This window comes from Pseudomonas sp. B21-059 (assembly GCF_026016285.1).
In the GTDB taxonomy this organism is placed as follows: Bacteria; Pseudomonadota; Gammaproteobacteria; order Pseudomonadales; family Pseudomonadaceae; genus Aquipseudomonas; species Aquipseudomonas danubii.
Map to the genome: position 1 here is coordinate 817,501 of NZ_CP087201.1, position 114,439 is coordinate 931,939.

The 114,439-nt window shown below is 61.0% G+C and carries 99 protein-coding genes, 3 tRNA genes, 2 rRNA genes, 1 other RNA gene and 2 pseudogenes (2 of these 107 running past the window's edge); 66 read left to right on the forward strand and 41 right to left on the reverse strand.

The window, feature by feature from the left end; translation table 11 throughout:
- From LOY69_RS03645 to LOY69_RS03680, 8 genes are all read left to right on the forward strand, one after another.
- Positions 1-2,433: ribosomal RNA gene (locus LOY69_RS03645) — 23S ribosomal RNA — on the forward strand (it extends 459 nt beyond the left edge of the window).
- Positions 2,434-2,578: 145 nt separating this feature from the next.
- A 5S ribosomal RNA gene (gene rrf, locus LOY69_RS03650) occupies positions 2,579-2,694 on the forward strand.
- Positions 2,695-2,857: 163 nt separating this feature from the next.
- Positions 2,858-6,310, forward strand: coding sequence for an exodeoxyribonuclease V subunit gamma (recC, locus tag LOY69_RS03655; RefSeq protein WP_265074141.1), 3,453 nt, complete (start codon positions 2,858-2,860; stop codon positions 6,308-6,310).
- Positions 6,307-9,999: an exodeoxyribonuclease V subunit beta gene (gene recB / locus LOY69_RS03660; RefSeq protein WP_265074142.1), complete on the forward strand. Its 3,693-nt coding sequence runs from the start codon at positions 6,307-6,309 to the stop codon at positions 9,997-9,999. The genes recC and recB overlap by 4 nt, the downstream gene beginning before the upstream one ends.
- Entirely contained in the window at positions 9,996-12,077 is a 2,082-nt protein-coding gene (gene recD, locus LOY69_RS03665) for an exodeoxyribonuclease V subunit alpha (RefSeq protein WP_265074143.1), read from the forward strand. The genes recB and recD overlap by 4 nt, the downstream gene beginning before the upstream one ends.
- A 116-nt stretch (positions 12,078-12,193) precedes the next feature.
- On the forward strand, positions 12,194-12,775 hold the full coding sequence (locus LOY69_RS03670) for a YfiR family protein (protein WP_102861706.1): 582 nt from the start codon (positions 12,194-12,196) through the stop codon (positions 12,773-12,775).
- The gene (locus LOY69_RS03675) at positions 12,772-14,040 is read left to right on the forward strand and encodes a diguanylate cyclase domain-containing protein (protein ID WP_102861014.1); all 1,269 of its coding nucleotides are present in this window, start codon (positions 12,772-12,774) and stop codon (positions 14,038-14,040) included. Before LOY69_RS03670 ends, LOY69_RS03675 begins: the two co-directional genes overlap by 4 nt.
- A gap of 14 nt (positions 14,041-14,054) precedes the next feature.
- Positions 14,055-14,549, forward strand: a complete 495-nt coding sequence (locus tag LOY69_RS03680; RefSeq protein WP_102878270.1) for an OmpA family protein — start codon at positions 14,055-14,057, stop codon at positions 14,547-14,549.
- A 46-nt stretch (positions 14,550-14,595) separates the two neighbouring features.
- On the opposite strand, the gene LOY69_RS03685 is transcribed toward LOY69_RS03680, so the two are convergent.
- Positions 14,596-15,546: a LysR family transcriptional regulator gene (locus LOY69_RS03685; protein ID WP_110595943.1), complete on the reverse strand. Its 951-nt coding sequence runs from the start codon at positions 15,544-15,546 to the stop codon at positions 14,596-14,598.
- Between the two features lie 148 nt (positions 15,547-15,694).
- On the opposite strand from LOY69_RS03685, the gene LOY69_RS03690 reads away from it, so the two are divergent.
- Entirely contained in the window at positions 15,695-17,221 is a 1,527-nt protein-coding gene (locus LOY69_RS03690) for a CoA-acylating methylmalonate-semialdehyde dehydrogenase (protein ID WP_102878272.1), read from the forward strand.
- Between the two features lie 10 nt (positions 17,222-17,231).
- Complete coding sequence (gene mmsB / locus LOY69_RS03695; RefSeq protein WP_265074144.1) at positions 17,232-18,119, forward strand: 3-hydroxyisobutyrate dehydrogenase; 888 nt, start codon at positions 17,232-17,234, stop codon at positions 18,117-18,119.
- Positions 18,120-18,427: 308 nt separating this feature from the next.
- On the opposite strand, the gene LOY69_RS03700 is transcribed toward mmsB, so the two are convergent.
- From LOY69_RS03700 to LOY69_RS03710, 3 genes are all read right to left on the reverse strand, one after another.
- A complete protein-coding gene (locus LOY69_RS03700) occupies positions 18,428-18,958 on the reverse strand; it encodes an RES family NAD+ phosphorylase (RefSeq protein WP_265074145.1) in 531 nt (176 codons plus the stop codon).
- Positions 18,955-19,440 (reverse strand): antitoxin Xre/MbcA/ParS toxin-binding domain-containing protein, encoded by a 486-nt coding sequence (locus LOY69_RS03705; protein WP_102861020.1) that lies wholly within the window; start codon positions 19,438-19,440, stop codon positions 18,955-18,957. Before LOY69_RS03705 ends, LOY69_RS03700 begins: the two co-directional genes overlap by 4 nt.
- A gap of 123 nt (positions 19,441-19,563) precedes the next feature.
- Positions 19,564-19,908, reverse strand: a complete 345-nt coding sequence (locus LOY69_RS03710; protein WP_102861021.1) for a cupin domain-containing protein — start codon at positions 19,906-19,908, stop codon at positions 19,564-19,566.
- 276 nt (positions 19,909-20,184) lie between these two features.
- On the opposite strand from LOY69_RS03710, the gene kynB reads away from it, so the two are divergent.
- The 3 genes from kynB to LOY69_RS03725 all read left to right on the forward strand — a co-directional run bounded on the left by kynB (position 20,185) and on the right by LOY69_RS03725 (position 23,549).
- The gene (gene kynB / locus LOY69_RS03715) at positions 20,185-20,826 is read left to right on the forward strand and encodes an arylformamidase (protein ID WP_265074146.1); all 642 of its coding nucleotides are present in this window, start codon (positions 20,185-20,187) and stop codon (positions 20,824-20,826) included.
- A gap of 105 nt (positions 20,827-20,931) precedes the next feature.
- Positions 20,932-21,783 (forward strand): tryptophan 2,3-dioxygenase, encoded by an 852-nt coding sequence (gene kynA, locus LOY69_RS03720; protein ID WP_102861023.1) that lies wholly within the window; start codon positions 20,932-20,934, stop codon positions 21,781-21,783.
- Positions 21,784-22,049: 266 nt separating this feature from the next.
- The gene (locus LOY69_RS03725; RefSeq protein WP_265074147.1) at positions 22,050-23,549 is read left to right on the forward strand and encodes a PLP-dependent aminotransferase family protein; all 1,500 of its coding nucleotides are present in this window, start codon (positions 22,050-22,052) and stop codon (positions 23,547-23,549) included.
- A gap of 14 nt (positions 23,550-23,563) precedes the next feature.
- On the opposite strand, the gene LOY69_RS03730 is transcribed toward LOY69_RS03725, so the two are convergent.
- From LOY69_RS03730 to antA, 5 genes are all read right to left on the reverse strand, one after another.
- Entirely contained in the window at positions 23,564-24,772 is a 1,209-nt protein-coding gene (locus LOY69_RS03730) for a benzoate/H(+) symporter BenE family transporter (protein WP_265074148.1), read from the reverse strand.
- A 182-nt stretch (positions 24,773-24,954) separates the two neighbouring features.
- Entirely contained in the window at positions 24,955-26,355 is a 1,401-nt protein-coding gene (locus tag LOY69_RS03735) for an amino acid permease (protein ID WP_265074149.1), read from the reverse strand.
- A gap of 79 nt (positions 26,356-26,434) precedes the next feature.
- Complete coding sequence (gene antC / locus LOY69_RS03740) at positions 26,435-27,457, reverse strand: anthranilate 1,2-dioxygenase electron transfer component AntC (protein ID WP_170004356.1); 1,023 nt, start codon at positions 27,455-27,457, stop codon at positions 26,435-26,437.
- Positions 27,458-27,475: 18 nt separating this feature from the next.
- Complete coding sequence (antB, locus tag LOY69_RS03745) at positions 27,476-27,967, reverse strand: anthranilate 1,2-dioxygenase small subunit (protein WP_047301590.1); 492 nt, start codon at positions 27,965-27,967, stop codon at positions 27,476-27,478.
- Positions 27,968-27,969: 2 nt separating this feature from the next.
- Positions 27,970-29,358: an anthranilate 1,2-dioxygenase large subunit gene (antA, locus tag LOY69_RS03750; RefSeq protein ID WP_110595949.1), complete on the reverse strand. Its 1,389-nt coding sequence runs from the start codon at positions 29,356-29,358 to the stop codon at positions 27,970-27,972.
- Positions 29,359-29,706: 348 nt separating this feature from the next.
- Between antA and LOY69_RS03755 the strand changes: the two genes are divergently transcribed.
- Positions 29,707-30,720 (forward strand): AraC family transcriptional regulator, encoded by a 1,014-nt coding sequence (locus LOY69_RS03755; protein WP_265074150.1) that lies wholly within the window; start codon positions 29,707-29,709, stop codon positions 30,718-30,720.
- 6 nt (positions 30,721-30,726) lie between these two features.
- Here the strand turns inward: LOY69_RS03755 and LOY69_RS03760 are convergent, their stop codons facing one another.
- Positions 30,727-31,200: an Lrp/AsnC family transcriptional regulator gene (locus LOY69_RS03760; RefSeq protein ID WP_102878281.1), complete on the reverse strand. Its 474-nt coding sequence runs from the start codon at positions 31,198-31,200 to the stop codon at positions 30,727-30,729.
- 188 nt (positions 31,201-31,388) lie between these two features.
- Here LOY69_RS03760 and kynU point away from each other — a divergent pair, with 188 nt between their 5' ends.
- Both kynU and LOY69_RS03770 read left to right on the forward strand, forming a co-directional pair.
- Positions 31,389-32,639: a kynureninase gene (gene kynU / locus LOY69_RS03765; protein WP_265074151.1), complete on the forward strand. Its 1,251-nt coding sequence runs from the start codon at positions 31,389-31,391 to the stop codon at positions 32,637-32,639.
- A 110-nt stretch (positions 32,640-32,749) separates the two neighbouring features.
- Positions 32,750-34,163, forward strand: a pseudogene (locus LOY69_RS03770) (amino acid permease); the annotation flags it as partial.
- 525 nt (positions 34,164-34,688) lie between these two features.
- Here LOY69_RS03770 and LOY69_RS03775 read toward each other — a convergent pair.
- The 3 genes from LOY69_RS03775 to LOY69_RS03785 all read right to left on the reverse strand — a co-directional run bounded on the left by LOY69_RS03775 (position 34,689) and on the right by LOY69_RS03785 (position 36,636).
- The gene (locus tag LOY69_RS03775) at positions 34,689-35,060 is read right to left on the reverse strand and encodes a MerR family transcriptional regulator (RefSeq protein ID WP_102878285.1); all 372 of its coding nucleotides are present in this window, start codon (positions 35,058-35,060) and stop codon (positions 34,689-34,691) included.
- Positions 35,061-35,122: 62 nt separating this feature from the next.
- Positions 35,123-35,698 (reverse strand): NAD(P)H-dependent oxidoreductase, encoded by a 576-nt coding sequence (locus tag LOY69_RS03780; RefSeq protein ID WP_102878286.1) that lies wholly within the window; start codon positions 35,696-35,698, stop codon positions 35,123-35,125.
- A gap of 56 nt (positions 35,699-35,754) precedes the next feature.
- Positions 35,755-36,636, reverse strand: coding sequence for a LysR substrate-binding domain-containing protein (locus LOY69_RS03785; protein ID WP_110653100.1), 882 nt, complete (start codon positions 36,634-36,636; stop codon positions 35,755-35,757).
- A 239-nt stretch (positions 36,637-36,875) separates the two neighbouring features.
- Here LOY69_RS03785 and LOY69_RS03790 point away from each other — a divergent pair, with 239 nt between their 5' ends.
- Positions 36,876-37,640 (forward strand): sulfite exporter TauE/SafE family protein, encoded by a 765-nt coding sequence (locus tag LOY69_RS03790; protein WP_265074152.1) that lies wholly within the window; start codon positions 36,876-36,878, stop codon positions 37,638-37,640.
- A 9-nt stretch (positions 37,641-37,649) separates the two neighbouring features.
- Here LOY69_RS03790 and LOY69_RS03795 read toward each other — a convergent pair whose 3' ends face one another.
- Complete coding sequence (locus LOY69_RS03795) at positions 37,650-37,964, reverse strand: putative quinol monooxygenase (RefSeq protein WP_102861038.1); 315 nt, start codon at positions 37,962-37,964, stop codon at positions 37,650-37,652.
- 203 nt (positions 37,965-38,167) lie between these two features.
- On the opposite strand from LOY69_RS03795, the gene LOY69_RS03800 reads away from it, so the two are divergent.
- The 8 genes from LOY69_RS03800 (at position 38,168) to LOY69_RS03835 (ending at position 47,668) form a co-directional block, all read left to right on the forward strand.
- The gene (locus LOY69_RS03800) at positions 38,168-38,758 is read left to right on the forward strand and encodes an NAD(P)H-dependent oxidoreductase (RefSeq protein ID WP_102861039.1); all 591 of its coding nucleotides are present in this window, start codon (positions 38,168-38,170) and stop codon (positions 38,756-38,758) included.
- Between the two features lie 75 nt (positions 38,759-38,833).
- On the forward strand, positions 38,834-39,745 hold the full coding sequence (locus LOY69_RS03805; RefSeq protein ID WP_265074153.1) for a LysR family transcriptional regulator: 912 nt from the start codon (positions 38,834-38,836) through the stop codon (positions 39,743-39,745).
- Positions 39,746-39,962: 217 nt separating this feature from the next.
- Positions 39,963-41,630, forward strand: coding sequence for a gamma-glutamyltransferase (gene ggt / locus LOY69_RS03810; RefSeq protein ID WP_110653096.1), 1,668 nt, complete (start codon positions 39,963-39,965; stop codon positions 41,628-41,630).
- Positions 41,631-41,842: 212 nt separating this feature from the next.
- Positions 41,843-43,288, forward strand: coding sequence for a SulP family inorganic anion transporter (locus tag LOY69_RS03815; RefSeq protein ID WP_102878292.1), 1,446 nt, complete (start codon positions 41,843-41,845; stop codon positions 43,286-43,288).
- A gap of 216 nt (positions 43,289-43,504) precedes the next feature.
- Positions 43,505-44,854, forward strand: a complete 1,350-nt coding sequence (locus LOY69_RS03820) for a gluconate:H+ symporter (RefSeq protein WP_102861043.1) — start codon at positions 43,505-43,507, stop codon at positions 44,852-44,854.
- Positions 44,855-45,715, forward strand: coding sequence for a MurR/RpiR family transcriptional regulator (locus LOY69_RS03825; RefSeq protein WP_102861044.1), 861 nt, complete (start codon positions 44,855-44,857; stop codon positions 45,713-45,715).
- A 1-nt stretch (position 45,716) separates the two neighbouring features.
- Positions 45,717-47,183 carry an N-acyl-D-amino-acid deacylase family protein gene (locus tag LOY69_RS03830; protein ID WP_265074154.1) on the forward strand — a complete coding sequence of 489 codons (1,467 nt, stop codon included), beginning with the start codon at positions 45,717-45,719 and terminating at the stop codon, positions 47,181-47,183.
- Between the two features lie 116 nt (positions 47,184-47,299).
- A complete protein-coding gene (locus tag LOY69_RS03835; RefSeq protein ID WP_102878295.1) occupies positions 47,300-47,668 on the forward strand; it encodes a glyoxalase superfamily protein in 369 nt (122 codons plus the stop codon).
- Between the two features lie 6 nt (positions 47,669-47,674).
- Here LOY69_RS03835 and LOY69_RS03840 read toward each other — a convergent pair whose 3' ends face one another.
- Positions 47,675-48,703 (reverse strand): AraC family transcriptional regulator, encoded by a 1,029-nt coding sequence (locus LOY69_RS03840; protein ID WP_265074155.1) that lies wholly within the window; start codon positions 48,701-48,703, stop codon positions 47,675-47,677.
- A gap of 563 nt (positions 48,704-49,266) precedes the next feature.
- On the opposite strand from LOY69_RS03840, the gene LOY69_RS03845 reads away from it, so the two are divergent.
- Complete coding sequence (locus LOY69_RS03845) at positions 49,267-49,647, forward strand: DUF3077 domain-containing protein (protein ID WP_265074156.1); 381 nt, start codon at positions 49,267-49,269, stop codon at positions 49,645-49,647.
- A gap of 262 nt (positions 49,648-49,909) precedes the next feature.
- Here the strand turns inward: LOY69_RS03845 and LOY69_RS30485 are convergent, their stop codons facing one another.
- Positions 49,910-50,773 carry a methyl-accepting chemotaxis protein gene (locus tag LOY69_RS30485; protein WP_372342433.1) on the reverse strand — a complete coding sequence of 288 codons (864 nt, stop codon included), beginning with the start codon at positions 50,771-50,773 and terminating at the stop codon, positions 49,910-49,912.
- A 42-nt stretch (positions 50,774-50,815) separates the two neighbouring features.
- Positions 50,816-51,694 (reverse strand): annotated as a pseudogene (locus LOY69_RS30490) (methyl-accepting chemotaxis protein); the annotation flags it as partial.
- Positions 51,695-52,187: 493 nt separating this feature from the next.
- On the opposite strand from LOY69_RS30490, the gene LOY69_RS03855 reads away from it, so the two are divergent.
- Complete coding sequence (locus LOY69_RS03855; RefSeq protein WP_265074157.1) at positions 52,188-52,862, forward strand: histidine phosphatase family protein; 675 nt, start codon at positions 52,188-52,190, stop codon at positions 52,860-52,862.
- A gap of 38 nt (positions 52,863-52,900) precedes the next feature.
- Here the strand turns inward: LOY69_RS03855 and LOY69_RS03860 are convergent, their stop codons facing one another.
- From LOY69_RS03860 to LOY69_RS03870, 3 genes are all read right to left on the reverse strand, one after another.
- Entirely contained in the window at positions 52,901-53,485 is a 585-nt protein-coding gene (locus LOY69_RS03860; RefSeq protein ID WP_110595966.1) for a DUF2589 domain-containing protein, read from the reverse strand.
- A gap of 71 nt (positions 53,486-53,556) precedes the next feature.
- Complete coding sequence (locus LOY69_RS03865; RefSeq protein ID WP_102878301.1) at positions 53,557-54,213, reverse strand: DUF2589 domain-containing protein; 657 nt, start codon at positions 54,211-54,213, stop codon at positions 53,557-53,559.
- An 81-nt stretch (positions 54,214-54,294) separates the two neighbouring features.
- On the reverse strand, positions 54,295-54,678 hold the full coding sequence (locus tag LOY69_RS03870) for a transcriptional regulator (RefSeq protein WP_102861053.1): 384 nt from the start codon (positions 54,676-54,678) through the stop codon (positions 54,295-54,297).
- A gap of 168 nt (positions 54,679-54,846) precedes the next feature.
- Here LOY69_RS03870 and LOY69_RS03875 point away from each other — a divergent pair, with 168 nt between their 5' ends.
- Complete coding sequence (locus LOY69_RS03875) at positions 54,847-55,404, forward strand: pesticin C-terminus-like muramidase (protein WP_102878302.1); 558 nt, start codon at positions 54,847-54,849, stop codon at positions 55,402-55,404.
- Between the two features lie 42 nt (positions 55,405-55,446).
- On the opposite strand, the gene LOY69_RS03880 is transcribed toward LOY69_RS03875, so the two are convergent.
- From LOY69_RS03880 to LOY69_RS03900, 5 genes are all read right to left on the reverse strand, one after another.
- Positions 55,447-55,905 carry a hypothetical protein gene (locus LOY69_RS03880; RefSeq protein ID WP_102878303.1) on the reverse strand — a complete coding sequence of 153 codons (459 nt, stop codon included), beginning with the start codon at positions 55,903-55,905 and terminating at the stop codon, positions 55,447-55,449.
- Between the two features lie 84 nt (positions 55,906-55,989).
- Entirely contained in the window at positions 55,990-56,538 is a 549-nt protein-coding gene (locus LOY69_RS03885; protein WP_249735472.1) for a hypothetical protein, read from the reverse strand.
- Between the two features lie 146 nt (positions 56,539-56,684).
- Complete coding sequence (locus LOY69_RS03890) at positions 56,685-58,151, reverse strand: ArnT family glycosyltransferase (protein WP_265074158.1); 1,467 nt, start codon at positions 58,149-58,151, stop codon at positions 56,685-56,687.
- Between the two features lie 162 nt (positions 58,152-58,313).
- Positions 58,314-58,802, reverse strand: a complete 489-nt coding sequence (locus tag LOY69_RS03895; RefSeq protein WP_170001227.1) for a hypothetical protein — start codon at positions 58,800-58,802, stop codon at positions 58,314-58,316.
- 88 nt (positions 58,803-58,890) lie between these two features.
- Positions 58,891-59,361: a hypothetical protein gene (locus tag LOY69_RS03900; protein ID WP_222933437.1), complete on the reverse strand. Its 471-nt coding sequence runs from the start codon at positions 59,359-59,361 to the stop codon at positions 58,891-58,893.
- A 367-nt stretch (positions 59,362-59,728) separates the two neighbouring features.
- Between LOY69_RS03900 and LOY69_RS03905 the strand changes: the two genes are divergently transcribed.
- A complete protein-coding gene (locus LOY69_RS03905) occupies positions 59,729-60,046 on the forward strand; it encodes a hypothetical protein (RefSeq protein ID WP_011059155.1) in 318 nt (105 codons plus the stop codon).
- A gap of 26 nt (positions 60,047-60,072) precedes the next feature.
- On the opposite strand, the gene LOY69_RS03910 is transcribed toward LOY69_RS03905, so the two are convergent.
- Positions 60,073-60,855 carry an AraC family transcriptional regulator gene (locus LOY69_RS03910; RefSeq protein ID WP_265074159.1) on the reverse strand — a complete coding sequence of 261 codons (783 nt, stop codon included), beginning with the start codon at positions 60,853-60,855 and terminating at the stop codon, positions 60,073-60,075.
- A 115-nt stretch (positions 60,856-60,970) separates the two neighbouring features.
- On the opposite strand from LOY69_RS03910, the gene LOY69_RS03915 reads away from it, so the two are divergent.
- The 4 genes from LOY69_RS03915 to LOY69_RS03930 all read left to right on the forward strand — a co-directional run bounded on the left by LOY69_RS03915 (position 60,971) and on the right by LOY69_RS03930 (position 65,524).
- Positions 60,971-61,855: an EamA family transporter gene (locus LOY69_RS03915; protein WP_110595970.1), complete on the forward strand. Its 885-nt coding sequence runs from the start codon at positions 60,971-60,973 to the stop codon at positions 61,853-61,855.
- Positions 61,856-62,102: 247 nt separating this feature from the next.
- The gene (locus LOY69_RS03920) at positions 62,103-63,743 is read left to right on the forward strand and encodes an ArnT family glycosyltransferase (RefSeq protein WP_265074160.1); all 1,641 of its coding nucleotides are present in this window, start codon (positions 62,103-62,105) and stop codon (positions 63,741-63,743) included.
- Between the two features lie 70 nt (positions 63,744-63,813).
- Positions 63,814-64,269, forward strand: a complete 456-nt coding sequence (locus tag LOY69_RS03925; RefSeq protein WP_110595972.1) for a GNAT family N-acetyltransferase — start codon at positions 63,814-63,816, stop codon at positions 64,267-64,269.
- Positions 64,270-64,531: 262 nt separating this feature from the next.
- Positions 64,532-65,524: a TerC family protein gene (locus tag LOY69_RS03930; protein WP_102878311.1), complete on the forward strand. Its 993-nt coding sequence runs from the start codon at positions 64,532-64,534 to the stop codon at positions 65,522-65,524.
- A 149-nt stretch (positions 65,525-65,673) separates the two neighbouring features.
- Here the strand turns inward: LOY69_RS03930 and LOY69_RS03935 are convergent, their stop codons facing one another.
- From LOY69_RS03935 to LOY69_RS03945, 3 genes are all read right to left on the reverse strand, one after another.
- Positions 65,674-66,051, reverse strand: coding sequence for a DUF6124 family protein (locus LOY69_RS03935; protein ID WP_110653086.1), 378 nt, complete (start codon positions 66,049-66,051; stop codon positions 65,674-65,676).
- 641 nt (positions 66,052-66,692) lie between these two features.
- The gene (locus tag LOY69_RS03940) at positions 66,693-67,130 is read right to left on the reverse strand and encodes a GNAT family N-acetyltransferase (RefSeq protein ID WP_102878313.1); all 438 of its coding nucleotides are present in this window, start codon (positions 67,128-67,130) and stop codon (positions 66,693-66,695) included.
- 298 nt (positions 67,131-67,428) lie between these two features.
- Positions 67,429-67,977, reverse strand: coding sequence for a GNAT family N-acetyltransferase (locus LOY69_RS03945; RefSeq protein WP_102878314.1), 549 nt, complete (start codon positions 67,975-67,977; stop codon positions 67,429-67,431).
- Between the two features lie 157 nt (positions 67,978-68,134).
- On the opposite strand from LOY69_RS03945, the gene LOY69_RS03950 reads away from it, so the two are divergent.
- Complete coding sequence (locus tag LOY69_RS03950) at positions 68,135-68,983, forward strand: helix-turn-helix domain-containing protein (protein WP_102878315.1); 849 nt, start codon at positions 68,135-68,137, stop codon at positions 68,981-68,983.
- Between the two features lie 513 nt (positions 68,984-69,496).
- Here the strand turns inward: LOY69_RS03950 and ssrA are convergent.
- The 7 genes from ssrA to LOY69_RS03985 all read right to left on the reverse strand — a co-directional run bounded on the left by ssrA (position 69,497) and on the right by LOY69_RS03985 (position 78,065).
- Positions 69,497-69,889: a transfer-messenger RNA gene (ssrA, locus tag LOY69_RS03955) on the reverse strand.
- An 87-nt stretch (positions 69,890-69,976) separates the two neighbouring features.
- Entirely contained in the window at positions 69,977-70,264 is a 288-nt protein-coding gene (locus LOY69_RS03960) for a hypothetical protein (protein ID WP_102878316.1), read from the reverse strand.
- 211 nt (positions 70,265-70,475) lie between these two features.
- Positions 70,476-73,286: an FAD-binding and (Fe-S)-binding domain-containing protein gene (locus LOY69_RS03965; protein WP_265074161.1), complete on the reverse strand. Its 2,811-nt coding sequence runs from the start codon at positions 73,284-73,286 to the stop codon at positions 70,476-70,478.
- Complete coding sequence (locus LOY69_RS03970; RefSeq protein WP_265074162.1) at positions 73,283-73,954, reverse strand: LutC/YkgG family protein; 672 nt, start codon at positions 73,952-73,954, stop codon at positions 73,283-73,285. Before LOY69_RS03970 ends, LOY69_RS03965 begins: the two co-directional genes overlap by 4 nt.
- Positions 73,954-75,408, reverse strand: a complete 1,455-nt coding sequence (locus tag LOY69_RS03975; protein ID WP_102878319.1) for a LutB/LldF family L-lactate oxidation iron-sulfur protein — start codon at positions 75,406-75,408, stop codon at positions 73,954-73,956. Before LOY69_RS03975 ends, LOY69_RS03970 begins: the two co-directional genes overlap by 1 nt.
- Positions 75,405-76,229 carry a (Fe-S)-binding protein gene (locus tag LOY69_RS03980; protein WP_110595981.1) on the reverse strand — a complete coding sequence of 275 codons (825 nt, stop codon included), beginning with the start codon at positions 76,227-76,229 and terminating at the stop codon, positions 75,405-75,407. The genes LOY69_RS03975 and LOY69_RS03980 overlap by 4 nt, the downstream gene beginning before the upstream one ends.
- A 141-nt stretch (positions 76,230-76,370) precedes the next feature.
- Complete coding sequence (locus LOY69_RS03985; protein WP_265074163.1) at positions 76,371-78,065, reverse strand: lactate permease LctP family transporter; 1,695 nt, start codon at positions 78,063-78,065, stop codon at positions 76,371-76,373.
- Between the two features lie 260 nt (positions 78,066-78,325).
- On the opposite strand from LOY69_RS03985, the gene LOY69_RS03990 reads away from it, so the two are divergent.
- A complete protein-coding gene (locus tag LOY69_RS03990; protein WP_102861070.1) occupies positions 78,326-79,093 on the forward strand; it encodes a GntR family transcriptional regulator in 768 nt (255 codons plus the stop codon).
- Between the two features lie 81 nt (positions 79,094-79,174).
- On the opposite strand, the gene smpB is transcribed toward LOY69_RS03990, so the two are convergent.
- Positions 79,175-79,657, reverse strand: a complete 483-nt coding sequence (gene smpB, locus LOY69_RS03995; RefSeq protein WP_047283878.1) for an SsrA-binding protein SmpB — start codon at positions 79,655-79,657, stop codon at positions 79,175-79,177.
- 117 nt (positions 79,658-79,774) lie between these two features.
- Here smpB and LOY69_RS04000 point away from each other — a divergent pair, with 117 nt between their 5' ends.
- From LOY69_RS04000 to LOY69_RS04010, 3 genes are read left to right on the forward strand one after another with little or no spacing between them, the layout of a single operon-like run.
- On the forward strand, positions 79,775-81,178 hold the full coding sequence (locus LOY69_RS04000) for a sodium-dependent transporter (RefSeq protein ID WP_102861071.1): 1,404 nt from the start codon (positions 79,775-79,777) through the stop codon (positions 81,176-81,178).
- A 7-nt stretch (positions 81,179-81,185) separates the two neighbouring features.
- Complete coding sequence (locus LOY69_RS04005) at positions 81,186-81,620, forward strand: type II toxin-antitoxin system RatA family toxin (RefSeq protein ID WP_016967218.1); 435 nt, start codon at positions 81,186-81,188, stop codon at positions 81,618-81,620.
- A complete protein-coding gene (locus LOY69_RS04010) occupies positions 81,613-81,927 on the forward strand; it encodes an RnfH family protein (protein ID WP_110653079.1) in 315 nt (104 codons plus the stop codon). Before LOY69_RS04005 ends, LOY69_RS04010 begins: the two co-directional genes overlap by 8 nt.
- Before the next feature lie 59 nt (positions 81,928-81,986).
- Here LOY69_RS04010 and LOY69_RS04015 read toward each other — a convergent pair whose 3' ends face one another.
- Positions 81,987-82,514, reverse strand: a complete 528-nt coding sequence (locus LOY69_RS04015; protein ID WP_102861073.1) for an outer membrane protein assembly factor BamE — start codon at positions 82,512-82,514, stop codon at positions 81,987-81,989.
- 98 nt (positions 82,515-82,612) lie between these two features.
- On the opposite strand from LOY69_RS04015, the gene fur reads away from it, so the two are divergent.
- Positions 82,613-83,017 (forward strand): ferric iron uptake transcriptional regulator, encoded by a 405-nt coding sequence (gene fur, locus LOY69_RS04020; RefSeq protein ID WP_011059185.1) that lies wholly within the window; start codon positions 82,613-82,615, stop codon positions 83,015-83,017.
- A 94-nt stretch (positions 83,018-83,111) separates the two neighbouring features.
- Here the strand turns inward: fur and recN are convergent, their stop codons facing one another.
- A complete protein-coding gene (gene recN / locus LOY69_RS04025) occupies positions 83,112-84,785 on the reverse strand; it encodes a DNA repair protein RecN (RefSeq protein ID WP_123393779.1) in 1,674 nt (557 codons plus the stop codon).
- A 249-nt stretch (positions 84,786-85,034) separates the two neighbouring features.
- Here recN and grpE point away from each other — a divergent pair, with 249 nt between their 5' ends.
- The 8 genes from grpE to LOY69_RS04065 all read left to right on the forward strand — a co-directional run bounded on the left by grpE (position 85,035) and on the right by LOY69_RS04065 (position 95,534).
- Entirely contained in the window at positions 85,035-85,601 is a 567-nt protein-coding gene (grpE, locus tag LOY69_RS04030; protein ID WP_102861075.1) for a nucleotide exchange factor GrpE, read from the forward strand.
- A gap of 102 nt (positions 85,602-85,703) precedes the next feature.
- The gene (gene dnaK, locus LOY69_RS04035) at positions 85,704-87,620 is read left to right on the forward strand and encodes a molecular chaperone DnaK (protein WP_102861076.1); all 1,917 of its coding nucleotides are present in this window, start codon (positions 85,704-85,706) and stop codon (positions 87,618-87,620) included.
- A 321-nt stretch (positions 87,621-87,941) separates the two neighbouring features.
- Complete coding sequence (gene dnaJ, locus LOY69_RS04040; protein ID WP_102861077.1) at positions 87,942-89,066, forward strand: molecular chaperone DnaJ; 1,125 nt, start codon at positions 87,942-87,944, stop codon at positions 89,064-89,066.
- A 10-nt stretch (positions 89,067-89,076) separates the two neighbouring features.
- A complete protein-coding gene (gene dapB, locus LOY69_RS04045; protein WP_102878327.1) occupies positions 89,077-89,883 on the forward strand; it encodes a 4-hydroxy-tetrahydrodipicolinate reductase in 807 nt (268 codons plus the stop codon).
- Positions 89,884-90,139: 256 nt separating this feature from the next.
- Complete coding sequence (gene carA, locus LOY69_RS04050; protein WP_265074164.1) at positions 90,140-91,276, forward strand: glutamine-hydrolyzing carbamoyl-phosphate synthase small subunit; 1,137 nt, start codon at positions 90,140-90,142, stop codon at positions 91,274-91,276.
- A gap of 130 nt (positions 91,277-91,406) precedes the next feature.
- The gene (gene carB / locus LOY69_RS04055; RefSeq protein ID WP_102878329.1) at positions 91,407-94,628 is read left to right on the forward strand and encodes a carbamoyl-phosphate synthase large subunit; all 3,222 of its coding nucleotides are present in this window, start codon (positions 91,407-91,409) and stop codon (positions 94,626-94,628) included.
- A complete protein-coding gene (greA, locus tag LOY69_RS04060) occupies positions 94,625-95,101 on the forward strand; it encodes a transcription elongation factor GreA (protein WP_011059193.1) in 477 nt (158 codons plus the stop codon). Before carB ends, greA begins: the two co-directional genes overlap by 4 nt.
- Before the next feature lie 28 nt (positions 95,102-95,129).
- A complete protein-coding gene (locus tag LOY69_RS04065; protein WP_110595986.1) occupies positions 95,130-95,534 on the forward strand; it encodes an MFS transporter in 405 nt (134 codons plus the stop codon).
- Positions 95,535-95,546: 12 nt separating this feature from the next.
- Here the strand turns inward: LOY69_RS04065 and LOY69_RS04070 are convergent, their stop codons facing one another.
- Entirely contained in the window at positions 95,547-95,855 is a 309-nt protein-coding gene (locus tag LOY69_RS04070; RefSeq protein ID WP_102861082.1) for a YhbY family RNA-binding protein, read from the reverse strand.
- Positions 95,856-95,959: 104 nt separating this feature from the next.
- On the opposite strand from LOY69_RS04070, the gene rlmE reads away from it, so the two are divergent.
- The 18 genes from rlmE to LOY69_RS04160 all read left to right on the forward strand — a co-directional run bounded on the left by rlmE (position 95,960) and on the right by LOY69_RS04160 (position 113,003).
- Positions 95,960-96,589 carry a 23S rRNA (uridine(2552)-2'-O)-methyltransferase RlmE gene (gene rlmE, locus LOY69_RS04075; protein ID WP_047283886.1) on the forward strand — a complete coding sequence of 210 codons (630 nt, stop codon included), beginning with the start codon at positions 95,960-95,962 and terminating at the stop codon, positions 96,587-96,589.
- Positions 96,590-96,790: 201 nt separating this feature from the next.
- Positions 96,791-98,695 carry an ATP-dependent zinc metalloprotease FtsH gene (ftsH, locus tag LOY69_RS04080; RefSeq protein WP_102861083.1) on the forward strand — a complete coding sequence of 635 codons (1,905 nt, stop codon included), beginning with the start codon at positions 96,791-96,793 and terminating at the stop codon, positions 98,693-98,695.
- Positions 98,696-98,703: 8 nt separating this feature from the next.
- A complete protein-coding gene (folP, locus tag LOY69_RS04085; protein WP_265074165.1) occupies positions 98,704-99,555 on the forward strand; it encodes a dihydropteroate synthase in 852 nt (283 codons plus the stop codon).
- A gap of 16 nt (positions 99,556-99,571) precedes the next feature.
- Positions 99,572-100,909 (forward strand): phosphoglucosamine mutase, encoded by a 1,338-nt coding sequence (gene glmM / locus LOY69_RS04090; RefSeq protein ID WP_102861085.1) that lies wholly within the window; start codon positions 99,572-99,574, stop codon positions 100,907-100,909.
- A gap of 66 nt (positions 100,910-100,975) precedes the next feature.
- Complete coding sequence (tpiA, locus tag LOY69_RS04095) at positions 100,976-101,731, forward strand: triose-phosphate isomerase (RefSeq protein ID WP_102861086.1); 756 nt, start codon at positions 100,976-100,978, stop codon at positions 101,729-101,731.
- Positions 101,732-101,735: 4 nt separating this feature from the next.
- Positions 101,736-102,119: a preprotein translocase subunit SecG gene (secG, locus tag LOY69_RS04100; RefSeq protein ID WP_015634120.1), complete on the forward strand. Its 384-nt coding sequence runs from the start codon at positions 101,736-101,738 to the stop codon at positions 102,117-102,119.
- Between the two features lie 29 nt (positions 102,120-102,148).
- Positions 102,149-102,234: transfer RNA gene (locus tag LOY69_RS04105), tRNA-Leu, on the forward strand.
- Between the two features lie 96 nt (positions 102,235-102,330).
- Positions 102,331-102,407: transfer RNA gene (locus LOY69_RS04110), tRNA-Met, on the forward strand.
- Positions 102,408-102,537: 130 nt separating this feature from the next.
- A complete protein-coding gene (gene rimP / locus LOY69_RS04115; RefSeq protein ID WP_041120545.1) occupies positions 102,538-102,996 on the forward strand; it encodes a ribosome maturation factor RimP in 459 nt (152 codons plus the stop codon).
- 47 nt (positions 102,997-103,043) lie between these two features.
- A complete protein-coding gene (gene nusA, locus LOY69_RS04120; RefSeq protein WP_011059201.1) occupies positions 103,044-104,525 on the forward strand; it encodes a transcription termination factor NusA in 1,482 nt (493 codons plus the stop codon).
- Between the two features lie 27 nt (positions 104,526-104,552).
- A complete protein-coding gene (gene infB / locus LOY69_RS04125; RefSeq protein WP_102878332.1) occupies positions 104,553-107,069 on the forward strand; it encodes a translation initiation factor IF-2 in 2,517 nt (838 codons plus the stop codon).
- Between the two features lie 159 nt (positions 107,070-107,228).
- Positions 107,229-107,630, forward strand: a complete 402-nt coding sequence (rbfA, locus tag LOY69_RS04130) for a 30S ribosome-binding factor RbfA (RefSeq protein WP_016967778.1) — start codon at positions 107,229-107,231, stop codon at positions 107,628-107,630.
- A gap of 3 nt (positions 107,631-107,633) precedes the next feature.
- Entirely contained in the window at positions 107,634-108,551 is a 918-nt protein-coding gene (gene truB, locus LOY69_RS04135; protein ID WP_011059204.1) for a tRNA pseudouridine(55) synthase TruB, read from the forward strand.
- Between the two features lie 115 nt (positions 108,552-108,666).
- Positions 108,667-108,936, forward strand: a complete 270-nt coding sequence (gene rpsO, locus LOY69_RS04140; RefSeq protein WP_011059205.1) for a 30S ribosomal protein S15 — start codon at positions 108,667-108,669, stop codon at positions 108,934-108,936.
- Positions 108,937-109,133: 197 nt separating this feature from the next.
- On the forward strand, positions 109,134-111,239 hold the full coding sequence (pnp, locus tag LOY69_RS04145; protein WP_041115943.1) for a polyribonucleotide nucleotidyltransferase: 2,106 nt from the start codon (positions 109,134-109,136) through the stop codon (positions 111,237-111,239).
- A 117-nt stretch (positions 111,240-111,356) separates the two neighbouring features.
- Positions 111,357-111,432, forward strand: a tRNA-Thr gene (locus tag LOY69_RS04150).
- Between the two features lie 483 nt (positions 111,433-111,915).
- Positions 111,916-112,437: a hypothetical protein gene (locus tag LOY69_RS04155; protein WP_265074166.1), complete on the forward strand. Its 522-nt coding sequence runs from the start codon at positions 111,916-111,918 to the stop codon at positions 112,435-112,437.
- Between the two features lie 269 nt (positions 112,438-112,706).
- Positions 112,707-113,003: a DUF6388 family protein gene (locus LOY69_RS04160; RefSeq protein ID WP_047283892.1), complete on the forward strand. Its 297-nt coding sequence runs from the start codon at positions 112,707-112,709 to the stop codon at positions 113,001-113,003.
- A 40-nt stretch (positions 113,004-113,043) separates the two neighbouring features.
- On the opposite strand, the gene nadC is transcribed toward LOY69_RS04160, so the two are convergent.
- On the reverse strand, positions 113,044-113,892 hold the full coding sequence (nadC, locus tag LOY69_RS04165) for a carboxylating nicotinate-nucleotide diphosphorylase (RefSeq protein ID WP_110595989.1): 849 nt from the start codon (positions 113,890-113,892) through the stop codon (positions 113,044-113,046).
- Between the two features lie 363 nt (positions 113,893-114,255).
- Here nadC and LOY69_RS04170 point away from each other — a divergent pair, with 363 nt between their 5' ends.
- Positions 114,256-114,439: the 5' portion of a DUF1631 domain-containing protein gene (locus LOY69_RS04170; RefSeq protein WP_110595990.1), read on the forward strand. The gene runs 2,045 nt beyond the window's last position; the window shows 184 of its 2,229 coding nt (coding positions 1-184); the start codon lies at positions 114,256-114,258; its stop codon lies off the right edge, out of view.

Here is a 114,439-nt window from a genome sequence, read left to right on the forward strand (position 1 = left end):
GAAAGGCGAAAAGAACCCCGGAGAGGGGAGTGAAATAGATCCTGAAACCGTATGCGTACAAGCAGTGGGAGCAGACTTTGTTCTGTGACTGCGTACCTTTTGTATAATGGGTCAGCGACTTATTTTCAGTGGCGAGCTTAACCGAATAGGGGAGGCGTAGCGAAAGCGAGTCTTAATAGGGCGTCTAGTCGCTGGGAATAGACCCGAAACCGGGCGATCTATCCATGGGCAGGTTGAAGGTTAGGTAACACTGACTGGAGGACCGAACCGACTACCGTTGAAAAGTTAGCGGATGACCTGTGGATCGGAGTGAAAGGCTAATCAAGCTCGGAGATAGCTGGTTCTCCTCGAAAGCTATTTAGGTAGCGCCTCATGTATCACTGTAGGGGGTAGAGCACTGTTTCGGCTAGGGGGTCATCCCGACTTACCAAACCGATGCAAACTCCGAATACCTACAAGTGCCGAGCATGGGAGACACACGGCGGGTGCTAACGTCCGTCGTGAAAAGGGAAACAACCCAGACCGTCAGCTAAGGTCCCAAAGTTATGGTTAAGTGGGAAACGATGTGGGAAGGCTTAGACAGCTAGGAGGTTGGCTTAGAAGCAGCCACCCTTTAAAGAAAGCGTAATAGCTCACTAGTCGAGTCGGCCTGCGCGGAAGATGTAACGGGGCTCAAACCATACACCGAAGCTACGGGTATCACGTAAGTGATGCGGTAGAGGAGCGTTCTGTAAGCCTGTGAAGGTGAGTTGAGAAGCTTGCTGGAGGTATCAGAAGTGCGAATGCTGACATGAGTAACGACAATGGGTGTGAAAAACACCCACGCCGAAAGACCAAGGTTTCCTGCGCAACGTTAATCGACGCAGGGTTAGTCGGTCCCTAAGGCGAGGCTGAAAAGCGTAGTCGATGGAAAACAGGTTAATATTCCTGTACTTCTAGTTATTGCGATGGAGGGACGGAGAAGGCTAGGCCAGCTTGGCGTTGGTTGTCCAAGTTTAAGGTGGTAGGCTGGAATCTTAGGTAAATCCGGGGTTCTAAGGCCGAGAGCTGATGACGAGTTACCTTTTAGGTGACGAAGTGGTTGATGCCATGCTTCCAAGAAAAGCTTCTAAGCTTCAGATAACTAGGAACCGTACCCCAAACCGACACAGGTGGTTGGGTAGAGAATACCAAGGCGCTTGAGAGAACTCGGGTGAAGGAACTAGGCAAAATGGCACCGTAACTTCGGGAGAAGGTGCGCCGGTGAGGGTGAAGGACTTGCTCCGTAAGCTCATGCCGGTCGAAGATACCAGGCCGCTGCGACTGTTTATTAAAAACACAGCACTCTGCAAACACGAAAGTGGACGTATAGGGTGTGACGCCTGCCCGGTGCCGGAAGGTTAATTGATGGGGTTAGCTAACGCGAAGCTCTTGATCGAAGCCCCGGTAAACGGCGGCCGTAACTATAACGGTCCTAAGGTAGCGAAATTCCTTGTCGGGTAAGTTCCGACCTGCACGAATGGCGTAACGATGGCGGCGCTGTCTCCACCCGAGACTCAGTGAAATTGAAATCGCTGTGAAGATGCAGTGTATCCGCGGCTAGACGGAAAGACCCCGTGAACCTTTACTATAGCTTTGCACTGGACTTTGAATTTGCTTGTGTAGGATAGGTGGGAGGCTTTGAAGCGTGAACGCCAGTTTGCGTGGAGCCATCCTTGAAATACCACCCTGGCAACTTTGAGGTTCTAACTCAGGTCCGTTATCCGGATCGAGGACAGTGTATGGTGGGTAGTTTGACTGGGGCGGTCTCCTCCTAAAGAGTAACGGAGGAGTACGAAGGTGCGCTCAGACCGGTCGGAAATCGGTCGTAGAGTATAAAGGCAAAAGCGCGCTTGACTGCGAGACAGACACGTCGAGCAGGTACGAAAGTAGGTCTTAGTGATCCGGTGGTTCTGTATGGAAGGGCCATCGCTCAACGGATAAAAGGTACTCCGGGGATAACAGGCTGATACCGCCCAAGAGTTCATATCGACGGCGGTGTTTGGCACCTCGATGTCGGCTCATCACATCCTGGGGCTGAAGCCGGTCCCAAGGGTATGGCTGTTCGCCATTTAAAGTGGTACGCGAGCTGGGTTTAGAACGTCGTGAGACAGTTCGGTCCCTATCTGCCGTGGACGTTTGAGATTTGAGAGGGGCTGCTCCTAGTACGAGAGGACCGGAGTGGACGAACCTCTGGTGTTCCGGTTGTCACGCCAGTGGCATTGCCGGGTAGCTATGTTCGGAAAAGATAACCGCTGAAAGCATCTAAGCGGGAAACTTGCCTCAAGATGAGATCTCACTGGGATCTTGAATCCCCTAAAGGGCCGTCGAAGACTACGACGTTGATAGGTTGGGTGTGTAAGCGCTGTGAGGCGTTGAGCTAACCAATACTAATTGCCCGTGAGGCTTGACCATATAACACCCAAGCAATTTGCGAACTCGAAAGAGACAGATTGCGGTGTGTGAAGACGCAACAAACCGAAAGTTTGCACAACACACAAATCTATTACATACCCATTCGCTGGCACGTTGCATCAGCAACGGACTGGCTACCGAATTTCTTGACGACCATAGAGCGTTGGAACCACCTGATCCCATCCCGAACTCAGAAGTGAAACGATGCATCGCCGATGGTAGTGTGGGGTTTCCCCATGTGAGAGTAGGTCATCGTCAAGATTAAATTCCGAAACCCCAATTGCGAAAGCAATTGGGGTTTTGTTTTTGCGCGGAGAAAAGCTGCAGCGGTTTCTCTTGTGCTGTTTGCTCGCTCCGGCTGCCACCACCCCGTGACAGTGCTAAGGTTCCGGCCTAGCTTTTTGTATTCTCCAAGGAAGCCCTTATGCCGGACGCCTCGTCCCTCACCCCAGGTTTTATGGTGGTTCACGGTAACCGCCTGGACGAGTTGCGCAGCCTGGTGGTCAGCTGGATGCGGCGCTACCCGCTGGCCCCTCTGGAAAATGAAATCGCCCTGGTGCAGAGCAATGGCATCGCGCAATGGCTGAAGTTGGCCCTGGCTGAAGATCCTGAAGAGGACGACTCCGGCGGTTGCGGCATTGCCGCCGCCATCGATGTGCAATTGCCTGGCAGCTTCATGTGGCAGCTTTATCGTCTGGTATTGGGACGCGATGAAATCCCGCCTAAATCCCTTTTGGACAAAGCCCCGCTGACCTGGCGTCTGATGCGCCTGCTGCCAGAACTGATCGATGAGCCCCACTTCGAACCCTTGCAGCGCTTCCTGACCCACGACAGTGATTTGCGTAAACGCTACCAACTGGCAGAGCGCCTTGCCGACCTGTTCGACCAGTACCAGGTCTATCGGGCCGATTGGCTGGAGGACTGGGCCGCTGGACGCCATTCACTGCGTAACGTTCGTGGCGAAGCCAAAACCCTGACCCCGGCCAACTGCTGGCAAGCCGAACTGTGGCGAGCACTGCTTCTGGATGTGGGTACCGAGGGCATGGCCCAGAGCCGAGCCGGAGTCCACCAACGCTTTATCGAGCGGATCAATAACCTGGATCAAGCTCCCGCTGGCCTGCCGTCACGGGTGATCGTTTTCGGTATTTCTTCCTTGCCGGCCCAGGCCTTGGAGGCTTTGGCCGGATTGGCCCGTTTCAGCCAAGTCCTTCTCTGTGTGCACAACCCCTGTCGCCATCACTGGGCGGACATCGTTGCCGACAAGGATCTGCTGCGCCATCAGTACAAACGCCAGGCGCGCAAAGCCGGTATGCCACTGGCCCTGGACCCGCAAACCCTGCACCAGCATGCCCATCCGTTGCTGGCCGCCTGGGGCAAGCAGGGCCGTGACTACATCAACCTGCTGGACAGCTACGACGACCCCAACAGTTATCGCGCGGCTTTCCGCGATGGCCGCATCGACCTGTTCAGCGACAGCCAGCCACGCACCATGCTTCAGCAGCTGCAGGACGATATCCTCGAGCTGCGTCCCCTCAACGAGACTCGCGAACTGTGGCCCGAAGTCGATCTCCAGCAGGACCAGTCGATCCGTTTTCACATTGCCCATAGTGCCCAGCGCGAGGTGGAAATCCTCCACGACCAGCTCCTGGCACGCTTCAGCGCCGAGCCCGACCTGCGACCTCGCGATGTGATCGTCATGGTCCCCGACATCGACAGCTACGCCCCGCATATCCGTGCGGTATTCGGCCAGTTGGAGCGTGATGACCGACGTTTCATTCCCTTTACCCTCACCGACCAGGGACAGCGCGGTCGCGACCCGTTGCTGATCGCCGTCGAACACCTGCTCAAACTCCCGGATAGCCGCTTCCCGGTCAGTGAGATTCTCGACCTGTTGGACGTCCCGGCATTGCGTGCGCGTTTTGGTGTCGATGAAGCTGACCTGCCTACCTTGCACCGCTGGATCGAAGGTGCCGGCATCCGTTGGGGCATGAACGCCGAACAACGTGCCGAATTGGGACTGCCCCAGGAGCTTGAGCAAAACAGCTGGCGTTTCGGCCTGCGCCGAATGCTCCTGGGATATGCGGTCGGCCGCTCCGATGCCTGCGACGGCATTGAGCCTTATGACGAAATCGGCGGCCTGGATGCCGCGCTGATCGGCCCCTTGGTCGCACTGCTGGATGCCCTGCAGATTGCCTACCAGCAACTCACTCAGCCTGCTGTGCCAGCCCAATGGGGCGAGCGCCTGCAGCACTTGCTGGAACAGTTCTTCCTGGCTAGCACCGAGCATGACGATTACCTGTTGGGCCAGCTCGAGGACCTTCGGGAAAACTGGCTGGAAACCTGCGACTCCGTCGGTCTGCAAGATCAATTGCCCCTGACCGTGGTGCGTGAAGCCTGGCTGGCGGGCCTTGATCAGGGCCGCTTGTCCCAGCGCTTCCTCGCCGGCGCCGTGAATTTCTGCACCCTGATGCCGATGCGTGCAATCCCCTTCAAGCTGGTGTGCCTGCTGGGCATGAATGACGGTGACTACCCACGGGCGCAACCGCCCCTGGACTTCGACCTGATGGGCAGCGACTACCGCCCCGGCGACCGTTCCCGACGCGAAGATGACCGCTATCTGCTGCTCGAAGCGTTGCTCTCAGCCCGGGACCAACTCTATGTCAGTTGGGTTGGCCGCAGCATCCGCGATAACAGCGAACGGCCTGCCTCGGTGCTGATCGGCCAGTTGCGCGATCATCTGGCCGGTGGCTGGCGATTGGCCGATGCGCAGCAGTCCCTGCTTGAGGCCCTGACCCAGGAGCACCCGCTGCAGCCCTTCAGTGCCCGCTACTTTCATGACAATGACGTCCTGTTCAGTTACGCCCGGGAGTGGCAGGTGCTGCATCAGGCCCCGGCAGAAACCAGCACCACCGAACGCCTCGAGCCTTATGTACAGGATGAGCCCTTGAGCCTGGCCCAGTTGCAGGATTTTCTGCGCAACCCGGTACGGCACTTTTTCAGCCAACGGCTCAAGGTGTTTTTTGAAGCCATGGAAGCACCACTGGCTGACGAGGAGCCCTTTGTCCTCGACGCCCTGCAACGCTACAGCCTCAGCGACAGCTTGCTGGAGGCCGCATTGAGCGATGCCGCACACCCGGATCAGGCCTTGCAGGCCCAGGCGCAAAGGCTGCAAGCCAGCGGCCTGTTGCCCATGGCCGGTTTCGGCGAGTGCCTGCAGCGCGAACTCATGGAGCCCCTGCCTGACTTGCTGCAGCGCTACCGGCAACTGCTGGATCTGTGGCCAACCCCGGTCACCAGTGCATTGCCTGTCAGCCTGGAATTGCAGGGCGTGCGCCTGGAAGGCTGGTTGAGCCACCTGCATCAACGGGCGGATGGCGGGCTATTGGCCGTGACCACCATTCCCAACGGCATAGGTTCGCTCAAAACCCGCAAATGGCACCGCTTGATCAAGCCCTGGATCAACCATCTGCTGGCCTGCGCCAGCGGTTACTCCCTGACCACCGCGTTGGTGGCTAGCGATGACAGCCTGCTGTTGCCGCCGTTGGAACAGGATCAGGCTCGGGCGGTCCTCGGCAATCTGCTGCTGGCCTGGCAATCGGGCATGCGTCAGCCACTGCCGGTGGCTGTCAAGACTGCCTTCGCCTGGCTGGGCCAGACCGATCCTGACAAAGCCGCTGCCGCGGCCCGCAAGACCTACGATGGCGATGGTCAGAACAGTGAAGGCGAGCGTCGAGAAAGCCCGGCATTGGCTCGGCAATTCGCCGACTACAACGCCCTGATCGCTGATGAAACCTTCAGCGGCTGGGCCGAGACACTCTATCGTCCCCTGCTGGACGCCCCCTGGCGTTCAGCCCTCGGCGAGGAGGCCGGCGCATGACTCAACAAGTCCCTCTGGCCCTGGCCTTCCCCCTACGGGGCAGCCAACTGATCGAGGCCAGTGCCGGCACCGGCAAGACCTTCACCATCTCCGCGCTCTATCTGCGTCTGGTGCTGGGCCACGGTGGCGAGTCCGCAGGCTTTGGTCGCGAATTGCTGCCACCGCAGATCCTGGTGGTGACCTTTACCGATGCCGCCACCAAGGAATTGCGCGAACGCATCCGCACCCGTTTAGCGGAGGCCGCACGCTTCTTCCGTGACGAAACCAGCGCCCCCGATAGCCTGATCGTCGAGCTGCGGGAGCAGTACCCCGCCGAACAATGGGCCGTCTGCGCCAACCGCCTGGACATCGCCGCGCAGTGGATGGATGAGGCCGCCGTCTCCACCATTCACAGCTGGTGCCAACGCATGCTCCGCGAGCACGCTTTCGACAGCGGCAGCCTGTTTACCCAGACCCTGGAAACCGACCACAGCGATCTGCTGGGTCAGGTGCTGCGCGATTACTGGCGCTTGTTCTGCTATCCGATGCAGGGCGATGCGCTCAATTGGGTGCGCTCCAACTGGGTCGGCCCGGCCCAATTGTTGCCCCGGGTGCGGGCGATGTTCGGCAGCGAGCGTCGTGAGCCGTCGGAACAGACCCCCAGTGAATTGATCGAAGCCTGTTTGCAGGAGCGTCGGGAAGCGCTGGTGCAACTCAAGGCGCCCTGGCGGCAATGGGCGGTGGAGTTGCGGGAGATCTGTCTGCAAGGCGTTGCCAGTAAGAGTGTCGACGGCCGCAAGATGCAGGCCCGCTTCTTCGAGCCCTGGTTTGAAAAGATCATTGCCTGGGCCGAGGACGAATCCGTTGAGCAGTTGGATATTGGCACCGGCTTCACCCGCCTGACCCCAGACGGAATGAGCGAGGCCTGGAAAGGTGAAGCGCCGCAGCACCCGGGGCTCGATGCCATGGCTGGACTCAAGGCCAGCCTCGACGCCTTGCCCAGCCCGGACGCCGCAGTCCTGCAGCATGCTGCGCAGTGGGTCGGTGCGCGTTTTGAAGAAGAGAAGCGTCGCCGCGCCGAAATGGGCTTTGACGATATGTTGCTGCGTCTGGACAGCGCCCTGCAAAGCGATGGCGGCGAGCGCCTGGCGACTCTGATCCGCGAGCAGTTCCCGGTGGCCCTGATCGACGAGTTCCAGGACACCGATCCGGTGCAGTACCGGATCTTCGAAAGCATCTACCGCATCGAGGCCAACGACCCCGAAACCGGGCTGTTCCTGATTGGCGACCCCAAGCAAGCGATCTACGCCTTCCGTGGCGCCGACATCTACACCTACCTGCGGGCCCGCCAGGCCACCGCGGGACGCTTGCATACCCTGGGCACCAACTTCCGTTCCAGCCAGGCCATGGTCAGTGCGGTCAACCATGTGTTCCTGCAAGCCGAACAGCGCCAGCAAGGGCAGGGGGCCTTCCTGTTTCGCGAAGAGGATGGCGAGAATCCGGTGCCCTTCCTGGTGGTAGCCGCTCAGGGCCGCAAGGAGCGCCTGCAGGTGGATGGCCAAGCGGTGCCGGCGCTGAACTTCTGGCAACTGCCTTCGGAGCAACCGCTGTCCGGGGCCCAGTATCGTCAGCAGCAGGCCGCGGCCTGTGCCAGTGCCATTGTCGATCTGCTCAATGGCGGTCAGCAGGGGCGCAGTGGCTTTGTCCGCGACCAGCAGGAACTCAAGGGCCTGTTGCCGGCGGATATTGCCATCCTGGTCCGCGACGGCAAGGAGGCCCAGGCGGTGCGCGGTGAACTGGCCGCCCGCGGGGTGCGCAGCGTGTATCTCTCGGACAAGGACTCGGTGTTCGCCGCCCAGGAAGCCCGGGACCTGCTGGTGTGGCTCAAGGCTTGCGCCGAACCGGATGTGGAGCGTCCGCTGCGGGCCGCCCTGGCCTCCCTGACCCTGAACCTGTCCCTGGTGGAACTGGAGCGGCTGAACCAGGACGAACTGGCCTGGGAAGCCCGAGTCATGCAGTTCCGCGGATACCGCACGATCTGGCGCAGCCAGGGCGTGCTGCCGATGCTCCGACGCCTGCTCCATGACTTCCAACTGCCCCAGGCGCTGATGGCCCGCAGCGACGGCGAGCGGGTGCTGACCAATCTCCTGCACCTGTCTGAGTTGTTGCAGCAGAACGCTGCGGAACTGGACGGTGAGCAGGCGCTGATCCGCCATCTGGCCGAGCATCTGGCGTTGTCCGGGCAGGCCGGTGAAGAGCAGATCCTGCGCCTGGAAAGCGACGAGCAACTGGTCAAGGTGGTGACCATCCACAAGTCCAAGGGCCTGGAATACCCCTTGGTGTTCCTGCCCTTCATCTGCTCCACCAAACCGGTGGATGGCAGTCGCCTGCCGCTGCATTACCACGATGCTGCCGGCAAGGCCCAGGTCAGTTTGCGACCGACGCCGGAGCTGATCGCCCAAGCCGATGAGGAGCGTCTGGCGGAAGATCTGCGTCTGCTCTACGTGGCCCTGACCCGGGCCCAGCATGCCTGCTGGCTGGGAGTGGCCGACCTCAAGCGTGGCAACCACAGCAGCTCGGTGTTGCACTTGTCGGCCCTGGGCTACCTGCTTGGCGGCGGTGCCCTGTTGGGCGAGTCCAAGGGGTTGCTGCGCTGGCTCCTGGACTTGCAGCAAGGCTGTGAGGCCATCGGTGTCAGCGAGCTGCCTGCGGCCGATGACCAGCGCTTTTACCCACCGCGCAATGACGCCAGCCTGCTGGCCCCGCTGCAGCCGATTCGACGGGCGGCGGAGAACTGGTGGATCGCCTCCTACAGTGCCTTGCGCATCAGCGATACCTTGGGGGCCGGCAGCACCGAAGCCCCGGAAAATCCCCAGGCACAGAAGCTCTTCGACGATGAGCGGCTGGACCCCGAGGCCCCTCGGGAAGTCGTCGCCAGTGGTGGCGATATTCACCGGTTTCCCCGGGGGCCGAACCCCGGCACTTTCCTCCACGGTCTGCTGGAATGGGCCGGGGAGGAGGGTTTTGCCGCCGCCCCCGCGGTGATCGAGGATGCCATCGCCCGTCGTTGCAATCGTCGCGGCTGGCAAGGCTGGATTTTGACCCTCAGCGATTGGCTGCAGCACTTGTTGCAGGCGTCCCTGCCTGTGGGGGATGGGCAACCGCCAGTGGTGCTGGGGCGACTGACCCAGTACCGGGTCGAAATGGAGTTCTGGTTTGCCAGCCACAAGGTCGACGTGCTCAAGCTCGACGAGCTGGTGCGCCAGCAGACCCACCAGGGCGCGCCTCGGGTCACCGCCGAGCCGGTGCTGCTCAATGGCATGTTCAAGGGCTTCATCGACCTGACATTCGAACATCAGGGCCGCTATTACGTGGCCGACTACAAATCCAACTGGCTGGGCGTGGACGACGCGGCCTACACCGAGCAGGCCATGGAACAATCGATTCTCGACAACCGCTACGACCTGCAATACGTGCTCTACCTGCTGGCGCTGCACCGGCAGCTGAAGGCCCGGTTGGCGGACTACGATTACGATCGGCACATCGGCGGCGCCTTGTACCTGTTTTTGCGCGGTAGCCGCTCCGCGAGCCAGGGCGCGTACTTTGCCCGGCCGCCACGGCAGTTGATCGAACGCCTCGACCGCATGTTCCAGGGCCAGCCCGAGCCGCCCAAGGCCGAGCCCGCCTGGGAACAGGGAGTGCTGTTATGACCCAGGATCTGTTTGTCCAGTTGGCCGAGCCGCCAGCGCCCCAGTTCGACTTGGCGCCCCTGGCTCGCGCCGAAGACCTACTGTTGTTGTTAGAGCGTTGGGTCGAACGCGGCTGGCTGAGGGCCCTGGACAAGGCTTTTGTCGGTTTCCTCCATGAGCTGGACCCCGGCTGCGATCCGTTGGTGCTCATGGCAGCGGCCCTGACCAGTCACCAGTTGGGCCATGGGCATGTCTGCCTGGACCTGTTCGAAACCCTCAAGGAGCCGGATTTCGCCCTGTCGCTGCCGCCGGAAGGGGATTCGCAAGGCGGTGCCACGATGCTGCCTTCCCAGGTGTTGGCGAATCTGGAGGGGGCGCACTGGTGCAAGGTCCTGGCCGGCAGTCGGCTGGTGGCCCTGTCGGCTGATCACGGCGAGGCGTCCCAGCAGCGGCCGTTGGTGCTGTCCGGAAAGCGCCTGTACCTGCGGCGCTACTGGGCCTATGAACGGCGGATCGACAATGCCCTGCGCCAGCGCCTGGCGTCGACGGAAGCGACTCCGGAGAATCTGGCCCAGCGCCTGGACGGGCTGTTTGGCCCGGCCAAGGCTGCCGGGCCCATCGATTGGCAGAAACTCGCCTGTGCCCTGGCGACCCGAGGCGCCTTCAGCATCATCACCGGTGGCCCCGGCACGGGCAAAACCACCACCGTGGTGCGTCTGCTGGCGTTGCTCCAGGCCCCGGCGGTGGAGGCGCGCAAACCCTTGCGCATTCGTCTGGCGGCGCCCACTGGCAAGGCCGCGGCCCGCCTTACCGAGTCCATCAGCCTGCAAGTGCGGTCCCTGGCAGTCGCCGACGAGGTACGGGAAAAGATCCCCAGCGAGGTGACCACGGTGCACCGCTTGCTGGGCAATCGCCCGGGCACCCGGCATTTCCGCCACCACGCTGGCAACCGTCTGCCCCTGGATGTGCTGGTGGTGGACGAAGCTTCGATGATCGACCTGGAAATGATGGCCAATCTGCTGGACGCCTTGCCCATTCATGCCCGCCTGGTGCTGCTGGGAGACAAGGATCAACTGGCGTCGGTGGAGGCGGGGGCGGTGCTCGGTGACCTGTGTCGCGATGCCGAGGCCGGCTGGTACAACCGGCAGACTCGCGCCTGGCTGGAAGCGGTCAGCGCTGAGAACCTGGGCGCCAGCGGCTTGCAGGAAGACACCGGGCACCAGCATCCCCTGGCGCAGCAGGTGGTGATGCTGCGCCACTCCCGGCGCTTCGGCGAAGGCAGTGGCATTGGCCAGCTGGCGCGCTGGGTCAATCAACAACAGGCCGAGGAGGCCCGGCGCCTGCTGGCGGCTCGCAGCCATGCGGACTTGTACAGCTTGAGTCTCAAGGGCGAGCAGGACCGAGCCCTTGAGCGCCTGTTGCTGGAAGGCCACGGCGAGGGGCCACAAGGCTATCGGCATTACCTGAATGTGCTGCGCAGTCAGCGTCCACCCGCGGACACCGCCCTGGAAGACCGCCGCTGGACTGATTGGGCGCGCAACGTCCTGCAGGCCTTCGATCGCTTCCAGTTGCTCTGTGCCGTGCGCAAGGGGCCGTGGGGCGTCGAAGGATTGAACCTGCGGATCACCCAGGCGTTGTTCAAGGCTCGGCTGATCGACAGCGACCAGCAATGGTACGAAGGCCGCCCCGTGCTGATGACCCGTAACGACTATGGTCTGGGCCTGATGAATGGCGATATTGGCATTGCCCTCAAGCTGCCGGAACATGAGGGGCCGCAAGCCGGGCGTCAGGTGCTGCGGGTGGCTTTCCCGCGCAACGATGGCCAGGGCGGGGTACGCCTGGTACTGCCGAGCCGGCTCAATGACGTGGAAACGGTCTACGCCATGACCGTGCACAAGTCCCAGGGTTCGGAGTTCGCCCATACTGCGCTGATCCTGCCCGACGCCCTGAACCCAGTGCTGACCAAGGAATTGATCTATACAGGAATCACCCGGGCCAAGGATTGGTTCAGCCTGATCGAGCCTCGGGCCGGGGTGTTTGAAGAGGCGGTGCGGCGCAAGGTCAAGCGCCTTAGCGGGTTGATGCTGGAGCTGGACTGAGCACTGCGTTGCTGTCCAGTGCCCAGCACCGTTTTGGGGCGCTGGGCTCGCTGCATTTTCCCGGGCTGTGCTATCGTTGCGGCATCATTTCCGTGAAATTCAAAGAGAATCCCTGCATGGACGTGGCTGTCTTCAGGACAGAGCGCATTTTGGGGTGGAGGCAGTGTGTACTGTCGACCATTCTTTGCCTGTTCAGTCTGCTTGCCATTGCGCAGCCAGAGCCGTCAGCCTCTACCAGCCTGGCGGAACAGCGGGCCAAGGCAGTGACGCAAGTGGTGCTGGGTATCCTCAGCTACGCTCGCTGGCCCGTGGAACCTGCAGAACTGCGCCTGTGCGTGGTAGGCCCGACCGAATACACCGACGATCTGCTCAAGGGCACTACTCAGGCTACCGGCCGTCCGGTGCTGGTGCGTCGCTTGTTGGCCAGCAGCCCGGCAATCGTCAGTGAGTGCGACTCGGTCTATGTCGGCAAACTGAGCAACGATGAACGGAGTCGCCTGTTCAATTCGCTGATCGGCCAACCCGTGCTGAGCATCAGCGAGGGTGGCGACCAGTGCACCGTTGGTAGCCTGTTCTGCCTGCGGGTCAGCGACAACCAAGTGTCGTTCGAGGTCAACCTGGATTCAGTGGCCCGCAGCGGGGTGAAGATCCATCCCAGCGTGCTGCAACTGTCGCGTCGTCGCCCGGCGGCGCCATGAAGCTGTTCAAGCCCAACGCCCGCCCGACCCTGCGGTCGGTTATAGGTCGCGGTCACCTGATCGTCGCCCTGTTGGCGATCTCCATGGCCAGCCTGTCCCTGACCTTCCTCGGGGTCCTGGCATTGCGGGTCTATGCCGATCACAACCTGCACCTGATTGCCCGGTCCATCAGCTACACCGTGGAAGCGGCGGTGGTGTTCAACGACAGTGTGGTGGCCACCGAGGCCCTGGCCCTGATTGCCTCAACCGAAGAGGTGGCCGATGCCAAGGTCTATGACAACCAGGGCCGTCTGCTGGCCAGTTGGCAACGTCCAGAAAGCGGTCTGCTGACCCGTCTGGAAATGCACGTTGCCAGTGCGATCCTGGAAAAGCCCATCAGCTTGCCGATTCTTCATCAGAACCGAGAAGTGGGCAGCGTCAATGTCACCGGCCATGGCGGCAGTCTGCTGCGCTTTCTGCTCAGTGGTCTGGTGGGTATCGTGCTTTGTACCGCCTTGAGTGCCTGGGTGTCGCTGTACCTGGCACGCCGGCAACTGCGGGGGATCACCGGACCCTTGCGCAGCCTGGCGGAAGTGGCCCACGCGGCGCGGCGCGAGCGGGCCTTTGATCAGCGGGTGCCGCCGGCGGAAATCGCCGAACTGGACAACCTCGGCAACGACTTCAATGCCCTGCTCGATGAGCTGGAAGCCTGGCAGACTCACCTGCAAAGCGAGAATGAGACCCTGGCTCACCAGGCCAGTCACGACAGCCTGACCGGCCTGCCCAACCGGGCGTTTTTCGAGGGGCGGCTGATTCGTGCACTGCGCAGCGCCAACAAGCTCAACGAGCGCATGGCGGTGCTGTTTCTCGACAGTGACCGGTTCAAGGAAATCAACGACAACTTCGGCCACGCCGCGGGTGATGCGGTGCTGGTGGCGGTGGCCACGCGAATTCGCGCGCAGCTGCGTGAAGAGGATCTGGTGGCCCGGCTGGGCGGCGACGAATTCGCCGTGCTGCTCAGCCCGCTGCACCGGGTTGAAGATGCCCAGCGCATCGCAGACAAAATCATCCACAGCATGGACGTGCCGATTCAATTGCCTGGCAACCTGTCGATCATGACGTCGCTGAGCATCGGCATTGCCGTGTACCCGGACCATGGCGTGACTCCCGGCAGCCTGTTGAACGCTGCCGATGAGGCCATGTACCACGCCAAGCGCGGCTCGCGAGGCGGGCAACACACAGTGGGGGCGGAGCTCCCTATCGTTCAGGTTCAAAACAGGAGCTAATTCCCTTGTTCTCAATGACGCAACGTACGGTTCGACTGTTCAGCACCCTGGTATTGATGGCCCTCTTGGCCCTGACCGGCTGCCAGAGCGTGCCGCCCAAAGGTCTGACTCCACAGCAGATCGCGGTACTGAAACAGGAGGGCTTCGAACTGACGGATGAAGGCTGGGCCTTCGGCCTGTCGGGCAAGGTGCTGTTTGGCAGCGATGTGGAGACCCTGAACCAGGCCAGCACCGAGATCGTCCAGCGCATCGGCAAGGCCCTGCTCAGTGTGGATATCCAGAAGGTCCGGGTCGATGGCCACACCGACGCTTCGGGCAAGGAGGCCTACAACGTGCAGCTTTCCGTGCGCCGGGCCAAGAGCGTGGTCAAGGTGCTGACCCAGGTCGGCATGCGTGAAGAGAACATCCAGCTGCGCGGTCTGGGCAGCAGCGAGCCGGTGGCTTCCAACAGCACCGCAGCCGGGCGCACCGAGAACCGCCGGGTGTCGATCGTGGTGATCGCCGACTGATCGGCGATCCACACTTTTGCGGCTTTAGCTTGGCGGTCGCTAAAGATCAGGGGGCGGCGAACAGCATGCTGCGACTGTCCCCCATGAGCAGCGGCCGATTCTGCTCGGTCACCTCGCGGATGTAATCCCACAACAGGGTAATCCGCTTCAGTTTGCGCAGGTCTTCCCGGCAGTACATCCAGAATTGCCGGGTCAAGTTGATCTCCTTGGGCAGCACCGGCAGCAGGCGCGGGTCCTGGGCCGCCAGGAAGCACGGCAGGATCGCCAGCGAGCGGCCCTGCTGCGCCGCCACGTACTGGGCAATGACGCTGGTGCTGCGCAGGTTGGCGCTGGCCCCGGGCACCACATTGGCCAGGTACAGCAGCTCGGAACTGAACGCCAGGTCGTCCACGTAGCTGATGAATTGATGCTCACTCAGGTCGCCGGGGCGGCGGATCGGCGGGTGGCGGTCGAGGTATTCCTGGGTGGCGTACAGCTGCAGGCGGTAGTCGCACAGCTTGCAGCACACGTAGGGGCCGTGCTCCGGGCGTTCCAGGGCAATGACGATGTCCGCCTCGCGCTTGGACAGGCTGATGAAGTGCGGCAGCGGCAGGATGTCCACTGAGATCGCCGGGTACTCATCGAGGAAGTGGCTCAACTGCGGGGTGATGAAGAAGCTGCCGAAGCCCTCGGTGCAGCCCATGCGTACGTGTCCGGACAGCGCCACGCCAGAACCCGAGACCTGCTCGCACGCCATGTGCAGGGTGCTTTCGATGGACTCGGCATAACCCAGCAGGCGCTGGCCCTCGGCGGTCAGAACAAAACCGTTGGTGCGGGACTTTTCGAACAACAGGGTGCCCAGGGCGGTTTCCAGCGAACCGATGCGTCGCGACACCGTGGTGTAGTCCACCGCCAGGCGCTTGGCCGCGCTGCTGGCCTTGCGGGTGCGCGCCACTTCGAGGAAAAACTTCAGGTCGTCCCAGTTCAGGGTGCTTAGCGAGGTGATGTTTTTTTGCATGATGGACCGGTTTTTATGTGCGTTCTTATTAGAAGTTTGCACATCTATACTCCAAAAACCGTCCGACACCAACTCGCGACAGCCCCTCTTTCAAGGCGCTTGCCCGCCTTGGTTCCCTGCATAAGAACTCAAGAAGTCAGGAGACCCCATGAACGCATCCCTCAAGCCCGACGGCACCACCCTGCAACAGGTCAAACTGCTGATCGACGGTGAATGGGTCCAGTCCCAGAGCCAGGAATGGCACGACATCGTCAACCCGGCGACCCAGGAAGTGCTGGCCAAGGTGCCCTTTGCCACCGCCGCTGAAGTCGATGCCGCGATCGCCGCCGCCCAGCGCGCCTTCCAGACCTGGAAACTGACCCCGATCGGCGCGCGGATGCGCATCATGCTCAAGCTCCAGGCCCTGATCCGCGAGCATTCCAAGCGCATTGCCGCAGTCCTCAGCGCCGAACAGGGCAAGACCCTCGCCGACGCCGAGGGTGACATCTTCCGCGGCTTGGAAGTGGTGGAGCATGCCTGCTCCATCGGCACCCTGCAGATGGGCGAGTTCGCCGAGAACGTCGCCGGCGGTGTGGACACCTATACCCTGCGCCAGCCGATCGGTGTGTGCGCCGGGATCACCCCGTTCAACTTCCCGGCGATGATCCCGCTGTGGATGTTCCCGATGGCCATCGCCTGCGGCAACACCTTCGTCCTCAAGCCTTCCGAGCAGGACCCGCTGTCCACCATGCTGCTGGTGGAGCTGGCGGTGGAAGCCGGCGTCCCGGCCGGCGTGCTCAACGTGGTGCACGGCGGCAAGGACGTGGTGGATGCGTTGTGCACTCACAAGGACATCAAAGCCGTGTCCTTCGTCGGTTCGACCGCGGTCGGCACTCACGTCTATGACCTGGCGGGCAAGCACGGCAAGCGCGTGCAATCGATGATGGGCGCCAAGAACCACGCCGTGGTGCTGCCCGACGCCAACCGCGAACAGACCCTCAATGCCCTGGTGGGCGCAGGCTTCGGCGCTGCTGGTCAGCGGTGCATGGCCACCTCGGTGGTGGTGCTGGTGGGCGCCTCGAAACAATGGCTGCCGGACCTCAAGGCCCTGGCACAGAAACTCAAGGTCAACGCCGGCAGCGAGCCGGGCACCGATGTTGGCCCGGTGGTGTCCAAGCGCGCCAAGGCGCGGATTCTGGAACTGATCGAAAGCGGCGTGAAAGAAGGCGCCAAGCTGGAGCTCGATGGCCGCGGCATCCAGGTCCCGGGCTACGAGCAAGGCAACTTCATCGGCCCGACCCTGTTCTCCGGGGTAACCCCCTCTATGCAGATCTACACCCAGGAAATCTTCGGCCCGGTGCTGGTGGTGCTGGAGGTGGACACCCTGGATCAGGCCATCGCCCTGGTCAACGCCAACCCCTTCGGCAACGGCACCGGCCTGTTCACCCAGAGCGGTGCGGCGGCGCGCAAGTTCCAGAGCGAAATCGACGTCGGCCAAGTGGGTATCAACATCCCGATTCCGGTGCCGGTTCCGTTCTTCAGCTTCACCGGCTCCCGCGGCTCCAAGCTCGGTGACCTGGGCCCGTACGGCAAGCAAGTGGTGCAGTTCTACACTCAGACCAAGACCGTCACCGCCCGCTGGTTCGACGATGACAGCGTCAACGACGGTGTGAACACCACCATCAGCCTGCGTTGAGGAGCCTGACATGAACATTGCATTTATCGGCCTGGGCAACATGGGCGCACCCATGGCCCGCAACCTGATCAAGGCCGGGCATCAGCTGAACCTGTTCGACCTCAACCAGAGCGTGTTGGCGGAGTTGGCGCAACTGGGCGGGCGCGTTGCTGCTTCGCCCAAGGCGGCCGCCGAAGGCGCCGAACTGGTGATCACCATGCTCCCGGCCGCGGCCCATGTGCGCAGCGTGTGGTTGGGTGAAGACGGGGTGCTGGCGGGGATTGGCCGCGGCGTACCGGCGGTGGACTGCAGCACCATCGACCCGCAGACCGCTCGTGAAGTGGCCGCTGTGGCTGCCAAGCAAGGTGTGGCCATGGCCGATGCGCCTGTGTCCGGCGGCACCGGTGGTGCCCAGGCCGGGACCCTGACCTTCATGGTCGGCGCCAGTACTGAGCTGTTCGCCACCCTGCAGCCAGTGCTGGCGCAGATGGGGCGCAACATCGTGCATTGCGGCGAAGTGGGCACCGGGCAGATTGCCAAGATCTGCAACAACCTGCTGCTGGGGATTTCGATGATCGGCGTCAGCGAAGCCATGGCCCTGGGGGATGCCCTGGGCATCGATACCCAGGTGCTGGCCGGGATCATCAACAGCTCCACCGGCCGTTGCTGGAGTTCCGATACCTACAACCCGTGGCCTGGAGTGATTGAAACCGCCCCGGCCTCCCGGGGCTACACCGGCGGCTTTGGTGCCGAGCTGATGCTCAAGGACCTCGGGCTGGCCACCGAGGCCGCGCGCCAGGCGCATCAGCCGGTGGTGCTCGGCGCCGTGGCCCAGCAGCTGTACCAGGCCATGAGCCTGCGTGGGGAAGGCGGCAAGGACTTCTCGGCCATCGTCAACAGCTACCGCAAACCGCAGTAAGGCAAAGATTGTGTAGCCGCCGCAGGTTACGAACGGCTGCGCAGGAGACGTAGCGATCTCAAAGCTGGATAGCGCCAAGCAAGGCCCTGCGGTCCTTTTCGCAGCTTCGCGGGCTCAGCAGCGGCTACAAGGATGGGTGTAGCCGCTGCCGCAGGCTGCGAACGGCCCGAAGGGCCGCAGCGATTTCACGTCTGGCGAAGATTGGTATTGAACGCGGCCCCTTCAGCCGGGGCGTTTGCGGGAACCTGCGTCGGGCAGGTTCCCGCTTTTTTTGGACCAAATAAGAATTCGTCTAAGCTGCAGCCGTTCTAGCCGTTGCAGACTGGTGGGGCAGGCATGAGTGCGTGTGGCGGTGGGTTGAGACGGGTGTCGAGGCCGAAGCGTTCCTGGATCACCACCTGATACAGCCCTTTGGCCAGCAATGGATTGATCAGAATGTTCCAGCTGTGGCGCGACACCGATGAGGGCACCAGCACGAATGGATGGTCGGCCAGCAACTGGTCGGCGAATTTCTGCTGGCCGGCACTGGGAATGCCCGGGATCAGCCAGTTGGGATTGGGCAGGCTGCGCTCATCCACGCGGTAGATGGCCGATGGGTCCTGGATCAGGGCGCCAGTGAGGACATGGGGCACGTTATCCAGTGCGGCAAAGCCCTTGTGCACCGCCACTTCCAGAATCGCCGTGGCCGGATCGGCGCTGCCATACACGGCCTTGACCCCTTTGGAGTTCCAGCGGCCGCCGCACAGCTCGGCACCGATGCCACTGTCCCAGCTATCGGCGTGCCGGGCGGCGTCCAGTCGCCAGAAATGAATCTCGCCGCTGCCCGGAATACTGATCACTGATAGACCCCGTATTCCAGGCGGGTGAGGAACTCGTCCACCAGTTCGAAGCCGATGGGGTTGGTCAGCAGATCCACCGGTTTATGGCCGTCGAGGCCCATCACCGGCTTGGCCATCCAGTCCTGTGCCTCTTCACTGCTGCCGAAGACGTCCTGGGCCTTGGCCAGCACCTGGGCAAAGCGTACCGCGCGGGCACTCTGCTCCGGGTTCAGGGGTTCGTCCGGGGTTTTCAGGCGCCGATGCAGGGTGCGTTCGGAGAGGCCGATGATCTTGGCCAGGACCTGTTCGTCCTTGAGCATGGGGACCGAGGAGACGAACTTGATGATCGCCGTCAGAGGGATGCCTTCCTCGGTCAAGCGATAGATCGAAATGCGGTCGTCAAACCGTGCCCGGCCACCCAGGAGGATGTCCGCAGACTGTTCTTTCAATACCAGTTTGCCCCGCCGTTTGGGGGCAATGCCGGTGCCTGTCAGCGCAACCATGAGTGCTACTCCTGCCTTTGCCATTTGGCAGTGATTATATAGACATTTGGCGGAGCGCGTTGTGTTCAATGGCAATGCCGGAAGGGGAGCCCAGGTCGAAGGGGCCCCCCGGTGCGTTCTGACTCAGGCAAACACGAAGTATTTGCGCACGGTTTCCACCACTTCCCAGGTGCCTTTCATCCCGGGTTCCACCACGAAGATATCGCCGGCACGCAAGTGGATGGGATCGCGGCCATCCGGGGTGATCACGCAGTACCCTTCCTGGAAATGGCAGTACTCCCACTTCTCATAGGCCACTCGCCACTTGCCCGGGGTGCAGATCCAGGTGCCCATGATCTTGCTGCCGTCCTCGCTGGTGTAGGCGTTGAGGTTCACGGTGTGGGGATCGCCCTCGAGTTTTTCCCACTTGCAGGCGTCGAGGACGGGCAGTGGGTGGGTATCGCGCAGAACGGTAATGGGTTGCGACATGCTGTGCTCCTAGCGGGCAGAGAACTGAAGACGCACCCTATAGCGCCCCACGTTCAGGGGGATGTCTGTTCTCGACCTCGGGGTATCCAGAAGCGCAATGCGAGAGTCGCTGCCGGCTGGGGGGTAACGGGCGGCTGGCGCTTGAAACATTCCCTCGACAAAGGGCGGTTTTTTAGCAGGATTTGCGAAATATCTGACGATGCCCGAGTTATTTCGCAAGAATCTTTACTGGTATCGCTCGTATCATTCAGTCCGGAGTGACCGAGAGCCGCACGAATGGAAAATACACCACGCTGGTGGGATATCAGCCCGCCTTTGAGTACCGCGACCCCGACCTGGCCGGGGGACACGCCGTTCCAGGAGGAGCGCGTCTGGCAGTTCGGGCCCGAATGCCCGGTGAATGTCGGGCGCGTAACCCTGTCGCCCCACACTGGCGCCCATGTCGACGCCCCCCTGCATTACCGGCCGGACGGCTTGCCCATCGGCGAAGTGTCGCTGGATGTCTACATGGGCCCGTGCCGGGTCCTGCATTGCCTGGACAGCGGCGCCCTGGTGCAGCCCGAAGCCGTGCTCGGACGCTTGGACAACTTGCCTGCGCGAGTCTTGCTACGCACTTATCCACAGGCGCCGCTGAGCACGTGGGACCCGGACTTTACCGCGGTAGCTCCAGCCACCATCGAACTGCTGGCCAGCCTCGGCGTGCGCCTGATCGGTATCGACACCCCGTCCCTCGATCCCCAGCAGTCCAAGACCATGGATGCTCATAGCACCGTGGCCCGCCACGGCATGGCGATCCTTGAGGGGATAGTCCTGGATGAGGTTGCCGAAGGCGACTACGAACTGATTGCCCTGCCACTGCGCTTTGCCCACCTGGATGCCAGTCCGGTGCGGGCGATCCTGCGCCCCCTGGCCGATTGATTCCTACAATAAATACACAGCTGGCCGTCCGCGCCGTTGTGCATCCCGCCCCGGGTTGCACAGCCTGCGGGTGGTAACCGCTGCCTGAGGCGAGGAGCCCACGCCATGAGCCAATGTCCTTTTTCAAGCAACCCACCGGATGAATGGCATAACGCCGAGCTGAATTTCTCCGATTCCATGAGCTACGGCGACTACCTGGACCTGGGGCGTATTCTCAGCGCCCAGCATCCGCTGTCGCCGGATCACAACGAAATGCTCTTCATCATCCAGCACCAGACTTCGGAGCTGTGGATGAAGCTGATGCTTCATGAGCTCAAGGCCGCCCGCGAGCAGGTGCGCCAGGGCCAGTTGCCCCCGGCGTTCAAGATGCTGGCGCGGGTGTCGCGGATCTTCGACCAACTGGTGCACGCCTGGGCCGTGCTGGCCACCATGACGCCGTCCGAGTACAAGTCGATCCGCCCGTACCTGGGCCAGTCCTCGGGCTTCCAGTCGTTCCAGTACCGGGAAATCGAATTTATCCTCGGCAACAAGAGCGCGGCCCTGCTGCGGCCCCACGCCCACCGTCCCGAGCTGCTGCAGTCCCTGGAAGAATCGATTGCCACGCCGTCCATGTATGACGAAGCGATTGCCCTGATGGCTCGCAGCGGCTTGAGCATCGACCCCGCGCGCCTGGCCCTGAACAGCACCACCACGACTCAGCATGACCCGTCGGTGGAGGCGGCCTGGCGCGAGGTATACGCCAACCCTTCGGCCTATTGGGACCTGTATCAGTTGGCGGAAAAGTTCATCGACCTGGAGGATTCCTTCCGCCAGTGGCGCTTCCGTCACGTGACCACCGTGGAGCGCATCATCGGCTTCCAGCCTGGCACCGGCGGCACCGAAGGCGTGGGCTACCTGCGCAAGATGCTCGACACCGTGCTGTTCCCCGAGTTGTGGCGAGTGCGATCCTCGCTCTGATCCGCAAAACGCTCCGCCTGCCGGGGCGTTTTCATTTGCCTGCCGGCGTCTGATTGCCTGAATCCCTAATGTCGCTGCAGCCGCAGGCTGCGATCGCCTGCGCAGCAGACGTGCTCTTGAGGTCTGGAAGGTCCTGCGGACCTTAGCGCAGCCTGCGGCAGCGGCTACAGAGGTCGTTGCAGAGCGGTAGGCATTGGCGACAGTTGCGCTCTGGAGATAAAGTGGCTGCCTTAAGTACAGAATTTTTACTCTTCCAGGCGGACCACATGTCCCGGACCTTCGAGCTTGAAACCCTCAAGATGCGCCTCAGCGACCCTGAGTTCCGCCCTCTGGACCTGCACCAGCGCATTCAGCGTGCGTTGCGCGGGCTGATCCTCGATGGCGCCCTGGGGCCTGGGGTGAAGTTGCCGGCCAGTCGGGCCCTGGCCAAGTCGCTGGCGGTCTCCCGGGACACCGTGGAAAACGCCTATGTGCAGTTGCAGCGCGACGGTTTTATCCAGCGCCGCGAAGGTTCGGGGAGTTATGTCTGTGAAGCCATCGGTGCCCAGTTGCGCGGCTCGGTCCGCCGCCGCCAGCAGTTGCAGGGGCAGCCGGGGCACAGCCGAGAGCCCGGCGCGGGCCTGAGCCGACGCGGCGCGCTGCTGTTGCAAAGGGGCGGCGTCAGCGATCAGCAGGCCGTCACCGCCTTTGCTACCGGGCTGCCGGAAACCCGCAGTTTCCCGCTGGATGCCTGGGAACGCCTGCAACGCCAAGCGCTGAAGGATTACCGCACCAATGTACTGCTGCATGGAGATCCCCAGGGCGCGCTGCCCCTGCGCAAGGCCATTGCCGCCTACCTGAACCTGGAGCGCGGAGCCAAGGTGCAGCCCGAGCAGATCCTGGTGCTGAGCAGTACCCGCCAGGCGCTGTTTCTGTGCGCGCAACTGCTGGTGGACGCCGGCAAGCCGATCCTGTTGGAGAACCCGGGCTACTTCGGCGCACGCAAGGCATTCGAGGCCGCCGAGGCGCGCATCGTGCCCATCGATGTCGACAGCCAGGGCATTCGCACCGACCTGCTGCGGGCCGACCGCAGTGGCGCCCGCTGTGTCTATGTGACGCCGTCCCATCAGTACCCCACGGGCGTCACCCTGTCCCTGGAGCGCCGCCTGGAACTGACCCGCTGGGCCGCCGAGCAGGAGAAATGGATCATCGAGGACGACTACGACAGCGAGTTCCACTACGACGGTTTGCCCACCGCCTGTGTCCAGGGCCTGGACCCGTATCAGCGCACCCTTTACATCGGCACCTTCAGCAAGACCCTCTACCCGGGCCTGCGCATGGGCTACATGGCCCTGCCCAGCGAGCTGGTGAGCGCCTTCAGCGCGGCCCGCAGCATCATGGACGGGCACACGCCGCAGATCCTCCAGCTGACCTTGGCGCGGTTCATGGAGGAGGGGCACTACAACGCCCATGTGCGGGCCATGCGCAAGCTGTACGCCGAGCGTCGGCAAGCCATGCTCGATGCCATCGGGCGGCATTTGCAGGGCATTGCCGTGGCCTTGCCGCCACCGGGCGGGTTGCAGATTCCTTGCCTGCTGGAGCCCGGCTGGAGCGAAGCGTTGACCCAGCAACGAGCCGCCAGGGCCGGCATCCAGTTGCCGGGGCTCAGCCGGCTGTATTCCGGGGAGCACAAGCAGCCAGGCTGGTTGCTGGGCTACGCCTCGCTGAGCGCCCATGAAATCGAAACGACCATGGCACGCCTGGCCCAGGCCCTGAAAAAGGCCTAGCCAGGCGCTGGCCTTCAGGGTTTGACGGTACGGGCGGTCAACAGAGTGGCCCGGCCATGGATCAGCAGGTGCGCGGTCAAGCCGGCCACCAGCCCCCAAAAGGCACCGCCGACCCCGAGCAGGGTGACGTTGGCCGCGGTGGCGAGGAAGGTGATCAGTGCGGTTTCCCGGGTGGCCGCGTCGGCCATGGCATTGGCCAGGCTGCCGCCGATGGCCCCCAATAGCGCCAGGCCCGCCAGGGCGCTGATAAAGGTCTTGGGTAGCACCATGAACAGGCTGGCCAGGGTCACGCCGAAGGTGCCCACCAGGATGTAGAACAGCCCGCAGGCGATACCGGCGATGTAGCGTTTTTTCGGGTCAGGATGGGCGTCCTTGCCGGTACAGATCGCCGCGGTAATGGCCGCCACGTTGAAGGCATGGGCGCCGAACGGTGCCATCAGCAGCGAACCCAGGCCGGTGACCGTGAGCACTGGATTGGCGCTGGTGCTGTAGCCGTCATTGCGCAACACCAGCATGCCGGGCATGTACTGGCCGGTGAGGGTGATGACGAACAGCGGCAAGGCCACTCCGAGCAAGGCCTGCAGGGAGAACTGCGGCGCGGTGAATGCCGGCACGGCCAGGCTCAAGTGCACTGCAGAAAAGTCGACCCGCTGCTGAGCGATAAGCAGCCCCAGGCCGATGACCAAGATGCCCACCACGGCAAAGCGCGAGGTGAAGCGCCGCAGCAGGGCGTAGGACACCAACAGCACTGTCACCAATAGCGGGTCGGCGCTGGCGCCGCCAAAGGCATTGATCCCGAACTGCAGCAGAATGCCCGCCAGCAGGCCGGCGGCGATGCCCTTGGGGATCATCCGCACCAGCCTGTCGAAGGCCCCTGTGGCACCCAGCAGCATAAAGCCCAGGGCCGAGATCAGGTAGGCACCGATCACCTCGGCATAGGGCGTAAAGGGCATCACCGTGGCCAGGAAGGCCGCGCCGGGTGTGGACCAGGCAGTGATGATCGGCGCCTTGTAACGCAGGCTCAGCCACAGCCCGGTCAGGCCGACACCGACCGACACCGCCCAGACCCAGGACGCGGTCTGGGCCTCTGACAGCCGTGCCAGCTCGGCGGCCTGGAACACCAGGACAAAGGTTCCGCCGTAGTTCACCAGCACTGAAATCAGCGCCGCCACGGTGGGCGAGAAAACATCGGTCCAGCGCAGGCTTGTCGCCGTTCTGTTCATCAGCCGCTCTCCATCCAGAAACAGGCTCCCAGGCTCAGGTGCCGGGAGGGAGTCGATTCTAGAGAGAGGGCGGACTGTTGTTTCAGGCCACATTCACCCTAATTGGCAGACCGCTTTTACGCCGCCGACAAAAAAGCCCGGCCTTGATCCTGGCCGGGCTTTCGGGTGTTGCAATCGTGAGCTTAGTGCAGGGCGGGCTGTCCGGCCTTGCGTGCATGACTCAGGCGGTAGAAGCCCCAAATCACCAGGACCCACACCGGAATCGCATACACCGAGGCGCGGATGCCCGGGATCATCCACATCACGCCGATGATCATCACCATGAACGCCAGGCACAGGTAGTTGCTCAGTGGCGACCAGAACGCCCTGAACGACGGCACCACGCCTTGCTCGGCCATGGCCTTGCGAAAGCGCAGGTGGGTCAGGCTGATCAGCGCCCAGTTGATCATCAGTGCAGCCACCACCAGGGCGAACAACAGCTCCAGCGCTTCGTGGGGCGCCAGGTAGTTGACCAGTACGCAGAGCAGCGTGATCAGCGCGGAAATGCCCAGGGCCAGAATCGGCACGCCCTGCTTGTTGAGCTTCATCAGCGCTTTGGGCGCGTCGCCCTGTTCGGCCAGGCCATAGAGCATGCGGCTGTTGCAGTACACACCGCTGTTGTACACCGACAGTGCTGCGGTCAGGACCACGAAGTTGAGGATCTGCGCCGCCGCATCACTGCCGATCAGCGAGAAGATCTTCACGAAAGGGCTGCTGCTGTAGGCGTCGCCGCCGGCGTTGAGGCTCACCAGCAGTTCATCCCACGGATACAGCGACAGCAGCACGGCCAGGGCGCCGACGTAGAAGATCAGCACCCGGTACACCACCTGATTGATGGCCTTGGGAATCACTTTACGCGGCTCAGCGGCTTCGGCAGCGGTGATGCCCACCAGTTCCAGGCCGCCGAAAGAGAACATGATGAAGGCCATGGCCATCAGCAGGCCGGTGCCGCCGTTGGGGAAGAAACCGCCGTGGGACCAGAGGTTGCTCACCGACGCCTGGCTGCCGCCGCTGCCGCTGAACAGCATGTAGCAACCGAGGACGATCATGCCGACGATGGCCACCACCTTGATGATGGCGAACCAGAACTCGGCTTCACCGAAGAACTTCACGTTCATCATGTTGATCATGTTGACCAGCACGAAGAACACCGCCGCACTGACCCAGGTGGGGATTTCCGGCCACCAGAACTGCACGTACTTGCCCACCGCGGTGAGCTCGGCCATGCCCACCAGGACATACAGCACCCAGTAGTTCCAGCCGGCGAGAAAGCCGAAGTAGCCGCCCCAGTACTTGTGGGCGAAGTGGCTGAAGGAGCCGGCCACCGGCTCTTCGACGATCATTTCCCCCAACTGGCGCATGATCAGGAAGGCAATGAACCCGGCAATCGCATAGCCGAGGATCATCGAAGGTCCGGCGGACTTGAGCACCCCGGCCGAGCCGAGGAAGAGTCCGGTGCCGATCGCCCCGCCCAGGGCGATCAACTGAATATGGCGATTCTTCAAGCCACGCTTGAGTTCACCTTGTTGCAAGGTTTGATCCACTAATGTGCGCTCTCTTCTAGTTGTTATCAGGACCGATCCCGTGGTGAACGGGACCGATCGCGGCTCAATGCTGACGGGATCAGATATTACTCTCGGTAAACCGCTCGTAATACAGCTGAACGCGGTTAAGTTGCTGTTCTTGCAGCCAGGTTCGAATCGAATCGACCATCGGTGGCGGTCCGCAAACGTACAGGTCGCTGTCTTGGTCGCGCAGTTCGCTGCTGTCCAAGTGCTCGGTGATGTAGCCGCGCTTGCCCGACCAATCCGGGTCGGCGTCGCTGATCACCGGGGTGAAGCGAAACCCTTGCAGGCGCTCGCCCAGCGCCTGGATACGCTCCAGTTCGCACAGATCGGCACTCTGGCGCACGCCGTAGTACAGGTGCACCGGTTGCTGGCAGCCCTGCTCGACGATCTGTTCGAGCATCGCCAGCAGCGCCGACAGCCCGGTGCCGCCGGCCACCAGCAGCAGCGGCCGGCTGATCTGGCGCAGATAGAAAGCCCCCAGCGGCGCCTCCATTTCGATGCTGTCGCCCACCAGGCAACGCTCGCGGATGTAGTTGCTCATCACCCCGTCGGGCAGCAGGCGGATCAGGAACTGCAACTGGTTGTCCGCTCCCGGCCGGTTGGCGAAGGAGTAGGCCCGGCTGCTGTCGGTGCCGGGAACTTGCAGGCGTGCGTACTGGCCGGGGAGAAACTCCAGCGGTGCCTCGCTGCTGCCCAGGTCCAGGTGCAGGATGGCGGTGCTGTCCGAGACTTGGCGCACGTCGATCACCGAGCCGGTGCGTCGCACCGGATCGGCGTTGTGGCACAGGCTGGAATCGAAGTCGAAGTAGAACGCCGCATCGGACTGCACCCGGGTCTGGCAGGTGAGCATCTTGCGTTGCTCCAGGTCCTGGGGCGATAGGGCTTCCTCGTCCACATAGTCCTGGCTGTACTGGCCCGACTCGCAACGGCCCTGGCAGGTGCCGCAGACGCCTTCGCGGCAGTCCAGGGGGATCTTGATGCCGTTGCGCAGGGCAGCGTCGAGCAGTATTTCATTGGCCTTGACCGGGAAGAACAGGGTCTTGCCGTCGGCAAAGCTGAACGCGACCTTGTGCGTCATGAAGAGATGTCCGTCGAGTCAGAGGTGGTAGAAGTCGAGCACCGAGTTGATCGTGTCGTTGAGCAGCAGCACGTGCTTGCGCTGGATCAGCCAGCTGTCGCCATGGGGCTTGAGGTCGTAGGTGGCGTGACCGTAGAAGTCCTCGGAGGTGGCCAGGCGATAGAACAGCGTGTGCCAGTTCAGGCGCACCTGCAGCAGCCCGTTGTCGCCCTCGGCGATGCGCAGGTTGCTGACCATGTGCAGGGTGCGCGGCATGGGAATGGTCGAGGCCGCCTTGCCGGTGCGCAGGCGGAACACCCGGTCTTCCAGGCCCGAACGGTTGGCGTAGTAGATCAGCGACATCTCGCGTTTCGGGTCCCGGGTGTAGACGTGTTCCGAGTCCCATTGCGGCAGGTGGAACTCGCTGTCCACGGCGAACAGCTGCAGGTAGGCGTCCCAGTCCTGGGCGTCGCACAGTTCGCACTTGCGATAGAAGAATTGCTCGATCTGGTACTGCAATTGCGCATTCATGTTCATACCTCACGCAGTTTCAGGGACTGGCGCTGCAGGCCGTCGAGGAGGAATTTCTGCCAGTTGCGGTGCTGGTTGACGTACAGCCCTTCATGGGTGATTTCGGTGCCGGTCATGGCCGGCTGGATGCCCAGGTTCTCGCTGTTGGCGGTGGGGCCGGTGGCCCAGCGGTGATGGCCGCGCGAGACATCGCTCCAGCGCTCCAGGCGCCCCTGGAAGCCGCGCTGTGCCTCGCGAAACTCCACCAGGTCGTCCGGCGTGCCCATGCCCGAGACGTTGAAGAAATCTTCGAACTGGCGGATGCGGTTTTCCCGGTCGGCGTCGCTCTCGCCCTTGACCCCGATGCACTGGCTGATGATCTCGGTCTTGTTCCAGGCGATGGGGCGGATGATCCGCAGCTGGGAGCTGATCTGGTCGAGGAAGAACAGGCTGGGGTAGATGTTCAGGTTGCGCAGGCGGTGCATCATCCACTCGGCCTTGGCCTGGCCGTGCTCCTCCACCAGGCGCGGCATGATGCTGGCGTAGCCGGAACGCACCGCCGGGTTGGGCATTTCGCTGAACAGCACGCTGTGGCCGTTGTTGAAGGCGAACCAGCCGTCGTCGGTGCTGGCGTCGCCGGCGCCGAGCTTGCTGTAGTCCAGGGTGGCGCTGCTGCCGGTGCCGTTGTCAGCGTTGACCTGCTGGCGATGCTGCACCGTGGCCACGTAGTTGTAGTGCACGGTGCTGACGTGATAACCGTCCAGGCCGTTCTCGTTCTGCAGCTTCCAGTTACCGTCGTAGGTGTAGGCGGACTTGCCCGGCAGTACTTCCAGCTCACCGTTGGGGGACTGGGCGACCATCATGTCGAAGAAGATCCGCGCGTCGCCCAGGAAGTCTTCCAGGCTGTTGTCGGCGGCCACGTCCAGGCTGATGAAGACAAAGCCCTTGTAGCTGTCGATGCGGGCCTTCTTCAGGCCGCGGGTGGCCTTGTCGAAGCCTTCGTCGTATTCCCCCGGCGCCTTGACCTTCACCAGGCGCCCGTCGCTCTTGTAGCACCAGGCGTGGAACGGGCAGGTGAAGGTCGACTGGTTGCCCTTGCCAACCCGAGTCAGGGTGGTGCCGCGGTGTTGGCAGGCGTTGATCAGGGCATTGAGTCGGCCCTCGCCATCGCGGGTGATGATCATCGGCTGGCGCCCGGCGCGCATGGTGATGAAGTCGTGGTTGTTGGGCAGTTCGCTTTCGTGACAGGCGTAGATCCAGTTTTTCTCGAAGATCAGTTCCATCTCCAGATCGAACAGCTCGGGCTCGGTGAACATCTCCCGGGCGATACGGAACACTCCGTCCGCGGGGCGGAAGTCCAGGCAGCCGTGGATGAAGTCTTGCCACTGCTCGACGCTTCTTGCACCACTCATGAGTCGGTACCTTTTTTATTCAGGTCAATCGGGTGCAGTCATTAGAGAGAGTGCGGGGCGCCGGTGGCTATCCGCTTAGTCGGCCAAGGCCATCCATAAAATTGCCTGGGTAGTTGTGACCCAGCTGCGACCCACCTTTGAGCGGATCGGCGATCGACAGCTGCACCACGGGGCGCCGATGGGCTACTGTGAGCCCGGCCAGAGAGGACGATGGGGGCGGGTTATCCACTTAGTGGGCGATTGCTATCCACTGGGTTGGCAGCGTTGCCGGCTGGCGCAAAACTTGCCCTGTCACACAAGACGCGCCGTCAGAGCGCGCTGAATAATAATTGCCGTGGGTGCGCCGTGATGAATAGCAAGGCTGATGGGCTGTTTCGCGAGATTCGTATCGATCGCTATGACCTTGAAGGGGCCAGGAGCTGGATGGCGGGTATCTGTGGGCCGCATCGCCTGGAAACCGCTAACCCCGAACGCATTCGTTTCCACCACAGTGCCAACGTCCTCAGGTCACGCGCCACGACCCTGGGCATCATCGAATACGGCACCGACGTGGTCGTCGATATCGAGGACACCGAGCGCTTCAGCAGCTACAGCCTGAGCCTGCCCCTGTGCGGCGAGCAGGAGCTGAGCAAGGACGGTCGCCTGCTGCGTTCGGACCCTGACCAGGGGGTGATCATTGCCCCCAACGAAAGCCAGGTGCTGGCCATCTCCGGCGACTGCCGCAAGTTGCAGGTGGTGATTTCCCGGCCGGCCATGAGCGAAGCCCTGGAGGCATTGCTGCAACGCCCGGTCGAGCAGCCGCTGCGCTTCGAGCCTGCCATGGACGCACGGCAGGGCGCCGCCGCGGCCTGGTGGCGCATGGCGCATCACTTCATTGGCGAACTGGCCCAGGGCAACGAACTTTACGAGCAACTGGCCTTCACCCGGGAAATCGAGAGCTCCCTGATCAAGGGGCTGATCCTGGCCCAACCCAACAACTACTCCGCGGAGCTGCAGGCGATGCTCGGGATCAAGCTGCCGCATTACCTGGTGCGGGCCCGCCAGTACCTGCACGAGCATGCCCGAGAGGCGGTACACCTGGAGGACCTGGAAGCCGCCGCCGGCGTTTCGCGCTTCAAGCTGTTCGAGGCCTTTCGCAAGTACTTTGCCCTGTCGCCCATGGCCTACCTCAAGCGACATCGACTCAATGGCGTGCGTCAGGACATTCTCGAACACGGCGCTGCGCGCAATATTTCCGAGATTGCCCTGGCCTGGGGCTTTACCCACCTGGGGCGGTTTTCCGCGGAGTACCGCAAGCTGTTCGACGAGGCGCCGAGCGCCACGGCTCAGCGCCACCAGGCACGGCGCCCGGTGGGGTTCTAGGACGGACTACTTGCGCAGCACCAGATCCAGCAGGCCGTCCTGTTCCTTGATCTTCTGCAGGACGATTTCCGAGCGGATATCGGTAACCCCGGACGCGCGGTTCAGGTGATTGACGATGAAATCCGAGAAGTGCTTGAGGTTGCGCGCCCGGATGCGCAGCACGTAGTTGCTGGCGCCGGTGATCACGTAGGCGGCTACCACTTCCGGCCATTGCTGGACCTTGCTGATAAAGGTCTCGTGCCAGCCTTCCACGTCCTGGCGCAGGGACACATGGACGATGGCTTCCAACTCGATCCCCAGGCGCTCGGCGTTGAGCTGGGCGCGATAGCCGCTGATGATCCCGTCGCCTTCGAGCATGCGCAGGCGGCGCAGGCAGGCGGAGGGTGAAAGGGCGACTTTCTCTGCCAGTTCCTGATTGCTGATACGCCCATCCTGTTGCAGGAAGTGCAGGATGCGCAGGTCGGTGGAGTCGAGGGTCATGGCTGGCATAAATCCGCGTTTTTTATTGAAGGATTAGAATTTTATTCGAGATTAGTACGATAACGCGCTGCACTTTGCACGAAAATTCTCTGCGGCTTCGTCCATTATTTCCTGGGTTTGCGGGTCGCCCAGACCCCGTGCCCGGCCCGCGCCAGGCGTACATGACCTTGACCAAGACAGGACTTCCAATGATCGATAAAAACCACTGCCTGCGTCTCGATGAACAGGACCCACTGGCGCCGCTGCGCCAACAGTTCGCCTTGCCCGAGGGCGTGATCTACCTCGATGGCAACTCCCTGGGTGCTCGCCCTGTGGCCGCCTTGGAACGGGCCCGGCAAGTGATCGAGCAGGAGTGGGGCGATGGCCTGATCCGCAGTTGGAACAGCGCCGGCTGGCGCGACCTGCCGCAGCGCCTGGGCGACCGCCTGGCTCCGCTGATCGGCGCCGGCAGTGGTGAAGTGGTGATCACCGACACCACCTCCATCAACCTGTTCAAGGTGCTCAGCGCGGCCTTGCGGGTGCAGGCCGAACGCGCCCCCGAGCGGCGGGTGATCGTTTCCGAAAGCAGCAACTTCCCCACCGACCTGTACATCGCCGAGGGACTGACCCAGATGCTTGAGCAGGGCTATTCCCTGCGCCTGGTGGACAGCCCGGAACAACTGCCGGCGGCAATCGACCAGGACGTGGCGGTGGTGATGCTCACCCACGTCAACTACAAGACCGGCTACATGCACGACATGCAGGCCGTCACCGGACTGATCCACGAAGCCGGCGCCCTGAGCCTCTGGGACCTGGCCCACTCGGCCGGCGCGGTGCCGGTGGAGCTGAATCGCAGCGGCGCCGACTACGCCATCGGCTGCACCTACAAATACCTCAACGGCGGCCCGGGTTCGCAAGCCTTCGCCTGGGTTGCTCCTGCCCTGTGCAATCTGGTGACCCAGCCACTGTCCGGCTGGTTCGGCCATGCCCGACAGTTCGACATGGCCACCCAGTACGAGCCCGCCAGCGGTATCGCCCGCTACCTGTGCGGCACCCAGCCGATCACTTCGCTGGCCATGGTCGAGTGCGGCCTGGAGGTCTTCGAACAGACCGACATGCAGAGCCTGCGGCGCAAGTCCCTGGCCCTGACCGACCTGTTCATCGAGCTGGTGGAACAGCGTTGCGCCGGCCATGACCTGAAGCTGGTGACCCCACGCGATCACGCCAAGCGTGGCAGTCACGTGAGCTTCGAACACCCTGAAGGTTATGCCGTGATCCAGGCCCTGATCGCCCGGGGCGTGATTGGTGATTATCGCGAGCCGCGCATCATGCGTTTTGGCTTCACCCCGCTGTACACCCGCTTCAGTGAGGTCTGGGACGCGGTGCAGATTCTCGGTGAAATCCTTGATCAGAAAACCTGGGCCCAGGCGCAATTCCAGGTGCGTCACAGCGTGACCTGAGACGCGCTTCACCTCCTGGTTGCCGCCCTGTGCGGCGGCCAGGCCAGCGGCACAAGGACGGGCCGTCACAACGATTCATACGTGCACACAACAATAAAGAGGCACTTAAAGTGACCACCTCCAACAAAGGTTTCGAAGCGATTTCCAATCGCGAGCACGGCCTCAGGCGCCAGCTGACCGCCGGCCAGATGAGCATGATCGCCATCGGCGGGGCCATCGGCACCGGGCTGTTCATGGGCAGCGCCTATGCCATCGGCTATGCCGGCCCCAGCGTGCTGCTGAGCTACGCCATCGGTGCGCTGATCACCCTGATCCTCATGGGCTGCCTGGCGGAAATGACCGTGGCCCATTCCACCTCCGGTTCCTTCGGCGCTTATGCCGAGTTCTACGTCAGCCCGCTGGCCGGTTTCCTGGTGCGCTACGCCTACTGGGCGGCCATCGTTCTGGCGGTGGGCGCCGAAGTCACGGCCATCGCCATGTACATGAAGTACTGGTTCGCCAACGTTCCGGAATGGGTGTGGATCATATCCTTCTCCAGCGTGCTGATCCTGCTCAACGCCATCAGCGTGAAGACCTTCGGCAACTTCGAATACTGGTTCTCCACCATCAAGATCGCCGCCATCGTCGGCTTCATCATCCTTGCGGTGTATGTGGTGTTCGGCTCCGGCAACCCCGATTACGGCGTGCACAACTACAGCGCCCACGGCGGCTTCTTTCCCAATGGCTTCGAGGGCATGTGGATCGCGGTGATCGTGTCGATCTTCAGTTACCTGAGCGTGGAAATGATCGCGGTGGCGGCGGGAGAGGCCAAGGACCCGCAACGTGCGGTGAAGCAGGCGTTTCGCGCCACCATCGTGCGCCTGGTGGTGTTCTACCTGCTGACCCTGGCCCTGATGCTGGCCATCGTGCCCTGGGTCCAGGCGGGCAAGGCCCAGAGCCCGTTCGTCACGGTGATGCAGACCATCGGCATTCCCGGGGCCACCGGGGTGATGAACTTCGTGATCCTGATCGCGGCCCTGTCGGCGATGAACAGCCAGCTCTACATCACCACGCGGATGATGTTCAGCCTGTCCCGCGCCGGCTTTGCGCCCAAGTCCATGGGCGCCCTGAGCAAGACCGGGATTCCGCTGAATGCCTTGTTGCTGTCCAGCTCCGGTATTGCCCTGGCCACCTTGATCAACGTGCTGTACCCGGAGAGCTCATTCGTCCTGATGATGGCGATCTCGATGTTCGGCGCGATCTTCACCTGGTTCATGATCTTCCTCACCCACTACTGCTTCCGCCGTTATCACCAGCGTCATGGTGAACAGCAACTGTCGTTCCGCATGCGCCTGTTTCCCTACAGCACCCTGCTGGGACTGGTGCTGATGGGGGCGGTGATGATCACCACCTTCTTCACCGAGGCGTTCAAGATGACCCTGGTGTTCGGCGTGCCCTTCCTGCTGTTACTGACCCTGGTCTACTACCTGTGCTTCCGTAAGCCCAGGACGGTCGCCGGACTGTCCGAGGTCTGAGGCCACGCCTCCCGGATTCTCCGGGCATCGCTGGTGCAGGTTGTGTATAGCGTGCGTAGTGAGCGACTAAGGAGGGTGGCGAGGTCTCGCCACCTTGCGAGGCTGGGTCTCCTGGGCCTTAGCGGCTTACAATGCGATCCGCCTGGGCGCAATCGCTGGGTGGTGGCAGTCATCCCCGACTTGAGTTGTGGTGAGTGTCGCGCTTGCGGCGAACGAGCCGACTTGAAAATCGAAAGCCTTCAAAGGTGCTGTGCATGACAAATTGGCAACGTGGTGACTTAGTCGAGCTGGACGGCCTTCTGGCGGTCGTGGTCGGCATTGAGGGGGACCCCAATGTCCCCGAGGAACACATCGCAGTTTGGTTTGGTGCCCCAAGTTGCCTCCGAAAGTCTAAGGGCGGAGCTGGTGGAGCGAGTCCGGAGGTCTGGACGGTGCCAGCGTACTTGTTCGTGCGAGCCGCTGAGCCTGATTGGCGTCACTGATTAATTGAATTTTCTATCGGAATGCACCTTTCCGCTCCTTTCTCAACGACCCGCTAGAGGCTGCCCAGGGGGCACTCTTCGCGAGCCTGTTGCAGGCTGGTCTCGAAGACTTCGAGCCGGCTCTGCAACTGCTGCAAGTCATCGATCTGTTGTTGCAGCTCGCGCCTCTTTTGCGCCAGGGCGGCCTGGGCGCGGTCCCAGGGAAAGGCCTGGCCCTGGTGCGTGGCGAACACCTGCTGCAATTCCTTGAGCTTGAACCCCAACTGCTGCGCGCATTTGATGAACATCAGTTGCTCGACGCTCTGGGCGTCATAGAGGCGGTAGCGACCCTGACGCGGAGCTTCGGGCAACAGGCCGATGGCTTCGTAGTGACGGATGCTCTTGACGGTGGTCCCGGACAGTTGCGCGGCTTGGCCGATGTACATGAAAACTCCTTGTTCAGTACCGGTTTCGGGCGGTGGACAGCGTTGCGCATTATCCGGTGGATTCACTGCCTGGCAAGGTACTGCGCCTGCATCAGCCAATCCGCCTTGCGTTCTTCGCTGGCGTCCAGCACCGGGCCAAAGGTCAGGGTGCGCAACGGCTTGATGCCGCAGAAGGCCAGGGTGGTGCGGCGCATCTGCTGCAAGCCGGGCATGCGATAGAACCAGCGGAAATACCAGGGCGGGGTGTCCATGGTCACCATCAGGTGGGCGGTGCGGCCCTTGAGCAGTTGCTCGGGAAAGGCCTTGCCGGGGCGGTACTTGAAGGCGAAGCCCGGCAGCAGCACACGGTCGAGAAAGCCCTTCATCAGGGCTGGAATCCCACCCCACCAGATGGGGAAGACCCAGGTCAGGTGCTCGGCCCAGAGGATGTCGGCCTGGGCCCGTTGCAGGTCTTCCTCCAGAGGCTGGATCTGCCGGTAGCCTTCGCGCAGCACCGGATCGAAGCGTAGGTCGCCGAGCCTGAGCTGGCGCACGTCATGCCCGGCTTCCTGCGCCGCCTTCACATAGCGCTCGCTCAATGCCGCGCACAGGCTGTTGCGCGAGGGGTGGCCGAGAATCACCAGGATGCGTTTGCTCATTGCCGTGGTCCTTGAGGGATAAACCCCAAGGCTAAAGTCTGCCCCTAAGGGGAGAGTCAAGGCGGCAGCAGTGCCGCGCACAAACCTTGGGCATACAGCGGCAGCGTTGCGAAGTCACGGGCGCACAACAGCAACCGGCGCCGGGCCCAAGCTTCGCTCAGAGGGCGGGACTGCAATGGCAGGTGACGGTTGCGCTCCAGGGCCGCCAGGGGCACCAGCGCCAGCCCGGCCCCACGGGCCACCATGCGCAGCAGGGCGTCGAAGCCTTCGGCGCGGATGCGCAATTGCATGCGTCGTCCCAGGTGCAGGGCCTGTTCCTCCAGATACACCGCCAGGGCGCTATGGCTGGCCAGGCCAACGTAGTCGTGGGCCAGGGTGTCGTTGAAGCTGAGGTTGGGCTGCAGGCTCAGCGGGTGATCCTGGGGCATCACCAGGACCAGCGGATCATCACGGAAAGGCCGGCTCATCAGTCCCTGAATGTCCACCGCGTCGGAGACGATACCCAGGTCTGCCGCACCCTGGCGCAGGGCGTGGGTGATGCGCTGGCTGGGCAGTTCCTGCAGGTCGATATCCACCTGGGGCTGGTTGTGCAGGAAGTCCGCCAGCAGCTCCGGCAGGTACTCGCTGAGGGCGGTGGTGTTGCACAGCAAGCGCACCTGGCCCTTGATTCCCTTGGCGTATTCGGCGAGGTCCTGTTGCAGGTGTTCTGCGTACAGCAACAGCGTCCGGGCATGTTGGGCCAGGGCCTTGCCGGCGGGCGTCGGGCGAATGCCGCGGCGCCCGCGTTCGAGGAACTCGATGCCCAGGGAGGCTTCCATGGCGCGGATTCGAGCGCTGGCGGCGGCCAGGGACAGATGGCTGCGAGCGGCCCCGGCGGTGATGTTGCCGGCGTCGAGAATGTTCAGGTACAGCCGCAGGTCGATCAGGTCGAAGTGCATGGGGCATTCCTCGGGGAACGGGGTCTCTTACGGAGGCCGTGCAGATGTTTTTGTAGGAGCCGGCTTGCCGGCGAAGGGGCCTTAGGATTTTGCATCGGGCTTGAGTGCGCCTTCGCTGGCAAGCCAGCTCCTACGGTGGTGGCGGGCAATAGGTTTTTGCATGTGCCTATTGCCTGGCAAGAGGCTGGCTCAGTATATGGCAGATTTTCAGCTCGGCGGGCAGGGCGCAGGATAGGCCCATGAACAGCTCTCTCGCGTTTTATCAAAACCTCGGACTGGCCCTTTCTCTGCTGGTCATCGGCACATTCCTGCTGGCCGGCATGATCAAGGGGGTGATCGGCCTCGGCCTGCCCACCATCGCCATGGGGTTGTTGGGACTGGCTATGGCTCCGGCGCAGGCTGCAGCCTTGCTGATCATTCCGGCGACCCTGACCAATCTCTGGCAACTGGCCTTTGGCGGGCACCTGCCGGCCTTGCTCAAGCGCCTGTGGCGGATGTTGCTGGCGATCTTCGTCGGCACGGCCGCCGGTTCATTGTGGTTGGGCATCGAGGGCGGGCATTGGGTGGTGCGGGGGTTGGGCGCGGCGTTGCTGCTGTATGCCCTGAGCGGCCTGCTGTTGCCGACCCTGCGCGTGTCGCCGGCCCAGGAGCGCTGGCTGGCGCCGCTGTGCGGGCTGGTCACCGGGGTCATCACTTCGGCCACCGGGGTGTTCGTGATCCCGGCGGTGCCCTATCTGCAGGCCCTGGGCTTGAACAGGGATCAGTTGGTGCAGGCCCTGGGCCTGTCGTTCACCGTCTCGACCCTGGCCCTGGCCGCCGGCCTGCTGTGGCGTGGCGCCCTGGGCAGCGCCGAGCTGGGGGCTTCCTTGCTGACCCTGGCCCCGGCGCTGTTGGGCATGTGGCTGGGGCAATGGTTGCGCCAGCGCATCAGCGCCTTGCTGTTCAAGCGGGTGTTCTTCATCGGCCTGGGGCTGCTGGGCGGGCATCTGTTGATCAGCGGCTAGACCTTTGGCTCAGCGGCCAGCCGCGGCCGGGCTGAGCATGTCGATGGCGCGGATCTCGAAGTCGCGCTCCAGGTAGTCCATGCGCGCGTCGAGAAACTGCTGCATGTGCGGCAGGCCAGAGTGGCTATCCAGCGCCTCCTGGGAAGCCCAGACCTCGTAGAAGATGAACAGGCTCGGGTCTTCCCGGTCCCGCAGCATGTGGTACTCGATGCAGCCGGCTTCAGCGCGGCTGGCGGCGACATGGCTCAGGAAGAACGCCTGGAAGGCGTCGGCGCGTTCGGGACGGGTCTTGGCGTGAAGGATAAAGGCCTGGGGCGTGGACATGCGCAAAGCACTCATTGACGGGGAAGGTGCTGAAGATCCTAAGGCAAAGATCGGCTATCGATTCGTGCGTTTTAGTCAAATGTATTTTGAGCGACCCGGGCTTATTCTCCGCTCCCGGCCTGATTAACCTGCCGCCATCGTTTGCAACCTTCACAGCCCGTCGCTGCCGATGCGCGATGGGCTGTCCCCGATGAGGCCGGATCATGAAAAAAGTACTGCTGCTCAATGGCGCCAAACAGTTCGCCCACTCCGATGGCCGTTACAACGCCACCCTGCACGACACCGCCCTGGCGGTGCTGGATCGCGGTGGCCTGGAGGTCAAGGTCACCCATATCGACGAGGGCTACGACATTCAGGAAGAAGTGGCGAAGTTTCTCTGGGCCGACGTGATCATCTACCAGATGCCCGGCTGGTGGATGGGCGCGCCTTGGATCGTCAAGAAGTACATCGACGAAGTCTTCACCGAAGGCCACGGCAGCCTCTACGCCAGCGATGGCCGGACCCGTTCCGACGCCTCGCAGAAATACGGCAGCGGCGGCCTGATCCAGGGCAAGCAGTACATGCTGTCGCTGACCTGGAACGCGCCGCAGCAGGCCTTTGACGATCCGACCGACTTCTTCGAAGCCAAGGGCGTGGACGCGGTGTACTTCCCGTTCCACAAGGCCAACCAGTTCCTCGGCATGCGCGGCTTGCCGACCTTCCTCTGTGTCGACGTGATGAAGCGCCCGAACATCGAAGCCGACGTACAGCGCTACGCGGAGCACCTCAAGGCGGTGTTCAATCTCCAGGGCTGAATCCGGCTACTATTGAGCGCCTTGAAGCGGGCCTGCGGTTTATCCAGGGCCCACCCGCGCCGATAAAGGACTCCTGTGAAAGCCCGATCCGACGAGTTGCAAGTCTTGGTTTGCGTCATCGAGTGCGGTTCGATTTCCGCCGCCGCCGAGCAATTGGCCCAGACCCCTTCGGCGGTCAGCCGCACCTTGTCGCGGTTGGAGGCCAAGCTCGACACCACGCTGATCAATCGTACCACTCGACGCATGGACCTGACCGAAGAAGGGCGCTACTTCTTCGAGCAGGCCAAGCTGATTCTCGACCAGATGGACGAGCTCGAAGAGCGCCTGTCCTCGCGCCAGCGCAATCCGTCCGGGCGTTTGCGGATCAACGCCGCGTCGCCTTTCATGCTGCACGCCATCGTTCCCCATGTGGCTGAGTTCCGCCGCCTGTACCCGGACATCCAGCTGGAACTCAACAGCAACGACCTGATCATCGACCTGCTGGAGCAGAGCACCGACATCGCCATCCGCATCGGCGTGCTGGCGGACTCGACCCTGCATGCCCGCTCCCTGGGCTGTAGCCCGCTGCATATCCTCGCCAGCCCCGATTACCTGGCCCGCCACGGCACGCCGCACAGCGTGGCCGAACTGGCCGAACACACCTTGCTCGGCTTCACCCAGACCGAAACCCTCAACCACTGGCCGTTGCGCCATGTGCACGGTGATCGCTGGCAGATCCAGCCGGGCATCAGTGCCTCCAGCGGCGAGACCTTGCGCCACCTGGCGCTGGAGGGGCAGGGGATTGCCTGCCTGTCGCATTTCATGACCATCGACGACATCCGCGCCGGGCGCCTGCAACCGGTGCTGGCCTCGTTCAACAGCGGCTACCGCCAGCCGATCAACGCGGTGTACTACCGCAACTCGCAACTGGCCCTGCGCATCCAGTGCTTCCTGGATTTCATCCAGGGCAAGCTGGCGGACTACGCCAGCCCCGAGTTCCAGGGCTGAAAGCCCCGTTCCCCGCCTATCACCCGTAGGAGCCGGCTTGCCGGCGAAGAGGCCCCCAGGTTTTGCGCAAGTCTTGAAATCGCTTTCGCTGGCAAGCCAGCTCCTACGGTCATTTATGTTTGTGGATTGGTACGCGCGTACTGCAATTGACGATTGCTCAAACCGTGATCCCGGGCCTATGTTCTTGCCGTTCAAAAACAAGAAAAGGAAGGACTTTATGCGCATCCTGTTGTTCAAGACCCTGGCCCTGACGGCCGCCATCGCCGCCAGCAGTTCGGCGTTCGCCGTGACCCTGGAAGGCGGCGCGGTGGCTGCGCCCAACCAGTACGGTGCCGATGTCGCGGCGCAGATCCTGAAGAAAGGCGGTAACGCGGTGGACGCCGCGGTGGCCACGGCCTTTGCCCTGGCAGTGACCTACCCCGAAGCCGGTAACATCGGCGGCGGCGGTTTCATGACGATGTTCATCGACGGCAAACCCTACTTCCTCGACTACCGGGAAACCGCGCCCAAGGCCGCGACCCGGGACATGTACCTGAATGAAAAGGGCGAGGTGATCGAGAACCTGAGCCTGGTGGGCGCGCGCGCCGCCGGGGTGCCGGGCACCGTGATGGGCCTGTGGGAAGCTCACCAGAAGTTCGGCAAGTTGCCGTGGAGCGAGTTGATCACGCCGGCCGTGGGCTACGCGAAAAACGGTTTCAAGGTGGCGGACAAGCAGTACCAGTACCGCGAGGATGCGTTGAAGCTGTTCAACGGCAGCACCAACTTCGGCGATTACTTCGGCAGCATGAAACCCGGTGAAACCTTCCGTCAGCCGGAGTTGGCCGCCACCCTGGAACGCATCGCCGACCAGGGCGCCAAGGAGTTCTACAGCGGCAAGACCGCCGACTTGCTGGTGGCGCAGATGCAGGCCGACAAAGGCCTGATCACCAAACAGGACCTGCAGGACTACAAGGTCCAGTGGCGCCAGCCGCTGCAGGTCAGCTTCCGTGGCAACACCCTGTACACCGCACCGCCACCCAGCTCCGGTGGGGTGGCCCTGGCGCAGCTGATCAGCATCAAGGAAGAACGTGCCGCGGACTTCAAGGGCGTCGAGCTGAACTCGGCCAAGTACATCCACTTGCTGGCGGAAATCGAAAAGCGCGTGTTCGCCGACCGTGCCGACTACCTGGGCGACCCGGCGTTCTCCGACGTGCCGGTCAAGCAACTGACCGACCCGGCCTATCTGAAAAAACGCGCCGCCGAGGTCAACCCGAATGCCATCTCGGCCACCGAGAAAGTGCGTCCCGGGCTTGAGCCGCACCAGACCACCCACTTCTCCATTGTCGATGCCCAGGGCAACGCGGTGAGCAACACCTACACCCTGAACTGGGATTACGGCAGTGGCGTGGTGGTCAAGGGTGCAGGCTTCTTGCTCAACGATGAGATGGATGACTTCAGTTCCAAGCCCGGCGTAGCCAACGCCTTCGGCGTGGTGGGTGGCGATGCCAACGCCATCGCCCCGGGCAAGCGCATGCTGTCGTCCATGAGCCCGAGCCTGGTGACCCGCGATGGCAAGGTCACCCTGGTGCTGGGCACCCCCGGTGGTTCGCGGATCTTCACCTCGATCTTCCAGGTGCTGAACAACCTCTATGACTACAACCTGCCCCTGGAAAAGGCCGTGGCCGCGCAGCGCGTGCATCACCAGTTGCTGCCCAAGGACACGATCTACTACGACGCCTATGCGCCGCTCACCGGCAAGGTCGCCGATGAGCTGAAAACCATGGGCTACACCCTGGAAGACCAGGGTTGGGAGATGGGTGACATCCAGGCGATCCGGGTCAATGGCACCCAGCTTGAAACCGCTTCCGACCCCCGCGGTCGTGGCGTCGGCAAGGTCGTCAAATAACCGCTGCCCCCTGTAGGAGCCGGCTTGCCGGCGAAGAGGCCTCCGGGTTTTGCGCCAGCCGCGAAATCGTCTTCGCTGGCAAGCCAGCTCCTACATTCGTTGTGCAGGCTCCGACGGCCGGCTGGTCGTCGATGGCTCAATTCCGTAACATTCCCCGCCTTCTTTCCGCTCTTCCCAGGGCCGCGCCTGCCGGTCCGCCTATCAGGTCAACCATGAAAGCAAAACGTCTGCGCGCCGATGTCCTGGCCGGACTCACTACCTCCTTCGCCTTGCTCCCCGAATGCATCGCCTTCGCCCTGGTGGCCCATCTCAACCCGTTGATGGGCCTGTACGGCGCCTTCTTCATCTGCACCCTGACCGCGCTGTTCGGTGGTCGGCCGGGCATGGTGTCCGGCGCTGCCGGTTCCATGGCGGTGGTGATCGTCGCCCTGGTGGTGCAGCACGGGGTGCAGTACCTGCTGGCCACGGTGTTGCTGGGCGGGCTGGTCATGGTCGCCTTTGGCCTGCTGCGCCTGGGCAAGTTGGTGCGCATGGTGCCGCACCCGGTGATGCTGGGGTTCGTCAACGGCCTGGCGATCGTCATTGCCCTGGCCCAGCTGGAGCATTTCAAGAGCGGTGAACACTGGCTCAGCGGCCAGGCGCTGTACCTGATGGCCGGGCTGGTGGCGCTGACCATGGCCATTGTCTACCTGCTGCCACGCCTGACCCGAGCGGTGCCACCGGCCCTGGTGGCGATCCTCGGCGTTGGCGCATTGGTGTACCTGCTGGGCCTGCCGACCCGCACCCTGGGGGACATGGCCCACATCGCCGGCGGCCTGCCGAGCCTGGCGCTGCCCCAGGTGCCATGGAATCTGGACACCCTGGGCATCATCGCGCCCTACGCGTTGCTGATGGCCATGGTCGGCCTGCTGGAAACCCTGCTGACCTTGAACCTCACCGACGAAATCACCGAGAGCCGTGGCTACCCGGACCGCGAATGCGTGGCCCTGGGCGCGGCCAATGTGGTGTCGGGCCTGTTCGGCGGCATGGGCGGCTGCGCGATGATCGGCCAGACCGTGATCAACCTCAGCTCCGGTGGTCGCGGGCGCTTGTCCGGGGTGGTGGCCGGGGGGCTGATCCTGCTGTTCGTGCTGTTCCTGTCGCCGCTGATCGAGCGCATTCCCCTGGCGGCCCTGGTAGGGGTGATGTTCGTGGTGTCGCAGCAGACCTTTGCCTGGGCCTCGTTGCGGGTGATCAACAAGGTGCCGATGAACGATGTGCTGGTGATCCTCGCCGTGAGCGTGATCACGGTGTTCACCGACCTGGCCATAGCGGTGTTCTGCGGCATCGTGATCGCGGCGCTGAACTTCGCCTGGCAGCAGGCCCGGGAGCTGTACGCCGACGCTCACCTGGAGGCCGACGGCAGCAAGCGCTATCACTTGCACGGCACGTTGTTCTTTGCTTCCACCACGCCGTTTCTCAATCAGTTCGACCCGGCGGGTGACCCGCAGCACGTGACCGTCGACTGTCGCCACCTGAGCTTTGTCGACTACTCGGCCATCGCCGCCCTGAAAACCTTGCGCGAGCGCTATGCCAAGGCCGGCAAGCAACTGCGGGTGCTGCACCTGTCGGAGCGTTGCAAGAAGCTGCTGAAACGAGCCCGGGTGCAACACGACTGAAGCCCGGGGGCGAGTGGCAGTGCTCGCCCGCTTTTCAATGCGCGGGGATGAAAATAGCCACTACCGATTTTCATCGCTCGCGCTTTTGCATAGCTGTTCGCGACAAGGCCTGCCTCTTTACGAAAATTAGTTTCACTTGGTTTGAAACAAAACTCCTTAAGTGATTAAAGAGTTTCACAACCATTCGAAAGTGACGCTGTTTTCAAGGAGAACACCATGGCTCCCGCAACGGGTTATTGGCTGCTGGGCTACGCCGCAGTCGCCATCATTGCGTTGATCGTGTTGATCGCCCGCTACCGACTCAATCCCTTTATCGTCATCACCCTGGTGTCGGTCGGCCTGGCGCTGATGGCCGGCATGCCGCCGTCCGGTGTGGTGGGTGCCTATGAAGCCGGGGTCGGCAAGACCCTGGGCCATATCGCCCTGGTGGTGGCCCTGGGCACCATGCTCGGCAAGCTGATGGCCGAATCCGGCGGCGCCGAACAAGTGGCGCGGACCCTGATCGACCGCTTCGGCGAGCGCAACGCCCACTGGGCGATGGTGTGCATTGCCTTCCTGGTGGGGCTGCCGCTGTTTTTCGAAGTGGGTTTTGTACTGCTCATCCCCATTGCCTTCACCGTGGCACGGCGGGTGGGGGTGTCGCTGCTGATGGTGGGGCTGCCCATGGTCGCCGGGCTGTCGGTGGTCCACGCTCTGGTGCCGCCGCACCCGGGGGCGATGCTGGCGGTGCAGGCCTATCAGGCGTCGGTGGGGCAGACCCTGCTGTACGCGATCCTGATCGGCGTGCCCACGGCGATCATCGCCGGTCCGGTGTATGCCCGGTTTATCGTGCCGCACATCCATCTGCCGGCCGAGAACCCCCTGGAGCGTCAGTTCATTGCCCGCGAACCCCGGGCGCGCCTGCCCAGCTTTGGCCTGACCATGTTCACCATCCTGCTGCCGGTGGTGCTGATGCTGATCGGCGGTTGGGCCAACCTGCTGGCGGAGCCCGGCACCGGGCTCAATCAGTTCCTGCTGTTTATCGGCAACTCGGTGATCGCCCTGTTGGTGGCGACCCTGGTGAGTTTCTGGACCCTGGGGCTGGCCCAGGGCATCAACCGTGAATCGATCCTCAAATTCACCAACGAGTGCCTGGCGCCCACCGCCAGCATCACCTTGCTGGTGGGGGCCGGTGGTGGCCTGAACCGGATTCTGATCGACTCCGGGGTCACCGAGCAGATCGTCGGCCTGGCCCATGAATTCCAGCTGTCGCCGCTGTGGATGGGCTGGCTGTTTGCGGTGTTGATGCGGGTCGCCACCGGTTCTGCCACCGTGGCCCTGACCACCGCTTCCGGGGTGGTGGCGCCGGTGGCTGTCGGCCTGGGGTATCCCCACCCGGAATTGCTGGTGATTGCCACCGGGGCCGGTTCGGTGATTCTGTCCCACGTCAACGACGGTGGCTTCTGGCTGGTGAAGGAATACTTCAATATGACCGTCATTCAAACCTTCAAGACCTGGACCGTGCTGGAGACGCTGATTTCGCTGATCGCCTTCGGCCTGACCCTGGGACTCGCGGAGCTGTTGTAGATGGACATTCTTTATCAGATCCGTTCGCGCCTGGATGACTTCAGCGCCGGGGAAGGGCGGATCGCCCGCTTGCTGCTCGACGACGTGGGCTTTGCCGCCTCCGCCAGCCTCGACGAACTGGCCCAGCGCGCCGAAGTCAGCGCCGCCACCCTGTCGCGCTTTGCCCGCAGTGTCGGTTGCCGCGACCTGCGCCAACTGCGCTTGCAGCTGGCCCAGGCCAGCGGTGTCGGCAGCCGCTTTCTCGACCCGGCCGGGGCGCCCGAGCAGTCCGGTTTCTACCGGCAGATCCTGGGCGATATCGAGTCTGCGCTGCATCAGCACCTGGCCGGTTTCGAGGAAACGCAGTTTGCCGATGCGGTGCGCTTGCTGGGGCGCGCACGGATGATCCACGCCTTCGGCATGGGCGGCTGCTCGACCCTGTGCAGCGATGAACTGCAGGTGCGCCTGGTGCGCCTGGGCTACCCCATCGCCGCCTGCCACGACCCGGTGATGATGCGGGTGACCGCCGCCGCCCTGGGGCCGCAACACGCGGTGATCGCCTGTTCCCTGACCGGCATCACCCCCGAACTGCTGGACGCGGTGGCCCTGGCCCGCAACTACGGTGCCGGCATCCTCGCCATTACCCTGCCCGAGTCACCCCTGGCCCAACTGGCGGACGTGGTGCTGCCTCTGCACAGCGCCGAAACCTCATTCATCTACAAACCCACCGCGGCCCGCTACGGCATGCTGCTGGCCATTGATGTACTGGCCACCGAGCTGGCCCTGGCCCTGCCCGATGACAGCCAGGAACGCCTGCGGCGAATCAAGCTGGCCCTGGACCATTACCGGGGCGGCGACGACTGCCTGCCCCTGGGAGACTGACATGCGCTACGACACGCTGATCCGCAACGCCCTGATCATCGACGGCAGCGACCGCCCGGGCTATCCCGCCGACCTGGCGACCGGCGACGGTCGCATCCAGCGCATCGGCGACCTGTGCGCCGCCACCGCCGAGCACGAGATCGATGCCGGCGGCCGGGTCCTGGCCCCGGGCTTCATCGATGTGCACACCCACGACGACACCGTAGTGATCCGCCAGCCGCAGATGCTGCCCAAGCTCAGCCAGGGCGTGACCACAGTGATCGTCGGCAACTGCGGGATCAGCGCTGCGCCGGTGAGCCTCAAGGGCGATCCGCCGGACCCGATGAACCTGCTGGGCGAGCGCTCGATGTTTGTCTATCCGCACTTTCGCGACTATCGCGCGGCGGTGGATGAGGCGCGCCCGGCGGTGAACGTCGCGGCCCTGGTGGGGCACACGGCGCTGCGCAGCAACCACCTTTCGGACCTGCAGCGCACCGCCAGCGCTGGCGAAATCGCGGCCATGCGCGAGCAACTGCGCGAAAGCCTGGAGGACGGCGCCCTCGGCCTGTCCAGCGGGCTGGCCTATGCCAGCGCGTTTTGCGCCGAGACCGATGAAGTGCTGCAACTGGCCCAGGAACTGACGGCGTTCGGGGCGGTGTACACCACCCACCTGCGCAGCGAGTTCGAGCCGGTGCTGGAGGCCATGGACGAAGCCTTCCTGATCGGTCGCGCGGCCCGGGCGCCGGTGATCGTCTCCCACCTCAAATGCGCCGGGGCCGGCAACTGGGGACGCAGCCCGCAACTGCTGGCGGCCCTGGAACAGGCGGCCCAGGATCATCCGGTGGGCTGCGATTGTTATCCCTACGCCGCCAGCTCCTCGACCCTGGATCTCAAGCAAGTCACCGATGCGTACCGCATCACCATCACCTGGTCCACGCCGCACCCCGAACAGGGCGGTCGTGATCTGAACGAGATTGCCGACGAGTGGGGCGTCAGCCTGTTGGCCGCCGCCGAGCGCCTGCAACCGGCGGGGGCGGTGTACTACGGCATGGATGAAAGCGACGTGCGGCGCATCCTCGCCCATCCGCTGTCGATGATCGGCTCCGATGGTCTGCCGGAAGATCCCTTCCCTCATCCACGGTTGTGGGGAGCCTTCCCTCGGGTACTGGGCCACTTCAGCCGCGACCTGGGCCTGTTCCCGCTGCACACCGCGGTGCACAAGATGACCGGGCTTTCGGCGGCGCGATTTGGCCTGCACCAGCGCGGCGAAATCCGCGAGGGGCATTGGGCCGACCTGGTGCTGTTCGATCCGGCGCGGGTGCGCGACGTGGCCGATTTCAAGCACCCGCAGCAAGCCGCGCAAGGGATCGACGGGGTCTGGGTCAATGGCGTGCGCAGCTACACCGAGGGCCAGGCCAACGGTCAACGCTCGGGACGTTTCTTACCACGGGAGGGGGATTTGCGCCGGGGCTTCACATCCGTAGTCTGATTCTTTGATCTTCATCACAGTGATGGCGCTGTGCCATTAAAGAATCCTTGCGCGGCGCCGAAGTGCTGGGAATCGCCACCTGTAGAGTCGGCCTATTTCAGTCAGGGAGTCATGCAATGAGCTTTGGCAAAACCACCCCCATCCTGCGGATCTTCGATGAAGCCAAGGCCCGGGAGTTTTACCTGGACTTCCTGGGGTTCAACCTCGATTGGCAGCACCGCTTCGAGGACAATTTCCCGCTGTACATGCAGGTGTCTCGGGGCGATTGCGTGCTGCACCTGTCCGAGCATCACGGCGATTGCACCCCGGGCGCGGCGCTGCGGATCGAGACCGATGAACTGGAAGCCTTCCAGCAGCAATTGCTGGCCAAGCAGTACCGTTTTTCCCATCCGCAGATCCAGGCCATGCCCTGGGGCAGCCAGGACATGACCATCAGCGATCCGTTCGGCAATCGGCTGGTGTTCACCAACGCCATCAGCGTCTGAGCGGGCTCAGGCCTTGCCGGCGTTCAGCGCGGTCTGACGAAACTGTCCCGGGGTCAACCCGGTGCGGCTCTTGAAGCTGCGGTGAAATGAACGGGATTCGGTAAAGCCCAGGCAATCGGCGATCCCCTGGATCGACAGCTCGCTGTGGCGCAGATAGTGCTCGGCCAGCTCCTGGCGCAAGTCATCGAGAATCTGTTGGTAGGAGGTGCCGGCCTGTTGCAGCTGGCGCTGCAGCGTGCGTTCGGACATCTGCAACTGTTCCGCCACCTGCTCCTTGCGCGGCAGGCCGTCCTTGAGCAACTGGCGCAACACGTTCTGCACCTGCAACGCCAGGGGCGCATCGGCCAACGAGGCCATCATCGCCTGGGCGTGATCCTCCAGGGTCTTGAGCAGCCGCGCATCGGCCTGGCGCAGGGGCAACTGCAGGTAGTGCAGCGGTGCCACCAGGGCCGAGCAGGCTTGCCCGAACAGCACCGGACAGCCGAACAGGGCCTCGTACTGCGCCACCTCGGCCTGCTCCGGCAGCGAGTGCTCGAACCACACTGCAGTGGGGGAGAGCTGCGAGTCAGCGATCCAGCGCGCATACAGCAGCCAGGAGGCGAGCACGTTTTCCACCAGATGCCGGCGAATGTCCGGGCGCCGATGACGACAGCTCCAGATCAGCCGCACCTGAACGCCCGCCACCTCGGCCCGGCTGGTGCCCATGTCCCCCACCAGCTTTTCGAACGGCATGATGCGGCCCATGGCCTCGCCCAGGGTGGCGCAGTTCATGGTGATGTAGCCCAGCACATTCCAGGAACTGGGTTTGACGAAGCGCGCCGAATTGAGCCCGAACAGCGGGTCGCCGGAATGCTGGCAGAAGTAGTCGAGCAATCGCTCATGCACCTCCACTGGCAGGCGCAGACTGGTGTCGTTCAACTGCGCGGCCTCAAGCCCCGCCGCCGCCAGCGCCGGCGCCGTGGCAATACCCAATTGCTCGGCATAGAGCAGATATTTGAGCAAGGGTGGGACCGAGGTAAAACCGAGGCTGGGCATCGAGATATTCCTGGTGACAGATCCTTCGGACAGCAGGACGCGGACCGGGAAAGGTAAGGGCAAACCCCAAGCGCTGTAAATGGCCGGCGACCCCGCTTCTTGTAGCCGCTGCCGCAGGCTGCGACCGGCCCCGAAGGGGACGCCGCCCTTGAGGGCCTCGGAAGGCCCTGCGGGCCTTGTCGCAGCCTGCGGCAGCGGCTACAGGGATGCGATAAAGTTTGCCTCTGATGGCGGATTTTCGCTTTGATTTGTAGGGCATTTCCGCGAGAATCCACCCGTTACATTTCAACTGTTTGCATGGCTTGTGCCTATCGAATGTCCAGGGCTAGTCTTCGGCCGTCGCTGCATTTCAGCGATCGGGTTTGGTAGCCCGCATCACTTCAGGCACAAGCGCCGCTGACTTTCGACAGGCCTTAATCTGTCGACGTGTTATGGCGGCTGTGCGCAGGGCACCTCGTGTGCGCTGGGTTTCCTGGAGTCCCGGTCTACCAACCTGCGTATGGCCGCCACCTTGATCGTTTGGTAGCGATGCGTGGCGGTTCAACTTCTCCAGGAGTTTTGCCGTGAAGAAGATCGTTCCCGATCCACCCGTTCTGCAACCCAGTCGTGAGTTGATCACTGCGCTGGAAGAACCCAACAAGACCTTGCTACAGGCGCTGCAAAACACCGCGCTTTCGCCCCCTTTGCATGAGCACTTCACTGCCACTGGCAGCACCCGCTTTGGTTGTCGGGATGGCGAGGTTGCGGTATGTGAAGGGGTCAATGCCGAAGAGGCGCTGCTGCACGTTTCATTGCTGCTCAAGTGCGCGGAAGAGACGGCCGACGAAATCACCAGTGCCAGCGGCATCGAGCGCGGGCTGATCTGGTCGATGATTCATTCGGTGGAGATGGCGCGGGCGGTGGTGGATGCGCTGTTGGATGGCGCTAGTAAACCGGCGGGGTAGGGCAGGACGTCGCCGGCAGGGACCGGGCTAACCTAAACCGGTAGTGGTACATCAAGCGTGTTTGCAATCACGCTTGTAGCCGTGTCAATTAATGGCGGTTGCGTGCTGGCGGATTTTCGGATCCACCAGGTTTGCTTCTTCCTGGCATTGCAGGCCTGCACGCAGCCGCCACCCTTGTTCAAGCTCTTGAGGGCCTAGGAAGGCCCTTCGGTCCTTGTCGCAGCCTGCGGCAGCGGCTACAGGACCGAAGGGCCGCGGCGAATCAGACGCGGAAGTGGCTGACCATCATCTGCAACTGGCCGCCCAGGCGCGCCAGTTCAACACTTGAGGCGGCGGTTTCGTCGCTGGCGGCGGCGGTCTGTTCGGAGACGTCGCGCACGTTGATGATGCTGCGGCTGATCTCTTCGGCCACGGCGCTCTGCTGCTCGGCCGCGGCGGCGATCTGCTGGTTCATCGATTGGATGTTGGACACGGTGCGGGTGATGCTTTCCAGCGAGGCACCGGCCTTGCGGGTCAGCTCGACGCTGCTGTCGGTCAGGCTGCGGCTGTTGTTCATCACCGTGGCCACTTGCTGGGTGCCGTTCTGCAGGCCGGCCACCAGTTCTTCGATCTCTTCGGTGGACTTCTGGGTGCGCTGGGCCAGGGCCCGCACTTCGTCGGCGACCACGGCGAAACCACGACCGGCTTCACCGGCACGGGCGGCTTCGATGGCGGCGTTCAGCGCCAGCAGGTTGGTCTGTTCGGCCACGGCCTTGATCACGTCCATGACGCTGCCGATCTTGTCGCTTTCCTGTTGCAGCACGGTCATGGCATCGGTGGAGCGCACCACTTCGCTGGCCAGGCGCTCGATCTGCTCGATGGCCTGGGCCACCACTTTGTCGCCTTCGCGGGCTTCGCCGTCGGCGGCGGCTGCGGCCTGGGAAGCTTCTTCGGCATTGCGCGCGACTTCCTGCACGGTGGCGGTCATCTCGTGCATGGCGGTGGCCACCTGGTCGGTCTCGACTTTCTGGCTGTTGACCCCGGCGCTGGTTTCTTCGGTCACCGCGGACAGTTCTTCGGCGGCGCTGGCGATCTGGGTCACGCCGTCGCGGATGCCACCGATCAGTTCGCGCAGGGTCACGCCCATGCGCACGATGCCTTGTTGCAGCACGCCCAGTTCATCGCGACGGGTCACCCGCAGGTTTTCGGTGAGATCGCCCGAAGCGATGCGCTCGACCACGGCCAGGGTTTCCCGCAGCGGACGGGTAATCTGCCGGGTGATGATCACGGCAGCCAGTACGCCCACCAGCAGGGCCAGCAGGGTGCTGATCAATTGCAGGCTGCGGGCCTGGGCGCTTTCGATGTCGCGGCGTTCCAGCTGGATCTGGTACAGGGCGTCGCTGCGGCTGACGATGTCGGCGCCCTGCTCGGTCATTTCCTTGCGCGCCTGCACGGCGTCGGTGAAGGCGACCTTGAAGGCCTGCAGCGAGCTGCGGTAGCCGCTCAGTGCGGTTTCCAGCTGTTGCAGGGCATCACGCTGGGTGCTGCTGAAATGGCTCTTGAGCTGATCCATTTCGGCAATGGCCGCGTTGAGCTGGGTGACGGCTTTCTGTTCGGTGTCCGGGTTGTTGGTGGTGACATAGCCGCGCACTTCATAGCGCGCCAGTTGGAAGGCTTCCTTGGCCTGGGTGATGGCCTGGAACTGCGTAAAGCGCTCGTCGCTCAGGGGCAGTTGCTTGACCCAGGTGTTGATGCCATTGATCAGGTCATTGGCGCGTTCGGCGTTCTGGTTCATCGCCAGGCGCGCAGCGTCGCCGGTGCGGTAGGCATTGCGCATCTTGTTCAGCGAGTCCTGATAAGCGCTGATGGTCGCGCCCAGGCCTTGCAGGAGCTTGATGTTTTCCGGGCTCTGGAACGTGGCCAGGAGTTTTTTCTGCTGGGCGCTGAAATCATCCAGGGTCTTCTGCACGCCCTGGGCGGCGGTTTCGTCGCCGTTGGCCAGCATGTACTGCAGACGGGTGACCCGCAGTTTGGTCAGGCCGCTGTTGAGCTGGGTGATGTCGCTCATCCAGTTACTGCGGTCGATCAGGTTGCCCAGACTGGTCCAGCCGGTCAGTGCCAGGATGCCGGTGAGGGCCAGGACCAGGCCGAAACCCAGGCCCAGCTTAAGGTTGACGCTGATGTTGGCAAACCAACTACTCATTGAATTCCTCCAGGAACATAGCTCTTCTTGATCTTGAGTTGGCTGGAAGATTGTTGTTGTTGGTGACCAGCAAGGTGTTTTGTAGGGGGTGTATCGGCGGGATGTGCCATAGCTGAAACGATTTCGTCCGCATTGTCCCAAGACAATGTTTTCGGCGATGGACGGTTATTTTGCGGGATGAACCACCCGTGCGTTGAGCTTTTTTTCACATTGATTTCACCGCTCCCCCACGGTGTGCGCCCTAGAGTCGGTCCGGTTGCTGCCAGCGTGCCCGGCAGCGCTCAATTGTCATCCGGGTTCTGTAGCCTCGCTACGCGCTGCTCAAAAACCCGGATCACCCTCAAAGGGCGGCAGGACTGTGGTTACAAGACTCGTGCTGGCGGTGGCCAAGCGTCCGCCCTTTAGGCGTTCCCTGGTCCGTTACAAGAACGCACTGGCGCTGCTGGGCGTGTTGCTGCTGCTCCCCTTGAGTCTGTACCTGCTCAAGCCGGCGGCGGTGCCGGACATGGCCCACGGCAACGTGGCCGGGATCAGGGCCTTGACCCGCAGTTGGGCCAAGGGCGACATGATTGTCCTGGTGCGCCACGTGGAGCGCTGCGATCGCTCCAGTGCCACCTGTCTCGGGCCCGCCGATGGCATTACCGATCGAGCGCGGGAGGTGGCGGTGAGCATTGGCGCGCAGTTCGAGCAGTTGGGCCTGGAACGCACCGATCTCTATAACAGCCCCCTGACCCGTACCGCGCAGACGGCCGGCTATATGTTCAGCAAGGTCAGCAGTGGCGATGACTGGCTGTACAACTGCAAGAACGGCCTGCTGCACGACGTGCTGGCGCATAAGGTCGCTGGCCGCAATCTGGTGCTGGTGACCCACAGTGAATGCATGGACCAACTGGAGCAGGAACTGAAACTGTCGACCCCGACCCTGGGTTACGGCGCCTCGCTGTTCGTGTCTACCGATACCCTCAACGGGGCGCCGAAGATGCTCGGGATGATCGAGGCCAGTGACTGGCGTTCGGTAAACCTCAAGCCCTGACGGCACCCGGGGCCGGCCGTCGCGGCCGGTGATCAGGCTCAGGGGGCCAGCAGGTCCGGATCGGCGGGAGGGGTTGCCGCGGGAGCCAGCGCGCCGGGCGCAGGACCTTCATTGATCCGTTGTGGACTGATCAGATTGGTGAACTCCTCGATCAGGCGCTGGATCGCCTCCGGCGGCTCGCAGTCGCGAAACTCCATGCAGATCTGCACTTCGTCCGGGTCGCGCTCCTGGCCTTCGCGTTTGCCGCTGCCGAAGGTGACGAAAAACTTCTCGCTCTGCAGCTCGCCATTCTCCAGGTCGTGGCTGGCCTTCTGCAGTTCGGTGCCCTGCATGCGCACCGACAGGTCGACGGTCATCTTGTGCAGGGCCAGGCCCTTGGGCGAGACCAGGGCAATCAACGGGACGTTGATGATGTGCTGTTCGTTGAGTGCCACCTCGACCATCTTGGCCTTCATCGGCGTACCCAGGTCGTTGACGTTGTAGTCGAAGAACTGGTCGAACAACTTGATGTATTGCTGGGCGATCAGGTTGTGGGTCGCGGCGGCGGCCTGGTGCATGCCACGGGTGATGTGGCTCAGGTCACTGGCGGACATGGGCTCCTTGCGACGGGAAAAAAACGCCATGGATCATGCTCCTTGTTCGATGGCTGAAGTGCCCCGCCGTGGCGGCGGGGCGGGTGGGTCAAGCGTGGTTGTCAGGGCTTGTTGCCGCTGTTTTCCGCCGGAGCATCGGGCATTTTCAGCGCGTTGGCGGTGGGCAGCTTGTCGGTGTCGGTGGCGGTGGCGCTCGGCAGCATCACCGGTTTGGTGGCGGCGTCGGTGAGGAAGTCGATCACCCGCATCAGGGCTTCCGGTGGGTCCTGGCGGACGATCTTGGTGCTGATGGCGTAGCGTGCCCGGGTGTCGGTCTTGCGGGTCTGCGTGGATTTGTGGCTCGCCGCACCCTTGACCGAAACACTGAACGGGCCCCAGCCCATCTTCGCCTCGAAACTGCCGGAGGCTTCAGTGGAACTGGTGTCCTCGGCCATCTGGCTGATGGTCAGCTCGAACTCGATGGAGCCTTCCTCGATGGTGATGTTGGGGTGACTGATGGCCGCCAGCAGCGGGATGCGCATCGACTTCTTCACCGTACCCTTGTAGACGCCCTGGTCATCCACCAGGGTTTCGTCGTAGTCGAACTGCACCGATACCGCCTGGCCGTTCTGGATACACACACCCATGAGGAAGTCCGCATAGGCTTTGCTCGCGGCGACCTGCGCCTGGATCATTGCCATCAACGGACCGGTGATCATCTTGTCCAGGGGCAGGGCGGCAATCACGCCGCCGATCAAGCCCTTGTCGATATCTGGCATGGTCAATCTCCTTATCGTTTATGCGCGAGTTGCGCCCTTGCACCTTAAGCAAGCCCGCGCCGCCGATTCAGCGGGAATCGATTACCGGTGAGTGTTGGCTTCCAGGCGGCGGATGTTGCCGATCTGCCGCAGGCTCAGGCCGTACTTGTCTGCCAGGACGCTGCGGGAGATGCCTCCCAGGCTTTCCAGCTGGATGTGCTGATTGCGGATCTGCCGGCAGAAGTGGTCGGCCTTGGGGATCTCCAGGGCCAGTCCGGCGAAGCGTTCGATCAGGGCGTTGAGAGCATCGGGAGGCAGGATCAGCGCCAGCGAAGTGCGCTCGGCGTGCTTGGGGATGTACTTAGGACGGCCGCCGTATTCACGTGTCAGGCGGTAGGCGTTTTCCAGGCCGATGCAGTCGATGAGGGCCTGGAGTGAATGGGGTAGCTGGCGAATATCGATAAGACTGAGGTCTTTCACGTCCATTTGGTACCTCCTTGGAATTATGAATACAGCTGGTTCGATCCTAAGGAGGTGTGTCGTCCTCTGTTCAGTGGGAAATTTCCCCCCTATTAAAGGGAACTATTACATTCTGATGTTGTATCGGTCGCTGGTGATGCACTGGATTTTCTTCAACTGGAGGAGGAAATATCCATGTCACGCTATGCGATTGATTTCAGTTTTATCGCCGCTCTGGAAGGCGGTGCCATGACCCGCGGTTATGTGCCTGATGCGGCCAACAGCAAGAGCGGGGTCACGGTGGGCACGGGCTTTGATCTGGGGCAGCGAGGGGTGAAGGATTTGCAGGCGCTCAATCTGCCGGCAGATCTGGTGCGGCGCTTGACGCCCTACCTGGGCCTGACGGGGCTCAAGGCCAAGGCGTTTCTCGATGGCCAGCCCTTGAGCATCGGCAGTGACGAGGCCGAGCTGATCGATGAGGCGTTCAAGGCGCCCTTTGTCGATCGCCTGGCGGCGAACTACGCCAAGGCCAGCGGGGTGGATTTCGCCCAACTGCCGGCACCGATGCAGACCGTGATCGCCTCGGTGGCTTTTCAGTACGGCGACCTGGCCAGCCGCACGCCGAAGTTCTGGGCCCAGGTGGTGGCCCGCGACTGGTCCAGTGCCCTGGCCAACCTGCGTAACTTTGGCGACAGCTACGGCACTCGTCGGCGCAAGGAGGCCGATCTGCTGAGCTCGCAGATCGCTTCATGAGCCGTTGCCGCCCAGGCTAACGGCCTGGGCGGCTTGTCGGTTTCAGGGGCAGGGGATGATTTGCAGCAGGCTCGCACTGCCCATGTGGCTGGTGTCATCGGGCCGGGTGCCGGTGGGCAGCGAACGCCAATCCACCAACAGGCACAGCGCCTTGAGGGACTTGCCCTGGGCCTGGCCGATGGGCGTGGCAAACTCATGGCGGTACAGCGCCTGGGTGGTGTTTTGCGCGGTTACGCTGCTGGCATTGCTCAAGGTGGTGCGAGCCATGTCCGGCAGTTTGTCCTGGGTGATGGTGAAGCGCGGTTGTTCGCCCGCGGTATTGAAAGCGCCCTGGTCCCGGGCGCGTTTCCACAGCTGCTGCCATTGGCTGCTGCCGGCGGTGCTCCCCAGGGTGGCGGCGTAGGCCTTCAGGGTTTCGGCCGGGGTGCTGGTGGTTTCCAGGGCGTGGGCGGCGCTGGCCAACAGGCTCAGGCCGATGATCAGTGAACGCAGAATCAACATGGGGCAACTCCTTCTGCAGGCCGCTAGGGCCCGACACGAACACAGGGAGGACCCCGGCGACAGGGCATCGCCGGGGGACAAGGCTCAGCGGGCGTCGAGGTAGTCCCAGCGCAGGCCTTCCTTGTTGTTTTTCGCCGTCAGCTCCTTGGCCACGGTGTTCTCGATGGCGTTGACGTTGATGTTTTCCACTTCAAGGATGTTTTTGTCCGCCAGTTGCTTGCGGAACTCGGCCTTGTTGGTGAGGAACTGGCAGGCGTGCCCCAACTCATGCATCAGCACCAGAGCCGGGGACAGGCGCTCGACCCGGTCACTGGCGAACAGCGCGAGGAATTTCTGGAAGTTGCTCAGGTCCGGCTGTTTGTATTGTTTCTCGATGGCGTACACCTGGGACTTGAGGTTCCACACCACGCGTCCGGCGGACGTGGTGGAGTTGGCGGCCGGAGGAATCCAGCGGTCGGTCTTGTCCGCCGCCGAGGAGTTGGTGACTTCCACGGTCAGTTCCTCTTTGACGGCGATCAGCTCGTCGAGGAGGAAGTTGGCCAGATCGGATTGGCGCAGGTAGCGGCAGGCATCGTCGAAGCGCTTCTGGGCGACGGCCTGGTCCAGGGTGGAGGTGGTAACGGTGATGCTCATGACTGACTCCTTGGGGGGATTGCCCGTCGTTGGGCAGGAGTCATGGTTTCAAGGGCGGCGTGCGGGTATCAGCGGGAAAGGGTTCAAGGGGTGTGGCGGCGCGGATGGGCAAACGGCACCTGATTCAGGTGCCGTTTTTTTGCGCTTCAGCCGGCGGGCGCCAGGCTGACGAAGTAGTAGGCCTGGCGGCCGACCATGAGGGTCTGCTGGATCTGTAGCGGCGGCTTGGGCGCCTCGGCGCCGCCCAGTACCGCCATGTGCTGCGGCGACTCGCGCAGAAAGGCCAGCAACTGCGCTTCGGTCTGCAGGTCCTTGAGCAGGCTTTGGGTGTAGAACACGCTGGCGCCGGCGATGCGTTCGTTGGCCTGGTACAGCGCCAGCTGGTGCCCGCTACCCTGCAACGCCATGATCCGGTCGGTCACCGGAACGAACGACAGCTTGCGGTCGGCCTTGGGCGCAGCCCATTGAGCGTTGGCCAGATAGCCGCCGATCACCAGGGCCATGAGCGTTATCAGCAAGCCCTTGCGCTGGCGCCCCACGGCACTCCAGAAACCCGTGCCCAGGGCCCGCTGGGCCAGGCGCTGGTAGAGCACCGCGGCATATTCCGCCGCCAGCACCGCCGCTGCCGGGGTCAGGGACATCAGGTACACCGTGCGTTTGCTGGAGGCCAGGCACAGCAGGGTGAATTGCGCCAGCAACCAGAGGCTGAAGAACAGCAGGTAGCGGTTCTGCACCAGGGTTTTACGGAAGTGCCACAGCCCCAGGTAGACCAGGATGTTCCACGGCAGGAAGGCCTGGGGCAGCTTGGCCAGGTAGTAATAGAAGGGTTCGTAGTGCCCGGCCTCGACAAAGGAGCCGCCGAAGCGCCCGACGCTGTTGGTCCACAGCACTTCGCCCAGGGCTTGCAGGCCACCGCGCTGGTAGAGCAGGTACAGCCAGATCATCAGCGGCACCAGGCCCAGCAGGGTCAGCAACCCGGGGCGCAACCAGTGGCTGAGGGTGAAGCGTTTTTCGATCAGGCTGTCGGCCAGCAGGTAGGCAAAGATCACCACCCCCGGCATGGCCAGGCCCAGCACGCCCTTGCTCAGGGTGGCGATGGCGATGCCGACGGCAAACGCCAGCCAGGCCAGCAGCGCCGGTTGCCGTTCGGCCTGACGGCGCTGGGCCTGAAAGAACGCCAGCAGGGCCAGGGTCACCCCCAGGCTGAGCAGGGCATCTTCACCCACGCCGCGCACGTTGCTCCAGTAACTGGCCATGGTCGCCAGCATCAGCCCGGCCACCGCGGCCAGGGTGGCCGGCCGGCCGAAGCGGCGCAGCATGGCGTACAGCAGCATCACGCTGATCAGCCCGGCGAAGGCCGAGGCCAGGCGCACCGCCAGGGGCGTGCCGCCGAAGGCGCGGATGGCGCCGGCGTCGAGCCACAGGCTCAGGGGCGGTTTCTCCAGAAACGGCGTGCCGAACAGGCGCGGCGTGACCCAGTCATCATCCAGGTGCATTTCCATGGCGATCCCGGCGACCCGGGCTTCGGTGGAACCTTGCAACTGGTGGTTGCCCAGGGCGAAGAAGAACAGCAGGCAGGCCAGCAGGAACAACAGCGGAGCGGGTCGTGACATGAGTTTTGCGCCGGCAGATCGAGGGGCGCAGCCGGAAGGCCGCGGGCAAGCGCAAAAGTATACGGAGGCAACTCTTAACAAATTGTGAACAAGTAGGGGGAAAAGGTGCGGTTCGGTCTTGAGGGCTCAGGCGGACCGGTTCGCGCGGTGTTGGGGAGTTGATCAGCGCAGATGACGGCCGCTGCGCCACCAGAAAACCAGCCCCAGAAAAGCCCCCGAGCAGCCGAACAATGGCGCCAGCGGCAGGTAGCGCGGCAAACCGTCGGGTAGCGGTTCATCCTCGTAGCGGTCGGTATAGAAGCTGGAGGGCACCAGGCTGGCTACCACGGGAATGGTCGGCATCGCCGCCAGTGCACCGCAGAACAGGTAGATCAGCACATTGCGCCAGGCAAACCGTTGGGCCAGCCAGAAGAACAGGGCGCAGGGCAGGGCCGTGATAATGCCGATCAGCACGCCACTGACCACTAGGGTCAGCAGGCCCACGAACAGCGTCTGGGTAATGATGTCTGCGTTCAACGAGCCGGCGCTGGCCAGCATCGCCAGCATGATCAGCAAGGCCAGGATCACGGCCATGGCCGTGACGCCGATGAAGTAGGCGGCGAACCAGTCTTCTGGCTGCACGCTGCGTTGGGGTGGAGTTGTTACGGACATGGAAAAGATCGCTATATGGGTGGCTGCTTTGGCCCTGCTCAAGGGGCGGGTTGCTTGGCGTCGGGCCGGTGGTGAATAAAGGCTCGGCTCAGCGCAAGTGACGCCCGCTGCGCCACCAGAACACTACCCCCAGAAACACCCCGCAGCCGCCGAACATCGATGCCAGCTGTAAATAGTGCAGCGCAGCGCTGACGCCGTGCGGGAGGTTGAAGAGTTCGGGGAGCAGCTGGGTCATCACGGGAATGGCGAACTGCGCCGCCAGGGCTCCACTCACCAGGTAGATCCACAGGCGGCGCCAGGTAAAGCGCTGGGCCAGCCAGAAGAACAGGATGCACGGCAAGGCGGCGATCAGGGTAATCAGCACCAGGCTCACCATCAGCACCGCCACGCTGAACGACAGGGAGTTGAGCAGCGATTGCCACGGCGTCTGGCTGGTGCTCAGCAGGATCAGATTGACCACCAGCATCAGGGCCAAGGCCAGTCCCGCAACGCCGATGAAGTACGTGGCGATCCAGTGATAGGGACTCAGGGTGCGAACGGAATTGGACGTTTGGGGCATGGTGGGCACGGGCTTCAGGCTGAGGATGACCGGACCCAGGCTATCGGCAAGTAGGCAATTTGATTGTGGAGTTTGCGTGGTTTTTTCGCGGTCAATGTTCTCTGGTGGATGACGTCGGGGCAGAAAATCCCTTATACAGGCAGCGGCCCGTCGACTGTTCACGGGCCCGGCTTGCGTCACCCACCCAGAAGGAGATGGACATGTTCAAGTTCCTGACGATTACCGAGTTGCCCCGTACCCCTGCGCATCGAGATACAGGCTCCGTTAGCGGAGCGATCAATGCCTGGGAGCTGAAAAATCGGGCTCTCAATACCAAGGGGTTTGTTACATGTCCAAAGAATTACTCGGAGTTTCTGCTGTAGGGCTGATGGTGCTGGGCGAGTTCTGCGCCATCTACAGTGAAGTGGTGGTGGCGCGGCTGGCCCATTCCGGCAACACCTCCGGTGCCGAACTGGCGTTGCCGGTGCTGATCATGTGCCTGGGCGGTATCTGTCTGCTGGCGGCCTACTGGCTGGGTTACGTGGCGGTTGGCGACATCTGGATCATCACCGTGGTCTCGGTGACGTCGCTGCTGCTTCTGGAGCCGCTGGTGATCTGGGCGCTGTTCCAGCAGGCGCCCGGGCGCGGCGCCTTGATCGGCTTCTGCCTCGGTGCGCTGGGGATGTTGTCCGCCGTGTTCCTCTAGCACGGCCTCGCTCAGGCTCGGGTCCTTCAGGCCCGGGCCCGGGCAAAGTAACGACTGGGCGCCTCGCCCAGGACCTTGCGAAACACACTGCTGAAGGCACTCGGGCTGCTGTAGCCCAGGTCGCTGGCGACCCGGGTCACGGCCTCGCCCTGGCCCAGGCGCACCACGGCCGCCAACAGGCAGGCCTGCTGGCGCCATTCGACGAAACTGATGCCGGTGTGCTGGCGAAACAGCCGGGTGAAGGTACGACGGCTCATGCCGGCGCGCTCGGCTATGGCATCGATCCCCAACTCCAGCGATGGCTGTTCCAGCAGCTCGCGACAGACCCTGGCCAGCCGCGGCTCGTCCGGCAGCGGGGCGTTGAGGGTCAAGGCCGGCATGCTGGCGACTTCATGCAGCAGCAGGTTCATCAACTGCCCCGGCACACCGTCCCTGGCGTAGAGCGTGGGGAGGTGCATGGCCCGCAGCAGTAGCTGGCGCAGCAACTCGGACACTTCCCGCACCTCGCATTGCTCCGGCAAGCCCAGGCGCTTTGCCGCCCGGGGGCGCACATAGGTGTTGAGCATGGTCACCGGCCCGCTCATGTGCATGGCATGGGTCACCCCGGCCGGCACCCAAATGGCCCGCTGTGGCGGCACCACCCAGTTGCCCTGTTCGGTGTAGACGCTGATGACCCCGGTAGCGGCGTAGGCGAACTGCCCGCGTCGATGCTGGTGTTCGGCGAAGTACTGGCCGTCCGCATAGTCGATGGCCGTGACCAGCGCGTCTCGGGGGATGTTTTCGTAGTGATCGATATCGATAGGTCGCATGGCCCGAATCTACTGATAGTTGACCTGATACTGCAAGCGGGCCATGGCGTGCTCCGGCGATAGTTCGGCCCCGGCCGGGGATTTGCTCGTGGCCGCCTTTCCTGGACCGCGCGACATGCAGAAAAAACACCTGTTCCTGGCCTTGCTGGTGACGGCCTTGTGGGGCCTGAACTTCCCCATCACCAAGCTTGGGCTGGCGAGTATCGATCCATTGCTGCTTACCGCCTTGCGCTTCACCCTGGCGGCGTTGCCCTGGGTATGGCTGATACCTCGCCCGCCGGTGGCATTCGCCTGGTTGGCGGCCTACGGGCTGATTTTCGGCGTGGCCATGTGGGCGCTGATCAACCTGGGAATTGAGCAGGGCGTGGCTCCGGGCACGGCTTCGCTGTTGATCCAGTTCAGCGCCTTTTTTTCCCTGGGCTGGGGCGTGTTGCTGTTCGGCGAGCGCCTGCGCTGGCAGCAGGTTCTGGCCACGGCCATTGCTTTGTGGGGGCTGCTGCGGATCATCGGCGACAGCCCCGGGCACGCCACCAGCCTGGGTTACGCCTTGCTGCTGGTGAGCGCCTTCAGCTGGAGTGTGGGCAACGTCATCATCAAGCGCTGTGGGGTTCGCGAGGTGTTCGCCTTCGTGGTCTGGGCCAGCCTGTTTGCGCCGTTGCCGCTGCTGGCGTTGACCTGGATAAGCCATGGGAGTGCGCCGTTTCTGCAACTGGCCGGGCAGGTGTCCGCCAGTGCGGCCTTGTCCCTGATGTTCCAGGTCTATGCGGCAACGCACTTCTGTTACTGGGGCTGGAACCTGTTGCTGCGGGAGTATCCGGTCTCTCGGGTGGCGCCCTTGTCGTTGCTGATCCCGGTGTTCGGCATGGCCGGGTCGGTGTTGATCCTGGGGCAGCGGGTCGGGGTCGATGAGGCTGTATCCATGGGCCTGATCCTGCTGGCGCTGGCAGTGGGGCAGTTTGACTGGCGCCGGTTTTCGGCCCTGCATCGCCGGTCCCTGTAGCCGCTGCCGCAGGCTGCGAACGCTTTGGGCGGCACTCCGTCGCCATCACAGGTTTATGTGGAAAACGTCAGGCAAGGCCCTGTGGGCCTTTTCGCAGCCTCGCGGGCTCGGCAGCGGCTACAGTCGGTGACAGTCGGTGGCGCAGGCGGGTTTCTTATCCTCGTTCAGTCACCGTTCAGGGGTATCGCGCGCACCATGTCCAGCCTTACGCCGAGCTTATGGCACGGCACTTTCTGGTGGGGCGAAGATGGTTCGAGAAACGCGTTTCGGGATTGAGTCCTGGGGTATCTACCTGGTGGCCCTGCTGCTGTTCACCTTTGGCATCTGGGACGAGCAGCCCCAGGGTTTCGACGGCCGTTGGGCGCTGTTTCTGCAGGAGATGTTCCGTCACGGGCCGAGCCTGTTCCCCACCACTTACGGCCAGCCCTATCCGGACTATCCGGCTACCGCGACCTTCTTCAGCTACCTGTTTGCCCAGGCCTTCGGCGCCCCCAATCACTTGGCCAATATCCTGCCCACTGCGCTGGCTTCGGCCGGGGTGCTGGCGTTGCTGTATCGCCTGCTGGCGCCTTCGGGGCGCACCTGGGCGCTGCTCGCGGTACTGCTGACGGCGCTGACCAGTCAGCTGTTGGACAAGTCCCGCTCGGTGTGCCTGGACCAGATGGTTTCACTGCTGTGCCTGGGGGCTTTCTACCTGCTGCACAGCGGCGAACAGCGCGGCTCGCGGCTGCGGCCACTGATGGTGCTGCCGCTGTTCGTGCTGGCCTTCGCCATTCGCGGGCCCTTGGGGCTGGTGGAAGTCTGCGGCGTGGTCTGCACCTATTGGCTGTTGGGCGAGAGCCGTACCCAGGAGGCGCGCCGTATCTTGTTCAAGCGCGTGCTCGGCTACGGCTTCAGCGGTCTGCTGTTGCTGGCAGCCTGTTGGTGGCTGCTGTTGAAGCTGGCTTATCTCAGCGGTGGCGAGGCCTTTGTGCAGCAGGTCTACCACATGCAGGTGGGCGGGCGTCTGGATGAGAGTGGCGAGCCGTTCTACTTCTACTTTCAGTTGGCGTTGTACCGCTACTTCCCTGTGGTGCCCCTGGCCCTGGCGACGCTGTGGATGCTGCGTCGCCAAGTGTTCCGGCGCCATGCCGACCCGCAGCTGCGCCTGGTACTGCGTCTTGGCGCCTGCGGCCTGATGATCCTGCTGGGCTTGTCGGTGCCGCATTTCAAACGCGCCTATTACATCTTGCCCATGGTGCCGATGTTCGCTGCGGTGGCCGCCTACGGCCTGCTCATGGTCCGGGGCAGAATGGGCAAGATGCGCAGCGCCTACCTTTGGTTGGTGGGTGCGCTGCCGGGGTTGTGCATCCTGGTGCTGCTCGTTCTTAAACACAGCTGGCACAAACACGGTTACTGGCCGCCGGTGTCCATGCCGTTGCTGATCGCGATCTTTGTCCTGTTGCAACTGCTGGCTCTGTACTGCTGGCGCAAGACCCTGGGCAGTTTCGGCCGGCGGCTGGTACTGCTCAGCGGACTGGCCCTGGCGGCGCAATGGACGCTGCTGGTGGCGGTGGTGGACCCGGCCAAGGATCTGCAGTTCGACACCCAGGGTTTTGTTTCCCAGGTGGAACAACTGCGCGCGGCCGAACACGGCCCCCTGGTGTTCTTCAACCTGGGCCAGGACACCTGGGCCGTGCGCTACATGATGAACCTGGACCACGACGAACAGCCGCTGTTTGTCAGCGGCGACGCCCCCGGACAACTGGACACATTGCCCCACGGCTCCTGGGTGATCGTGGCGCGCAAGGATCGAGAGAAGCTCCAGGGCACCTCGCTGGAAAACCAGCAGCCGGTGTACGAGGGGCGCTTGAATGACAATCCCTGTTTGGTGTTTCAGTTGCAGTAAGTCCTTGGCAGCGAGTGGTGCGGGTCGTATTTTTGGCCCCTGCGATCCGCGTTGAAACCAGGGAGTGGTCATGGAATGCCAGGTTCGTCCGGCCCTAGAGGCCGATGCCGCGAGGGTCAGCCAAGTGATCCTGGCGGCCTTGCTCACCAGCAATGCCCAGGACTATCCCGCCAGTGTGATCGAGCGGGTCCAGGCCAGCTTCACCACCGATTCTGTGCGCCAACTGATGCAGCGCCGGCAGATGTTCGTCGCCCTGGTGGACGGGGAATTGCTGGGCACCGCCAGCCTCGACGGGCGCGCGGTGCGTTCAGTGTTTGTCGATCCGGCGTACCACGGCCATGGTCTGGGCCGGCAACTGATGGCCGCGGTCGAGCAGGCAGCACTGGACTCGGGTTTGACCTCGCTGGTGGTGCCCTCGTCGGTCACCGCCGAAGGCTTTTATGCACGCCTGGGGTTTGTCCGGGTACGCGAGCATTACGAGGGCGAGGAGTTGACGCTGATCATGGAGCGGGCCCTGAGCCCTTGAGGAAGAACACGCGGGGCGGGCTTCTTCGGTGCTGATGCCGCTGCGAATTGAGCCCGCAGACTGGCGACCGCCGAGTGCGCTGGCGCCAGGTGATGAGCGCCACTGAGGTCTTGCAAATAGACATAACTTGCAACTCTTGCATTGTTGCGAAACCCCATGCGGCTATTTAGTTTTTTCCTCACAACGCCGGGCCCCTCTGACAGCTAATCGCTGCCATGTCGGAGTTGCAGTTTGTACAACTTCGACACTGGGAGGCGCACTCATGACAGCCCTTGAATCCTTCTTTTTTGCTGAGTTTCTCGGCACCGCTACGTGGCTTTGGTTCGCGTTTATCAGCATCGTTGTCGGCCTGCTGGTCTTCGACCTTGGGGTGCTGCACCGTGAGCATCGAGAAATCGGCGTTCGTGAAAGTCTGCTGCTGTCTGCGGGCTATATCGCGGCTGGCTTGCTGTTCGGCCTTTGGGTCTGGCAGGTCAAGGGCGGTGACGCCGGGATGGATTTCTACACCGGCTTTCTGATCGAGAAATCGTTGTCGATGGACAACGTGTTCCTGATGGCGATGATCTTCAGCTTTCTGTCCATTCCGCGGCAGTATCAGCATGAGGTGCTGTTCTGGGGAATTCTCGGCGTGATAGTGCTACGCGCCATCATGATTGGCCTCGGTGCGGCGCTGATCGCCGAGTTCAGTTGGATTCTCTATGGGTTCGGCGTCTTCCTGCTGCTGACTGGGGTAAAGATGCTGTTCAGCAAGCTCGATGATCACCCCGACCTCAGCGAAAACCTGCTGGTGAAGTTCCTGCGCAAGCACATGCGGGTGACCGATCGCCTGCATGAAGGGCGCTTCTTCGTTCGCCAGGCCGATGCCAGTGGTACGTCCGTGGTCTGGGCCACGCCGTTGTTCCTGGCCCTGGTGCTGATCGAGTGCGCCGACCTGGTGTTCGCGGTGGACAGCGTCCCGGCGATCTTTGCCATCACCCAGGACCCGTTCATCGTCTACACCTCGAACATCTTCGCCATCCTCGGTCTGCGGGCGTTGTATTTCGCCCTGGCAGCGATGATTCACCGCTTCGCCTATCTCAAGTACGCCCTGGCGCTGGTGCTGGTGTTTATCGGCGGCAAGATCTTCATGGTCGGCATCATCGGCAAGATTCCAGCGGTCATTTCCTTGAGTGTGACCCTGGCTTTGCTGCTGGGCGGAGTGCTGGTGTCGCTGTGGAAAACCCGCGGGCAGGTGTCTGCTGGTCCGCAGGTTTAGATCCCGATGGACAGCAGCCTTGTTGAGGCATCAGACACCTGGACCGGGCGCGCATTCTCGACTGAGTGCGTGTCCGGTTTCATTCGAGCGCTACAAAACAGCGCGGCAGGTCGTGCTGCCGCGCTGTGCTTTTACGAGGCCTGCTACCTCTAGGGCCTGTGGCGACTGCCATCGAGCAAGGCATCTACCACCGCTCGCGCCATCTCCACCGAATGCACCAGGGACCAGATCAGACCACGCTCGATGCCACTGCCGCGCTCGGTGATTTCATCGGAGACTTCTTCGGCGCTTTTGAGCAGCAGGGAGACGTGGAGCAGGGCTTCTTCGGCGTTGATGCCGCCGCGTACTGAGAAAAGAGAGTCGCGACTTACTGGGGTGCTGATGGTTTTTTTCAGTGACTGGATCAGAGGTACATCGGCAGGCTGAAGTGACAGTTTCTGCCGGATCTGCTGATTGGCCAGATCGTGTTCGGGGTTTCTGCCGCGCTGTGCAGCGGTGAGGGGCGGATCGGGGACGAGCTTTTTCATGGCGTAACTCCTAGTACAGAGATAGGAGCCTTCACCGTCGCTGCTAAACGATAGGGTGGCGGCCGTTCGCAGGTTAGCAGACCGGTGACTAGGACCCCGGCGCACCCGAAGGTGCCCTGCGCACGGCCGCCATAAAACGGAGCCAAAAAAGCGCCACGTAATGGGGGCACCATGCGCCTAGTTACACGTCGAGCTGCTAAACCCGGTCACTGAATTTGCAGTGACGGATCGAGGCTAGCCAGGGTGAGGGGGTAGGCGCAAGCGGCTAGGAGTTTCTAGGAAAGTTCGCACAATAGAAAGAGACTTAACGCTGCTTTGGGGCAACCAATGCTCGGTCCGTGAGAGTGGGGAGGGGCGGTTGGCGATGGTGGCTGAACGTTAAGGCCAGCATCAACAAAGCCCGCGCAAGGCGCGCTTTGTTGGTGCTTCGTTTGGTTGGCTACCAGGAACCCCGATATCGTCTAGCGCTTGCGCCACGGCGAGAAGTGCGTCCCCGGCGGTGTAGAGGATGGTCACATGCTCATCGTCGAAGTACAGCGTCGGGAAAAGCTTGCATGGCGTAGGGCTTTCGGAATCAAAAGCGATTGGAGTTGAAGGTAATTAGAACTTTTGTGCAAAGCTCGGATTGTATTTGGCGAAGTTCAAATCCTGATCCTCGCCAGCATATCTTCGCCGTCTGCATCCATACCAACCTCGACAAACCCGAAGCTGGAGTAAAACCCTTTAGCTACGATGTTCTTGGGGTTGTAGCAAATTTCAATTTCTTTCAAATCTGCGATCTGTTTTATTTCATGGAGGGCGAGACCCAGCGCTACTCTGCCGATGGATTTCTGCTGATGTTCTTTGTCCACCATAAAGCGCCAGATAGAGACTTTGCCTTTTGATTCCTGCACCCACATAAAAAAGCCTACAGGCTCTCCATCCGCGATTATGGCGCGTGTGAAGTAGCCTGGGTTGTACGCAGCCTCAACGAGCGACCAGGTATTACTTGCCACGTAGTCTTCCTGTTCTTCAGTGACCTCCAGTTCACAAATCGCCTCATAGTTTTGTTGCGTTATTTGGGTAAGTGAGATTTTCATAGAGTCTCCTGAGTTGGGGTGTTGATGAGGCTCAATTAACTTTCATGGGTATTTAGTTCATCCTGCGCCTTCACCAGCAGCGCGGCGAACAGGTCGGCGCTGTCCTGCGGCAAGGCTTCGCATTCTTGCTGTTGCTGTTCGCAGCAGTGCTGCGGCGGCGGGGGGGGATTCCGGTTAGCTCTCCGTGCAGTTCCAAGTAAGGTTTGAATTCCTCTCCCGCGTTCGTGCGGTTTACGTCGTCACCAGGCTGCGTTCGTCGGTTGTGGCCGCCGTACATCGGTGCCTTTGGTTTGTGTCCTTACTCTTTCGTATGGTCCAGCCATTCTTGGTAGGTGATACGGCTAATGTGTTCTGTCCGATAGTCTTGGAGGAACTGGTTGTATTTGTTTTCTTCCGTGTGATGAAAGCGAAAGCCACACTTCGATTGAGCAGCATAGGACTGGATGTTGTTGGCGAAGTAACCACACCAAAGTGCTTTGAGGTTCAGGTTTTCAAAGGCGTGTCGCATCACTTCACGTACTGCTTCCGGAATCAGGCCTTTACCCCAGTACGGCACGCCGATCCAGTAGGCGATTTCCCCTTCCTGCTCACTGATTTCAAAATTGCTGTTGCTGCCTATGAGAATGCCCACACAACCAACAGCACGGCGATTTTCCTTCAATTCGACCGCGTACACCTCGGGGTGATTGAAGACCGTACGGATGATGTCGGCACTGTTCTCCACACTGGTGTGGGGGGGCCAGCCAGCGATAGGGCCGACTCGGGCGTCTTTGGCATATTCGTATAGATCATCGGCGTCTGTGTCCTGCCAGGGGCGCAGCAAGAGTCGTTCTGTTTTAAGTGTCATGTCCTGTACTCGTAATGGATTGATTCGTTCAGGACAGAGTATTGGGAGGCATATCATCGGTACACGTCAGTACCTCGGCTTTTTCGGTACTTTTAGAAACAGCTGCGCCAAGCGGTGATAGGATTTTGGCTCTTGTTTGTTGTAGCGCTGGGTCACTATGCATCACATTCCGAAACTTTCCGTTCCTGGCGACTTGATGCGGATGGGAGAAACCACGCTAGCGGAAGGGCTAGGTTTACCGCTTTCCTTCGGTCACGCTTATTTGACGCTGCTGGTGTGCCTCTCCGGTAGTGCCCACTTCACACTTAACTTCAAAGAGCATGCGGTTAGGCGCGGTGCTGTGATGCTGCTGGCTGAGGACACTATTGCCTTGCTCAAACGTCGCTCGCGCCGCTTCAAGGTGTTTTTCTGCCTTATGCCGAAAAGTTTTGCCGCTGAGGTTGCCTACCCACTGCCAAATACGTTGTTCGTATTTCTGCATGACCATCCTCATTGCGTTCCATCCAGGGACGACATGCCGTTGATAGAGGGCTGGGTGACGCAGATGCGGAACATTGCGCAGACCTGCCCCACCTACCAACGCATCATGTTGCGCAATCAGCTGCAGAACCTCTTTTTGAAAATAGCCGAGCAACTTCCAGCCAGCCAAATAGAAAACAGGGGATTCAGCCGGAAGGAAATGCTCAGTTGGCGCTTCTGGGAATTGATAGGCAAACATTGTGTGCGCCACCGAGATGTGAAGTTCTACGCCGACGCACTGAATATCACGCCGTTCTACCTGTCGCAGTTGACCAAAGCGTTTTTCAATGACACACCCAAGGGCCTGATTGATCGGCAGGTAACCTTGGAAATCAAGGCGCTTCTTTCATACAGTGACTTGGCTATTGGCCGTGTGGCCGACGAACTGAACTTTGCCGACGCATCTTACTTGTGTCGCTACTTCAAGCGCCAAACGGGGATTTCGCTGTCCCGTTATCGTAAGCACAAGAGGGAGGATGGGGGATAGGACTGACCTGCGGTCGAAATAGAGGAGGGAAGGTGCACTACATTTTGATTACATATAGAGCGTTCGCTTTAGGTCGGCTACCGCATTTCACAGCAAGCAGCATTCTGCAGATTCTGTTGAGAATCGGACTGCCTAAACGGATTGAATCGTGACTGGTTAAAACGCCTTTTTTGCAAACGACTAACTGAAATCTGAGTTCGGAAGCCTTTGCCGAAGTAAAGAACTCAACTTCGGACGCATTATTTTCTTCTGCAGAAACCATGGCCGACTTTTTCAACGGAGTCAGCCAAATGCAATCACTCGAATACGTCTACTAAATCAAGGCGGTTCAGCACTCTATGACATCATTCGGTATTCCAAAAACTACCCCTGAAGGGCTTGGAATACCTTGTGGAATACAAGAAGGTGGGGATTTTGTCGGACGTCTGTGGACGCTAGTAGGCGCCAAGGTCCTGTATTTTCTGGATCTCAGGCACAAAAAAAGACGTCCAAGGACGTCTTTTCTTGTTGAGTTGGTGGAGCCGGGGGATTTGAACCCCCGTCCGCCAGTACTCCGCTGTCGGTACTACATGCTTAGCCGTGTCTATTGAGTTAACCCTCAGCGACCCGACGGGCAGGGTGCTTTGGGCGAGTTGTGTAAGTTTTAGCCGCTTCGTCCACAACGTACTGCACGGCGATTCTGTTCTATATGACAATCATTTTGGGTTTACAGACATCCCCTGATGATTGCTGGACCCGAAGGTACCAGGGGGGAAGGGCTAAGGCTGCTTACGCAGCGAGAGCGTAATCCCCGTAGGTTTCGTCATTGGCAACTATAGGAAGTTGCAACAGTGGATTTACGAGTTCTGTTACCAACTCGGCATGCACCTAAAGTTTCGCAACCGGCGTCGAATCCTAAACGGCCCCGAACCTGTTGTGCATTACCAACAGGTGGGCGGATTCTACGCTAAGCGAGCGCAGAAGGCCAACCCGAAGGTTGGCCAATGCATCGACCTATTGACCGCCCTTGGTGTTGTTCTGCAATTGCTGGATCGCCTGGGTGGTCAGGGAGATGCAGTTCTTGGTGCCTTCCTCGGTGCCTTTGGCCTGTTCGGCGGTGGCTTGCTGGACCTTGGCGTCGATGTTGCTGCTCAAGTCCGAGCTCATGGCCTCGGTGCTGACCTTGGCATCCTTGATCTTTTGCAGGTTGATCTGGCACAGGTCCTCTTGCCCGGCGGCAAACACCGGGGAGGCCAGCATCGCGGCGGTGATGAACAGTCCAGCCAGTGCAGAACGCTTCATGGTTATCTCCTTGATCGCAGGGGCTCGGCGTTGCCGGTCAACAGGACGGGCGGCCGAATGGGGCTAAGCCCTTTTTGTGCGGGCCTGGAAAATGGACTACAGCGGTGCGCCGGGGTTCTGTTTTTTTTGCGATGAACTGGAACAGCCGTTATCGCGTTTAAGCAGGCAAAAAAAAGGGGCGAAAACGCCCCTTGTTGTTCCGCCCCTGAAGTCAGACCGTCTTGGCCCGTGTGACCCGGTCCACCAGGTAGACCAGCCCGTGATAGTCGATCCCGCCGTGCTGGCTGAGGCCGATTTCACAGGTGCGGCTGGTGGAGATGCCTTCGCTGCAATACTGCACCGCGTCCTTGAGGCTGCGCAGGGAGTGGGCATTGAGCTCCGGGGTGGTGAAGCCCTTGTCGCCGGCGAAACCACAGCAGTGGATGCCTTCGGGGATCACCACGTTGTTGCTGCAACGCCGGGCCAGTTCGATCAGCGCCTGGCTCTCGCCCAGGTGCTGGGTGCTGCAGGTGACGTGCACGGCGATTGGCGCTTCCTGGGGGGTGAACTCCAGGCGCTCCAGCAGGTGGGTGCGGATGAAGCGCACCGGGTCGTAGAGGTCCAGGCGCACATCCCCCAGGTCCTGCACCAGACGCAGGGTGCAGGGACTGGTGTCGCAGTAGATCGGGTCAAGGCCGCCACGGCTGGCATGAAGCAGGGCGCCGATCAGTTCCTGGCGCTTGTCTTCGGCCTGGGTGGCGTAGCCCTTGGAGGCGAATGGCTGGCCGCAGCAGAGGTTGTCCAGGTTGTCCGGCAGCACCACTTGATAGCCGGCCTTTTCCAGCAGGCCGCGGGTTTTTTCGTAGAGCGACGATTGTTCCTTGTCGCCTGCTGCTGGCCCCATCACTCGGGACACGCAGGCCGCCAGGTACACCACTCGCGGGCGCGCGTCGCTGACGCTCGGGCTGAAGCGAATGGCCTTTTCCGGTTGCGGCATGGCGTTATTCCACTGCGGCACCCGGCCTTTGGACAGGCGCGTCAGGCTCGCCGACAGCTTGCTCAGGCGCGGCGCTCCCAGGAGCATGCGCGCACCGTTGGCCACGTGCAGGGTGAAGCGCGCGCCCTGCAAGGTGCTGGCGAAGTGCGAGCCGAGCCAGTCGGCGGTGCCGGTGTGAGTGGCGTGCTCGCTGCGCAGTTTCTTCACCAGCTCGCCGGTGTTGATGCCCACCGGGCAGCGCTGGGCGCACAGGCCGGTGGCGGCGCAGGTGTCGATGCCCTGGTACTGATAGGCCGCCTCCAGCTCGGAGGTGTCGATGCCGGCGCGTTTACGTGCCTGGATGTCGCGCCAGATGACGATGCGCTGGCGCGGGCTCAGGGTCAGGCCCTTGGATGGGCACACCGGCTCGCAGAAACCGCACTCGATGCACTTATCCACAATCTCGTCGGCCGCCGGCAGCGGCTTGAGATGCTTCAGGTGGATCTGCGGATCGTCGCTGAGCACCACGTCCGGGTTGAGGATGCCGTTGGGGTCCAGCAGGCGCTTGAGCTGCCACATTAGCTGGTAGGCATCGCTGCCCCATTCCAGCTCTACAAAGGGCGCCATGTTGCGTCCGGTGCCGTGCTCGGCCTTCAGCGATCCGCCGAACTCCACGGCCACCAGTTGCGCCACGTCGTCCATGAACGCCTGGTAGCGGTTCACTTCCTCGCTGCTGTTGAAGCCCTGGGTGAAGACGAAGTGCAGGTTGCCCTCCAGGGCATGGCCGAAGAGGATCGCTTCGTCGTAGTGGTGCTTGTCGAACAGCTCGATCAGGCGGTTGACGCCGATGGCCAGCTGCTCCACGGGGAAGGTCACGTCTTCGATGATCACCGTGGTGCCGGTCTTGCGCACCGCGCCGACCGCCGGGAAGGTGTCCTTGCGGATCGCCCAGAGCTTGGCGTTTTCCTGTGGGTCTTCGGTGAAGTCCACCTGTTTTTCCACCGGGAAGGCGGCCAGGGAATTCATGATCTGCGCCAGTTGCTCGTGCAGTAGCGACGAGGACGCGGCGCGGGACTCGATCAGCAGCGCGCAGGCGTTGGCCGAGAGCTGCTGGACGAAAGCCGGCATGCCGGGCTTGTCCTGCACCGAGCGCAGGCTGCGGCGGTCCAGCAGCTCCACTGCCGACACTGGCTGGCTCTTGAGCACGGTCACCGCGTTGCAGCAGGTTTCTACGTCGGGAAAGACGATCAGCGCCGAGGCCTTGTTCGGGTGGTCGATTACCGTGTCGTAGGTCACCGCGCTGATAAAGCCCAGGGTGCCCTCGGAGCCCACCAGCAGATGGCTGAGGATGTCCAGCGGCTCGTCGAAATCCACCAGGGCATTGAGGGACAGGCCAGTGGTGTTTTTCAGCCGGTATTTGTGGCGGATCTTCGCTGCCAGCTCGCTGTTGGCGCGGGTGCTGCGGCCCAGTTCGGCCAGGCGCTCCAGCAACGGACCATGGCTGGCGCGGAAGGCGGCGATGCTGGCGGCATCCTCGGTGTCCAGGCGCGTGCCATCGGCCAGCACCAGACGGATGCCGGCTAGGGTGTGATAGGTGTTCTGCGCGGTGCCGCAGCACATGCCGCTGGCGTTGTTGGCGACGATGCCGCCGATCTTGCAGGCGTTGATCGAGGCAGGGTCGGGGCCGATCTTGCGCCCGAACGGCGCCAGCCAGGCATTGGCCTGGGCGCCGATCACCCCGGGCTGCAGACGAATCTGCGTACCCTGATGGCGAATCTCCTTGCCGTTCCAGTTATCCCCCAGAACGATCAGCACCGAGTCGCTGATGGCCTGCCCGGACAGGCTGGTGCCGGCGGCGCGGAAGGTCACCGGCACCCGGTCGCGCTGGGCCAGCTGGAGCAGGGCGACCACTTCATCTTCGGATTCGACGCGGATCACCAGCTTGGGGATCAGCCGGTAGAAGCTGGCATCGGTGCCGAAGGCCAGGGTCGAGAGCGGGTCGTCGAAACGCCGCTCCTGGGGAATCAGTTGCTGGGCATCACGTAGAAAAGCGGCCGGTAGGCTCATTGGTCCTCCAGGATCAGCACCACCAGGTCTTTCGGGCCGTGGGCGCCGTAAGCCAGGACTTGTTCGATATCAGCGGTCTTCGACGGGCCGGACACCAGCAGTGCGTTGGTCGGCATGCCGGCGGCCCAGTTCATCTGTTCCTGCACCTGATAGAAGTTGTCGCGGATTTCGCTGGCCTTGAGCAGGGCGAAATGCACCGGCGGCACCAGGCTCATCAGCCGCGGTTCTTCCCGGGTTGGCCAGAGGATCAGGCTACCGGTGGCGGCGATGGCACCCAGGGTGGTGGTGAGGCTGGCCGGGGTGTCGTTGAACAGCTCGGCTTTCCACTCTTCCAGCGGGCGGTCGTAGGCCTTGAGTGCCGGCAGTTGCGGGTGCTCGGCCCAGTACTGGGTGACCCGCTGGCCATGGGGCGTGCTCGGGGCGATCAGCAGGCTGGGCAGCTGGCGCTCCTGCAGCAGCCGGGCCAGCAGTTCAGGCCAGTCGGCGCCGGTGCTCAGGTGGATTTCGGTGTGCACCGCTTCCATCTGTTTGCGCAGTTGCGGAATGCGTTGTTCCGCCGTGTAGCTGTAAGGCTGGGTGACCAGCGCCTCGTCGAAGTTATCCACAATCGGCGTGGTGCCGGCGAGGCTGTTGCGCAGCTTGGCGAGGATATTGTGTTTCGCGCTCATCAGCGGTCTCCCTGCTTGTCCAGGTGCTCACGGGCCAGGTCATGCAGCGACCGGGCGGCGGGTTTTGGCGCGCTGTGGTTCTGCGTCCAGGGGCCGACCTTGCTCGGGGTGAGGGCGCGCAGGCGGGTGGCGGCCAGGGTGAACAGGCGATACAGGGTCGGCGAGCTGTTGAGGCGGGCCCAGGCGTTCCAGATGAAACGTTCCTTGCGCGAGTACTTGCTGCCCTGACCGCGCATCACTTGATGCGGGCTGTCCGGGGCCTTGACGTTCTCTTCCCGCAGGCGTCGCAGCAGCGCCGGGATCGGGATCTTTACCGGGCAGACTTCGCCACAGGCGCCGCACAGCGACGAGGCGCTGGGGTGATCCGGCACCTTGGCTAGGCCGACCATGTGCGGGGTGATGATCTTGCCGATAGGCCCCGGGTAGACCTCGCCGTAGGTGTGGCCGCCGACTCGGGTGTAGACCGGGCAGTGGTTCATGCAGGCGCCGCAGCGGATGCAGTTCAGGGTCTGGCGCAGTTCGCTGTCGGCAAAGGCCTGGCTGCGGCCGTTGTCCAGCAGCACCAGGTGCACTTCCTGGGGGCCGTCCAGCTCATGCTCTTTGCGCGGGCCGGAGATCATGTTGACGTAGGTGGTGATGGGCTGGCCGAGGGCCGAGCGGGTCAGCAGTGAAAGCAGCGGCACCACATCGCGCAGGTTCTCGACGACTTTCTCGATCCCGGTGACGGCAATGTGCACTGGCGGCACGGTGGTGGACATGCGCCCGTTGCCTTCGTTTTCCACCAGCAGCAGGGTGCCGGTCTCGGCCACGGCGAAGTTGACGCCGGAGACGCCGATATCGGCTTCGAAGAATTTCTGCCGCAAGACCTTGCGACCGATCTGAATGAGTTGGTCAACGTCCTTGGTGTACTCCACGCCGAGTTTGTCGTGGAACAAGGACGCGACCTGACCGGCATTCTTGTGGATCGCCGGCATAATGATGTGTGAAGGCTTCTCGTGGTCGAGCTGGACGATGAACTCGCCCATGTCCGACTCAAGGCATTCAATGCCTTGTTCAGCGAGGACATGGTTCATTTCCATCTCTTCGCTGACCATCGATTTGCCCTTGATCACTTGCCGCGCCTCGTGAGCGCGGATGATCGAGAGGACGATGCCATTGGCTTCGTCCACCGTTTCCGCCCAGTGCACTGTCACACCGTTGCGGGTCAGGTTCTGTTCCAGGCGCTCGAGCAGGTCGGGCAGCTTGGACAGCGCCCGGGCGCGAATCGCGTTGCCCAGGGCGCGTAGGTGTTCTCTTTCGTGGGCATCGCTGAACGAGGCCGCACGCTTGGCCATGAGTGAGTCCATGGCGCTGCGAAAGTTGTTTCGCAGTTGTTTGTCCCCCAGGGCTTCGTGGGCCCGGGTTCGGAAATCGTCCGCCACGTTGGTGGTCGGAATCAGCTCGGGGGTGCTCATTGTGCACCTCCGGTACGTTGCCAGAGGAAGCTCGCCAGGTGCTGGCCGCGCAATGCCTCTTGCTGTTTCTCCAGCGCGCCGTTGATGTTCATCAAGCAGCCGCAATCGGCACTCAGTACCTGATGCGCGCCGGATTCCTTCAGCGCCCGGGTCTTGTCCGCAACCATGGCGCCGGAGATGTCCGGCATTCGGACGCTGAAAGTCCCGCCAAAGCCACAGCATTCGCTTTCGTGGCTGTGTTCTACCCGTTCCACGTTGCTCAGCTGTGACAGCAACTCACGGCCGTGCAGGTGGGTGTTCATTTCCCGTCGAGCCGAGCAGGAGGTGTGCAGCGCCACCTTGACCGGGGCGCCGCTGTCCTTGAACTGCACCTTGCACACGTGCAGGAGAAACTCGGCCAGCTCGTAGGTGCGGGCGGCCAGGGCCTGCACCTGTTTCAGGGTTTCGGGCTCGTCCTTGAACAAGTCCGCGTAATGCTCGCGCAGCATGCCCGCGCAGGAACCCGACGGCACCACCACCGGATAGTCGCCGGCAAACAGCGCCAGTTGCGAGCGGGCCACGGTGCGCGCCTGCTCGGTGTAACCCGAGGTGTAGGCGGGTTGGCCGCAGCAGCTTTGCCCTTGCGGGTACTCCACGCGAATGCCTTCGCGCTCCAGCAGGTGAATCGCGTCCATCCCGGCTTCGGGATAGAACAGATCGACCACGCAGGTGCCGAACAGGTAAACCCGCGACGGCTTCGCGCTGGGGTACTGCCGGGGTTCGGCCAGCGGTGGCGCGACACGAGTCGCATTGGGCACGGCGTTGTAGAAAAGCTCGCTCATCAGGCGTGTCTCCGGGTGGTCCCGGTTATTCGTCCGTCGCGACGGCTGAAAGATAAACCAGCAAGCTTTCAGCAGCCTTGCAGACCGGGTGGTGAATGCGGACGCCGCGGGTAAGGGCGGCGTCGGTTCTTTCGGTGTTGCTTAGTGCACCAGCATGCCGGTGAACCAGTAGGCCTGGGCCAGGGTGATCAGGCCGACAATAGTGGCAAAGAACAGGCTGTGCTTGAGGGTGAAGCGGAACAGATCCGACTCCTTGCCCACCAGGCCGGTGGCGGCGCAGGCCACGGCGATCGATTGCGGCGAGATCATCTTGCCGGTCACGCCGCCGCTGGTGTTGGCCGCGACCATGAGGGTGTCGTTGACCCCGATCTGGTGCGCGGTGGTGGCCTGTAGCGAGCTGAACAGGGCGTTGGACGAGGTATCGGAACCGGTGAGGAACACCCCGAGCCAGCCCAGGAACGGCGAGAAGAACGGGAACGCCGCGCCGGTGCCCGCCAGGACCAGGGCCATGGTCGAAGACATGCCCGAGTAGTTGGTGACGAAGGCGAACGCCAGCACCATGCCGATGGACAGGATCGGCCAGCGCAGCTCGTAGAAGGTCTCTTTTAAAGTGGTCAGACCAGTTTTAACGTTGATCTTCAGCACCAGCATGGAGACCAGCGCGGAGAAGAAAATCGCCGTGCCGGTGGCGGAGATAGGGTCGAGCTTGAACACCGCCGGGATGGCGGTCGGGGTGGCCACGATTGGCGTCATCTTGATCACCAACTGATCCAGATGCGGGATGGAGAAGTTGAACACCCAGCCGTACATCGAGCCGCCGGCGGCGAACATCGCCTTGAAGGGCTTGAGGGTCCAGATGGTCACCAGCACGGTGAGGATCAGGAACGGCGACCAGGCCTTGAAGATCTGCCCCAGGCTGTAGGGCGAAGCGACGGTGTTGCGTGGCTGACCGAAGCCGCCGACGCTGGCGATGACGGCCGCGCTGGAGGTGGCACCGGCGATCTGCGCACCGGCGGTGCGCTTGGGCTGCCAGATTTTCAGGAACAGGGTCAGGGAGATCAGGCTGGCCAGGGCCGAAGTGATGTCCGGCAGTTCCGGGCCGATGAAGTTCGAGGTGAAGTACTGAGTGATGGCAAAGCTCAGACCGGCCACCAGCGCGGCGGGCCAGGTCTCTTTGACGCCGCGCATACCGTCCATCATGAACACCAGCCAGAACGGCACGAACAGCGACAGCAGCGGCAGTTGGCGGCCGGTCATGGCGCCGATCTTGAAGGCGTCGATGCCCGTCACCTGGCCGGCAACGATGATCGGAATCCCCAGGGCGCCGAAGGCCACGGGCGCGGTGTTGGCGATCAGGCACAGGCCGGCGGCGTACAGCGGGTTGAAGCCCAGGCCCACCAGCAGGGCGGCGGTGATCGCCACCGGTGCGCCGAAGCCGGCCGCACCTTCGAGGAAGGCGCCGAAGCAGAAGCCGATCAGCAGCACCTGCAGGCGCTGGTCGTCGGTGATCGACAGTACCGAGCTGCGGATGATTTCAAACTGGCCGCTTTTCACCGTCAGTTTGTAGAGGAACACGGCGGCGACGATGATCCAGGCGATGGGCCACAGACCGTAGGCAAATCCATAGCCAGCGGCAGCGAAGGCCATGTCGGCGGGCATCTTGAAGGCGAAGATCGCCACCAGGATCGACAAGGCCAGGGTGATACTCCCGGCGACGTGTCCTTTGAGACGGAACACGGCCAGAGCCAGGAAGAAGAACACGATCGGGATAACGGCGGCGAGGGCGGACAGGCCGAGGCTGCCAAGCGGGCTATAGAGCTGTTGCCAGGTTTGCATAATGGGGTGGCCCCTAATTGTTGTTGGTCAGGCACTGCTAGCGTCTTGGTTAATTGGTAAGACCAATTTACAATCGCTGTTGGCTAGGGTAAAAGCGTTGTGCGCGGTGTGTCAATTTGCCGCCCTAAAACTTTTGTCGAATGCGCTATGGCGCGGGCATCTGATCGGTGCAAAAGGCTTCCTTCTGCTAGGTGTTGGCGCGCCGTGAATAGGCCAGAATAGAGCCCCCGGCGAAGGGTCGGGAGGGTGGAGAGTGAGTTATGGGGTTTGATCAGATACGCCAGCGCCGTTTGTCCGACGATATTGTCGAGCGTCTGGAAGGGATGATTCTTGAAGGCACCTTGAAGGCTGGCGAGCGGCTGCCGGCCGAGCGTGCCTTGGCCGAGCAGTTCGGTGTCTCCCGTCCTTCGCTGCGCGAGGCGATCCAGAAGCTGACGGCCAAGGGCTTGCTGATCAGCCGTCAGGGTGGCGGCAACTACGTGGTGGAATCCCTGGGCTCGACCTTCAGCGATCCTTTGCTGCACCTGTTGGAAAACAACACGGATGCACAGCGCGATCTGCTGGAGTTCCGTCATACCTTGGAGGCGTCTTGCGCTTATTACGCGGCGTTGCGCGCGACGGCGGTGGATCGTGAGCGGCTGACTCAAGCTTTCGAGGAGCTGCAGGATTGTTATTCTCGCTCCGACGATGTCAGTCGTATCGAGGAGGGGGCGGCGGATGCCAAGTTCCACCTGGCGATTGCCGAGGCCAGCCATAACGCGGTGTTGCTGCACACCATTCGCGGCCTGTTCGACCTGCTCAAGCGCAACGTGGTGACCAACATCGGCGGCATGTACAAGCAGCGCACGGAAACTCGCGACATGCTGATCAGTCAGCACCGCGATCTGTACTTGGCGATTATTGAAGGGCGTGCGGAGGAGGCTCGGGAAGTTTCCAGTCGGCACATTCTCTATGTGCAGGAAGTGCTTGAAGAAGTGCGTCAGGAAGTGCAGCGAGTAGCCCGGGCCGAACGGCGCAAGGGCATGTAATGCAAATCGCCGGCAAGCTGGCTCCTACCTGGGTGTTGTAGGAGCCGGCTTGCCGGCGAAAGCGACCTCAAGGCAGGAAGATCAGTCTTCCTTGCCCTTGGTCCGCACCGCACGCTGCAGCTCGCGATCGGAATCGCGCTCGCGTTCGGTATGACGCTTGTCGTATTCCTTCTTGCCCTTGCCCAGTGCAATTTCACACTTGACCAGGTGCTTGCTCCAGTAGAGCGAAAGGCACACACAGGCGTAACCCTTTTGCTGCACGGCGGCGAACAGCTTTTCCAGCTCGCGCTGGTTGAGCAGCAGCTTGCGCGAGCGCGTCGGGTCGGCAATGACGTGGGTACTTGCAGTGGTCAGCGGGGTGAAATGGCTGCCGAACAGCCAGGCCTCGCCATCCTTGAGCAGCACGTAACTGTCCACCAGTTGCGCCTTGCCCGCCCGCAGACTCTTTACTTCCCAGCCGGCCAGGACCAGTCCAGCCTCGAACCGATGTTCGATGAAGTAATCGTGACGCGCCTTTTTATTTTGCGCGATGGTCCCTGTTGGGTGTTTCTTCTGTTTAGCCATAGGGGCGGCATTATAGGGAGTTGCGCGCGCGTCGGCTACGGTGACGCAGCGTGCTTGAGCAGGTTGATTGAATCCCGGACAATGCGGCCTCTTTTTTTTCGGTTGGGCGCGTTAACGATGTCGACAGACAGGGTCTCTGTCCACGGCGGCTGGGCAAGCCGCTGGGTCTTTATACTCGCTGCAACTGGTTCGGCCGTGGGCCTGGGGAGCATCTGGAAATTCCCCTACATGGTCGGCGTCTATGGTGGTGGTGCTTTTGTCCTGGTGTTTCTGGCGTGTATTGCGCTGATCGGCTTGCCGGTGATGCTGGCGGAAACCTTGATTGGCCGTCGGGCACGGCAGAGTCCGGCCAATGCCCTGAAGGTGCTGGCTCTGGAGGCGGGGCATTCGGCCAGGTGGTCCTGGGGCGCCTTCGCCGGAATGATCACGGCGCTGCTGATTCTTTCCTTCTATAGCGTGGTGGGTGGTTGGTCCCTGGACTACATCATCGACATGGGGCGCGGCGATTTTCAGGGTGTCACGGCGGATCAGGTCAGTGTGTACTTCTCCGCGGTGACGGCCGACCCGTGGCGACTGACGCTTTGGCACACGCTGTTCATGCTGCTGTCGGCATTGGTGATTGCCAAGGGAGTGGTCGCTGGGCTTGAACGCAGTTTGCGGATCATGATGCCGCTGCTGTTCGTGATGCTGTTGGTGCTGCTGGGCTACAGCATGACCACCGGGCATTTCATGCAGGGCCTGCATTTCATGTTCGACTTCAGCCTGGATCGCTTGTTGGACGGGCTGCTGCCGGCCATGGGGCATGCGTTCTTTTCCCTCAGCGTGGGGGTTGGTTCGATCATGATCTACGGTGCCTACATGCCCAAGCATTCGTCCCTGGCTGGCACCGTGGTCGGTGTGGCGCTGCTGGATACCTTCGTTTCGCTGGTGGCGGGGATGGCTCTGTTCCCCATCGTATTCGCTGCCGGGCTGAATCCCAGCGAGGGGCCGGGCCTGATGTTCATCAGCCTGCCGTTTGCCTTCGGCAATGTGGCGTTCGGCCAGCTTATGGGCGTAGTGTTCTTTATCCTGGTGGCGATTGCTGCCTGGAGTTCGGCGATTTCCTTGTTGGAACCGATGGTGGCTTATCTCGTCGAGAGGACTAAAATCCGCCGCGGCTGGGTGACATTCTGGCTGGCGTTCAGTTGCTGGTTCGTGGGATTGGGAACGGTGTTCTCTTTCAACATCTGGCAGCAGGCCAAATTCTTCGTGAACGAAGGCGGTGTTTTTCATCTCTATCGATGGGGCGCGGCCGGCGGTCTGGATTTCTTTGGCGTGATCGACTTTTTCACCTCGCGGATCATGTTGCCTCTTGGCGGTTTGTGCTTCGTGGTGTTTGCAGGTTGGGTGATGGGCCGTGAGGCTGTTCGTGATGAGTTGTCGTTGCGTAGTCCGTTGTTGTTCACCCTGGCCTTGTTTTTGATGCGCTATGTGGCGCCCGTCGGCATTCTTGTGGTGTTTGCCGCCCAGTTGTGGAAATGAAGCTCACATGACGACCCATATTCAACGTTCGGCCCTTTTGCCCTATCCGGCGCAGTTTCTGTATGACCTGGTCAATGATGTGGCCCGTTACCCGGAGTTTCTGCCCTGGTGCTCTTCGGCCGAGGTGCTGGAAAACAGCGAGGAACGGATGCGTGCCAGCCTGGCGGTGGCCAAGGGCGGCATGAGCCAGCGTTTCGTGACCTGCAATACCCTGGTGCCGGGACAGTCGATCGAGATGAACCTGGAAGAGGGGCCGTTCAACCAACTGCATGGGTTATGGGTGTTCAAACCGTTGGGGGAGAAGGCCTGCAAGATCAGCCTCGATCTGTCGTTCGACTACGCCGGGCCGTTGGTGCGTGCCACTCTGGGGCCTCTGTTCAATCAGGCGGCCAATACTCTGGTGGATGCATTCTGCCAGCGGGCCAAGCAACTGCATGGTTGAGCCTCTGATTACCATCGAGGTGGTTCACGCTGCCGTCGACCGCCAGGTGCTGGTCAGTGTGCAAGTGCCCCAGGGTTCGACCCTGCTTGCAGCGCTGGAGGCTTCTTCTATAAAGGAGCATTTTGCGGAGCTGGATCTGGCGGCGTGTCCGGTGGGAATCTTCGGAAAGCAGGTATCCGATCCTGGGCAATATGTAGTTCAGGCCGGAGATCGAATTGAAATCTATCGTCCGCTGCTGGCCGATCCTAAAGAGGTGCGGCGTCTGCGTGCCGCCAAGGCGGCCGAGGCTCGTAAGCGTGAGCAGTGATCGTTAGCGACAGCCAATAAAAAGCCCGGGCATGCCCGGGCTTTTTTATTCGCCACAAATTATTGTGGAGAAGTGTCCAGTGGTTCAGGAGTAGGCACTGGTACGGTTTCGACGCCATCCACATCCTTCTGGATCTGGTCCAGCAGCGAACCCGGTTTGACCGGTTTCTCGGCTTTTGGCTTCTCGGCGTTCTCGGCAGGGGCGGTAACGGTGTTGCCGCTCTCCTTGCCCAACAGGGCTTCGTCGCGGCTTACGCCTGGCATGAAGTCGCCGGCCAAGCTAACCAGTTGGTCGTTGCCGTTGAAGATCAGGCTGACGCGTTCCTGTTGGCGTTCACCGCCACCAGGTTGCAGGCTGTAGAGATAATCCCAGCGATCGGCATGGAACGTGTCGGTCAACAGAGGGTTGCCCATGATAAACCTTACTTGCCGTCGGGTCATTCCCGGGCGCAACTGGTCTATCATGTCCTGCGTCACGACATTGCCCTGCTGGATGTCGATTTTGTAAACCCCGGGGAATGAACAACCGGCGAGTGCGAGCAGTCCCACGAAGGTGAAACTGGTTAGCAAGAGCTTGGTGTTTTGCATCGGTGGGCGACTTCCACTATCTTGGCTGGGACAACGTAAACCCCGATCATACCCGCATTAAGAGAAGCTGCGAAGCAGCATCGGCGAGAAAGCTGACCATGGTTGAAAATAGCGAACTACGTAAAGCCGGCCTTAAAGTGACTCTGCCACGGGTCAAAATTCTACAAATGCTCGACTCCACCGAGCAGCGGCACATGAGCGCTGAAGATGTCTACAAGGCGCTGATGGAAGCTGGTGAGGATGTGGGTCTGGCCACGGTTTACCGTGTACTGACTCAATTCGAAGCAGCCGGACTGGTGGTGCGCCATAATTTTGATGGCGGTCACGCTGTATTCGAGCTGGCGGATGGCGGTCACCACGACCATATGGTCAACGTGGAGTCTGGCGAAGTGATCGAGTTCTTCGACGAAGAAATCGAAAAGCTTCAGAAGGCGATTGTCGAAAAGCACGGTTTCGAGTTGGTGGATCACAATCTTGTGCTGTATGTGCGCAAGAAGAAGTAAGCCCCTCACGCGACTTTCATAGTCGTGAAACGATCGAAGGCGACCTAAGGGTCGCCTTCGTGCTTTCTGTCTATATAAAAGAAGCGCTGAGGCTTCAGGCTTTGGCGGTGACCACCATCTTTTTGGCGTGGGCCAGGGACTCTTTGGTCAGGTCGATGCCGCCGAGCATCCGCGCAACTTCCTCGACCCTTTCGCTCTTGCCCAGCTTGGATACTGCTGTGTGTGTCGCATCGCTGCCTCGTACCTTGTGCACGAACAAGTGCTGGTGCCCTTGGGCGGCGACCTGAGGCAAGTGAGTCACAGTCAGCACCTGGCCGCGTTCGCCGAGACGGCGCAGCAACTGGCCGACGATCTCCGCTGTTGGTCCGCCAATCCCCACGTCGACTTCATCGAACACCAGAGTGGGAACCCGCGAGGTCTGCGCGGTAATGACCTGGATCGCCAGGCTGATACGGGACAGCTCGCCGCCGGAGGCAACTTTTGCCAGGGCCTTGAGCGGCTGACCGGGGTTGGCGCTGACCAACAGTTCAACCTGCTCCAGGCCATTAGGTAGCAGCTCATCGCTGGTGTTGGCGCGAAGCTCGATGGTGAAACGCCCTCCAGGCATACCCAGGCGCTGAATTTCCATCTCTACTGCACTGGCCAGGCCGGTCGCGGCTTGCTGACGCAGTTGGCTAAGCTCCAAGGCTTTTTCATGGTAATGCCTGGCGAAGGACTGCAACTCTTCGCCGAGCTGCTCGATGGACTCATCGTTTGCGTCAAGGGTCTCGATCTCATCTAGCAGGGTTTGCTGCATGGCTGCGAGTTCGAAGGGCTGGATGCGGTGCTTGCGTGCCAAGGTATAGATGGCGTCGAGGCGTTCTTCGAGTTGTTGCAGGCGTGCAGGGTCGGCGTCGAAGTGATCGAGGAAGCGGTTTAGTTCGCCCACGGCCTCTTCAACCTGGATCTGTGCGCTGGCCAGCAGATTGGTGGCCTCACCCAGCGAGCCCGATGAATTGCCAATACTGGACAGACGGTTGAGGCTGACGGTCAGCGCGTTGAGGACATTGCCGGAATCGCTTTCGCTGCATTGCTCCACCACCTGTCGGCAAATACCCAGCAGGGTTTCAGCGTTGGTCAGGTTCTTGTGTTCCTGCTCCAGTTCCTCGAGTTCGTTCTCCCCCAGGCCGAGGTTCTCCAGCTCCTCGAGCTGATAGCTGAGCAGTTGGTGACGAGCTCGTTGTTCATCGCCGGAGTTGGACAGACGTTCCAGTTCCTGGCGTGTCTGGCGCCAGCGCTGGGCGGCCAGCTGCACCTGGCGGGCGAGATCGGTGGCGCCGGCGTATTCATCCAGCAGGCGCCGATGGGTATCGGTCTTGAGCAATGACTGGTGCTCGTGCTGGCTGTGGATGTCGATCAGCAGTTCGCCCAGGGCCTTGAGGTCACCGAGCGGGCAGGGCGTACCGTTGATATAGCCGCGGGAGCGTCCTTCGGCGGTGATCACCCGGCGTAGTATGCACGGCCCGTCGTTATCCAGATCGCGCTCGGCCAGCCAACTGTGGGCCTCGGGAATGTCCGACAGGTCGAAGGTGGCAAGGATGTCGGCCTTGTCGGCGCCGGGTCGTACCACGCCACTGTCGGCGCGATCGCCCAGGGTCAGGCCGAGCGCGTCGAGCATGATCGACTTGCCGGCGCCGGTTTCGCCGGTAATGACGCTCATTCCGCGATCCAGTTCCAGATCCAGGTGTTCGACGATGGCGTAATTGTGTACGGACAGGTGCACCAGCATTAAGGCCGCTCCCAAACTAGATGTCTGGTTATTTATACAGTGTTTTGTTTCGGGCTGACAATGCTTTCCCTTAGCTCGATTTGCTTGGTCATTCTGGCTTTTTAGTGCCTCGGGAGTGTCCGCGTACAGGATTTATCCGGTCGGAACAACTTTTGCTGTGGCTGCGGGCTTGAACCCTGAAAATGCGACCCCATATAGCTGTGCAGAAGAGTGAGCCTGGCTCACAGACGATATTGAAAGGAGAATTTCATGGCTGACGAACAGACGCTGGATACGCAAAATCTAGACGCCAATCAGGCCCCCGAGGCTTCGGGTGAAGACCTGGCGGCTCGTGTACAAGTGCTCGAAGAGCAACTGGCTGGTGCGCAGGATCAGGCTTTGCGTGTTGCGGCCGATCTGCAAAACGTCCGCCGCCGCGCCGAGCAGGATGTGGAAAAGGCTCACAAATTTGCTCTCGAGAAGTTCGCCGGTGACCTGTTGCCGGTGATCGATAGCCTGGAGCGTGGCCTGGAACTGTCCAATCCGGACGACGAAAGCATTCGCCCAATGCGTGAAGGTATCGAACTGACCTTGAAGATGTTCCACGACACCCTCAAGCGTTATCAGTTGGAAGCCATCGATCCTCACGGCGAACCGTTCAACGCTGAACAGCATCAGGCCATGGCCATGCAGGAAAGCGCGGATGTAGAACCCAATAGTGTTCTCAAAGTGTTCCAGAAGGGGTACCAGCTCAATGGTCGCCTGCTGCGCCCGGCCATGGTCGTGGTCAGCAAGGCTCCTGCACCGGTTTCGCCTTCGATTGACGAAAAGGCTTGAAAACGGCTGTAGAGCCCCCATCTAACAGTCAAGCGTTTAAGTGCTACCGCAGTTTGCCACCACAACTGCGGCATCCAAATCCAAAGTTTCGGGAGAGTTAACATGGGCAAAATTATCGGTATTGACTTGGGGACCACCAACTCGTGCGTCTCCATTCTTGAAAACGGCAACGTAAAAGTTATCGAAAACGCTGAAGGCGCGCGTACCACGCCGTCGATCATCGCTTACGCCAACGATGGCGAGATTCTGGTAGGTCAGTCGGCCAAGCGTCAGGCTGTTACCAACCCGCACAACACCCTGTACGCAGTTAAGCGTCTGATCGGTCGTCGTTTCGACGAAGAAGTTGTGCAGAAAGACATTCAGATGGTCCCTTACAAGATCGTCAAGGCTGACAACAACGACGCCTGGGTTGAGGTGAACGGCCAGAAAATGGCTCCGCCGCAGATTTCGGCTGAAATCCTCAAAAAGATGAAGAAGACCGCCGAAGACTACCTCGGCGAAGCAGTGACCGAAGCGGTCATTACTGTTCCGGCCTACTTCAACGACAGCCAGCGTCAGGCCACCAAGGACGCCGGTCGTATCGCTGGTCTGGACGTCAAGCGCATCATCAACGAACCAACCGCAGCCGCTCTGGCTTATGGCATGGACAAGGCCAAGGGCGATCACACCGTGATCGTTTATGACCTGGGTGGCGGTACGTTTGACGTTTCCGTGATCGAGATCGCTGAAGTCGACGGTGAGCATCAGTTCGAAGTACTGGCCACCAACGGTGACACCTTCCTGGGTGGTGAGGACTTCGACATCCGTCTGATCGACTACCTGGTTGATGAGTTCAAGAAAGAAAGCGGCATGAACCTCAAGGGTGACCCGCTGGCCATGCAGCGTCTGAAAGAAGCTGCCGAAAAAGCCAAGATCGAGCTGTCCTCGAGCCAGCAGACCGACGTCAACCTGCCGTACATCACAGCAGATGCCACTGGTCCTAAGCACCTGAACGTGAAGATCTCCCGCGCCAAGCTGGAATCTCTGGTTGAAGACCTGGTTCAGCGCACCATCGAGCCATGCCGCATCGCTCTGAAGGACGCCGGTATCGACGTTGGCGCGATCAACGACGTGATCCTGGTCGGCGGCCAGACTCGTATGCCGCTGGTACAGAAAGCCGTAACCGACTTCTTCGGTAAAGAAGCTCGTAAGGACGTCAACCCAGACGAAGCGGTTGCCATGGGTGCTGCGATCCAGGGTGCGGTTCTGGCCGGTGACGTGAAAGACGTACTGCTGCTGGACGTTAGCCCGCTGACCCTGGGTATCGAAACCATGGGTGGCGTGATGACCGCGCTGATCGAGAAAAACACCACGATTCCTACCAAGAAATCCCAGGTGTTCTCGACTGCCGATGACAACCAGGGCGCCGTGACCATTCACGTACTGCAGGGCGAGCGTAAGCAAGCCGCGCAGAACAAGTCCCTGGGCAAGTTCGACCTGACCGACATTCCACCTGCTCCACGTGGCGTGCCGCAGATCGAAGTGACCTTCGACATCGACGCCAACGGCATCCTGCACGTAGGTGCGAAGGACAAGGCTACCGGTAAGACTCAGTCGATCGTGATCAAGGCCAACTCCGGCCTGTCGGATGAAGAAATCCAGCAGATGATCCGTGACGCTGAAGCCAACTCGGAAGAGGATCGCAAGTTCGAAGAGCTGGCCACTGCCCGTAACCAGGGTGACGCGCTGGTGCACTCGACTCGCAAGATGGTGGCTGACGCCGGCGACAAAGTGACTGCGGAAGAGAAGACTGCGATTGAAGCTGCCGTGGTTGCTCTGGAAGCCGCTGTCAAAGGCGACGACAAGGCTGCCATCGACGCCAAGGTCGAAGAGCTGTCGAAAGTCTCGGCCCCGGTTGCCCAGAAGATGTACGCCGAACAGGCTCAGCCTGCTGAGGGTGCAGCACCGCACGCTGAGTCTGCTGAAAAAGCCGACGACGTCGTCGATGCCGAGTTCGAAGAAGTAAAAGACCACAAGTAATGGCTTGTTGGTCGGCCGGTTGACTGCCTTTGGGCGGTGACTGGTAGGATGTCGCCGCGCGGGAGCTTGCTCCCGCGTTGGCGTGTCTGGAGTCAGCGAATTTTGATGGTGTGCAACTTCCGTTTGTGCACTGGCGGTCGGGTCGGAGAAGCTCCTGCTTTCCGGCTGCGATGACCGCAATGATCGACCTGCAACCGGGTCGTCTATCCAAGACCAGGATCGTTGAATTGACGTGAGTTGGGTCCGGGCCTGTATTGGGGCTCAGCGAGTTTGGCAGAGCTCAGGAGGGTTTGCCGGGCGTCCTTAAGAGTGCAAAGACTTATGGCAAAGCGTGACTATTACGAAGTATTGGGTGTGGAGCGTGGCTCCAGCGAAGCGGAGCTGAAAAAGGCTTACCGTCGCCTGGCGATGAAGCATCACCCGGATCGTAATCCCGGCGACAAAGCGTCGGAAGACATGTTTAAGGAGGCCAACGAGGCCTACGAAGTGCTGTCCGACTCCAGTAAGCGCGCAGCTTATGACCAGTATGGTCATGCCGGTGTCGATCCGAGCATGGGTGGTGGTGGCGCCGGTTTTGGCGGTCAGAACTTCTCCGATATCTTCGGTGATGTGTTCAGTGATTTCTTCGGTGGCGGTCGCGGCGGTTCTCGTGGTGGTGCGCAGCGCGGTAGCGATCTGCGTTACACCCTAGAGCTGAATCTGGAAGAGGCGGTGCGGGGCACCACGGTTAACATCCGTGTGCCAACACTGGTCAATTGCAAGCCGTGTGATGGTTCGGGTGCCAAGAAGGGCTCGTCGCCTGTCACTTGCCCGACTTGCGGTGGTATTGGTCAGGTGCGCATGCAGCAGGGCTTCTTCTCGGTGCAGCAGACCTGCCCGCGTTGCCATGGTCAGGGCAAGATCATTTCCGATCCGTGCGATTCGTGCCACGGCGAAGGCCGCGTCGAAGAGTACAAGACGCTGTCGGTAAAAGTGCCGGCAGGTGTCGATACGGGTGACCGTATCCGTCTGTCCGGTGAGGGTGAGGCGGGAACCCAGGGTGGTCCGACTGGTGACTTGTATGTGGTGATCAATGTGCGCGAGCACTCGATCTTCCAGCGTGACGGCAAGCACCTGTTCTGCGAAGTGCCTATCAGCTTTGTTGATGCGGCCTTGGGCGGCGAGCTGGAGATTCCGACTCTGGATGGTCGGGTCAAGCTGAAGATTCCTGAGGGGACTCAGACCGGCAAGCAGTTCCGGATTCGTGGCAAGGGCGTTGCTCCGGTGCGTGGCGGCGGTGCTGGCGATCTGATGTGTCGGGTTGCGGTGGAAACGCCAGTGAACCTGAGTCGTCGTCAGCGCGAGCTGCTGGAAGAGTTGCGCGGTTCGCTGGATGGCGACAATTCGCACTCGCCGAAAACCACGGGTTGGTTCGAGGGCGTCAAGCGCTTCTTCGGCGATCTGTAAGGAGTAATGCATGCGACGTATAGCAGTGATGGGCGCCGCGGGGCGCATGGGCAAGACTTTGGTCGAGGCTGTGCAACTGCGCTCGCCGCTCTCTGGGTTGACGGCGGCGATCGTTCGTCCTGGCAGTTCGCTGGTGGGTGCGGATGCGGGTGAGCTGGCGTCCCTGGGGCGTCTTGGCGTGTCGATGTCCGATAGCCTGGAGAAGGTTGTCGATGAGTTTGATGTGCTGATCGATTTCACCTTGCCGGAAGTGATGCTCAAGAACCTGGCCTTCTGCCGTAAGGCGGGCAAGGCCATGGTGATTGGTACTACGGGTTTGGGCGCCAAGGAAAAGCAATTGCTGGCCGAGGCGGGCAAGGATATTCCCATCGTCTTCGCTGCCAACTTCAGTGTCGGGGTGAACCTTTCGCTGAAGCTGCTGGATATGGCGGCTCGGGTGCTGGGTGATGATGCGGACATCGAAATCATCGAGGCTCATCACCGTCACAAGATCGATGCGCCTTCGGGTACTGCCCTGCGCATGGGTGAGGTGATTGCCAATGCCTTGGGGCGCGACCTGCAACAGGTTGCGGTCTATGGTCGCGAGGGGCATACCGGTGCGCGTGAGCGCGAAACTATCGGTTTCGCCACTGTGCGTGGTGGTGATGTGGTGGGGGATCACACTGTGCTGTTTGCCACTGAGGGCGAGCGCCTGGAAATCACCCACAAGGCCTCCAGTCGCATGACCTTCGCCAAGGGGGCGGTACGTGCTGCCCTGTGGCTGGATGGTCGCGAGGCCGGTCTTTACGACATGCAGGATGTGCTGGATTTGCGTTGAGATGCATCTGAAGTGGGGTTGAGGCTGTCCTTCAGCCCCGCTTCGCACCGCTAGGCGATGTTCTGTCGCATTCCTCTGCCTTTAAGGCTCATTAGCGGTGGACCGAAAAAGCCTTTTTCTGTAAGCTACAGCTTTAGTGTGTCCACTAAAAGCGCGCAGATAATTCGACGAAGAAGCGGGGTGACGTGTCTATACGTCATTCCGCTTTTTTGCAACCTGCGATCGCCCTTTCAGGCTCTATTTACGGGAGGTCTTCTTGACTAAGCCAGCCATACTCGCCCTTGCTGATGGCAGCATTTTTCGCGGCGAAGCCATTGGAGCCGACGGTCAAACCGTTGGTGAGGTGGTGTTCAACACCGCAATGACCGGCTATCAGGAAATCCTTACCGATCCTTCCTACGCCCAACAGATCGTTACCCTGACCTATCCCCACATCGGCAACACCGGCACCACGCCGGAAGACGCCGAGTCCGACCGCGTCTGGTCGGCTGGCCTGGTTATCCGTGACTTGCCGTTGGTGGCCAGCAACTGGCGTAACACCCTGTCCCTGTCCGATTACCTGAAAGCCAACAACGTCGTGGCGATCGCCGGTATCGACACCCGTCGCCTGACCCGCATCCTGCGTGAAAAAGGTGCTCAGAACGGCTGCATCATGGCCGGCGACAACATCTCCGAAGAAGCGGCGATTGCAGCAGCGCGCGGCTTCCCGGGCCTGAAAGGCATGGACCTGGCGAAAGTCGTCAGCACCAAGCAAAGCTACGAATGGCGTTCGACTGTCTGGGATCTGAAAACCGACAGCCACGCCACCATCGAAGCCGCCGATCTGCCGTACCACGTGGTTGCCTATGACTTCGGGGTCAAGCTGAACATCCTGCGCATGCTGGTGGAGCGCGGCTGCCGCGTGACCGTTGTGCCTGCTCAGACCCCGGCGAGCGACGTCCTGGCCCTCAAGCCGGATGGCGTGTTCCTGTCCAACGGTCCTGGCGACCCCGAGCCTTGCGGCTACGCGATCAAGGCCATCAAGGAAATCCTCGAGACCGAGATTCCGGTGTTCGGCATCTGCCTGGGTCACCAATTGCTGGCCCTGGCTTCCGGCGCCAAGACCCTGAAAATGGGCCACGGCCACCACGGTGCCAACCACCCGGTCCAGGACCTGGACACCGGCGTGGTCATGATCACCAGCCAGAACCACGGTTTTGCGGTGGATGAAGCCACGTTGCCGGGTAACGTCCGGGCGATCCACAAGTCGCTGTTCGACGGCACCCTGCAGGGTATCGAGCGTACCGACAAGAGCGCGTTCAGCTTCCAGGGCCACCCTGAAGCCAGCCCGGGCCCGAACGATGTGGCGCCGCTGTTCGACCGCTTCATCAACGAGATGGCCAAGCGACGCTAAGCGCTCGCCTTGAAAGTGTAGCGAGCAGCGCTTGAGGGTGGCCCCGGCGAGTCCGGCGGAATCCCCTCAGGCGCCTCAGAGAATGTTCAAGACGGCTTGCCGACTGACCTGCGGATTTGAGTGACAACCCATGCCAAAACGTACAGACATTAAAAGCATCCTGATTCTTGGCGCTGGCCCGATCGTGATCGGCCAGGCCTGCGAATTCGACTACTCCGGCGCCCAGGCCTGCAAGGCCCTGCGCGAAGAGGGTTACCGGGTCATCCTGGTGAACTCCAACCCGGCCACCATCATGACCGACCCGGCCATGGCCGACGCCACCTACATCGAGCCGATCAAGTGGCAGACCGTTGCCAAGATCATCGAGAAAGAGCGTCCGGATGCGCTGCTGCCAACCATGGGCGGCCAGACGGCTCTGAACTGCGCTCTGGACCTGGAGCGCGAAGGCGTTCTGGAGAAGTTCGGCGTAGAGATGATCGGTGCCAATGCCGACACCATCGACAAGGCTGAAGACCGTTCGCGCTTCGACGCCGCCATGAAGTCCATCGGCCTGGCGTGCCCACGTTCCGGTATCGCTCACAGCATGGAAGAGGCCAATGCAGTCCTCGACAAGCTGGGCTTCCCTTGCATCATCCGTCCGTCCTTCACCATGGGCGGCACCGGTGGCGGTATTGCTTACAACCGTGAAGAGTTCGAAGAGATCTGCGCCCGCGGTCTGGACCTGTCGCCGACCAAGGAACTGTTGATCGACGAATCGCTGATCGGCTGGAAAGAGTACGAGATGGAGGTGGTCCGCGATAAGAAGGACAACTGCATCATCGTCTGCTCCATCGAAAACTTCGACCCGATGGGTGTGCACACCGGTGACTCGATCACCGTGGCTCCGGCACAGACCCTGACCGACAAGGAATACCAGATCCTGCGTAACGCCTCCCTGGCGGTACTGCGTGAGATCGGCGTGGAAACCGGCGGTTCCAACGTGCAGTTCGGCATCTGCCCGAACACTGGCCGCATGGTCGTGATCGAGATGAACCCGCGGGTGTCCCGTTCCTCGGCGCTGGCCTCGAAAGCCACGGGTTTCCCGATCGCCAAGGTCGCGGCCAAGCTGGCGGTGGGTTACACCCTGGACGAGCTGTCCAACGACATCACCGGCGGCAAGACTCCAGCATCCTTCGAGCCGTCCATCGACTACGTCGTGACCAAGCTGCCACGCTTTGCCTTCGAGAAGTTCTCCAAGGCTGACGCACGCCTGACCACCCAGATGAAGTCGGTGGGTGAAGTCATGGCCATTGGTCGGACCTTCCAGGAATCCCTGCAGAAAGCCCTGCGTGGCCTGGAAGTTGGCGTTTGCGGGCTGGATCCGAAGCTCGACCTGAGCAATCCGGAAAGCATGAATGTGCTCAAGCGCGAGCTGACCGTGCCAGGCGCCGAGCGTATCTGGTACGTGGCTGACGCCTTCCGTGCCGGCATGACCGTCGAGCAGATCTTCGGCATGAACATGATCGATCCTTGGTTCCTGGTGCAGATCGAAGATCTGATCAAGGAAGAAGAGAAGGTCAAGACCTTGGGGCTGTCGGCTATCGGCCGCGACCTGATGTTCCGCTTGAAGCGCAAAGGCTTCTCCGACCAGCGCCTGGCCAAGCTGCTGGGTGTGACCGAGAAGAACCTGCGCACTCACCGCCATAAGCTGGAAGTGTTCCCGGTCTACAAGCGCGTCGACACCTGCGCCGCCGAGTTCGCTACTGACACCGCTTACCTGTACTCGACTTATGAAGAAGAGTGCGAAGCCGCGCCATCGACCCGCGACAAGATCATGATCCTGGGCGGCGGTCCAAACCGTATTGGCCAGGGGATCGAGTTCGACTACTGCTGCGTGCACGCTGCACTGGCACTGCGCGACGATGGTTACGAAACCATCATGGTCAACTGCAACCCGGAAACCGTTTCCACCGACTACGACACCTCCGATCGCCTGTACTTCGAGCCAGTAACCCTGGAAGACGTGCTGGAAATCGTCCGCGTTGAGAAGCCAAAAGGCGTGATCGTTCAGTACGGCGGCCAGACGCCTCTGAAACTGGCTCGCGCCCTGGAAGCGGCCGGCGTGCCAATCATCGGCACCAGCCCAGACGCTATCGACCGTGCAGAAGACCGTGAGCGCTTCCAGCAAATGGTTGAGCGCCTGAATCTGCGTCAGCCGCCAAACGCCACCGTGCGCAGCGAAGACGAAGCGATTCGTGCCGCGACCAAGATCGGTTATCCGCTGGTGGTGCGTCCGTCCTATGTTCTGGGCGGCCGTGCGATGGAAATCGTCTACGAGGAAGAAGAGCTCAAGCGCTACCTGCGTGAAGCGGTGCAAGTGTCCAACGACAGTCCGGTGCTGCTGGACCACTTCCTCAACTGCGCCATCGAGATGGACGTGGATGCGGTCTGCGACGGTACCGACGTGGTGATCGGCGCGATCATGCAGCACATCGAGCAGGCCGGCGTTCACTCCGGTGACTCCGCGTGCTCCCTGCCGCCGTACTCGCTGCCGGCGCACATCCAGGATGAGATGCGTGAGCAGGTCAAGAAAATGGCCCTGGAGTTGGGCGTGGTTGGCTTGATGAACGTACAGTTGGCCCTGCAGGGCAATGAGATCTACGTCATTGAAGTGAACCCGCGTGCTTCCCGCACCGTGCCTTTCGTGTCCAAGTGCATCGGCGTCTCCCTGGCGATGATCGCGGCTCGTGTGATGGCTGGTAAGACTCTGAAAGAGCTGGGCTTTACCAAGGAAATCATCCCGAACTTCTACAGCGTCAAGGAAGCGGTGTTCCCGTTCGCCAAGTTCCCGGGTGTTGACCCGATCCTCGGCCCAGAGATGAAGTCCACCGGTGAAGTCATGGGTGTGGGCGATACTTTCGGTGAGGCTTTCGCCAAGGCCCAGATGGGCGCCAGCGAAGTGCTGCCGACTGGCGGTACTGCATTTATCAGTGTTCGTGACGATGACAAGCCTCTGGTTGCAGGCGTGGCCCGTGATCTGATCAACTTGGGCTTCGAAGTGGTCGCTACTGCGGGCACCGCCAAGCTGATCGAAGCGGCCGGCCTGAAAGTGCGTCGTGTGAACAAGGTGACTGAAGGTCGTCCTCATGTGGTCGATATGATCAAGAACGACGAAGTCACCCTGATCATCAACACCACTGAAGGTCGTCAGTCGATTGCTGACTCTTACTCCATTCGTCGTAACGCCTTGCAGCACAAGATCTACTGCACCACCACCATTGCTGCTGGCGAAGCTATCTGCGAAGCGTTGAAGTTCGGTCCAGAAAAAACCGTGCGTCGCTTGCAGGATCTACACGCAGGATTGAAGGCATGAATAAATACCCAATGACCGTCCAGGGCGCTCGCGCCCTGGAAGAAGAGCATGCTCACTTGACCAAGGTCGTTCGTCCTAAGCTCAGCCAGGACATCGGTACGGCCCGCGAGTTGGGTGACTTGAAGGAAAACGCTGAATACCATGCTGCGCGTGAACAGCAAGGCATGGTCGAGGCTCGGATCCGTGATATCGAAGGCCGTCTGCAGAACTCGGTGGTCATCGATGTCACGACCATTCCTCATACCGGCAAGGTGATCTTTGGCACCACGGTCGAGATCGCCAACGTCGAGACTGACGAAAGCGTGACCTACCAGATCGTTGGTGAGGACGAGGCTGATATAAAGCTCGGTAAAATCTCCGTCGGCTCGCCGATTGCTCGTGCCTTGATTGCCAAGGAAGAGGGTGATGTGGTGGCGGTCAAAACGCCTGGCGGTGTAATCGAGTATGAGATTGTCGAAGTCCGTCACATCTGAAAGAAGACGCCCGCTGCATGCGGGCGCCATGCTTTGGCAGCTGACCCAGATGCTGTGGGTCGGCGGCTTATGGCTGTTGCATCTCGGTTTGTTTCCCGTCCTGGGCCAGATTGGCCTTGCTCCCTTGCTGATCGAAGAGATTTCTACCCTGCTCAGTGCTTTGTTGGTGGGCTTTTCGGGGGCGTGCCTGGTTCTACAGACGCTGGTGCTGATTCAGTCCGAAGGATTGAGAAGTCTTTGGCGGGATATTCGGGGGCAACTGCTGTTGATGGCAATGTATGCGTGCGGCATGTATTTCGCCGTGCGTATTCTGTTGCCGGAAGCTCAACGCTGGCAGTTGTTCAGCTATCTGGTTCTGGGATTTTCCGGCTTGATACTGGTATTGCAGCCGGTGCCAGGATGGGGTGGAAGGGTGCGCCAGGCACACCCTTGACCCGAGTCGACGTCAGTTGAAACGATGGACGTTCGACAATTGCTTGTTTACCTTGGCGTTCTTGCGGTAGATCAGCGCCATCTTGCCGATGACCTGCACCAGATCCGCTTTGCCGGCCTTGCACAGTTCGGCAATGGCTTCCAGGCGCGATTCGCGCTCGAGGATGTTGAGCTTGATCTTGATCAGCTCGTGATCGCTCAAGGCGCGTTCAAGTTCGGCTAGCACACCTTCGGTCAAACCGTTGTCAGCCACAGTCAATACTGGTTTCAGATGGTGGCCAATGGATTTGTACTGTTTCTTCTGCTCTTGAGTGAGCGGCATAATCTGACCCCTGCGTCTGATCTTGTAAAAAGCGGCGGCCAGTTTACCCGAGCGAGTCCGGGACCGCCCAGTTAATCACGACCCGTTTTATTTTGAGGTGGCCCGTGGCCCGTTCCAAAACTAGCCATAACTGGCTGAAAGAGCACTTCAACGACCCATTCGTCAAAATGGCGCAAAAAGATGGGTACCGTTCCCGTGCCAGCTACAAACTGCTGGAGATCCAGGAAAAGGACCGCCTTATCCGTCCTGGCATGAGTGTTATCGACCTGGGGGCTGCCCCGGGGGGCTGGTCGCAGGTGACCAGTCGTCTGATTGGTGGTCAGGGGCGATTGATCGCCTCGGATATCCTGGAAATGGACAGCATCCCCGATGTGACCTTCATTCAAGGGGACTTCACCGAGGATGCGGTGCTGGCGCAGATTCTCGAAGCTGTCGGAAATTCAGAGGTTGACCTTGTGATTTCCGATATGGCCCCCAATATGAGTGGGTTAGCAGCCGTGGACATGCCTCGGGCGATGTTCCTGTGCGAATTGGCGCTGGATCTTGCGGGTAGGGTACTACGGCCAGGTGGTGATTTTCTGATCAAGATTTTCCAAGGTGAAGGTTTTGATGAGTACCACAAGAGCGTTCGGCAGATGTTCGAGAAAGTGCAGATGCGCAAACCGACATCTTCCCGTGACCGTTCTCGGGAGCAATATCTGCTGGGGCGGGGCTTTCGTGGTCGCAGCGAGTAAGTAAGGTTTTTGACTGGGGTGATAGGATTTTCGTATTTCGCCCCGTCAGATTAAACGCATATTGTGTAGTCTAAGTTTCACATAGGGTTACAGACAGCGCCTGCCAGAGCTGTAGGTAATGTAGTAAGTTAGGCCGGTGAATATCATGCGAAGCGCGCGCCAGTAGCGGCGCTTGCTTCAGAGGGTAGTTAATTGAACGACATGGCAAAGAATCTGATCCTTTGGTTGATCATCGCTGCCGTCCTTGTGACGGTGATGAACAACTTCTCCAGCCCTAACGAGCCGCAAACCCTCAACTACTCCGACTTCATCCAGCAGGTTAAGGATGGCAAGGTCGAGCGCGTAGCTGTTGATGGCTACGTTATTACCGGCAAGCGCAGCGATGGCGATACCTTCAAAACCATCCGTCCTGCCATTCAGGACAATGGTCTGATCGGCGATTTGGTGGACAACCATGTCGTGGTCGAGGGCAAGCAGCCCGAGCAACAAAGTATCTGGACCCAACTGCTGGTAGCCAGTTTCCCGATCCTGGTGATCATTGCCGTCTTCATGTTCTTCATGCGGCAAATGCAGGGTGGCGCAGGTGGCAAGGGCGGGCCGATGAGCTTTGGCAAGAGCAAGGCGCGTCTGCTCTCTGAAGATCAGGTGAAAACCACTCTGGCTGACGTTGCTGGTTGTGACGAGGCCAAAGAGGAAGTTGGCGAGCTGGTTGAATTCCTGCGTGATCCAGGCAAGTTCCAGCGCCTGGGGGGCCGTATTCCTCGCGGCGTGCTGATGGTGGGGCCACCGGGCACCGGTAAGACCTTGCTGGCCAAGGCCATTGCGGGCGAAGCCAAGGTACCGTTCTTCACTATCTCCGGTTCCGATTTCGTCGAGATGTTCGTTGGTGTTGGTGCCAGCCGTGTTCGCGACATGTTCGAACAGGCCAAGAAACATGCTCCATGCATCATTTTCATCGATGAGATCGACGCTGTCGGTCGTCACCGTGGTGCCGGCATGGGCGGCGGTCATGATGAGCGTGAGCAGACCCTCAACCAATTGCTGGTTGAGATGGACGGCTTTGAAATGAACGACGGCATCATTGTTATCGCCGCCACCAACCGTCCTGACGTGCTTGACCCAGCGCTGCTGCGACCCGGTCGTTTCGACCGCCAGGTGGTGGTTGGTCTGCCGGATATTCGCGGCCGTGAGCAGATTCTCAAGGTCCACATGCGCAAAGTGCCAATGGGCGAAGATGTTGCTCCGGCGGTGATTGCGCGTGGTACGCCGGGCTTCTCCGGTGCCGACTTGGCAAACCTGGTGAACGAGGCCTCGCTGTTCGCGGCTCGTACCGGTAAGCGCATTGTCGAAATGAAGGAATTTGAACTGGCCAAGGACAAGATCATGATGGGCGCAGAGCGCAAATCCATGGTCATGTCCGAGAAAGAGAAGCAGAACACCGCTTATCACGAAGCTGGCCACGCCATTGTTGGTCGAGTTGTGCCTGAGCATGATCCTGTCTACAAAGTCTCGATCATTCCTCGCGGTCGCGCATTGGGCGTCACCATGTTCTTGCCGGAAGAGGATCGCTACAGCCTGTCCAAGCGAGCCCTGATTAGCCAGATTTGTTCGCTCTATGGCGGTCGTATTGCAGAAGAGATGACGCTGGGTTTTGACGGTGTGACCACCGGTGCATCCAACGACATCATGCGCGCCAGCCAGATTGCTCGGAACATGGTCACCAAGTGGGGGCTCTCCGAAAAACTCGGCCCGCTGATGTATGCGGAAGAAGAGGGCGAAGTGTTCCTGGGTCGCAGTGCAGGCAGTCAGCATGCCAGTTTGTCCGCTGAAACAGCGAAACTGATCGACTCCGAAGTGCGCAGCATCATTGATCAATGTTATGGCACCGCCAAGCAGATCCTCACTGATAACCGCGACAAACTGGACGCCATGGCAGATGCCTTGATGAAGTACGAAACCATCGATGCTGATCAGATTGACGACATCATGGCCGGGCGTACTCCGCGTGAACCTCGTGATTGGGAGGGCGGTTCGGGTACTACTCCTCCAGTAGTGCAAAACGAACGTCCGGAAACACCCATCGGCGGCCCTGCTGCCGACCACTAAGGTTTTAAATGACTTCTGTTCCTTCCTCCACCCGGTTGCCTTGCGGCAACCGGGTTCTTGATTTGGCCCGTGCGCATGTCATGGGCATTCTCAATGTAACCCCCGATTCCTTCTCCGATGGCGGTCGCTTCAGTCAACTGGATGTCGCCTTGCGGCATGCCGAGGCCATGGTTCTTGCTGGTGCTACGCTGATCGATATCGGTGGCGAGTCGACGCGGCCGGGTGCTCGTGCGGTATCGCCCCTGGAAGAGTTGGAGCGTGTGGCTCCGGTCGTGGAGCGAATTAATCGCGAGCTGGATGTGGTTATTTCCGTTGATACCTCGACGCCGGCCGTCATGCGTGAAACTGCTCGCCTGGGAGCGGGGTTTATCAATGATGTGCGCGCACTGCGCCGTGATGGTGCCCTGGATGCGGCGGCCGCTACTGGTTTGCCTGTATGTCTGATGCATATGCTCGGTGAGCCTGGCGATATGCAAGACAACCCGCATTACCAGGATGTCACTCGGGAAGTGAGTGAGTTTTTGGTTGAGCGGATGGCGGCGTGTGCGTCGGTGGGAATCGAGGCTGGGCGGATTGTTCTTGACCCGGGCTTTGGTTTTGCCAAGACCCTGCAGCACAACTTGAGTCTGTTCAAGCATATGGAGGCCTTGCATGCCCTTGGGCGTCCCCTGCTGGTCGGGGTGTCGCGCAAAAGCATGATTGGCCAGTCCCTGAATCGGCCTGTAGCCGAGCGATTGCACGGTAGCCTGGCACTGGCGGCACTGGCGGTGACCAAGGGCGCGAAGATTATCCGCGTCCATGATGTCGCCGAAACGGTGGATGTGGTGCGAATGATTGCGGCAGTGGAATCCGCTGAATAAGAACGATGGAGTACTTATGACTAAGAAATATTTTGGCACCGACGGCATTCGTGGTCGTGTGGGCGAATACCCTATTACTCCAGACTTCATGCTCAAGCTCGGCTGGGCGGCGGGCATGGCTTTCCGCAGCATGGGGGCTTGCCGTGTGCTGGTAGGTAAGGACACGCGTATCTCTGGGTACATGTTCGAGTCGGCTCTCGAGGCGGGGCTATCTGCTGCCGGTGCAGATGTCATGCTGTTGGGGCCGATGCCAACTCCGGCTATCGCCTATCTGACGCGCACCTTCCATGCGGAGGCCGGGATTGTCATCAGTGCTTCGCACAATCCCCATGATGACAACGGCATCAAGTTCTTCTCGGGTGAGGGCACCAAGTTGCCTGACGAGGTGGAGTTGATGATCGAGGAGTTACTGGATGCGCCCATGACCGTGGTGGAGTCGAGCAAGCTCGGCAAGGTGTCGCGGATCAACGATGCATCGGGACGCTATATCGAGTTCTGCAAGAGCAGCGTGCCATCGAGCACCAGTTTTGCAGGCTTGAAGATCGTCCTGGACTGCGCTCATGGCGCCACCTACAAGGTCGCGCCGAGTGTATTCCGCGAGTTGGGTGCGCAAGTCACGGTTCTATCTGCGCAGCCTAATGGCTTGAACATCAACGAGAACTGCGGTTCGACTCATATGTCGCAACTGCAGGCGGCGGTCCTGGCTGAGCACGCGGATCTGGGTATTGCCTTTGATGGCGACGGTGACCGGGTGCTGATGGTCGACCAGACCGGTGCAATTGTTGACGGTGATGAGCTGCTGTTCATCATCGCCCGGGACCTGCATGAGCGTGACAAGTTGCAAGGCGGTGTAGTCGGGACGCTTATGAGCAATCTGGGGCTGGAGCTGGCTCTGGCGGATCTGGGTATTCCTTTTGTCCGGGCCAACGTAGGTGATCGTTATGTGATTGCTGAGCTGCTTGAGCGCAACTGGTTGGTGGGTGGAGAGAATTCCGGCCATATCGTGTGCTTCCGCCACGCGACCACCGGTGATGCGATCATCGCTGCGCTACAGGTGCTGATGGCGCTCAAGGCGCGTGGTGAAAGTCTGGCGCAATCACGCCAAGGGCTGCGCAAATGCCCTCAAGTGCTGGTCAATGTCCGTTTTGGTGGTGGCGAGAGCCCGGTTGAGCATCCTGCTGTGAAAGAGGCTTGCGAGCGCGTTACGACCGCTATGGCGGGGCGTGGTCGGGTTCTGTTGCGCAAGTCCGGTACTGAGCCGCTGGTGCGTGTCATGGTCGAAGGTGACGATGAAGCACAGGTTCGCGCTTATGCTGATGAGCTGGCAAAACTGGTTGCTGAAGTTTCTGCCTGATTTCGGCTTGCCAGTGTTGTTTTGGTTGGGTAACATCTGCGCCCACTTTGACCGACGAGGTACAGCATGCGTCGCCCTATGGTAGCTGGTAACTGGAAGATGCACGGTACCCGCGCCAGCGTCGCTGAGCTGATCAACGGCCTTCGTCATCTGGCCTTGCCAAGCGGTGTTGATGTCGCGGTATTCCCGCCTTGCTTGTATATCAATCAAGTGATTGATGGCTTGAAAGGCAAGTCGATTCAGGTCGGCGCGCAGAACTCTGCGGTGGAATCCATGCAAGGTGCGTTGACGGGCGAAATCGCCCCGAGTCAATTGGTGGACGCAGGTTGTTCCTTGGTGCTGGTTGGGCACTCTGAGCGCCGCATGATAATGGGCGAGCGGGACGCGACGCTTAACCGCAAGTTCGCGGCAGCACAGGCTTGTGGTCTGAAGCCGATTCTGTGTGTGGGGGAGACCCTCGAGCAGCGCGAAGCGGGGAAGACTCTGGAAGTTGTCGGTCGTCAGCTGGGCAGCATCATTGAAGAGTTGGGTGTTGGCGCATTCGCCAGTGCTGTTATCGCTTACGAGCCGGTCTGGGCCATTGGTACCGGGCTGACTGCAACACCGCAACAGGCGCAGGATGTGCACGCAGCCATTCGCGCGCAGTTGGCGGCAGAGAATTCTGAAGTGGCACGAGGAGTGCGGCTTCTATACGGCGGCAGCGTGAAGGCGGCCAATGCGGTCGAACTGTTCGGCATGCCGGATATCGATGGGGGGCTCATTGGTGGAGCTTCCCTGAATGCAGATGAGTTCGGTGCGATCTGTCGCGCCGCGGGAAACTGAAAAAATGCTGGAAACAGTCGTAGTCGTTTTTCATCTGCTGGGTGCCCTGGGCGTAGTTGCTCTGGTTCTGCTGCAGCAGGGTAAAGGTGCGGATGCTGGCGCGTCTTTCGGTGCAGGTGCTTCAAATACTGTGTTCGGAAGCCAAGGTTCCTCTACCTTTCTTAGTAAGTTTACTGCTATACTTGCCGCCGGTTTCTTCATAACCAGCTTGGGGTTAGGTTACTTTGCTAAAGAGAAAGCTCATCAGCTGACTCAAGTAGGTTTGCCAGATCCAGCAGTACTTGAAGTACCAAAGCAAAAACCGGCTTCTGATGATGTCCCGGTGCTCCAAGAGCAAAAGTCGGCCAATAGTGCGACTGACGTACCTCCAGCTCCAGAGCAGAAGTAAGAAGAGTTTCACGCAGTAACGTAGTCTATGCCGAGGTGGTGGAATTGGTAGACACGCAACCTTGAGGTGGTTGTGCCCATAGGGTGTAGGGGTTCGAGTCCCCTTCTCGGTACCAATTGTCAGGAGAGCCCGCGGTTGCGGGCTTTCTTGTAGGTGGAAGGTTACATTGACCCAAAAAGGGATCAGTCGTATACTTCCGCCCCAGCTTTGTCGCGGGGTGGAGCAGTCTGGTAGCTCGTCGGGCTCATAACCCGAAGGTCGTCGGTTCAAATCCGGCCCCCGCAACCAGTTTTAGCGGAGCCCCTTTTCAGGGGCTTTTTGTTAGCTGGACACTTTATAACGCCGCTATTCAACGGCGTTTCCGGGATGGGCGCTTCGCCCATTTTTTATTTGCACAAGCATGCACGAGGGGGTTCAGGTGTCGAGCAAGCTAGAACAGTTGCAGGCCTTGTTGGCCCCGGTGGTCGTGGCCCTTGGCTATGAATGCTGGGGTATTGAGTTTTCGGCTCAGGGTCGCCACTCATTGTTGCGCGTTTATATCGATAAAGAAGGCGGCGTGCTGGTGGACGATTGCGCCATCGTCAGCCGTCAGATCAGCGGTGTTCTCGACGTAGAAGATCCGATTTCCGTTGAATACACCCTTGAGGTTTCCTCTCCTGGCATGGAACGCCCACTGTTCACCCTTGAACAGTTCGCCAAGTATGTCGGTGAGCAAGTGAAGATCAAGCTGCGCTCGCCTTTCGAAGGTCGGCGTAATTTTCAGGGCCTTCTCCGCGGGGTGGAGGAGCAGGACGTCGTGGTGCAGGTGGATGATCACGAGTTTCTGTTGCCGATCGATATGATCGACAAGGCCAACATTATTCCCAGTTTTGACTGAGACGCGGATCCCGCGGATCCAATGGCTTGCGAAAGGCGAGGCGTACGATGAGCAAAGAAGTACTGCTGGTTGTTGAGTCGGTATCCAATGAAAAGGGTGTACCGGCAAGCGTGATTTTTGAAGCGCTGGAGCTGGCCCTGGCCACTGCTACCAAAAAGCGTTTTGAAGACGAAGTGGACCTGCGTGTGGAAATCAATCGCCACACCGGTTCCTATGAAACTTTCCGTCGCTGGACGGTGGTTGAAGAAGCCGATCTGGATGACCCAGCGGTCGAGACCTGGTTGAGCAAGGCTCGTGAAACCCATCCCGACGCCAAAGTCGGTGATGTGATCGAAGAGAAAATCGAATCCATCGAGTTCGGCCGCATCGCTGCCCAGACCGCCAAGCAGGTCATTGTGCAGAAAGTTCGCGAAGCCGAGCGCGCACAGGTGGTTGATGCCTATCGCGAGCGCCTGGGAGAAATCATCTCCGGCACCGTGAAAAAAGTGACACGTGACAACGTGATCGTTGACCTGGGTAACAACGCTGAAGCGTTGCTGGCCCGTGAAGACATCATCTCCCGTGAGACTTTCCGGGTTGGCGTGCGCCTGCGTGCGCTGCTCAAGGAAATCCGCACCGAGAATCGCGGCCCGCAGCTGATCCTGTCGCGTACCGCACCGGAAATGCTGATCGAGCTGTTCCGTATCGAAGTGCCGGAAATTGCCGAAGGCCTGATCGAAGTCATGGCCGCCTCCCGTGATCCGGGTTCGCGGGCCAAGATCGCAGTCCGCTCCAAAGACAAACGCATCGACCCGCAGGGCGCGTGCATTGGTATGCGCGGTTCGCGCGTCCAGGCCGTATCCGGTGAGTTGGGCGGCGAGCGCGTGGACATCGTCCTGTGGGACGAGAACCCGGCGCAGTTCGTGATCAATGCCATGTCGCCGGCTGAGGTCGCGGCAATTATCGTTGACGAAGATGCCCATGCCATGGACATCGCCGTTGGCGCAGACAATCTGGCTCAGGCCATCGGTCGCGGTGGTCAGAACGTGCGTCTGGCCAGCCAATTGACTGGCTGGACCCTGAACGTGATGACCGAATCGGACATCCAGGCCAAGCAGCAAGCAGAAACCGGCGACATCCTGCGCAACTTCATCGACGAGCTGGAAGTTGATGAAGAACTGGCACAGGTTCTGGTTGATGAAGGCTTCACCAGCCTGGAAGAGATTGCCTACGTACCGCTGGAAGAAATGCTCAACATCGACGGCTTTGACGAAGATATCGTCAACGAGCTTCGCGCTCGGGCCAAGGATCGCTTGTTGACTAAAGCCATCGCTACTGAGGAAAAGCTGGCAGACGCCCATCCGGCCGAAGACCTGCTCTCGCTTGAGGGTATGGACAAGGATTTGGCGATGGAACTGGCGGTGCGCGGCGTAATTACCCGCGAAGACCTGGCCGAGCAGTCTATTGACGACCTGCTCGACATCGACGGCATTGACGATGATCGTGCCGGCAAGTTGATCATGGCCGCCCGAGCCCACTGGTTCGAGTAATTAGGCGCGGCCTGAGGAGAGAAGTGCATGACGCAAGTCACGGTGAAACAACTGGCCGATGAGGTCAAAACACCGGTAGAGCGCCTGCTGCAGCAGATGCGTGAGGCAGGTCTGCCGCACACCGCCGCCGAGGAACATGTGAGCGACAGTGAGAAGCAGTCGTTGCTGACTCATCTGAAAAGCAGCCACAAGGCGAAAGTGGAAGAACCACGCAAGATCACTTTGCAGCGCAAGACCACCAGCACCCTGCGTGTTGCTGGTAGCAAAAGCATCAGCGTTGAAGTGCGCAAGAAGAAAGTCTTCGTGCAGCGCAGCCCGGAAGAAATCGAAGCCGAGCGTCAACGCGAACTGGAAGAACGCCGCGCAGTAGAAAATGCTGCTCGTCAAAAGGCTGAAGAAGAAGCCAAGCGTCGCGCCGAAGAAGAAGCGCGTCGCCAGCCTGCTCCGGTTGCCGAGCCTGTTGCCGCGCAAGCTGCTGCAGCCCCTGCACCTGCGCCTGTGGTCGAAGCCGTGCAAGAAGCACCAGTGGCCGCTCCGGCGCCGGTTGCCGAGCGCAAGAAAGACGAGCAGCGCCGTCCGGACAAGTCCCGCAACGACGACAACCGTCGCAGCGGCGATGGCGAGCGCAAAAACGCTCCTCATCGTGCTTCGGTCAAGGAAAAGGCGCCAGCGCCGCGCGTTGCTCCACGTACCACCGACGAAGAAAGCGATGGCTTCCGTCGTGGTGGTCGCGGCAAGGCCAAGCTGAAGAAGCGCAACGCTCACGGTTTCCAGAGCCCAACCGGGCCAGTGGTACGTGACGTGCAGATCGGCGAGACCATCACTGTGGGCGAACTGGCCCAGCAGATGTCGGTCAAGGCTGCCGAAGTCATCAAGTTCATGTTCAAGCTGGGCACTCCAGCCACCATCAACCAGGTTCTGGACCAGGAAACTGCCCAGCTGGTTGCTGAAGAACTGGGCCACAAAGTGACCCTGGTCAGCGACACTGCCCTGGAAGATTCCCTGGCCGAGTCCCTGAAGTTTGAAGGTGAAGCGGTTGCTCGTGCGCCGGTCGTGACTGTAATGGGCCACGTTGACCACGGTAAGACCTCGTTGCTGGACTACATCCGTCGCGCCAAAGTGGCCGCGGGCGAAGCCGGTGGCATTACCCAGCACATCGGTGCCTACCACGTAGAAACCGAGCGCGGCATGGTCACCTTCCTCGACACCCCAGGTCACGCCGCGTTTACCGCCATGCGTGCCCGTGGTGCCAAGGCTACCGACATCGTGATCCTGGTGGTTGCAGCGGACGACGGCGTGATGCCGCAGACCATTGAAGCCGTTCAGCACGCACAAGCTGCCGGCGTGCCGCTGGTGGTTGCGGTGAACAAGATCGATAAGCCAGGCGCTGATCTGGACCGTATCCGCAGTGAGCTCTCGGTTCACGGCGTGACGTCGGAAGATTGGGGTGGCGATACGCCGTTCGTACCGGTCTCCGCGAAAATGGGTACCGGTGTCGACGACCTGCTCGAAGCCGTTCTGCTGCAGGCCGAAGTACTGGAACTCAAGGCGACTCCTTCGGCCCCAGGCCGTGGTGTCGTGGTGGAATCCCGTCTCGACAAGGGCCGTGGCCCGGTAGCCACCGTGCTGGTTCAGGACGGTACGCTGCGTCAAGGCGACATGGTGCTGGTTGGCTCGAACTACGGCCGCGTGCGCGCCATGCTCGACGAGAACGGCAAGCCAATCAAGGAAGCCGGTCCTTCCATCCCGGTCGAGATCCTCGGCCTGGACGGTACCCCGGACGCTGGCGACGAGATGAGCGTAGTGGCCGACGAGAAGAAAGCCCGTGAAGTGGCTCTGTTCCGTCAAGGCAAGTTCCGCGAAGTCAAACTGGCTCGTGCTCACGCCGGCAAGCTGGAAAACATCTTCGAAAGCATGGGCCAGGAAGAGAAGAAGACGCTCAACATCGTCCTCAAATCCGACGTCCGTGGTTCGTTGGAAGCTCTGCAAGGCGCTCTGAACGGCCTGGGCAACGACGAAGTGCAAGTGCGCGTAGTGGGCGGCGGCGTCGGTGGTATCACCGAAAGCGACGCCAACCTGGCACTGGCCTCCAACGCTGTACTGTTCGGCTTCAACGTGCGTGCCGATGCCGGCGCCCGGAAGATCGTCGAGCAGGAAGGTCTGGATATGCGTTACTACAACGTGATCTACGACATCATCGAAGACGTCAAGAAAGCCCTGACCGGTATGTTGGGCAGCGACGTTCGGGAGAACATCCTGGGTGTTGCCGAAGTTCGCGACGTGTTCCGCTCGCCGAAGTTTGGCGCGATCGCCGGTTGCATGGTCATCGAAGGTGTCGTGCACCGTAACCGCCCAATCCGTGTACTGCGTGAAGACATCGTTATCTTCGAAGGCGAGCTGGAATCCCTGCGCCGCTTCAAGGATGACGCCTCCGAAGTGCGTGCCGGCATGGAATGCGGTATCGGCGTGAAGAGCTACAACGACGTCAAAGTCGGTGACAAGATCGAAGTCTTCGAGAAGGTCCAGGTTGCTCGCAGCCTCTAACTCGCGCACTTCAAGAGCCCTGGTGGCCCGTAGCATGTTCATGCACGGCACCGCCAGCGGCCTCTAAACGCAACGCCCGGTCTGGCTCCTGCCAGGCCGGGCGTTTGCCGCTTTCAGACCACACGGGTTTCACCGTGAGGCAGTAACAGGTAACAAGACATGGCAAAAGAATACAGCCGTACCCAACGCATCGGTGATCAGATGCAGCGCGAACTGGCGCAACTGATCCGTCGCGAAGTCAAGGATCCACGCGTCGGCCTGGTGACCATCACCGCCGTGGAAGTCAGCCGCGATGTCGGTCACGCGAAGATTTTCATCACCGTGATGGGCCAGGAAAACGCCGAAGAGATCGCCCAGAGCATCAAGGTGCTGAACTCGGCGGCAGGTTTCCTGCGCATGCAACTGGCCAAGGAAATGAAGCTGCGCAGCGTGCCGCAACTGCACTTCCATTACGACGAAAGCGTGGCCCGCGGGGCGCACTTGTCGGCCCTGATCGAGCGCGCCGTGGCTGAAGACAGCCAGCATGGCGACGCGCCTGCCCCTGAAGACGCCAAGGAGTAAGCGGTGGCTCAGGTCAAGCGTATCCGTCGTAACGTCAGCGGCATCATCCTTCTGGACAAGCCGCTGGGCTTCACCTCCAATGCGGCGCTGCAGAAAGTCCGCTGGTTGCTCAATGCCGAAAAGGCCGGTCACACCGGCAGCCTCGATCCCCTGGCCACCGGTGTGCTGCCGCTGTGCTTCGGCGAGGCCACCAAGTTCTCGCAATACCTGCTCGATTCCGACAAGGGTTACGAAACCCTGGCGCAGTTGGGCAAGACCACCACCACTGCGGATGCTGAAGGCGAAGTTTTGCAGACCCGCGAAGTGACCGTTGGTCGTGCCGATATCGAAGCGGTATTGCCGGAATTTCGCGGCGAAATCAAACAGATACCGCCGATGTACTCGGCCCTCAAGCGTGATGGCCAGCCACTCTACAAACTGGCTCGTGCAGGGGAAGTGGTGGAGCGCGAACCGCGTTCTGTTACTATTGCGCGCTTGGAATTACTCGCCTTTGAAGGCGACACTGCGCGCCTGGCGGTGGACTGCAGCAAAGGCACCTATATCCGCACCCTGGTGGAAGATATTGGTGAAAAGCTCGGCTGCGGTGCTTACGTTGCAGAACTGCGACGGACCCAGGCCGGACCTTTCAGCTTGGCCCAGACGGTCACCTTGGAAGAGCTTGAAGCCGTGCACGCCGAAGGCGGCAATGAAGCGGTAGATCGCTTCCTGATGCCATCGGACAGCGGCCTGCTGGATTGGCCACTGCTGCAGTTCTCGGAGCACAGCGCGTTCTACTGGCTCAATGGCCAGCCGGTACGTGCCCCGGATGCACCGAAGTTCGGCATGGTGCGGGTACAGGATCACAACGGTCGCTTCATCGGTATCGGTGAAGTGAGCGAAGACGGGCGCATCGCGCCGCGTCGACTGATTCGGTCAGAATGACCGGACGAGGGTGGCTGTTAACAGGCACGGTCACTACTCATTTATAGATACAGGGATTTGTCCCTGGCCTGTTGAAACTGTTCTTGAACAGTTTCCTGATATAAGGATTGCCCACATGGCACTCAGCGTTGAAGAAAAAGCTCAGATCGTAACCGACTACCAGCAAGCTGTTGGTGACACTGGTTCGCCAGAAGTGCAAGTTGCACTGCTGACCGCCAACATCAACAAACTGCAAGGTCACTTCAAAGCCAACGGTAAAGACCACCACTCCCGTCGTGGCCTGATCCGCATGGTAAACCAGCGTCGTAAGCTGCTGGACTACCTGAAAGGCAAAGACCTGAGCCGTTACAGCACCCTGATCGGTCGTCTGGGTCTGCGTCGCTAATCAGCGATTGCGCTATGAGGTTGGTTGTTTGCCATGCGTCAGCGGTTTTTCCGCCGGCGTATGGCAGGCTCCCAGCCTCAAGTTTTATCTGCTGCACCGTTTTACCTGGACAATAAAGGCTGGGCCGATTCCCCGCATTGCCCAAGAATTTCGCAAGAATCAAGTTTCCCCAAGAGCCACAAAGAAGGTAGGACACCGTGAACCCGGTAATCAAAAAATTCCAGTTCGGTCAGTCGACCGTAACCCTCGAGACTGGCCGTATCGCCCGTCAAGCTTCCGGCGCAGTATTGGTCACCGTTGACGACGACGTCAGCGTATTGGTGACCGTGGTTGGCGCCAAGCAAGCCGACCCAGGCAAGGGCTTCTTCCCTCTGTCTGTTCACTACCAGGAAAAGACTTACGCTGCCGGTAAGATCCCTGGCGGTTTCTTCAAGCGTGAAGGCCGTCCTTCCGAGAAAGAAACCCTGACCTCGCGTCTGATCGACCGTCCGATCCGCCCTCTGTTCCCAGAAGGCTTCATGAACGAAGTGCAGGTTGTCTGCACCGTGGTTTCCACCAGCAAGAAGACCGATCCGGACATCGCTGCGATGATCGGTACCTCGGCTGCCCTGGCGATTTCCGGCATTCCTTTCGACGGCCCGATCGGCGCCGCTCGCGTGGCTTTCCATGAAAGCACTGGCTACCTGCTGAACCCAACCTACGAACAACTGGCTGCTTCGAGCCTGGACATGGTTGTGGCCGGTACCGAAGAAGCCGTGCTGATGGTTGAGTCGGAAGCCAAAGAGCTGACCGAAGACCAGATGCTGGGCGCTGTACTGTTCGCCCACGACGAATTCCAGTCTGTGATCAAGGCTGTCAAAGAGCTGGCCGCCGAAGCTGCCAAGCCTACCTGGGACTGGGCTGCTGCCCCAGAAGCCACCGAACTGTTGGGCGCTATCCGTGCCGAGTTCGGCGAAGCCATCTCCCAGGCTTACACCATCACCGTCAAGGCCGACCGTTACGCTCGCCTGGGCGAGCTGAAAGACCAGGTGGTCGCCAAGCTCTCCGGTGAAGAAGGCCAGCCTTCGGCTGCCGACGTCAAAGCTGCTTTCGGCGAGATCGAATACCGCACCGTTCGCGAAAACATCGTTAACGGCAAGCCACGTATCGACGGCCGCGACACCCGCACTGTACGTCCGCTGAACATCGAAGTCGGCGTCCTGCCGAAGACTCACGGTTCGGCCCTGTTCACCCGTGGCGAAACCCAGGCCCTGGTGGTTGCGACCCTGGGTACTGCCCGTGACGCACAGCTGCTGGACACCCTGGAAGGCGAGAAAAAAGACCCCTTCATGCTGCACTACAACTTCCCTCCGTTCTCGGTGGGCGAGTGTGGTCGCATGGGCGGCGCTGGTCGTCGTGAAATCGGTCACGGCCGTCTGGCCCGTCGTTCGGTCCAGGCCATGCTGCCAGCCGCTGACGTGTTCCCTTACACCATCCGCGTAGTATCGGAAATCACCGAATCCAACGGTTCCAGCTCCATGGCTTCCGTGTGCGGTGCTTCCCTGGCGCTGATGGACGCTGGTGTACCGATGAAGGCGCCGGTTGCCGGTATCGCCATGGGCCTGGTTAAAGAAGGCGAGAAGTTCGCCGTCCTGACCGACATCCTGGGTGACGAAGACCACCTGGGCGACATGGACTTCAAGGTAGCCGGTACCGCCAAAGGCGTCACCGCGCTGCAGATGGACATCAAGATCAAGGGCATCACCGAAGAAATCATGGAGATCGCCCTGGGCCAGGCCCTGGAAGCTCGCCTGAACATCCTCGGCCAGATGAACCAGATCATCGGTCAGTCCCGTACCGAGCTGTCGGCCAACGCACCGACCATGATCGCGATGAAGATCGACACCGACAAGATCCGTGACGTCATCGGTAAAGGTGGCGCCACCATCCGTGCGATCTGCGAAGAAACCAAGGCTTCGATCGACATCGAAGACGACGGTTCGATCAAGATCTTCGGCGAAACCAAGGAAGCTGCAGAGGCCGCGCGTCAGCGCGTTCTGGGCATCACCGCGGAAGCCGAGATCGGCAAGATCTACGTCGGCAAGGTTGAGCGCATCGTCGACTTCGGCGCCTTCGTCAACATCCTGCCGGGTAAGGACGGTCTGGTGCACATCTCCATGCTGAGCGACGCTCGCGTTGAGAAAGTCACCGACATCCTGAAAGAAGGTCAGGAAGTGGAAGTGCTGGTACTGGACGTGGACAACCGCGGTCGTATCAAGCTGTCCATCAAAGACGTGGCAGCAGCCAAGGCTTCGGGCGTTTAATCGTCCCCTAGCCATACGCTGAACAAGCAAACGCCCCGACTGGTTCGGGGCGTTTTGCTATGTGCGCAAAGGCTCCTGGTTGCCGGCCTTGGGCGCCGGTGCTAGGTTTTAACCCACGCCGGTGTAGCTCAGTCGGTAGAGCAGCGCACTCGTAACGCGAAGGTCGCAGGTTCGATTCCTGTCTCCGGCACCAGATATCGAGTTTGGGGCGGTTTGCCAGTGTTTAGCCCCGCCAGCAAAGTCCCTCTAGCGCTGAATGAGCGCCCTCGAAAGATACCTCCCCAAGAAAGGTCGGCAGCCAGCTTCAACTGGTGTTGAGTTCGTCGGTTGTATTCATGACTCATTATTGATAATTGCCAGAGTTTGCTCTGAAAGTTTCAGGAGCTGCTGTTCTATTGAGCCGGGTGCTGCTGGGGTTGATTGTTGAATGGTGTGTTTTTAAGGGTTCTTATGGCAGGCAAATAGTAAGCCGAACTAAGACTTCACTTTTCTATATTCGCTAGTGCGTATCGTGCTTCTAAGAGTTTGGCCGATGCTATTTAAAGTCGATGCTTTCGTAATGAGAAGGGAGTCGTACTGGGTTGCTTGTGCAAGTACTTGATGCTGCTCATGAATCAAGTGGTGCCAGCGAACGGCCTTGCCCATAATGACGGCCTGAAATCAAGGAGTGTTCAGCGTGAAGAAGTGGAAGTTGGCGTTAATCAGCGCAGTATCGCTGTCCCTCGCAGCCTGTGAGAAGGCCCCCACGTATGAGTTTGAGGGGCAGTATTTTGCAATGGAGGGCGAAGAGTGCACGACTCCAGCGAATGTGAAAGATGCTGAACAATATTATCTGGAAATCACCAAAGAGGTGCGGGGTAGAAGCGTGTTGTTCTCGGCTCATTTTCCAGCAGCTGCGAAGGCTGGACTGCCTGTTGTCAGTGCGCAAAGCGTCTCGCCCAATGATGATAACCAGCTGACTTTCAATTTTTATGAACCTAAGTCAGCCGGGACCCCTCCTGAGGCTACAAAGTTCAATATCGTGCTCTCCGTTATTCCTAATCAAAGCAAGGACAGGCACTTGTGGGTGACCAGGGCTGAAATGAATATTGCCCGCGATGGGACGGTTCAGCAGTACGACATCCTGGAAAATCTCAGAAGATTTTTCGAACTGGGCAAGGCAGGCGTTTGCTTGAGAAAAGGAACAGCGGCCGGTTGATCAACCTGGTTTCCTGAGGTTTCTGGCGAGTCTGTGTCTGGTGACGGCCCGGAAATCCGCCGATTTCTCGCTCATCGGTGCATCAGGTCATATAAATCGTCGCCCAAAGGTCCTATATTCGGTTGCTGTCTGAGTACCAGCATGCTGTTTTCAGATGATCCCGAATGGTTCTGAAGGCCAGATAAATCGACGGTTGTAACGGTTTTTTGCGGCAGAGAGATCCCAACGATCCAGATCCATCTTCCATTCCCATGATCAGAGAGAACGAGATGATTCCTAAAGAGGCAAGAATCGACGTAGCGCTTGAACGGTACCTGGCTGCCACGCCTTCCTTGCAAGAGGAAATCAGCGCCCTGAGCCCCGAAGAACAGAAGCAGCAAGCGCAATGGGCGTTTGAGGACGAGGCAGAGTCTCGCGGCATCGAGCCGTGGGAACTGGTGCTCGATCTGGTGGCCGAGACACCGGAGGAACTGAAGGCTATGCGCCTGGAGGTGCATCAGGAGGTTGCTGAAGCGCTGGGCATGGACCTTGAGGATTATCTGCAGCTCAACGAGATCGACAGTTGAGCCCGACGCCAGCCTTAATCAGGCTGGCGTTTTTCATGGATCAGATGCTCAGCCGCATGGACAGGTCCAGGGCTTTCACATCCTTGGTCATGGCACCGATGGAAATGTAGTCCACCCCGGTTTCGGCAATCGGGCGCAAGGTGCTTTCGTTGATTCCCCCGCTGGCTTCCAGCTTGGCCTTGCCGGCATTCAGGCGTACCGCCTCGCGCATATCGTCCAGGCTCAGTTCGTCGAGCATGATGATGTCGGCACCCGCCGCCAGGGCTTGTTTCAACTCCCCAAGGCTTTCCACTTCCACTTCCACCGGCTTGCCCGGGGCGATCTTGTGGGCGGCGCTGATGGCCTGGGCGATGCCGCCACAGGCTGCGATGTGGTTCTCCTTGATCAGGAAGGCGTCATACAGACCGATACGGTGGTTGTGGCAGCCGCCGCAGGTAACCGCGTACTTCTGTGCCAGGCGCAGGCCGGGAAGGGTCTTGCGGGTATCCAGCAGCTTGACCTGGGTATCGGTGACAAAGTCGGCCAGATAACGGGCGCGGGTGGCCACGCCGGACAGCAGTTGCAGGAAGTTCAGAGCGCTGCGTTCGCCGGTGAGCAGTGAGCGGGCCGGGCCTTCAAGGTGGAACAGCGCCTGGTTGGGGACCACCCGCTCGCCGTCAGCCACTTGCCAGTGCACGGCAACCCGCGGGTCCAGTTGGCGGAACACCGCATCCACCCAGGCTGTACCAGCGACGACCGCCGCTTCGCGAGTGATGATGGTGGCTTTGGCCAGGCGTTCGGCCGGGATCAGTTGCGCGGTGATGTCGCCGCTGCCGATGTCCTCCAGCAACGCGCGGCGCACGTTGGCTTCGATTTCGGCGGTCAGGTCGGCGAGGCGTAGATTCGGCATAACGGGCTCCACAAACTAAGTGCGCCGATTATAGGGGCATGGGATCGGCGAACCCAAGGTGGCAAATCTCGGCGAGTCTTTGACGAACCTGTCTTTCGTCGATTTGTCTGATAAGCAAGAGTGATTTTTCTAGTTTGCCTGAGGGTTATTTCCGGATAGGCGGCAGAGTCTGCTGGCGCAAGAGGGGACTTTTACAAGATAATATGACTTGTAATTGACGTCATAGCTTTGACGTGTCTTTGGCTCCCCCTTAAATAAAGTGCAGTGGAATGCATTTGCCTCCGCTGAGAGCCGACTGTGAGCGCCGTCGGCTTGACTGAACCTTGATTTCGAACCGAAGAAACACCTTTCCAGGAGGCTTGGATGCACAACGACGGGAATGTAGTGCCTTTGCACAAGGCGGCTACAGATCAGGCGACCGCTTCGCCGCTTGCCCGCCTGCCGGTGATTCTGCTTCAGGTTCGAGACAAGGCCGCCCAGCAGCTGCGTCACGGTTTACAGGAACTGTTCGATAACGCCGACGACACGCTGTTCGAAATGGCCGATC

Excerpts from the sequence above, each read along its gene's own strand:
- recC (WP_265074141.1), top strand. The coding sequence starts at position 2,858 with ATGCCGGACGCCTCGTCCCTCACCCCAGGTTTTATGGTGGTTCACGGT.
- recB (WP_265074142.1), top strand. The coding sequence starts at position 6,307 with ATGACTCAACAAGTCCCTCTGGCCCTGGCCTTCCCCCTACGGGGCAGC.
- recD (WP_265074143.1), top strand. The coding sequence starts at position 9,996 with ATGACCCAGGATCTGTTTGTCCAGTTGGCCGAGCCGCCAGCGCCCCAG.
- LOY69_RS03670 (WP_102861706.1), top strand. The coding sequence starts at position 12,194 with ATGGACGTGGCTGTCTTCAGGACAGAGCGCATTTTGGGGTGGAGGCAG.
- LOY69_RS03675 (WP_102861014.1), top strand. The coding sequence starts at position 12,772 with ATGAAGCTGTTCAAGCCCAACGCCCGCCCGACCCTGCGGTCGGTTATA.
- LOY69_RS03680 (WP_102878270.1), top strand. The coding sequence starts at position 14,055 with ATGACGCAACGTACGGTTCGACTGTTCAGCACCCTGGTATTGATGGCC.
- LOY69_RS03685 (WP_110595943.1), bottom strand. The coding sequence starts at position 15,546 with ATGCAAAAAAACATCACCTCGCTAAGCACCCTGAACTGGGACGACCTG.
- LOY69_RS03690 (WP_102878272.1), top strand. The coding sequence starts at position 15,695 with ATGAACGCATCCCTCAAGCCCGACGGCACCACCCTGCAACAGGTCAAA.
- mmsB (WP_265074144.1), top strand. The coding sequence starts at position 17,232 with ATGAACATTGCATTTATCGGCCTGGGCAACATGGGCGCACCCATGGCC.
- LOY69_RS03705 (WP_102861020.1), bottom strand. The coding sequence starts at position 19,440 with ATGGTTGCGCTGACAGGCACCGGCATTGCCCCCAAACGGCGGGGCAAA.
- LOY69_RS03710 (WP_102861021.1), bottom strand. The coding sequence starts at position 19,908 with ATGTCGCAACCCATTACCGTTCTGCGCGATACCCACCCACTGCCCGTC.
- kynB (WP_265074146.1), top strand. The coding sequence starts at position 20,185 with ATGGAAAATACACCACGCTGGTGGGATATCAGCCCGCCTTTGAGTACC.
- kynA (WP_102861023.1), top strand. The coding sequence starts at position 20,932 with ATGAGCCAATGTCCTTTTTCAAGCAACCCACCGGATGAATGGCATAAC.
- LOY69_RS03725 (WP_265074147.1), top strand. The coding sequence starts at position 22,050 with ATGTCCCGGACCTTCGAGCTTGAAACCCTCAAGATGCGCCTCAGCGAC.
- LOY69_RS03730 (WP_265074148.1), bottom strand. The coding sequence starts at position 24,772 with ATGAACAGAACGGCGACAAGCCTGCGCTGGACCGATGTTTTCTCGCCC.
- antC (WP_170004356.1), bottom strand. The coding sequence starts at position 27,457 with ATGACGCACAAGGTCGCGTTCAGCTTTGCCGACGGCAAGACCCTGTTC.
- antB (WP_047301590.1), bottom strand. The coding sequence starts at position 27,967 with ATGAATGCGCAATTGCAGTACCAGATCGAGCAATTCTTCTATCGCAAG.
- antA (WP_110595949.1), bottom strand. The coding sequence starts at position 29,358 with ATGAGTGGTGCAAGAAGCGTCGAGCAGTGGCAAGACTTCATCCACGGC.
- LOY69_RS03755 (WP_265074150.1), top strand. The coding sequence starts at position 29,707 with ATGAATAGCAAGGCTGATGGGCTGTTTCGCGAGATTCGTATCGATCGC.
- LOY69_RS03760 (WP_102878281.1), bottom strand. The coding sequence starts at position 31,200 with ATGACCCTCGACTCCACCGACCTGCGCATCCTGCACTTCCTGCAACAG.
- kynU (WP_265074151.1), top strand. The coding sequence starts at position 31,389 with ATGATCGATAAAAACCACTGCCTGCGTCTCGATGAACAGGACCCACTG.
- LOY69_RS03775 (WP_102878285.1), bottom strand. The coding sequence starts at position 35,060 with ATGTACATCGGCCAAGCCGCGCAACTGTCCGGGACCACCGTCAAGAGC.
- LOY69_RS03780 (WP_102878286.1), bottom strand. The coding sequence starts at position 35,698 with ATGAGCAAACGCATCCTGGTGATTCTCGGCCACCCCTCGCGCAACAGC.
- LOY69_RS03785 (WP_110653100.1), bottom strand. The coding sequence starts at position 36,636 with ATGCACTTCGACCTGATCGACCTGCGGCTGTACCTGAACATTCTCGAC.
- LOY69_RS03790 (WP_265074152.1), top strand. The coding sequence starts at position 36,876 with ATGAACAGCTCTCTCGCGTTTTATCAAAACCTCGGACTGGCCCTTTCT.
- LOY69_RS03795 (WP_102861038.1), bottom strand. The coding sequence starts at position 37,964 with ATGTCCACGCCCCAGGCCTTTATCCTTCACGCCAAGACCCGTCCCGAA.
- LOY69_RS03800 (WP_102861039.1), top strand. The coding sequence starts at position 38,168 with ATGAAAAAAGTACTGCTGCTCAATGGCGCCAAACAGTTCGCCCACTCC.
- ggt (WP_110653096.1), top strand. The coding sequence starts at position 39,963 with ATGCGCATCCTGTTGTTCAAGACCCTGGCCCTGACGGCCGCCATCGCC.
- LOY69_RS03815 (WP_102878292.1), top strand. The coding sequence starts at position 41,843 with ATGAAAGCAAAACGTCTGCGCGCCGATGTCCTGGCCGGACTCACTACC.
- LOY69_RS03820 (WP_102861043.1), top strand. The coding sequence starts at position 43,505 with ATGGCTCCCGCAACGGGTTATTGGCTGCTGGGCTACGCCGCAGTCGCC.
- LOY69_RS03825 (WP_102861044.1), top strand. The coding sequence starts at position 44,855 with ATGGACATTCTTTATCAGATCCGTTCGCGCCTGGATGACTTCAGCGCC.
- LOY69_RS03830 (WP_265074154.1), top strand. The coding sequence starts at position 45,717 with ATGCGCTACGACACGCTGATCCGCAACGCCCTGATCATCGACGGCAGC.
- LOY69_RS03835 (WP_102878295.1), top strand. The coding sequence starts at position 47,300 with ATGAGCTTTGGCAAAACCACCCCCATCCTGCGGATCTTCGATGAAGCC.
- LOY69_RS03840 (WP_265074155.1), bottom strand. The coding sequence starts at position 48,703 with ATGCCCAGCCTCGGTTTTACCTCGGTCCCACCCTTGCTCAAATATCTG.
- LOY69_RS30485 (WP_372342433.1), bottom strand. The coding sequence starts at position 50,773 with ATGGGCGTGACCCTGCGCGAACTGATCGGTGGCATCCGCGACGGCGTG.
- LOY69_RS03860 (WP_110595966.1), bottom strand. The coding sequence starts at position 53,485 with ATGGCGTTTTTTTCCCGTCGCAAGGAGCCCATGTCCGCCAGTGACCTG.
- LOY69_RS03865 (WP_102878301.1), bottom strand. The coding sequence starts at position 54,213 with ATGCCAGATATCGACAAGGGCTTGATCGGCGGCGTGATTGCCGCCCTG.
- LOY69_RS03870 (WP_102861053.1), bottom strand. The coding sequence starts at position 54,678 with ATGGACGTGAAAGACCTCAGTCTTATCGATATTCGCCAGCTACCCCAT.
- LOY69_RS03875 (WP_102878302.1), top strand. The coding sequence starts at position 54,847 with ATGTCACGCTATGCGATTGATTTCAGTTTTATCGCCGCTCTGGAAGGC.
- LOY69_RS03880 (WP_102878303.1), bottom strand. The coding sequence starts at position 55,905 with ATGTTGATTCTGCGTTCACTGATCATCGGCCTGAGCCTGTTGGCCAGC.
- LOY69_RS03885 (WP_249735472.1), bottom strand. The coding sequence starts at position 56,538 with ATGAGCATCACCGTTACCACCTCCACCCTGGACCAGGCCGTCGCCCAG.
- LOY69_RS03890 (WP_265074158.1), bottom strand. The coding sequence starts at position 58,151 with ATGTCACGACCCGCTCCGCTGTTGTTCCTGCTGGCCTGCCTGCTGTTC.
- LOY69_RS03895 (WP_170001227.1), bottom strand. The coding sequence starts at position 58,802 with ATGTCCGTAACAACTCCACCCCAACGCAGCGTGCAGCCAGAAGACTGG.
- LOY69_RS03900 (WP_222933437.1), bottom strand. The coding sequence starts at position 59,361 with ATGCCCCAAACGTCCAATTCCGTTCGCACCCTGAGTCCCTATCACTGG.
- LOY69_RS03905 (WP_011059155.1), top strand. The coding sequence starts at position 59,729 with ATGGTGCTGGGCGAGTTCTGCGCCATCTACAGTGAAGTGGTGGTGGCG.
- LOY69_RS03910 (WP_265074159.1), bottom strand. The coding sequence starts at position 60,855 with ATGCGACCTATCGATATCGATCACTACGAAAACATCCCCCGAGACGCG.
- LOY69_RS03915 (WP_110595970.1), top strand. The coding sequence starts at position 60,971 with ATGCAGAAAAAACACCTGTTCCTGGCCTTGCTGGTGACGGCCTTGTGG.
- LOY69_RS03920 (WP_265074160.1), top strand. The coding sequence starts at position 62,103 with ATGGTTCGAGAAACGCGTTTCGGGATTGAGTCCTGGGGTATCTACCTG.
- LOY69_RS03925 (WP_110595972.1), top strand. The coding sequence starts at position 63,814 with ATGGAATGCCAGGTTCGTCCGGCCCTAGAGGCCGATGCCGCGAGGGTC.
- LOY69_RS03930 (WP_102878311.1), top strand. The coding sequence starts at position 64,532 with ATGACAGCCCTTGAATCCTTCTTTTTTGCTGAGTTTCTCGGCACCGCT.
- LOY69_RS03935 (WP_110653086.1), bottom strand. The coding sequence starts at position 66,051 with ATGAAAAAGCTCGTCCCCGATCCGCCCCTCACCGCTGCACAGCGCGGC.
- LOY69_RS03940 (WP_102878313.1), bottom strand. The coding sequence starts at position 67,130 with ATGAAAATCTCACTTACCCAAATAACGCAACAAAACTATGAGGCGATT.
- LOY69_RS03945 (WP_102878314.1), bottom strand. The coding sequence starts at position 67,977 with ATGACACTTAAAACAGAACGACTCTTGCTGCGCCCCTGGCAGGACACA.
- LOY69_RS03950 (WP_102878315.1), top strand. The coding sequence starts at position 68,135 with ATGCATCACATTCCGAAACTTTCCGTTCCTGGCGACTTGATGCGGATG.
- LOY69_RS03960 (WP_102878316.1), bottom strand. The coding sequence starts at position 70,264 with ATGAAGCGTTCTGCACTGGCTGGACTGTTCATCACCGCCGCGATGCTG.
- LOY69_RS03965 (WP_265074161.1), bottom strand. The coding sequence starts at position 73,286 with ATGAGCCTACCGGCCGCTTTTCTACGTGATGCCCAGCAACTGATTCCC.
- LOY69_RS03970 (WP_265074162.1), bottom strand. The coding sequence starts at position 73,954 with ATGAGCGCGAAACACAATATCCTCGCCAAGCTGCGCAACAGCCTCGCC.
- LOY69_RS03975 (WP_102878319.1), bottom strand. The coding sequence starts at position 75,408 with ATGAGCACCCCCGAGCTGATTCCGACCACCAACGTGGCGGACGATTTC.
- LOY69_RS03980 (WP_110595981.1), bottom strand. The coding sequence starts at position 76,229 with ATGAGCGAGCTTTTCTACAACGCCGTGCCCAATGCGACTCGTGTCGCG.
- LOY69_RS03985 (WP_265074163.1), bottom strand. The coding sequence starts at position 78,065 with ATGCAAACCTGGCAACAGCTCTATAGCCCGCTTGGCAGCCTCGGCCTG.
- LOY69_RS03990 (WP_102861070.1), top strand. The coding sequence starts at position 78,326 with ATGGGGTTTGATCAGATACGCCAGCGCCGTTTGTCCGACGATATTGTC.
- smpB (WP_047283878.1), bottom strand. The coding sequence starts at position 79,657 with ATGGCTAAACAGAAGAAACACCCAACAGGGACCATCGCGCAAAATAAA.
- LOY69_RS04000 (WP_102861071.1), top strand. The coding sequence starts at position 79,775 with ATGTCGACAGACAGGGTCTCTGTCCACGGCGGCTGGGCAAGCCGCTGG.
- LOY69_RS04005 (WP_016967218.1), top strand. The coding sequence starts at position 81,186 with ATGACGACCCATATTCAACGTTCGGCCCTTTTGCCCTATCCGGCGCAG.
- LOY69_RS04010 (WP_110653079.1), top strand. The coding sequence starts at position 81,613 with ATGGTTGAGCCTCTGATTACCATCGAGGTGGTTCACGCTGCCGTCGAC.
- LOY69_RS04015 (WP_102861073.1), bottom strand. The coding sequence starts at position 82,514 with ATGCAAAACACCAAGCTCTTGCTAACCAGTTTCACCTTCGTGGGACTG.
- fur (WP_011059185.1), top strand. The coding sequence starts at position 82,613 with ATGGTTGAAAATAGCGAACTACGTAAAGCCGGCCTTAAAGTGACTCTG.
- recN (WP_123393779.1), bottom strand. The coding sequence starts at position 84,785 with ATGCTGGTGCACCTGTCCGTACACAATTACGCCATCGTCGAACACCTG.
- grpE (WP_102861075.1), top strand. The coding sequence starts at position 85,035 with ATGGCTGACGAACAGACGCTGGATACGCAAAATCTAGACGCCAATCAG.
- dnaK (WP_102861076.1), top strand. The coding sequence starts at position 85,704 with ATGGGCAAAATTATCGGTATTGACTTGGGGACCACCAACTCGTGCGTC.
- dnaJ (WP_102861077.1), top strand. The coding sequence starts at position 87,942 with ATGGCAAAGCGTGACTATTACGAAGTATTGGGTGTGGAGCGTGGCTCC.
- dapB (WP_102878327.1), top strand. The coding sequence starts at position 89,077 with ATGCGACGTATAGCAGTGATGGGCGCCGCGGGGCGCATGGGCAAGACT.
- carB (WP_102878329.1), top strand. The coding sequence starts at position 91,407 with ATGCCAAAACGTACAGACATTAAAAGCATCCTGATTCTTGGCGCTGGC.
- greA (WP_011059193.1), top strand. The coding sequence starts at position 94,625 with ATGAATAAATACCCAATGACCGTCCAGGGCGCTCGCGCCCTGGAAGAA.
- LOY69_RS04065 (WP_110595986.1), top strand. The coding sequence starts at position 95,130 with ATGCTTTGGCAGCTGACCCAGATGCTGTGGGTCGGCGGCTTATGGCTG.
- LOY69_RS04070 (WP_102861082.1), bottom strand. The coding sequence starts at position 95,855 with ATGCCGCTCACTCAAGAGCAGAAGAAACAGTACAAATCCATTGGCCAC.
- ftsH (WP_102861083.1), top strand. The coding sequence starts at position 96,791 with ATGGCAAAGAATCTGATCCTTTGGTTGATCATCGCTGCCGTCCTTGTG.
- folP (WP_265074165.1), top strand. The coding sequence starts at position 98,704 with ATGACTTCTGTTCCTTCCTCCACCCGGTTGCCTTGCGGCAACCGGGTT.
- glmM (WP_102861085.1), top strand. The coding sequence starts at position 99,572 with ATGACTAAGAAATATTTTGGCACCGACGGCATTCGTGGTCGTGTGGGC.
- tpiA (WP_102861086.1), top strand. The coding sequence starts at position 100,976 with ATGCGTCGCCCTATGGTAGCTGGTAACTGGAAGATGCACGGTACCCGC.
- secG (WP_015634120.1), top strand. The coding sequence starts at position 101,736 with ATGCTGGAAACAGTCGTAGTCGTTTTTCATCTGCTGGGTGCCCTGGGC.
- nusA (WP_011059201.1), top strand. The coding sequence starts at position 103,044 with ATGAGCAAAGAAGTACTGCTGGTTGTTGAGTCGGTATCCAATGAAAAG.
- infB (WP_102878332.1), top strand. The coding sequence starts at position 104,553 with ATGACGCAAGTCACGGTGAAACAACTGGCCGATGAGGTCAAAACACCG.
- rbfA (WP_016967778.1), top strand. The coding sequence starts at position 107,229 with ATGGCAAAAGAATACAGCCGTACCCAACGCATCGGTGATCAGATGCAG.
- rpsO (WP_011059205.1), top strand. The coding sequence starts at position 108,667 with ATGGCACTCAGCGTTGAAGAAAAAGCTCAGATCGTAACCGACTACCAG.
- LOY69_RS04160 (WP_047283892.1), top strand. The coding sequence starts at position 112,707 with ATGATTCCTAAAGAGGCAAGAATCGACGTAGCGCTTGAACGGTACCTG.
- nadC (WP_110595989.1), bottom strand. The coding sequence starts at position 113,892 with ATGCCGAATCTACGCCTCGCCGACCTGACCGCCGAAATCGAAGCCAAC.